This window comes from Vitiosangium sp. GDMCC 1.1324 (assembly GCF_003044305.1).
Classification (GTDB): Bacteria; Myxococcota; Myxococcia; order Myxococcales; family Myxococcaceae; genus Archangium.
Window position 1 is genome coordinate 1 of record NZ_PZOX01000028.1, and the last position, 115,343, is coordinate 115,343.

Genomic DNA, 115,343 nt, shown 5'->3' on the forward strand with positions numbered 1-115,343 from the left:
GAGCCTGATACTTCGCGAATGGCACCGCGAAACGCCAACTGGGCCGCGCGAGTCTTCTGCCGCACCTCTCGTTCCGCGCTGTCCGGGCCCGCCGCCGTCACCTCCTCACGGGAGGCCCGGCGCCGGTACAGCCGCTCCGGTGCCTCGGGCTCAGGCGTTGAGGCGACGGTGCGCGGAAACTCGAAGCCCGGCCCCTCGGCCGGCGCGGACGCAGCAGCCTCGCCCGGCGTGTATCGCAGGTTCATTCCCCGGCCGGGCGGTGGCGTCAGCGGCACGCAGCCGGTGGCCAGCAGGGCCAGGGCGAGCAGCAGGCCCGTCCGCCGGGCCCGGGGCGAGTTGGCTGGGTGCGGCGGCTCCACTGCCTTGAACGGCGGGTTGCGCAGTGTGGACGTCATCAGCGCCTCCAATGGGTGATTCCCATTTTGGCGGGCACTTCTGACAAAACCTGAAAGCCTGCTCCATCCGGAAGAGGAAGAGCTGTCAGGCGGTCGTGACAGCCGCGGCGACGGGGGCCGGGGGCTGGCGCATCGGCTGGGCCTTGCCGTACGTCAGCGAGCGCCACACCCACTCGGCGGGGCCGAAGCGGAAGCGCGCCAGCCACCAGTGGCTGAAGACCACCTGCACGCAGAAGATGGCCAGGGTGAGTCCGATGCTCGCCGCGGGGCCGACCTTCCCGATGAGCCCCAGGCCGAAGCCGTAATAGACGAAGAGGCTGATGACGGTCTGGCTCAGGTAGTTCGTCAGCGCCATGCGGCCCACGGGGGCGAGCACCAGCAGCCGCCGCTGCCACGCCTCGCGCTGGAAGAGGAGCACGAGGCCCGAGACGTAGACGGCCGCGACGCCCACCTCGTTGAGCTGCCGCACCGGGAGCGTGAGGAAGAGCCACGGCGCCTGCGGGTCGATCATCTTGTTGCGCATCATGTACTGCAGCACGAGCCCGGCGCCGGCGGCGAGGCCACCGATGGCGAGGCTCCACCCGAGCAGCTTGCGGAAGAACGCCAGGTGCTGGGGCGCGTCGTGGAAGAGGCGACGCCGTCCGGCCAAGAATCCGAGCAGGAACCGGCCGAGCAGGGCGAACAACAGGGGCACCATGTTCTGGACGAACTGGCCGAAGTAGTAGCGGGCGTTGGCGCGAACCACCTCGAAGTACGTGCCGTGCGTGAAGGCCTCGAGCACCTCGGTGCGGGCCTGGTTGGAGCGCTCCATGGCGGCCTTGGCTGCCTCGGCGACTCCCTCCGCGCCGCCACTCTGGATCATCTGCACGAGCTTCGGGACGCCTGCCATGACCAGCGGCAGGACGACGATGAGGACGGCGGCCCAGATGAGCAGCGTCTTGTCGGCGCGCTTGCGGAACAGCAGCAGCGCGAAGCCCAGCGTCGCGTACGTGGTGAGGATGTCGCCGAGCCAGAGCCCCAGCAGGTGGGTGATTCCGATGAGGAACATCACGCACAGCCGCCGCATATAGAGCGGGGCGATGGCGGCGCCGCGCGCCTCGGCGCGGATCATCTGCACGGAGAAGCCCAGGCCGAAGAGGAACGAGAAGATGGTGATGAACTTGCCGAACACGAGCGCCCCGGCGCCATACGAGACGGCGGTGTCCAGCCACGAGGCGGAGGCCATGGCGGCCTCCATCTGGGGGCGAGTCAGGTAGGCCCGGCCGGAGAACCACATGAAGACGTTGGAGACGAAGACGCCGCACAGCGCGAAGCCACGGAGGACGTCGAGCAGGGCGAGTCGTTCGCTGGCGTCCACCGGACGGGCTTCGGACAGCGGGACGGGAAGGGGAGGAGGCGGTTGGCTCATGACCGGAAAAGACATGCCGAACTTGTGCCCGCCTACCCCTATTCCCTGCGAGCAGGCGGCCGCTGGGTGGGGTGTCCTCACGTGGAGGGAGTGCCTCACACGGGGTGTCCACCGCCGGACAGCCGGGGCTCACCGCCGGGCGGCTCCGTCCCGGGTGTAGCAATACGCCAGGAGCTGTCGGCTTCCGATTGCACCTTGTGTGTGGGAATCGTTAAAGGTGCGGCGCCATGGCCATCAGCCTCATCGACACCCTCCGCGTCCTTTCCTCGTTCGACCCGCCGCGCGGCTCGCTGCGCGCGGCCCCCTGGGAGGAGTACGTGGACTGGGCCATCGCGCAGGGTCTGGCGCCCCTGGCCTCCTACAACCTCGAGTACCGCCTGGCCGGAGCCGACGCGCCGGAGTGGGCCCGGGACAGGCTGCTGAGCATCTACTCGGGCTCCGTCAACGACAACGTGATGAAGCTCGTCAACTTCAAGCGCACCGTGGACGACCTCGAGGGCCGCAAGCTGCTCCTCCTGGGGGGAGCGGCCTTCGCCGACACGCTCTATCCCCACGTGGGCTTCCGCCCCGTGTTGGAGATTCCGGTGCTGCTGCGGCGCATGGACGTGGACGGCTTCGCGGGCTACCTCGCCCAGCACCAGTTCCAGCCGGAGTCCGAGGGGTCGGCCCATGGCGCGGCGAAGGTGGTGTCCGATGGCCGCACGCCCATCTACCTCTACGCGGACGTGCTCGGCTCCGCGCGGCGCGAGGAGGTGCAGGGCATCTTCGAGCGCGCCCTGCCCATGAAGATGTATGGCCCCTCGATGTTCCGTCCTGTCCTGGAGGACATGGTGCTGCTCGTGAGCCTGGAGCAGGCCCGCGAGGGCTACCAGGTGCCGTGGCTGTCCTTCGTGGACCTGCGCGAGCTGGTGACGGGGGCGACGTCGATGGGAGGCGTCTATTCGCGTCCCCTGGACGTGGCGGTCCTGCTGGAGCGGGCGAAGGCATGGCGGCTGGAGCGCGCCCTGTACACCTCGCTGTCCATCGTGGCGCGGCTCTTCCCCGAGTCGGCCGGGGCCGTGAAGCCGGCCCTCCCGCCGCTGCGCCGTGCCACGCGCGAGCTGCTCGACCGGCTGGTCGTCCTTCCGGCGAGTGAGCCCGGGAAGATGAGCCACGTGAGGGGCTCGGAGCGGCTGCGGCGGCTGCTGACCGGGCAGTGAGACGAGGGGCGGGCCGCTACTCGGCCCTTCCCCCCGGAGCCTTTCCCGGCGTATGAGCTTTTCCCGGCCTCTGGCCACTCTGGGACGCTCATGCATATCGCCATCATTGGAACGGGCTACGTGGGGCTTGTCGCGGGCACCTGCTTCGCGGACTCTGGAAACGACGTCATCTGCGTGGACATCGACGCGCGGAAGATCGCGCAGCTCCAGCAGGGAGAAGTTCCCATCTACGAGCCGGGGCTCGAGGAGCTCATCCGCAAGAACACGCGGGACCGGCGCCTGTCGTTCACCACGGACCTGGCCGCGTCGGTGGCGCGCTCGCAGGTGGTGTTCATCGCCGTGGGCACGCCCGAGGGCGAGAGCGGTGAGGCGGACCTCCAGTACGTGCTGGCGGCGGCGGAGCAGATTGGCCGGGCCATGCGCCAGTACACGGTGGTGGTGGACAAGAGCACCGTGCCGGTGGGCACCGCGGACAAGGTGCGCGAGGTCATCTCCCGCGTGACGGAGGTGGAGTTCGACGTCGTCTCCAACCCCGAGTTCCTCAAGGAAGGCGCCGCGCTGGACGACTTCCTCAAGCCGGACCGGGTGGTGATTGGCGCGGAGTCGGAGCGGGCGCGCAAGGTGATGGGCCAGCTCTATGCGCCGTTCGTGCGCACGGAGAACCCCATCCTGTACATGGACACGCGCTCGGCCGAGCTGACGAAGTACGCGGCCAACGCGATGCTGGCCACGCGCATCTCCTTCATGAACGACATCGCCGTGCTCTGCGAGAAGGTGGGCGCGGACGTGGACTTCGTGCGCAAGGGCATGGGCGCGGACAAGCGCATCGGCTATCCGTTCCTGTTCCCCGGCGTGGGCTACGGCGGCTCGTGCTTCCCCAAGGACGTGAAGGCGCTGGTGGCCAAGGGGCGCGAGCAGGGGATGGAGCTGGACCTGTTGCGCGCGGTGGAGCGCACCAACGAGCGGCAGAAGAAGGTGCTGGTGCAGAAGGCGCTCAAGCACTTCGGCTCGCTGGACGGGCGCAGCTTCGCGGTGTGGGGTCTGGCCTTCAAGCCGAAGACGGACGACATGCGAGAGGCGCCGTCCATCGAGGTGATTGAAGGCCTGCTGGCCAAGGGCGCGAAGGTGTCGGCGCATGATCCGGTGGCCGAGCGCACCGCGCGCCGCGTCTTCGGCGACCGCGTCCGCTACACGAACGTGCCCTACGAGGCGCTGGAGGGCGCGGACGCGCTCTTCGTCGTCACCGAGTGGAACGAGTTCCGCCACCCGGACTTCGAGCGCATGAAGTCGCTGATGAAGACCCCGGTCATCTTCGACGGCCGCAACATCTACGATCCGTCGCGGATGAAGGAGCTGGGCTTCACCTACATGGGCCTCGGCCGGCGGTAGGGAGCCTGGCCGGGCGTGACGCGTCGCCTCCTCGCTCTTCCAGAAGGAACCGAAAATGAGGACTGACCCGAAAAAATGGGTCTAGCCCTCCTCTATCGCGTTCCTTCACGAGGAGTGTTGGCATGTTCGTGTCCCCCCCTGTAGCTGCGCCCTGGACGGGGCGTATCTCTCTCATGGCTGCCTCGGCCCGGGCCCTGGTGGCCGTCATGGCCCTGGTGCTGAGCCTGGCGCCGGCGCTGGCATCCGCCGCGGATCGCGGAGCCTGGGCGGCCTACGTCAACTATGTCGTTGGCGACAGCGTGACGTACGGGGGCAAGGCGTATGACTGCCGCCAGCCGCACCAGTCGCTGCCCGGATGGGAGCCGCCCAATGTCCCGGCCCTGTGGCTGGAGAAGGCAGGCTCCTCGGACACCCAGGCGCCCTCGGCGCCCACGGGCCTGAATGCCACCAGCAAGACGGACACCACGGTATCGCTGGCGTGGACGGCCTCCACGGACAACGTGGGGGTGACCGGGTACGAGGTGTTCAGGGGCAGCGAGACGACGGCGGTGGCGAGCACCACGGGCGCCACGAGCGTGACGGTGACGGGGCTGGCGGCCAACACGACGTACACCTTCACGGTGAAGGCGCGGGATGCCGCGGGCAACCGCTCCACGGCCAGCTCCGCCTTCAGCGTGACGACGAACCCGCAGGTGGTGGACACGCAGGCGCCCACGGCTCCGGCGAGCCTGCGCTCCACGGCGGTGACGAACAGCAGCGTGTCGCTGGCGTGGAACGCGTCGACGGACAACGTGGCGGTGACGGGATACGAGGTGTTCATCGGGAGCGGGACGACGGCGGCGGCGAGCACCACGGGCGCCACGAGCGTGACGGTGACGGGACTGGCGGCGAGCACGACCTACGCCTTCACGGTGAAGGCGCGGGACGCCGCAGGCAACCGCTCCTCCGCCAGCAACAGCATCTCGGCGACGACGTCCGCCAATCCGCCGGCCGGCAGCAAGATCATCGTCGGCTACTGGCACAACTTCGATAACGGCTCGACGAACATCCGCCTGCGCGACGTGTCTTCGAAGTTCAATGTCATCCAGGTTGCCTTCGCCGAGCCCTCGGGCGGCTCCACCACGGGCAACATGGCGTTCGCGCCCTACAACGCGACGGTGGCTGAGTTCCAGTCGGACGTCGCCTACCTGAAGAGCCAGGGCAAGAAGGTGCTGATCTCCATCGGCGGTGCGAACGGGACGGTGGACCTGGCCACGGCCTCCGCCAAGCAGAACTTCATCAACACGATGCAGTCGTTGATCGACACGTATGGCTTCGATGGCCTGGACCTGGACCTGGAGGGCAGCTCCCTGTCGCTCAACGGCGGGGACACGGACTTCCGCAATCCCACCACGCCGAAGATCGTCAACCTGATCGACGCCACCCGGCAGATCGCCAACCACTACGGCTCCGGCTTCATCCTCACCATGGCTCCCGAGACGGCCTACGTCCAGGGCGGCTACGCGGCCTACGGCGGCCCGTGGGGGGCGTACCTGCCGGTCATCCACGCGCTCCGCGACAAGCTGACGTACCTGCACGTGCAGCACTACAACACGGGGACCGTGACGGCCCTGGATGGCCGTTCGTATGCGCAGGGGACCGCGGACTTCCACGTGGCCATGGCCGAGATGCTCCTGAAGGGCTTCCCCATCGGTGGCAACGCGAGCAACGTCTTCCCGGCGCTCCGGCCTGATCAGGTCCTGATCGGTCTGCCCGCCTCTCCCCAGGCCGCCGGTGGTGGCTATACGACTCCCGCCAATGTCCAGAAGGCGCTCGACTACCTCATCAAGGGTCAGTCGTTCGGTGGCAGCTACGTGCTCCAGAACCCGTCTGGCTACCCCGGCTTCAAGGGGCTGATGACCTGGTCCATCAACTGGGACAAGTATTACAACTCCGAGTTCTCCAACAGCCATCGCGCGTACCTGGATACCTATCAGTAGCAGACAGCCGTAACGGACAGCGCGAGCCCGGACCTGCTGCCACCACGCCGGTCCGGGCTTTCGTCTGTCTGCGATTTCTCCAGCGGGAGCGTGCTCGGGACTGACCCGAAATCGCAGCGCAGACCCTCTATTCAGAGTGTCTACGGAGTCTCATCCCTTTCACTGGAGGAATCATGATGCGTAGCTCGCGGAAGTTCTTGCTCACTGGCGCCTGGGGCCTGCTGGCCGCATGTGGCAGCCAGGAGCCGTCCGTACCGGAAGACCTCCGGAGCGTGGAACTACCGGCCACCGCGGCGGGACTGACCGCCACGTTCTCCACCGGCTCCGTGTGGAGCGGTGGTTTCGGCGGAGTGGTCACCATCAAGAACACCACGAGCAGCGCGATCTCGGACTGGTCGCTGACCTTCAAGTTCAACGGCGACGCGGCCCTCCGTGGGACTCCCTGGGGCGCCGGCGGCTCCGCGACCCAGGCGAGCGATGGTTCGTGGACCGTGCTGCCGAACACCTGGGGCGGCAACAACGTGCCCGCCAACGGGAGCGTGACCGTCTCCTTCGAGGGAAGTGGCACCTTCAGCGGAGTGGGCTCCTGTTCCATCAACGGGTATTCCTGTTCGGGAAGCACCCCTCCTCCTGTCGACACCACCCCTCCGACCGTCAGCCTTTCGGCCAGTCCGGCCAGCCTCACGAGCGCGGGCAGTGTGAGCCTCTCCGCTCCCGCGAGCGATAACGTGGGCGTCGCCCGGGTCGAGTTCTACCGCAATGGCATCCTGCTGAGCACCGACTCCTCCAGCCCCTACAGCGCGTCGGATGCCTTCAGCTCCAGCTCCCAGAATGGCACCTACAGCTATACGGCCAAGGCCTACGATGCCGCGGGGAACTCCACCACCTCCAGCGCGGCGAGCGTGGTCGTCAGCCTCACCGGTGGGCCGACGGACCCGCCGCCGGCCGGGCGGATGTACATCGGTTATGCCAGCAGTTGGAACACGAGCATCAACGACCTGACGACCGCGAACATCCCCAGCTACTACACGCACCTCAACATCGCCTTCGCGCGGCCCAACACGGCGTACCAGAAGGGCTCTTACGAGTTCGATCAAGCCGTCGCGGGCCTCGAGTTCTTCGAGGGGGCCACGACCAACACCGGCCAGAAGAAGTTCACCCCGGCGCAGGCTCAAACCCTCATCAACAACATCCAGTCGCTGCGCACGCGCGGCACCCAGGTGTGGCTCTCCGTGGGCGGATGGAGCTACAGCCAGGGCGATCAGTGGGCCAACTTCAACGCGGCGCGCGTCGTCGACCTGGCGCAGGACCTCGGCGCCAGCGGCGTCGACATCGACTGGGAGTCGAGCGGGAGCAGCTGCAACAAGCAGACCGCGGACACGTTCAGCTGCTCCAAGGATGGGGAGATCGCCAACATCATCACGAGCCTGGACAGCACCATCCGCGCTCGGGGCCTGAACATGGGCATCTCCATCGCGGGCTGGTCGACGGGGGCCTACTACGTGAAGGGCACTCCCTTCGAGGAGGGCAAGGTGCAGTGGGGCTCGCCCTTCGGAGGAACCATGTACTCCGTGGTGAAGAACCACGGGAGCAAGCTCCACCACATCAACCTCATGTCCTACGACGGAGGCGAGTACTACGATCCTCGTGAGGGCTACGAGTCCTACCGGGCCATCTACAACGGCCCCATCGCCATGGGACTGGAGATCGCTCCGGAGGGCGCGGGCGGTGCCACGTTGAAGCTCAACGCCGAGCCGGGCACCGTGTACGACGCCGAGATGCTCACCGGTCAGAACAACATGGCGACGAAGTATTACAACGTCGAGACGCTCGCCACGTACATGAAGAACAAGGGCAGGCCGACGGATGGAATGATGGTGTGGCAAGTCTGGAAGGAGCGCGTCCATGCCACGCCGCCCGCGGGTGCGGCGGGGGTGAACTCCGCTGGTCAGCTGGTCTGCCAGCTCCTCGGCATCGTCAGCAACTGCAACCAGAGCATCCCCAACCTGCCGAAGTACTGAGCCCTCGTCTGGAGGGCCCAGGTCACTCCAGGGAGGCCGGGACAGTGGATGCGGTCAGTACCACTGCTCCTGGCCTCCCACCCACGTGGCGAGCACCGTGAGGTCCGGTCGGAGCAGCGCGAGATCCGAGCGGTAGCCCGGCGCCAGCCGGCCCAGGTGCTTCTCCAGCCCGAGGTAGCTCGCGGGGTAGAGCGAGGCCATGCGCAGCCCCTCCTCGAGCGGCAGCCCGAGGAGCCGGACGCAATTGCGCACCGCCGTCACCATGTCGATGTCGGCTCCCGCCAGCGTTCCGTTCTCCGTCACCAGCCGGCCCTCGCGGCGCAGGATGGTGCGGCCGTAGAGCGAGAACGTGAGCGCGTCCGTTCCAACGGGCGGCATGGCATCCGTGACCAGGAACACCTTGCCGGGCCGCTTCACCTTCAAGAGCAGGCGCAGCAGCGCGGGGTGGACGTGGATGCCATCGGCGATGATGCCGCACCAGGCGTCCTCGGCCTCGAAGGCGGCCACCACCGGGCCCGGCTGGCGGTTGTTCACCGGCGGCATGGCGTTGAAGAGATGCGTGAAGCCGCGCACGCCCGCCGTCACCGCCGCGTGCGTCCGCTCGAGAGAGGCCGCCGTGTGGCCGGCCGCGAGCACCACTCCCGCCGAGGCGAGCCGGCGGATGATGGCATCGTCGACACTCTCGGGTGCCAATGTCACCAGCAGGCGGCCGCCCTTGCTGGCCAGCCGCTCCGACAGGCCCGTCAGGTACGTGAGCTCCTGGGCCTCGGGCGTGCGGATGTAGCGCGGGTCATGCACTCCGGGCCGCTCTCCGCTGATGAAGGGCCCTTCCAGGTGGATGCCGAGCACTCCCGGAGCGGGCCGGGAGAGCACCTGGGCGATGGCCTCACAGGCCCGGCGCATCCCCGTCTGCTCATCGGTGATGAAGGTGGGCAGCAACCCGGTCGTGCCCGAGCGCCTGCAGGCCGCCGCGATGGCGAGCGCCGCCTCGGCCGTGGGCGTCTCATTGAACAGCACGCCGCCGGCGCCGTTGACCTGGGTGTCGATGAAGCCCGGAACGAGCAGCGCGCCCTCGGGCAACCGCACCACCTGGGCATCGGCAGGTGCTTCCGCGGCCGGCACCACCGCGGTGATGTGTTCGCCCTCGACCACCACCGCGTGGCCGTCGAGCATCCGCTCGCCAGTGAAGCACCGTGCGCCCTTCAGGACTCGCTTCATCACACCGTCTCCGTCACCTTGCGCAAGTGCGCGGGTGCATCCGGGTCCAGCTTGCGCGCCACCGCCAACCGGTGCACCGCCATGTAGAAACTCTGGACCTGGCACAGCGGAGCAATGGCATTCGGCACGCCAGGGACCGACGGCAGCCGCTCGGCCCCCGGAACCGCGAGCACCGAGCGGACATCCGCCCCCAACTCCACCATCCTCCGGACCACGCTCCGGGTGCCTTCCGCCGAGCCGTCCTCCTGCCCGAGCGCCAGCACGGGGAAGCCCGGGCCCACCAGGGCCAGCGGTCCGTGGCTCACCTCGGCGGTGCTGAAGGCCTCGGCGTGCATCCGGCAGGTCTCCTTGAACTTCAACGCCAGCTCGAGCGCCGCACCCAGGCCGCTCCCGCGCCCGAGCACGAACAGGCTGCGCGCGTCCGTGAGCCGCGAGAGCGCCGGCCACCAGTCCAGGGCACGTGCCTCCTCCAGGGCCGAGGGCAGCCGAGACACCGCGTCGTGCAGGGCCCCGTCCTCCGACCAGTGCGCCACCAGTTGCAGGAACGCGAGGCCGGAGAGGATGTATGACTTCGTGGCGGCGACGCTCTTCTCGGGGCCGGCGCACAGCGGAAACGCGATGTCGCACAGGCCGGAGAGGGGAGAGGTCTCGTTGTTGATGAAGCCGACGACCAGGGCGCCACCCGCGCGGGCCGTCTCCGTGAGCCGCAGGAGATCCGGACTGCGGCCCGACTGAGAGACCGTGATGAAGAGGCAGTCCTTCAGGTCGAGGTGCGGGGTGTTGTAGACCGACGCCACGCTCGGCCCCACCGACGCCACGGCGCGTCCCAGCGTGGTCTCGATGAGGTACTTGCCATAGCTGGCCGCATGGTCGGAGCTGCCGCGCGCGCACGTCACGACGAAACGCGGGGGCCGCTGACGCAGCCGGGCGCCCAGCTCGGCGAAGGTGCCCGCGCACTGCTCGAGCTGCCGGCGTGCGGCATCCGCTGACTGGGCGGCCTCCTGCGCCATCGCGGGGACGGGAAGACCTCCGGTGCTCACGGACACGTGACCAATGCTCATCGGCTTACCTCTGGGGACCGGCCTGGCCGGCCAGGTTCAATTCAACGATGAAGTCGTAGGCATCGCCCCGGTAGTGGGACCGGACGAACTCCAGGGGCGTGCCGTCCTCGAGCAGGGTGCGGCGCTCGATGTAGAGGGCCGCCGCGCCTTCCGGTACCCCGAGCTGCTCGGCATGCTCGGCCGACAGCTTGACCGCCGCCAGGCGTTGCAGGGCGCGGTAGGGCGTGTAGCCCCGGTTGCGCAGCGTCTCGTAGAGCGAGCCCTGCACCTCGGTCGGGTCGGGCAGGAAACGGGTGGGGAGCACCGCCAATTCCAGCGCCATGGGCGTGTCGTTGGCCGTGCGCAGCCGTTGCAGGCGGCTGACCGTGGTGCCCGGGCTGATGCCCAGTGCCAGCGTCTCCTCGGGCGTCGCCACCGACACCATGCGGTGCAGCCACAGCGAGCCCGCGGAGAGCCCGCGCGAGCCCATGTCCTCGGAGAAGCTGGTGAGCGTGGACAGGCGCTGCTCCACATAGGGGCCGCGGTTCACGAAGGTTCCCGCACCCTGGCGCTGCTCCAACAGTCCCTCGTCCAGCAGCTCCTTCAAGGCCTTGCGCACCGTGACCCGGGAGACGCTGAGCCGCTCCGCCAGCTCGCGCTCGCTCGGCAGCGCGTCGCGAGGGCCGAACTTGCCGCTGGCGATCAGCCCCCGCAGGTACCGGGCCAGTTGAAGGTAGAGCGGCAGTGGCAGGTCGCTCGACAGTGCCTGCTTGTCGAGCGCATCCACTCCGCTCGCGGGGATGGACATGGCTCCTCCGGTCCCACAGGACCAATGTGATACCAATCTAGTACCATGATACCAATCTAAAACCACGGCGCAAGCGAATTCCGGGATTAAAATCTCAGAAGTGTTGAGTAACCCCCTGGAAATACTGGAATTGCGCGATGTGTCAAAGCCGTATTCCCGGTCTTGCCAGATTGCACGCAAAAAATTCGTTGAAACCGGGACTCGAACTGGTATCTTGCACCAGTCCAATCTAATACCAGTGGGTCCCGAGGGGAGGGCGCATGGCAAAGGACACGGAGGGGGCTGCCCGTCGGTTCCAGGGGTTGGATACCTGGGGTACCGGGGAGGTCCTGGAGTCGCTGTGGAGCAGTCAGTCGCGCGCCGCGGCGGCGTGCCTGCCGGCGTTGCCGGTGCTCGGGCGGGCCGTGGACGCGGCGAGCGCGCGGCTGTCCTCCGGACAGGGTCGGCTGGTCTATGCGGGGGCGGGGTCGTCGGGGATGATCGCGGCGCTGGATGCGCTGGAGCTCGGGCCGACCTTTGGCTGGCCCACGGAGCGGCTCTCCGTCCTGCTGGCCGGGGGTCTGGACCTGGCGCGGGGCATCGACGGTGGGGCCGAGGATGATGAGGGGGTGGGGCGCGCCCGCGCTCGAGACGCCCGGCTGGGTCCAACGGATGTGGTGCTGGGGGTGTCCGCCAGCGGTGGTAGCGCTTTCACGGTGGGGATCGTGGACGAGGCCCGGCGGCACGGGGCCCTGACGGTGGCCGTGGCCAACCTGGCGGACTCGCCGCTGGTGCGCGCCGCCGAGCACGCGGTGGTGGTGAACACGGGCGCGGAGGTCATCGCCGGCTCCACCCGGCTGGGCGCGGGCACGGCGCAGAAGGTGATTCTCAATCTGTTCTCGACGGCCACCATGGTGGGCCTCGGGCTCGTCTACGACAACCTGATGTGCAACGTGCGGCCGGAGAACGCGAAGCTGCGTCAGCGCTGCACCTCCATCATCTCCCGCATCGCCGGGGTCGGGGAGGACGTCGCCGCGGACGCCCTCGCCCGCCATGGAGACATCCCACACGCGGTGCTGGGACTGGCCGGCCTCTCCACGGCGGAGGCCGATGCCGCCCTGGACCGCGCCCGCGGAAACCTGCGCGTCGCACTCTCGTCGATTGCATCCAAACGGAGGAACGGCTGATGGCCACGCTGAAGCTCGTCTCGCCTGTCGCTGGTTGGGCGACGCGCCTGGAGGAAGTGCCGGATCCCGCCTTCGCTCAACGGATGGTGGGGGATGGCATCGCGGTGGATCCAACGTCGACCGAGCTGCGGGCGCCCTGTGATGGCGTCATCGTCTCGGTGCATGCCTCCCGCCATGCCTGCACGCTCCGCTCGGATACCGGCGCGGAGATCCTCCTGCACATCGGCGTCGACACCGTGGACCTGCGGGGCGAGGGCTTCACCGTCCACGTTCGCGAGGGCCAGAGCATGCGGACGGGGGATGTGCTCATCTCCTTCGACCTGGATTTGCTGGCCCGCCGGGCGCGCAGCCTCGTGACCAGCATGGTGGTGGTCAATGGCGAGGGCTACACGGTCACCGACCGGGTGCAGGACCGTGAGGTCGAGGTGGGCGATCCGCTCCTGTCGATCTCCGGCCAGGCCCCGGAGGCCATCCAGGCCCTGGTGAGCACCGAGCGGGCGGAGCAGAAGGTTCGCCTGCTCATCCCCCATGGCCTCCATGCCCGTCCCGCCGCCGCCTTCTCCCGTCACGCCCGGCTCCACGCGGGCACCGTGACCCTGGGTGGCAAGGACCGCACGGTCAACGGCAAGAGCGTGGTGGCGCTCATGGGGCTCGGCGCCCGCCACGGCGACACGCTGACGATCACCGTCCACGGCGAGCAGGCCGAGCGCGTGGCGCGGGAGCTGGCGGAGCTGGTGGCCAGCGGACTGGGAGATCCGGTCCACCCTGTCGCCGAGCAGCCGGCCGCTGCCGCCGAGGAGGCTCGGGCGTCCGAGAGCGCCGCCACCGGGCCCTTCGTCCCCGGCACGGAGGTGCTGCTCAAGGGAACCATCGCGGCTCCTGGCCTCGCGGTCGGACATGCCGTCAGGGTTCTCGACGAGCAGCTCGAGCTCTCCGAGGCCGGCCGGGGCGTGGCGGAGGAGCAGCGGCGCCTGGGTGAGGCCCTCGCGAGCGCGCGGCGGGAGCTCGAGTCCCTCCTCGAGAAGGAGGGGGCGGGTGGCGCGGCGCGGACGGAGATCTTCCGGGCGCACCTCTCGCTGCTGGATGACCCGGAGCTCACCGAGGCCGCGGGCCAGGAGATCGCCGCGGGCCGCAGTGCGGCGTGGGCGTGGCGGGCGGCGGTCGAGCAGCATGTGAAGGTGCTGCATGACCTGGACGATCCCCTCCTGGCGGAGCGGGTAGGGGACCTGCGAGACATTGGCCGCCGCGTCATCGCGCAGCTGACGGGGAAGCGCGGCTCGCGCGTGCCGGCCGAGCTGCCGCGGGACTCCATCCTGATTGCCGATGAGCTGCTGCCGTCCGACCTGGCCGCAGTTCCCCCGGATCGCCTGGCGGCGCTATGTACCGGGCGCGGGGGTCCGACCTCGCACGTGGCCATCCTGGCGGCGGGTATGGGCATTCCGGCGGTGGTGGCGGTGGGCGATGCGGCCCTCCGCGTACCGGATGGCGCGCCGATGATTGTCGATGGGGACCGGGGCGAGGCGCGTGCCTTCCCTCCCAACGAGACGCTCGAGGCCACCGTGCAAGCGATTGCCGCCCGCACGGCGCGCCGCGAGGCCAACCTGGCGCATGCGCACGAGGGCTGTCGCACGTCGGACGGCGTACGCATCGAGGTCTTCGCCAACGTCGGCCGGCCGGGCGATGCGGTGGCGGCCAGCGCCAAGGGCGCCGAGGGTTGTGGCTTGCTGCGCACCGAGTTCCTGTTCCTGGAGCGCGTCACCGCGCCGAGCGAGGCCGAGCAGACCGCCCAGTACCAGGAGATCGCCGATGCCCTGAAGGGCCACCCCGTGGTCATCCGCACGCTCGACGTCGGGGGCGACAAGCCACTGGCCTACCTGCCCCTGCCGAAGGAGGAGAACCCGGTGCTCGGCCTGCGGGGCGTGCGCGTGTCGCTGCGCCACCCCGAGCTGCTGCGCGCTCAGCTGCGCGCCATCCTGCGGGTGAAGCCGGTGGGGGTCTGTCGCATCCTCGTCCCGATGATCACCTCCGCGTCGGAGATGCGCGCCGTGCGTGAGGTCATCGAGGAGGAGCGCAAGGCGCTGGGCATCACCGAGCCGGTGTCCGTGGGAGCCATGATTGAAGTGCCGGTCGCCGCGGTGCTGGCGGATCGGCTGGCGGCCGAGGCCGACTTCCTCTCCATCGGAACGAACGATCTCACGCAGTACGCGCTGGCCATGGACCGTGGCAACCCGCACGTGGCGGCGCAGCTCGACGGCCTGCACCCGGGCGTGTTGCGTCTGGTGGCGCAGGCGGTGGAGGGGGCGCGCAAGCATGGGCGCCCGGTGGCGGTGTGCGGTGGAATCGCCTCGGATCCCCGGGCGGCGCCGCTGCTCATTGGTCTGGGCGTCACGGAGTTGTCGGCGACGCCGGCGGTAGTCCCCGATCTCAAGGCCTTCATTCGCACGCTCACCTTCCCGCATTGCGTGGAGGTGGCTCAGAAGGCCTTGCAGTTCGAAAGCGGTGATGAAGTGCGTGCTCTTGTGACGAGCACCTGGCCGGGCCTGTGAGGGGCCGTTCTCAAAACAACGGAGGCACAGTCGTGGTGAGCAACAAGTTTGCTGGGGTGCAGCAACTCGGGCGCGCGCTGATGCTGCCCATCGCCGTTCTACCGATCGCGGGTCTGCTCCTCCGTCTGGGACAGCCGGATCTCTTGAATATTCCCTTCATCGCCGCCGCTGGCGACGCCATCTTCTCCAACCTCGGACTTCTGTTCGCGGTGGGTGTGGCGATCGGCTTCGCACGTGAGAACCACGGCGCCGCCGGACTTGCCGGCGCCGTGGGGTTCTTCATAACCATCAAGGGTGTCGATGCGCTCGTGAATGTACCGCCGGAGGTGATCAAGGACCTCGCCGGTGCGGCGAAGGACCTGGCCATCTCGGGCTACAAGGCGCGCCTGGCGTCCAAGATCAGCGTCCCAGTGGGCATCCTGTCCGGAGTGATCGCCGGCACGATGTACAACCGCTTCAAGGACATCAAACTGCCGGAGTATCTGGCGTTCTTTGGTGGCCGTCGCTTTGTGCCCATCATCACTGGCGTGGCGTGTCTTCTGCTCGCGCTGGTGTTTGGATTTGGCTTCCCCGTCATCGAGGGAGGCCTGGATGGCATCAGCCGCTCGGTGTTCGCCGCGGGCAAGCTCGGTCTGTTCCTGTACGGCGTCTTCAACCGCCTGCTCATCGTCACGGGCCTCCACCACATCATCAACAACATGGCGTGGTTCCTGCTGGGCGACTACAACGGCGTGACGGGTGACCTGAAGCGCTTCTTCGCCGGGGACCCGACGGCCGGCGCGATGATGGCGGGCTTCTTCCCGGTCATGATGTTCGGTCTGCCGGCGGCCTGCCTCGCGATGTACCACGCGGCCCCCAAGCACAACCGCGCGAAGGTGGGCGGCGTGCTGATGTCCATGGCGCTGACGTCCTTCCTGACGGGTGTGACGGAGCCCGTCGAGTTCGCCTTCATGTTCCTGGCGCCGCCGCTCTACCTCGTGCACGCGGTGCTGACCGGTCTGTCGCACGTCATCATGGACATGCTGAACGTGAAGCTCGGCTTCGGGTTCTCGGCGGGTCTGTTCGACTACGTGCTGAACTACGGCAAGGCGACCAACCCCATCCTGCTGCTGCCCGTGGGCGCGGTCTACGGCGGCGCCTACTACGGCCTGTTCCGCTTCTGCATCGCCAAGTTCAACCTGAAGACGCTGGGCCGCGAGGACGAGACCCCGGCCTCCGCCGATGCGGCCGCCAACATCGATGGGCTCTCTACCCCGGCTCCCGCGCTGGCTCGTGGAGCGGCCTATCTGAAAGCGCTTGGCGGCAGCGCCAACGTCCAGCTGGTCGACGCCTGCACCACGCGGCTGCGGCTGACGGTCGCCGACAACGCCCGCGTGGACGAGGCGGCGCTCAAGGCGCTCGGCGCGCGCGGCGTCATTCGCCCGGCGGCGGGCAGCGTGCAGGTCATCATCGGCCCCCTCGCCGACCAGGTGGCGGGCGAGGTCCGGGACGCGCTGCAGGGCGCCTCGGCGGCCCCGGCCGGCAAGGACGACAAGCATCTGGCGCGCGCCATGCTCGCGGCGCTCGGTGGCTCCGCCAACGTGCGTGAGATTGGCACCTGCACCACCCGCCTGCGGCTGATCGTCGTCGACGACAAGCTCGTGGACGAGGCGGCGCTGAAGGGGCTCGGTACCCGCGGTGTGGTGAAGCCGGCCGCCGGAGCCGTCCAGGTCATCATCGGGCCCACCGCCGAGCGCGTGGCCGATGAGATCCGCTCGCTGATGGCCTGACCCCATCCAAGACATTCCAGTTGTGAGCCAGCCTGGGGGATGGGGAAACCCATCCCGAGCAGGACAGGGCTGGTGTTGTCTTCAAACCCCCAGAAACCCCCAAACAGCTGTCAATCCTTTCAGCAGACAGAGGTTCGAACATGAAGTCTTTCGCATCCCTCTTCCGTCCGTCCTGTTCGGTTCGTTCGCTGGTGACTGCCGCGACGCTGCTGTCCGCCGTTCCCGCGAGCGCGCAGTCCCTGGCGGATCGTCTGGACTTCTCGATGTACGGCCGCGTCGGTGTGGCCTGGGCGCCCTCGTCGGGTGATTTCATCCAGGGCAAGTCGATGAACCTCACGGGCAACTCCCTGGGAGGCCGTCTCGAGGAAGGCGACTATCTGGAGCCGTCGCTGAAGATCCACCTCCTCAAGCCCTCCGCGGAGGAGCTGGCGGAGAACAAGGAGGCCCCCTATGCCCATGCGGTGCTCACGCCGGCGATGTGGGCCAACAACGGCCTGTTCATTGCCCTCACCAGCAACCGGGGCGCCCAGACGCTGACCCTCGAGCTGGGTGAGGCCTATGTAGAGGCGGGGAACCTCCTGATTCCTGGCTTGAAGTTCTGGGGCGGAGCCCGCTTCTACCGTGGCACCAACGTGTACCTGGCGGACTACTGGTACTTCAACAACCTCTCCGCGCAGGGCGCCGGCTTCAAGTACCGCGGGCTGGATGTGGCGGTGCTGCTCCAGACGTCCATCAATGGCTCGCAGTACAACTTCGACTCCAACGGGGACGGCATCCTGGACGTCCGGCGCCAGCGCACCATCCTGGTGGGCCAGTACAAGCAGGAGTTCACGGGAGGCCACTACGCCCAGCTGCTGGGCGAGCTCCACGGGCTGCCGGAGACCAAGGCCCCGAGCGTGGCTGACAGGAGCGTCCTGCCCGCCGACATCGGCTGGGTGGCGGGCCTCAAGACCCACCTGAACCTCGGCAACGACAGCTTCAATGAGCTCTCGGTGCGCTACGGCCGCCGCATCGCCAACGGTGGTCAGGCGGGTTCCCCGACGTGGGTGACCTTCGGCTCTCCGGCCGCCAACGGAAAGTACGGCAACGCGAACAGCCTCGAGGTCGTGGAGCAGGTGCTCTACAACGTCAACCCGACCCTCAGCCTCAACGCGTACGGCACCCTCCACTACGGGCAGGGCGCGACCGATGCGACGACGGACAAGTTCATGGACTTCTCCGTGGGCGCCCAGAGCACGGTGTACCTGCACAAGAACTTCCACCTGATGAACGAGGCCAGCTTCCAGGGCGTGCGTGATGGCAGCAATCCGTTCGGGACCGCGGTGAAGCTGTCGCTCGTGCCGACCCTCGTGCCCACCGGGCAGCTCAGCCCCTTCGCCCGGCCGCACCTGCGCCTCTTCTACACCCTCGCGTTCTACAACAAGCAGGCGGTGGACACGCTCCACTCGCCCTATCTCCAGACCGTCGGCGGCAAGTCCATCGGTCACTTCCTGGGCGCTCGCGTGGAGTGGTGGATCTGAGCCGCTCCCGGCAACCGTCTCGGATTAACCCCAGTGACGATTCGGAGAACGACCATGAAGCGACTCCTCATCTCTCTTCCCGTCATGGCGCTCCTGGCCTCGGGCTGCCAGGACCCCGACAAGAAGCCCCCCGATAGTCCTCCCGACAACCCTTCTGAGAACCCCCAGCCGCTCCCTTCCGAGCTCTCGGTCCAGTGGCAGCCCATCGACAACTCGGTGGGCAGCTGGAAGTTCTTCCGCTCCGAGTTCACCCTCGAGAACAAGGGTCCCCAGGCGCTCGGGAGCAGCGGCTGGAAGCTCTACTTCAGCTTCGTCCGGCGCCTGCTGGACGAGGGGGAGGGCGACGAGACCGGCATCCAGAAACTCGAGGCGCAAGGCGTCAAGATTTCAAAGGGAGACGCGGCCAAGAGTGGCGACTATTACGTGATCGAGCCGCTGGCCAGCTTCAAGCCGCTTGCCCCGGGTGAGAAGCGGACGATCAGCGTGCTGTTCCAGGACTGGGCGATCCTGAAGACGGACGCGCCGTCTGGCTTCCACATCACCTTCTCGGGAGACACGTTCGACCCCGCCGTCGCGTTCGCCGTGCCGTCGACGGTGAAGATCGACGCGTCCGACCCGAAGCAGACCATGCGCTTCGAGGGCGATGTGATGCCGGTCCAGACTCCGGCGCTGCGCTACAACGAGAACCCGTCCCGTCAGACCCTGGAGCTCGCGGGACGTCTCCTGCCGTCTCCGCGCCGCATCGAGGCCGGAGCGGGCCAGGTGACGCTCAGCAGCGGCATCGTCATCGGCTACACCCCGGCCCTGAGGAACGAGGCCACCTACCTGACGTCCGCGCTGGTTGACGTGCTCTCCGGTGCGATCTCGTCGCGGCTGGCGACCGGTGGCGAGCAGATCAGCCTGAGCATCGACTCCAGCCTCGACATCGACGGGAATGGGTCGCCTGATGCCGAGGGCTATGTCCTCGACGTGAAGGACGGCAAGGTCTCCATCAAGGGCGCGGACGCGGCGGGCGTGTTCTATGGCATCCAGACGCTCCGCCAGCTCGTGCCGGTGGAGGCGTACGCCGCCGCGGTGAACCCCGCCAACCGCCGCACGGAGCTCTCCCTGCCGGCGGTGCAGATCGCCGACGCGCCCGGCTTCACCTACCGCGGAATGCACCTGGATGTGGGGCGCCACTTCCAGTCCAAGGAGACGGTCAAGAAGCTGCTCGACGTGCTGGCGCACTACAAGATCAACAAGTTCCACTTCCACCTCACCGATGACGAGGGGTGGCGCTTGGAGATCCCCGGTATCCCGGAGCTGACGAGCTACGGCGCGCGCCGTGGGTTCGACCCGTCCGAGTCCGAGATGCTCCACGCGGGACTGGGGTCCGGTAACGACCTCGCGGCCGAGGACCACATCAGCCGCAAGCCGGCCTCGCAGCTGCTGGCCAACCTCAATACCAAGCCGGCCTATCAGGGCTTCGAGACGGCGACGCTCAACTTCGTGGGCAAGGGCAGCGGCTATTACACGACCCGGGACTTCGAGGAGATTCTCGCCTACGCCACGGAGCGGCACATCGACGTGATTCCGGAGATCGACGTTCCGGGCCACGCGCGTGCGGCCGTCCGGGCCATGGAGTACCGCTACCGCAAGTTCAAGGACTCGGACCCCACGAAGGCCGCCCAGTACCGCCTGGTCGACCCGGCGGACACGTCCAAGCACACGAGCGTCCAGGGCTACACGGACAACTTCATCAACCCCTGCCTGGAGACCAGCTACGCCTTCCTGAGCAAGGTCACCCAGGAGGTCAAGGCCCGCTATGCCGCGGTGCCGGGCGCCAGGCTCACGGCCATCCACGGTGGCGGTGATGAGCTCCCCTCGCTGAGCGCGAACGTGTGGTGGCAGGGCTCTCCGCTGTGCAAGCAGAACCCCGAGACCAAGGACCTGGACGACACCCAGCTCGCCAACCACTTCTTCACGCGCTGGAACAAGATCATCGCCACGACCGCCAGCGTGCCCATGACGGGCTGGGATGACATCATCCACCACGGCCTGGACCTGGAGAACTTCATCCCCATGCCGTGGAGCAACGTCTGGGGTTGGGGCCGCGAGGACGACGCCTACAAGTTCGCCAACCAGGGCTACAAGGTCATCCTGTCCCACGCGACGAATCTCTACATGGACCTGGCCCACAACAAGGACCCGGACGAGCCGGGTTACTACTGGGCCAACTTCGTCGACGTGAAGAAGACGTTCGAGTACCGGCCGTTCGACATCTACGCCAACGCCACCCAGGATCGCATGGGCAACGCCCTGGATCCGTCCCTCTGGAAGGACAAGGAGCGGCTCTCGGACGCGGGCAGGAGGAACATCCTCGGCATGCACGGCCTGCTCTGGAGCGAGAACGTGAAGACTCCCGAGGTGCTTGAGTACATGGCCTTCCCGAAGATGCTCGGCGTCGCGGAGCGTGCCTGGAACCCGGAGCTGCCGCCCGTGAGCGAGATGCCCGCGCTCTGGGCCCGCTTCACCAACTCCCTGGGCCAGTACGTGCTGCCGCGCCTGGATGCCTACCGCCCCGTGGACCTGCACGGCGAGCTCCCCGCGGGCGTAGGGGTGAACTACCGCATCCCCCTGCCCGGCGCGCAGCGCATCGACGGCAAGCTGCAGGCGAACGTGCTCTTCCCCGGTCTCGGCATCGAGTACTCGACCGACGGTGGCGCCACCTGGAAGGCGTACTCCGAGCCCACGTCTGTCTCCGGCAAGGTCCTGCTCAGGGCCCGCGCCACTGACGGACGGACCAGCCGCACCACCGAGATCAACTGATTCTCTGGCCTGAAGGCGCGCGTGCGAGCCGCTGCGCTCGCACGCGCAATTCCCCATCAAAATCGGAAAAACCGTATTGACCCTGTTTCGCGGTACTACCCCTCTTATGAGGAAAATCCGCGAGATTTCGATGCGAAATTTGATGTGAAGAAGGGCGTGGGCCGACGGCCCGAAGGATGAGCCCGAGAGGGACTCCTCGAGCAGTGGCTCCGCGGATCGCGCCCAGAGTCATTTCCTTACTACCTGGAGGTCGAGAATGCGCCGTAACAAGTGGGCAGTGGGACTGATTGTCTCCGCTCTGTCCGTTGGGTGTGGGCAGGAAGTCGTTTCCCCGGAGGCGGGTGGCCCTGGAAGTGTGATGCAGGCGCCCCTCGAGGCCGCGTGGGCACCCAATACGGCGTACGCCGTGGGAGCCCGGGTCTCCTACAACGGCCGCATCTATCAGTGCCTCCAGGCGCACACCTCGCTGGTGGGCTGGGAGCCGTCCGCGGTGCCCGCGCTGTGGCAGGACCTCGGGCCCGCCACCGGAGGTGACACCGTCGCCCCCACGGTGAACGTAAGCGCCAACGCCACGTCGTTCACCGCGGCCGGCACGCTGAGCCTGACGGCTACCGCCACGGACAACGTAGGCGTCACGAAGGTGGAGATCCTCGAGAACGGCACCCTGGTGTCCTCGAGCACCTCCTACAGCCGCAGCTTCACCGGGTCCAGCCAGAACGGGACGTATACCTATACGGTGAAGGCGTATGACGCCGCGGGCAACGTGGGCACCAAAACGCTCAGCGTCTCCGTGAACATCCCCGGCTCGGGCGATGTCGTCGCCCCCACGGTGACCGCGAGCGCCAATGCCACGCAGTTCACCGCGGCCGGCACGCTGAACCTGACGGCCACCGCCACGGACAACGTGGGCGTGACGAAGGTGGAGATCCTCGAGAACGGCACCCTGGTGTCCTCGACCACCTCCTACAGCAAGAGCTTCAGCAGCTCGGCCCAGAACGGGACGTATACCTATACGGTGAAGGCCTATGACGCCGCGGGCAACGTCGGCAGCCAGACGGTGACCGTCACCGTGCAGATTGGCGGAACGCCTCCTCCCGCCAGCAAGCGCATCGTCGCCTACTTCACCGCCTGGGGCATCTACGGCCGCAACTACCAGGTCTCCAACGTCCCGGCCGGCAAGTTGACGCACATCAACTACGCCTTCTCCAACGTCACCTCGGATGGCAAGTGCGTCCTCGGTGATTCCTACGCGGACATCGACAAGGCGGGTGGCTGGGCCGGTGAGTGGGATGCGGGGCAGCTGCGCGGCAACTTCCGCGCCTTCAAGGAGCTGAAGAAGTCGTACCCCAACCTCAAGCTCCTCATCTCCGTGGGTGGCTGGACCTGGTCCAAGTACTTCTCGACGGCGGCGGCCACCGCGGCCTCCCGCTCGGCCTTCGTGAAGTCCTGCGTGGACCTGTACATCAAGGGCCAGTTCCCCGGCGTGGACGCGGCCAACGGCGCCGGCGTCTTCGACGGCATCGACATCGACTGGGAGTACCCCACCGGCGGCGGCCTGGACGGCAACACCAGCAGCCCCGCGGACAAGCAGAACTACACGCTGCTGATGCAGGAGTTCCGCAACCAGCTCAACGCCGTCACCGCGAGCACGGGCAAGTCGTACCTGCTCACCATCGCGTCGGGCGCCTCGCCTGACCTGCTGGCCAACAAGCAGGAGACGAAGAACCTGTCGGGCATCCTCGATTGGATCAACGTGATGTCCTACGACTACCACGGCGCCTTCGAGAGCTCGACGAACTTCCAGTCCGCGCTCTACCGCGTCACCGGCGATCCGGTGGCGAGCTCCGGCTTCTACAGCGACGGCTCCGTCGCCAAGATGCTCGAGCTGGGCGTGCCGGCCAACAAGATCGTCCTGGGCGTGCCCTTCTACGGCCGCGGCTGGGGCAGCGTGCCCAACGTGAACAACGGCCTGTTCCAGAGCGGCGTCCCCACCAAGGGCACCTGGGATGATGGCGCGTCCGGGCTGACGGGCGTGTTCGACTACAAGGACCTCAAGAAGAACTACGAGGGCGTCAACGGGTACACCAAGTACTTCCACGCCGAGGCCAAGGAGGCCTACGTCTACAACCCGAACACGAAGATCTGGATCGCCTACGACGACTCGCAGTCCATGACCGCCAAGGCGGACTACATCCTGACCAATGGTCTGGGTGGCGCGATGGCCTGGGAGCTGAGCTCGGATGACGGCTCGCTGCTCGACACGCTGTACCAGAAGCTGAAGTAGTGAAGTCTCTCCGGCCACGCGACCCCCCTCGCGTGGCCGGAGGGTGACACGGCTGCAATCCCTTCCCCCCGCATGTCAAAGGATGAGAGCCATGATGCCCACGCAGGAGTCGCGCATCCGCGCCGCAGTCGATGGACAGCGCGATGCGGCTGAATCCCTCATGGTGGAGTTGCTGCCGAGGGTCCGCAACCTGGTCCGTTACTCGGTCCACGTTGACTCCGAGGTGGATGACATCACCCAGGAGGCACTGGTGGCCATCCTTCGGGGGCTTCCCACCTATCGCGGACAGGGAGCGTTCGCCTCGTGGGCTGACCGGGTCGTGGTGCGAGTGACCTTCGCCGCTTCGCGAAGGGCTCGCGCCGAGCGCTATCAGCTCAACCGGGACGACGAGGCCGTCGAACTGAATACCCTGTCCCTCGACACCGAACAGCCAGAGGACTGCCTTCTGCGGCGCCGGTTGGAGAGGCTCCTCGAGCGGCTCTCCGACGAGCAGCGGCGCGCCCTGCTCCTCCATCACGTCATGGGGATGAGCGTGCCGGAGATGGCGGAAGAACTGGAGGTTCCCCTGGAGACGATCCGGAGCCGGCTCCGCCTGGGACGGGCCCACCTCCGGGAATTGCTCTCCCGGGACGCTGGTCAGGAAACACTGATGTAGTGAGAGGGTTTTCTCCCCTCCACCCGCTCACTACGCGGGCCACCGGGTGCGCGGACATCCCTGTCCTCGCATCCGGTGGCCCGTATTTATTTTCTGATGCTTTGACACCCGGGGCTCGGAGAGCACACGGGCTGGAGCCTGAAGTGCTACGAGTCGGCCCGCGTCTCTAGGTGAGCGGGAGCTCGAGCGTGGCCGTGGCGCCCTGGCCCGGCCCGGCGCTCTCCAGGGTGACGCGGCCGCCCAGCATCTTCGCCGCGAGTGCGCTGGAGTGCAGGCCCAGCCCGTGCCCGCCCTCTCGCGTGGTGAATCCCTGGGTGAAGAGGCGCTCGCGGATGTCCGGCGCGAAGCCCCTGCCGTTGTCCACCACCTGGATGTGTGCCGTGTTGCCCTCCGTGGCGAGCCGGACGTGCATGCAGCGCTGGCCCTCGGGCTGCGTCTGCATGGCATTCTTGGCGTTGCTGATGAGGTTGACGAGGATTTGCAGCACCTTGTGCTTGTCCAGCTTCACCCGGGACAGGTGGTGGAGCTCCCGGGTGACGGTGATGCCGTGGCGCTGGAGGGTGTGCCGCTGGATGCTCAGCGCATCCTCCACGAGGTGGAGGAGATCGCACTCCTCGGCCAGGAGCGTGTTGTGGGCGTAGTTCTGCTGGACCTGGACGATGGCGCGGATGTGCTCGATGTGCTTGCTCATCGCGCCCATGCCCTCCTTGAGCGCGTCCTGCTCGCGGAACAGTTCCTGGCTGAGGGCGGAGATGTAGGTCGGCAGTGCGGTGCCGCGCCGATCCCGGGTCAGGAAGTCCGCCAGGTGGTCGCGGTGCTCCTCGAGCAGGGCGGAGACCTGTTTGAGCCGCCCCAAGCGCGAGACGCTCAGCGTTTCGCGCAGGGTCTGCAGGTTGATGACGGCACTGGTGAGGACGTTGCCGACGTTGTGGAGGACGTTGGTGGCCACCTCCGCCATGCCGGCCGCGCGAGCGGTGTCCACCAGCCGGGCCTGGGCCTGCTTCAGCTCTCGGGTGCGCTCCTCCACGCGCTTCTCCAGCTCGTCATTGGCGTGGCGCAGCGCGGTCTCGGCGCGTTGGACCTCGTCATAGAGGCGGGCGTTCTCGATGGAGATGGCGGCCTGGGAGGCGAGGTGTCCGAGCAGGGCGATGCGGGCCGGAGTGAAGGCGTTGGTGGTGAGGCAGTTCTCCAGGTAGAGCACGCCGCGGAACTCCTCGTGGCGTAGCAGCGGAAGGCAGAGCACGGAGCGGGCGCCGCCGCGCTCGAACCAGGCATCCGAGGAGAAGGGGTGGGGCTGGGAGGCGTCGCCGATGAGGACGTGCTCGCGGGTGCGCTTGACGTAGGTGATGAGGGTCGCGGGAACGCAGTCCTCTCCCGCCACGAGGGCGGTGTCCTCCGGCGAGGTGCTCGAGCACGCCACCACCTGGAGCTTGTCGCCTTGTGGCAGCAACAGGGCCCCGCGCTGGGCGCCCGCGTTCTCGATGGCGGCGCGCAGCAGCGTGGTCGCCAGCCGCTCGAGGACGATCTCCCCGGAGATGGCCTGCTGGGCCTTGACCACGGTGAGCGCGTCGAGCTGCGTGGAGGTCGTGTCGGTGGACGTGCCGTCGGCGGACGTGGAGGAGGCCAGGTGTGGCCACTGCGCGTCCAGGTGCCTGACCTTGCCCTCGGCGCCCCAGCGTTTCCAGGCGTCGCGCGCCCTGCGGGCGTAGGTTTCGGCGAGCGTGGGCACCTGTCGCTCGAGCCAGAAGCGGGCCGCGAGCTCATTGGCGAGGGCGGTGAACTGGATGAAGCCGTGCTCCCGGGCGGACTGCTGTGCGGCCTCGTAGGCGCGGAGGGCCTCCGCTTCCTGGTCCATGAGGCGGGCGAGCTCGGCGGAGACCATCCGCTCCGGCGCGCGGAACGTCGAGGGGCAATGGCTGGCCCACTCGGCGAGCTGCCGCTGGTGCTCCCGGATTGTCTCCAGGGCTCGTGGTTGCTCCTCGGGGGGAAGCTGCCTGAAGCCGCCGGCCAGGGTCAGTGCGCGGAAGAGGTGGAAGTCCAGCAGTTGGATGAGACCGAGCGAGGACCAGGTCAGCTCGGCGGCCTTGTCCGCCGCTTCGCGCGCCTCCGCGTAGGCGCCGCACAGGAAGCGCGCCTGCATCTTGAGCAGCCAGTACCAGCACCGCATGGTGCTCATGCGGTTGGGCGTCATCGTCACGGTCTCGAAGGTCGCTTCGTCGAAGTCCTCCCCGTTCAGCGAGCCAAACGTGGGCGAGAGTCCTCGCAACTGCTGCACGTAGCGCTGGATGTGGTGGATGACGTGTTGCACGTCCTGGAAGCCGGCCTTGCGGACGAAGGCGAGGCGCGCGACGGACTCCTGGTAGACCGCCTCCAGGTTGTGCCCCAGCTCGAGCCTCATCGTGACGATGTGGTTGCTGCAGAAGGCGGCGATCTGGAAGTCACTGGCCTGGACCGCGTGCTGGAAGCCCCTGCGGACGAGATCCAACGAGACGGTGAGGGGGTGGGTCCAGTTGTTGATGACCTCCATGATGTAGAGGACCTTGCCCCGGAGGGGAGCGAGGTCGTAGCGCTCGACGAGGTCGCAGGCGAGCCGGCCGAAGGCGTAGCCCTCGCGGTATCGCTTGAAGGCGGAGCCCAGCACCACGCCGTACCAGGCATACCCATGCGCGGCCGAGGGGACGTTGCCGTGGCGGATGCTGAGGGCGATTGTCCGGCACAGCTGGAGGATGAGCAGGCGGGTGTTGGTGAAGTACGCCGGTGCGAACAGGGAGCCGAGCACGCTCATCACCGCCTCCATGTCCGGGTCCGCCATGAGCGGCAGCTCGAGGAGGCTCTCGATGGAGCGCTCCCCCATCAGGGCCCACACCTCCGCGTTGGCGGTCTCCACCTCCTCCCAGGTGGGATCGACGGACATGGGGATGCCCATCTGGGTCAGACACTCCACCAGGCAGGCGCAGGAGGCGTGAATCTGGCTGGAGGCGGTGAGGATGACGCTCTTCAGGCGGTAGGCGGCCGCCATCTCCGGGCGGGTGCGGGCTCGCGGCAGGAGCTCCTCCACGAGGTCGCGGGCCACGGGGGCGTTGCCGGTCATGAACTCGCAGGTGGCCCGGTCGAGCCGGAGCTTGAAGGCCAGCTCGCGGTCGGTCTCCCAGGGGTCTCCCGGGAGGAACTGGAAGGCCGTCTCGAGGTAGCCGGCGGCCGAGCGGAACGCGGTGGAGGCCTTGGCCTTGCGTCCCGCCTCCGCGTTCAGGCGCGCGACGCGCAGGCGCTCTTCGGGCTCGTCGAGCAGCTCCATGCCCGCGTTGAGGTGGCTCACCACATCGAAGAGCTTCTCCTGCACCTCCTCCGGCGAGAGGCTGGCCAGCAGCAGCCGGCCGATGTGCAGGTGGACGGCGTTGCGCTCCTTCTCGGGGATGAAGGCGTAGGCGGCCTGTTGGATGCGGTCATGCAGGAACCGGTACTGCTCGGGGCCGGCGCGCACCAGCAGGCCTTCCTGGAGCGCGGGCTCCAGGCCCTTCTCCACCTGGGAGGGCTGCGTCAGGTTGGAGATGACGCCGAGTATCTGGAGCGAGAAGAAGCTGCCCACGCACGCGGCCAGGCGCAGCAGGTGCTGCGTCTCCAGGGGGAGCTGGCGCAGCTTGCCGGCCATGAAGTCGACGACGTTGTCGGAGTAGCCCTTGGCCTGGACGCCTTGTTCATCCCAGCGCCAGGCGCCCTGGGGCGTGCGCACCAGGAGCCCGTCCTGGTTGAGCGTCTGCATGAACTGCAGCAGGAAGAAGGGGTTGCCCCCGGTCTTCTCCCGCACCAGGACGGAGAGCGGTTCGACGATCTCCTCGTCCGCCCCGGGGAGCGTGTCGGTGACGAGCTGCCGCACCTCCTCCAGGCTCAGCGGCTCGAGCTGGAGCGCGGTCACCTTCGCGCCGCTCTTGAACAGCCCCTCCATCATCTGCATGAGCGGGTGCGAGGGGCTCACCTCGTTGTCGCGGTAGGCCCCGAGCAGCAGGATGGGGGGCGCCTCGGGGTGGGTGAGCAGGTGTTGGAGGAGCTGGAGGCTGGCGAGGTCCACCCACTGCAGGTCATCCAGGAAGAGGACGAGGGGGTGCTCGGCGGTGGCGAAGACGCCGAGGAACTGGCGGAACACCCGGTTGAAGCGGTGCTGGGACTCGGAAGGGGGCACCTCCTGCACCGGAGGCTGCTTGCCGGCGACGAGCTCGAGCTGGGGCACCACGTCCACGAGCACCTGGCCCTGGCCCTCCCACGCCTCGGACAGGCGCTTGCGCCAGTGGGTCAGCTCCTCGTCGCTGCCGGCCAACAGTTGCTGCGTCAGCCCTCGGAGGGCCTGCGCCACGGTGGCGTAGGGGATGTCCCGCTGGAACTGGTCGAACTTGCCGGTGAGGAAGAAGCCGCGCTGACGCACCACGGGCTTGTGCAGCTCGTGCACCACCGAGGACTTGCCGATGCCGGAGTACCCGCCGACCAGGATGAGCTCCGGCCGCCCGCTCTTTCCGACCCGCTCGAAGCCCTGGAGCAGGGCCGCGGCCTGGGAGTCGCGTCCATAGAGCCGCTGCGGGAGCTGGAAGTGGGTGGGGTAGTCATGCACGCCGAGAAGGAACTCCTCGTGCGTGCCCCGGCGCAGCCCGTCCCGGCACTGCTCGAGGTCGGCCCTGAGACCGTCCGCGCTCTGGTAGCGCTCCTCGGCGACCTTGGCCAACAGCCTCAGGACGATGGCGGACAGGACGGGAGGCAGGCCCGGCACGAGCTTCAGCGGTGGCTGGGGGGCCACCGCCATATGCGCATGGAACCACTCGAGCGCGTCGCGGCCCTGGAAGGGCCGGCTCCCGGTCAGGAGCTCGTAGAGGGTGACGCCCAGCGAGTAGAGGTCGGTGCGGTAGTCCACCGAGCGGTTCATGCGCCCGGTCTGCTCGGGGGACATGTACGCCAGGGTGCCTTCAATCAAGGGCACCGGAGAAGCATCCACGTGCTCGACGAGCTGGAGCGTGGCGGTGCCGAAGTCGATGAGGCGTGTCTCGCCCGTGGGCGTGACGATGATGTTGGAGGGCTTGATGTCCTTGTGGATGACCCCGCGGCGGTGGATCTCCGCCAGGGTGGACGCCAGGGAGATGCCCAGGTCCAGGACGCGGGCCACGTCGAGAGGACGGCCGGTGAGCTCGGACAGCGGCTCTCCCTCCACCTCCTCCATGAGGAGCATGGGGCGCTCCAGGAGCCGCTCACAGGTATGGACGCGGGTGACGCCGGGCACGTCCTGGAGGCGCTGGAGGATGGCGAATTCGCGGCGATAGCGCTCGATCTCCCGGGGGACCGGAGCGGAGGCCATGGGCGTCTTGACGACGAGGCGCAGGCCGTCCGAGTCACGCACCGCATGGAAGAGCAGGTTGGTGCCGGTGGTCTTGATGGCCCCGTGAAGCGTGTAGCCGGGAATGTTCAGCATGTCGTTCCGCGACGGAGTACCAGACATGCGCGCCTCCCGGTACGACGATGGGAAGCGGGGGTCTCCGGGGACGACACGGCGCAGAGGAGATCAGTCAGCCGACGGGCTCCCGGCTGTCTCGCCGGTGGGGCTCAGCGTGCCAGGCCGCAGTCTTCCTTGCCCTTCTCCGTCTGGAGGATGTCGCAGGTGCTCCGGTCGTTCGCGCTGAGGTTGCACGTCTGCAGCTTCTGCTCGCAGAGCTGCAGATCCTCCGCGGTCGGCTCGATGTTCCGCTCGCGCTCGGCCGCCAGTTGGATGCAGGAGTCGCGCTGGAACGACTCGACACATTCGCAGAGCCGATCGGACAACTCCCGGCACGGACTCTTGCAGCCAGCGAGAGAGAGCAGGGCGGAGACGAGCAGGAGGGGGGCAGCGGAGCGGCGCATGGGGTGGGGGAAGATGCCAGATGGAGCCCCGGATGCAAGCAATGGCCGACAGAAGGTCGGATGCTGGCCGTATCGAGTGCTCACTTTGCTCGCCTTCCAGGCGAGCGGGCCCGGCCGTCCCTTTCCGGGCGCGTTTCCAGGCCCGTGACATACTCGCGGTCCCCCATGTCCCCCGCGTCCTCCTCCCGCTCGCGTACATCCCGGTATGCCCTCGGTGCCGAGGCGCTCCTGGCGGTGCTGCTGGTGCTGCTGCCCCTGGCGCTCGGGGGCGCGCCCCTGTGGGTGCATGGGCCGCTCGTGGTGCTCGGCGGGCTCGCCTTCGTGCTGGCGTGCGTGGGGGCATGGAGGCAACGCCGGTCGTTGCACCTGCCGTTGCTCGCGCTTCCGCTCGGGGCGGGGGCCCTGCTGTGTCTCCTGCAACTCATTCCGCTGCCGCCAGGGCTCCTCGACGTCCTCAGTCCCGAGGCCGCCGGGCTGCGTGACTTCGCGCTGGTGCCCCTGGGCCTGGACGGCGCGCGGCCCCTGTCGCTGGACCCGCCGGCCACCTGGCGCGAGCTGGCCCGATATCTGGCGTACCTGCTCATCTTCGTCGCCGCGGTGCAGGTGTGCCGCTCCGGACGCGCACGCCACCGGCTGCTGAGCACGCTCGCCTTCTCGGGCGCGGCGGTGGCGGTGGTGGGGCTGCTGCACGCGTTGCTCGGTCTCGACCGGCTCTTCGGCGTCATCTCCTTCGTCCACGCGCGTCCACCGCTCCTCACGCCCTTCGGCAACCCCAACCACCTCGCGGCCTTCCTCGGCCTGTCGGCCACCGTGTCGCTGGGGCTCGCGCTCTCCAGTGGCTCCCGGACGCGGGCGGTGCCCTTCGTGGTGGCCACCGTGCTGGGCGGCGCTGGCGTGCTGCTGTCCCTCTCGCGCGGAGGCATCGCCTTCTTCATCTTCGGGCAGCTCGCCTTCGCGCTCCTGTTGTTCGGGCGCCGGGCGGGGACGGAGCGGGCCCGTGCCTGGAACCGGGGTGGTGCCGTGCTGCTGTGCCTCCTCGCGGTGCTCACGGTGGGCGCGCAGCTCGCCTCCGAGCGCCTCGTGGCCGAGCTGGAGACGGCGGACAGCGTGGAGAAGCTGAGCCACAGCAAGGTGGAGCTGTGGCCGGTGCTGGCCTCGGTCGCGAGGGCCTACCCGCTCGGCATGGGCCGCGGTGCCTTCGAGTCCGCCTTCCCCCGTTACCAGGAGCGGCCCGTCATCAACACCCTCACGCACCCGGAGAACGCGGTGCTGCAGCTCGCCACCGAGTGGGGCGTGCCCGGGCTGCTGCTGCTCGCCGTGGGGTTGTGGGGCTTCGTCCGGCTGTGGCGCCGGGAGGGGCTGGAAACGGTGGAGCTGGCGGTGCTCGCGGGGGTGGCGGCGCTCGGGCTGCACGACCTCTTCGACTTCAGCCTGGAGCTGCCCGCGAGCGCGGTGGCGGCCTGGGTGGCGCTGGCCAGCGTGGCCCGGCCCGATGACCGGGAGCGCTCCGAGGCTCCGCGCGGCCATGCCCCCTTGCGAGTCCTCGCGGTGGGAGGCGTGCTCACCGGGGTGGCCCTCGCCGCGCTCCTTCCCGGCTGGAGCACGTTGCGTCAGGCCGAGGAGGAGCTCGGGGCCCTCGTCGCCGCGCGGGCCCCGCTCGACGAGGTGCGTGCCCGGGGGCTTGCCCTCATGGACCAGCATCCGGCCGATCATGCCCTCCAGGATTTGATGGGCATCGCCCTGGCGGAGGAGGGGCGGCCGGAAGCGGTCGAGGCGCTCGCCTTCGCCAACCGCGCGCTCTTCCTGAACCCGGTGGATGCGAGGGCCCACCGCGTGGCCGCGCGTGCCCTGCTCACCCTGGGCCGCCGTACCCAGGCCTTCCTCGAGTACCGCCTGGCCTTCGAGGCCGGGGACCGGGAGGTGTTGTGGCACGAGGCGCTCGAGCGGGCGCGCACCCTGGCGGAGTTGCAGTCCCTCACGCCGGACTCGGCACGGGACGCGGTGCAGCTCGCCACCGAGCTGATGCGCACCCGGCGCCACGAGGCAGCCATTCCCTGGCTTGCCTGGGCCCGCGAGCGTTTCGATGCGGCTCCCGAGCTGGTCCAGTTGTGGGAACGTGAGGCGCGGCTGCGGCTCGAACGGGGGGAACTGGAAGGGGCCGAGGCCGCGAGCGAGGAGGTGACTCGCAGGGCTCCGGACGCACTCTCCTCGTACCTGCTGCGCGCGGATGTCCTTCATGCACAGGGCCGCAATGGTGAGGCGCTCGAAGCGCTCGAGGCGTTGCGCCCCCGATTTCCCGGCAACGTGGAGCTGTCCTTCACACTCGCTCGGCTGCAGGTGGACGCGGGGCTGACGCGGCGAGCACGGGAGACGCTCCAGCAGGTGAGCCCCTTCGTGTCGAACCTGGGGCAGCGCGCCCAGCTCTTCATGCTCGAGGGCTCCAGCTTCGAGAAGGAAGGGCACCGGGCGCGAGCGCTCGAGTCGTGGAAGTCCGCGGTGCGCATCCAGCCCGGAGCGGGCATGTGGTTCAAGGTGGCGCGCCTGCACGAGTCGCTGTACCAGTTCGACGCTGCGGCACGGGCCGTGCGAGAGGGAATGGCACTACAGCCCGTGGAGCAGCGCGCGGAAGGAGAGGCGTGGGTGGCGCGACTGGAGGCGGCGGAGCGCCAGCGCGTGGAAGCGCGGCGGCGCGAGCGGGATGGCGGCCCGGACGAGCGTGACCGGACGTTGCGGGCGATGGGCTCGGATGAGGACGTGGACGCCGCGGAGGACGAGGCGCCCTGAGCCGCCGGGGTCATGAGTGCATGTCGCTCGGGTGCATCCTGCTCCGTCCCTCGCGCTCGAGGGTGATGGCCGCGATGCTCGGTGACTCGAGGTCGATGAAGTCCTCGGCGCGCACCTCCAGTGCCTCCTCGTGCGAGCCGGCGCGCAGCAGCAGGTCCTCGGCCGAGCCGAGGCTCTCGTCCATCAGCACCGGCAGCCCGTAGAGGTGTCCGAAGGGAGGCTCCGCGCCCAGCTCGCACTCGGGAAAGAGCGTCGCGAACTCCTCCTCGGTGGCCAACCGGGCGTCCCGGGTGCCGAGCGCCTCGCGGACCTTCTCCAGGTCCAGGCTCTCCGACGCGGGGATGAGGCAGATCCACGGCTTCTGGTCGGCCTGGACGATGACCGACTTGGCCACCCGGTAGCCCGTGACGTGGAGCGCCTGCGCCAGCTCCTGCGCTGTCACCGCTCGTGGGTGCCAGTGGCGGAGGAAGGGCACGTGCTGCTGCTGGAGGTAGTGCTGGATGGGCTCGGGGATCATGTCGGCGGCGCCTCCTGTCTCGAAGGTGGGCCGCACCTGCCCCACAGTCCATGGCAAGCCGGGCGCGTGCCTCCCGGATGAACGAGCCGCTCGCGGACCCCTCGTTCGCCAGCCACCTTTCGGGTGAGCTGTTGCCGCGTGTTGTTGCTCAGGGTTTCACTTCGCCGGCAGCGCCCCCATTTTTTCGCGGATGGACCACATCCGCCAAGGGCACTCGAATGGGTGAGAGGATTCTGGAAGTCCAGCAAGGCGCGCAGGCGGTCGAACCCGTCCGCGAGGACTTGTCGGCGGGATTGTATCCCTCGCTGGAGTGGGGAGCCGGCCAGTGCGAGGTCTCTCTCAACGCCGTCTTCCAGAACGCGCAGCTCCAGGCCCTCCATGCCATCCAGTGGTACCAGGTGAACCGCAAACCGCAGAAGCGGTGGGCCCGGACGCTTCGCTGCGGCGCGCTGGTGCTCGCCGGCATCGCGGGGATTCTGCCCATCGTGTCGCAGATACTCCTTCCCGACGGCGGCCTCTCGCCCGCCTGGGCCTCCGTGGCATTGGCGCTGGCGGCGGCGCTGATAGGCTTTGACCGCTTCTTCGGCTGCTCCAGCTCGTGGCTGCGCTACTCGGTGACCGACACCCGCCTGCAGGCGCTGCTGCGGGCCTTCCAACTCGACTGGCAGATCGCCAACGAGGCCCGGCAGGCCGCCAGCACCCACCCCCATAAGGATCTGGTGGTTCGGATGCTCAAGCGCGCCCGGGCCTTCGAGATGGACGTTCAGACCCTCATCCAGCAGGAGACGGAGTCGTGGCGGCAGGAGTTCCAGAGCGTCCTGACGCAGAGCGACACGACGACACGCACGGCCAGGCCGTCCCTGCTGGAGGGGGAGCCGTCGCCGAGGTCGGACGTGGTGGTGACGGCTAAGGAGAGGGGGCGCCACGCAGTGCAGCACCCGTTGCCGCCATCCGGGCCTCGGACGCCCGCGCCGCCTGGTGCGCCCGAGACCCAACAGCCCTCCGCGCCGGTCTCCCGGGCTCCGGACATCCGCTCCGACACCGGCGACATCGGCACGCCACCTCTTTCCCACTGAGGCCCTCCAACGGCTCGTGACCGTCGCGCCTCCCCCGTGCTCCGGGAAGCACGGCGCTCACGGCAGCCGGCTGGCTGCTTACTGCTGGAAGTCGTAGACGCTGCCCAGCTTCAGGATGCGCGTCAGCTCGTCGAGCGCCGTCATCGTCTCGCGTGCGAGCTTCGGGTCCGCCAGGTCCCTGGCGCGCAGGTCCTCGCGGTAGTTGCGCTTCACCCAGTCGGCGAGCGCCTCGTGCAGCTCCGGGGTGTAGAAGACGTTGGCCTTCACCGCGGCGCGCTCGGCGTCGGTGAGCCACACGCGCTGGCGCAGGCACGCCGGGCCGCCGCCGTTGTTCATCGACTGGCGCACGTCCAGGTAGTGCACGCGCTTCACCGGGTTGTTCTCGGCCACCACGCGCTCCAGGAAGCGGCGCGCGGGCTCCGTGTCCCGGCTCTCCTCGGGCGCGATGATGGCCATGGTGCCGTCCGGCAGCGTCAGCACCTGCGAGTTGAACGGGTATGCCTTCACCGCGTCCCGGACGGGCAGCTCCTCGTTGCTGGCCAGCACGTACGTGAAGCCCTCGCCCAGCTTCTCGCGCAGCGTCTTCAGCAGCCCCTGGGAGTCCACGAAGGCCAGCTCGTGCAGCATGAGGAAGCCCTGGTTTCCCACCGCCAGCACGTCCGTGTGGAAGGCGCCCGCATCAATCCCCTCGGGGGCCTGCTGCGGCAGCAGCACCTGGGCGGGGTCCAGCTTGTGCAGCCGCGCCAGGGCCTGGCTGGCCTCATACGTCTGCCGGGCGGGGAAGCGGGTGGGGTGGCGCACATCGTCCCGCCAGGCGCTCCGGCCCCAGGCCAGCAGGTGTACCGCCTTGTGTCCCGGAGTGGCGAGCCGGGTGTGGTTGGCCGCGCCCTCGTCCGCGAAGTGTCCGCCGCCGGGCAGCGGCGCGTGGACGGCGAAGTGCTGCTCGTCCGCGAAGATGGCGCGCAGCACCGAGTGCGTCGTCTCCGCCTCCAGCGCCCGGTGGAACATCTGCTGGAGGTTGGCGGGCGTCAGGTGCATCCGTCCGTCCGCCGTGTCTTCCGAGGGCGCTCCCGTGGCCGCGTTCGCCGTCCACATGGCGGCCGAGCTGGAGGTGAGCCGCAGCAGGTGCTCGGCCTCGCGCCCGGCCCGGGTGATGACCTCCTCGTCCGTGCCGGTGAAGCCCAGCGCGCGCAGCGCCTTGAGCGAGGGCCTCGGCTGGGGCGGCAGCACGGCCTGGCCCACGCCAAGGCCCGCCACGAAGCGCATCTTCTCCAGGCCCTGGAGGGCCGCTTCGCGAGGGTGGCTCACCTCGCCGCCATGGCGGGCGGAGGCCAGGTTGCCGGGCGACAGGCCACCATAGTTGTGGGTGGGACCAACGATGCCGTCGAAGTTGTATTCGCGCATGGGGTATGGAACCGCGTGTGGAGCGCCCTCCCTTAGCAAAGCGCCTGAAGCGTTTCCTCCGCTACCTGCTCGTCCGTGCGGCACTGGCCATCGTGAGCAGCCTGCCGCTGGGCCTGGCCCGGTGGTTGGGAGCGGGTTTCGGCCGGTTCGCCTTCGCCGTGGCGGGAGGGGAGCGCCGCAAGGCCTTGAAGTCCCTGGCCCGCGCCTTCCCGGAGAAGTCCGACGCACAGCGGCATGACCTCGCCCGTGCCTCCTTCCGTCACCTGGGCATGGCCGCCTTCGAGGTGGGAGCCACCGCCTCCATGGACCGGCAGCTCGAGCGCCTGGTCCGCTGGTCGGACGAGGACCGGGGTGTCCTGGAGGAGGCGCTCGCAAGGGGCAAGGGAGTCGTCTTCGTCTCCGGGCACGTGGGCAACTGGGAGCTGCTGGCCCGGCGGGTGGCGCGGGCGGGCTACCCGAGCCAGAGCATCGCCAAGGAGACCACGGACCCGAGGCTCACCGCGCTCGTCGAGCGCTTCCGGGCGCTGGGTGGGGTGCGCAGCATCTGGCGGGGCCAGGAGGGGGCGGCGCGGGCGATGCTGCGCGCCCTCAAGGCGGGAGAAATCCTCGGGCTGCTCATCGACCAGGACACGAAGGTGCAGTCCGTCTTCGTGCCCTTCTTCGGCGAGCTGGCGGCCACGCCCCGGGCGGCGGCGGACCTGGCGCTGCGCACGGGTGCGGCGGTGGTGGTGGGCTTCTGCCAGCGCGAGGGCGACGGCTACCGGCTGTGGATGGAGGAAGTGCCCTGGCAGGCGAGCGAGGACCGGGAATCGGATGCGGTGGCGCTCACGGCCGCTCTCTCGCAGAGGATAGAAGCGGCCATCCGCCGGGCCCCCGAGCAATGGGTGTGGATGCATCAGCGTTGGAAGACCCGTCCCGCCACGCCAGCCCGATGATAGGAAGGGCCCCCGTGACACGTACCGTCCTCCTCCCGAGCCTCCTCGCCCTCCTGGCGGCCTGCGCCCCGAAGCAGACGCCCGGAGAGGGCTCCGCGCCGCCCGCCGTGGTGATGCACGGGGTGCGGCTGCGCTCGTACGAGGGCAGTACCCTGTCCATGACGGGTCAGGCCGAGCAGGCCACCTACCAGCGCAATGGCGACATCACCGCCTCCCAGGCGACGCTCCACATCCTGGGCAAGGGCCCGCCGGCGCCACAGGCCCCTCCGCGCGGCACGAAGCCCCCCGCGCGGAACAAAGGCGAGCAGGTGGATGTACCTCCGGTCGGCACGATGGTCCGCGCGAAGCTCATGGAAGGCAACCTCGGTACGCGACAGATGGTGGCCTCCGGAGACGTGGAGGTGCGCAGCGCCTCCGGGATGGTGGCGCGCACGCCCAGGGCCACCTATGACGGGGCGCGGCAAGCGGCGCAGGGCTCGGAGGGCGTGGTGGTGACGGGACCGGACTATCGCATCCAGGCGGATGCCTTCTCCCTGTCCTTCCCCGACGAGCGCTTCACCTTCGAGGGCTCGGTGCGCACCGTCCTGGGAGCCGCGCCGTGATCGAGTACCTCGTGACGGCCTTCTTCGTGGCCCAGCCGGTGACGGCGACCGCGCTCGAGACCAGCAGCACCCGCGCACCGGGCAAGACAGAGGCCCCGCGGCTGCGCAGCCCCGTGGAGATCTCCTCCAAGCGGGTGTCCGGCTCGCGCAACCAGGCCGTCTTCAAGGGCGACGTGGTGGTGAAGCACCAGACGTTGGACCTGCGGTGCGACGAGATGATCGCCTCCTACAACGGCCCGCGCGAGGTGACGCGCGTGGAGTGCGTGGGCAACGTGCGAGCGGTGGACGGCGACCGCACCGCCAAGGGCGAGCGAGCCGACTTCGACGTGCCCACGGGCGTGCTGGTGGTGACGGGCAACCCCGAGGCGGAGGACCCCACCACGCACCTGCGGGGCTCCGAGGTGCGCCTGACGACGGGCAGCAAGAGCTCCGAGTACCAGGTGGAGAACGCCGTCGTCACCCTCCAGTCGGCACCGCTGAAGCAGCCGCCGCGCAAGGGGGGTGGCAAGGACTCGGCTCCACAGCGCAACCCGGCGGAGATCTCCTCCAAGCGCGTGGTCGGCTCGCGCACCCAGGCCGTCTTCACGGGCGATGTGGTGGTGAAGCAGCGGACGTTGGATCTGCGGTGCGACAAGATGATCGCCCACTACAACGGCCCTCGGGAGGTGACACGCGCCGAGTGCGTGGGCAATGTCCGCGCGGTGGATGGAGACCGTACCGCCCGGGGCGCACGGGCCGACTTCGACGTGCCCACGGGCGTGCTGGTGGTGACGGGCAACCCCGAGGCGCGAGATCCCACCACGCACCTGCGGGGCTCCGAGGTGCGCATGACGGTGGGCAACTCGAATTTCGAGGTGAAGGACGCCGTCATCACCGTCGAGACGGCACCGCTCAAGGAGCAGCAGCAGCGGCGCAAGGACGGCGGCAAGGGCAACCCGGGCGCCAGGCCCGGCAGCACGGACGCGGGGGGCACGAAGCAGCCATGAAGGGGTGTTTGTTCGCCGAGGGTCTCGAGAAGGCCTTCCGCAAGCGCAGGGTGGTGCAGGGGGTGTCCTTCCACGTCTCCCAGGGAGAGGTGGTGGGGCTGCTCGGCCCCAATGGCGCCGGCAAGACGACGAGCTTCAACATGGTGGTGGGCCTGGTGCGGCCCGACGCCGGCCGGGTGCGTGTGGACGCCGAGGACCTCACCCACCTGCCCATGCACCGGCGCTCCCTGCGCGGGGTGGGCTACCTCCCCCAGGAGTCCTCCATCTTCCGCAAGCTCACCGTGAGCCAGAACTTCCTCTCCGTGCTGGAGCTGCAGAAGGACCTGTCCCGGGCCGCCCGGGAGAAGCGCGCCCGGGAGCTGCTGGAGGAGTTCGGCCTGGGCCACGTGGCCGAGTCGCTCGGAGAGACGCTCTCCGGAGGCGAGCGCCGCCGCGCCGAGATTGCCCGCTCCCTCATCCCCAACCCCCGCTTCATCCTCTTCGACGAGCCCTTCGCCGGCGTGGACCCCATCAACGTGGGGGACCTCCAGCAGCAGATTGCCCACCTGAAGTCCCGGGGCCTGGGCGTCCTCATCACCGACCACAACGTCCAGGAGACCCTGGGCATCTGCGACCGGGCCTACATCATCGCACAGGGGCAAATCCTGGAGGAGGGCACGCCGGCGCAGATTGCCTCCTCGTCCCGGGCCCGAGCGGTGTACCTGGGCGATCGATTCCGCTTGCAGTCGGTTTGAGGGCCGAAAAACCGGCGTGGGGGCCCTCTCGAGGCCCCGCCGGACCCCCTCCCGAAGGTCCTCCCGCTCGTCCATTGTTGAACGTCTTGCGAGCGGGCGAGACAGTGCAAGTACCTGGAATAAAAGAAGAATTTGACATGGTGCAAAGTGCGGGCCGGACTCTCGGACACTGGACGAAGTCAGGGGGCCTTGCTACTTTGGCACGGTCCTTGATGGCGGATCGCCGTCGAGTCGAGTGTTGAAACGGGCGGGAGACAGAGAATGGCGATGGAACTCAAGCAGAGCCTGAAGCTTTCGCAGCAGCTGGTGATGACGCCCCAGCTGCAGCAGGCCATCAAGCTGCTGCAACTCTCTCGGATGGAGCTGCTGGAGCAGGTCCGCGAGGAGATGGACCAGAACCCACTCCTGGAACAGCCCGACGAGACGCCCTACGGGGACGTGGCGGAGAAGGAGCCGGGGGAGGCGTCCCTGGAAGCCGCGAACACGGAAATCCCCGCGGGCGTGGAATCCCGGACTCCGGACGCGGCGCCCGAGTTCAAGGCGGATGGGGACGGCCCGCCGGAGATCGACTGGGAGGCCTACCTCAACAGCTACCAGTTCAACGAGCCGACGACTGCCTCCAACCGGGGCAACGTGGCGACCGAGGACCTGCCCTCCTTCGAGGCCAACCTGGTGGAGAAGGAGGACCTGGTCGATCACCTCCAGGAGCAGCTCGGGACGCTGCGGCTCAATGACGCCGAGCGGCGCATCGGCATGCTCATCCTCGGCAACCTGGACCATGACGGGTACCTGACGCTGGAGGAGGTGGAGGGAGATCCGCTCATCCGCCTGGCCAACGAGGCGGACGTGCCCATGTCGGTGGCGGAGCGGACGCTGCGGCGCATCCAGAATCTGGAGCCCAAGGGCTGCGCCGCGAGGGACTTGCAGGAGTGCCTGCTCATCCAGGTGGCGGCGTTGAAGGACAAGCACGCGCCGCTGCTGGGCCTCATCATCAAGCGGCACATGAAGTACCTGGAGAGCAAGAACCTTCCGGCCATCGCGAAGGACCTGAAGGTGACGCTCGAGGAGGTGGTGGAGGCCTCCAAGCTGCTGCCGAAGTTGGATCCGAAGCCGGGCCGCAACTTCAGCGGGGACGACGCGCAGTACATCACCCCGGACGTGTTCGTCTACAAGCTGGGCGACGACGAGTACACGGTGGTGCTCAACGACGACGGCCTGTCGAAGCTGAGGATTTCGGGCACGTACCGCAACGCGCTGAAGAATGGCGGGGTGGGGCCGGGGCAGACGAAGGAGTTCATCCAGGAGAAGCTGCGCAGCGCGCAGTGGCTCATCCGCTCCATCCACCAGCGCCAGCGCACCATCTACAAGGTCACCGAGAGCATCGTGAAGTTCCAGCGGGACTTCCTGGACAAGGGCATTGCGCACCTCAGGCCGCTCATCCTCCGGGACGTGGCCGAGGACATCGGCATGCACGAGTCCACGGTGTCGCGCGTGACGACGAACAAGTACGTGCACACGCCGCAGGGCATCTTCGAGCTGAAGTACTTCTTCAACTCGTCGATTGCTCGCGTGTCCGGTGAGGACACGGCCAGCGAGGCGGTGAAGCACCACATCAAGCAGCTCGTGTCGCAGGAAGATACGCGCAATCCGTACTCGGACCAGAAGATCGTCGAGTTGCTCAAGGCGCAAGGGACGGAGATCGCCCGGCGCACGGTGGCCAAGTACCGCGAGGTGCTGGGCATCCTCCCGAGCAGCAAGCGCAAGCGCTACTTCTGAGTGCCTGGCCTCCAGCCCTTTCTCGAGAGGCCATGAGCACCGAGACCGAGCCCATCCTCTACCGTGAGCTCACGCCGCTCGTCGTCCCTCCCGTGACCCTGGAGGGACAGGCGGTGCGCCTGGAGCCGCTGGCGATGAGCCATGCACCCGCGCTGGCGGCCGTGGCCGAGCCGGACATCTTCGAGTTCTTCAATGTGGTGCTGCGCACGCCGAAGGACGTGGAGACGTACATCTCCGATGCGCTGGAAGCGGCGGGACGCGGCGTGGAGTGCCCCTTCGTCATCATCGACAAGGAGACGGGCACGCCGGTGGGCAGCACGCGCTACCTGGACATCCAACGCAAGCACCGCACGCTGGAGATCGGCAGCACGTGGCTGGCGAAGCGGGTGTGGCGCTCGCGGGTGAACACCGAGTGCAAGTACCTGCTGCTGCGGCATGCCTTCGAGGAGCTGAAGGTGATGCGGGTGCAGCTCAAGACGGACCGGCGCAACACGCGCTCGCGGGCGGCCATCGAGCGCATTGGCGCGCGCTTCGAGGGCATCCTCCGTCACCACATGCTGGTGCGCGGAGGCGTGGTTCGCGACTCGGCCTACTACGGCCTTATCGACAGTGACTGGCCCGAGGCGAAGGCCCGGCTGGAGGCGATGCTGGCCGGGCGCTGAGCACGCTTCAGTCCCGCATCGCGCGCTCGAGAGCATCCTCCAACCGGCTCACCCCGATGGAAGGCAGATAGAGGCCTTCCGCTCTCTGCCGGCCCGCGCGTCCCAGGGCCTGCCTCGCACCGGAGTCGGTCACCCAGCGCGCGAGCACCTCGGCGACCGCGTCCGCCCGTGGTTGCACCCGCGCCCCACACGTCTCGTCGACGATCTCCCGCGCCCCGCCCATGTCCGTCGTCAGCACGGGCAGGCCCGCGTACATCGCCTCGACGAAGACGATGCCGAAGCCCTCGGGCACGACGTTGGGGTGGCAGAACACGTCCGCTCCCGTGAACAGCCGGGGGAGGTCGGGGCGCTGGCCGAGGAAGCGCACGCGCTCCGTCAGTCCGTATTCCGCCACCTGCGCCCGCAAGCGCTCCAGATAAGACTGCTCCTCCGGGCGCTGGACGCCACCCGCCAGCCAGCACTCCCAGGCCGCGTCACGTCCGAGCCTCGCGAGCGCCTCCACCAGGAGCGCGTGCCCCTTACCCGGCTCCATCCGGCTCACCTGGAGGATGACCGTTGTCCCCTCGGAGACACCCAGCTCCTGGCGGACGGCCTGACGCACTCCGGGTTCCTTCGGAATGCGGTCCTCGACCGGGCAGCCGGCGACGAGCGGCGTGAGCCGGGGCACCAGCGCGGACGCGGAGGCGGCCGTGAACGCGGAGTTGGCCAGCAGGGCCCGAGGTGGGAACCGGGCCATCAGCCTGTCCAGCGGGTTGCGCGGGTCCATCTGCCCGTGCACGAAGAGCGCCTGCCGTTGGCCGAGCAGCGCCGGGGCCGCGACGAGCTTCAGCCACGTGGAGTGGGTGAGCACCAGGTCCGGGCGCCACGTGGTCAGCAGCCGGTTCAGCCGGAGCTGGGGGCCGATGAGCGTCCACGGCCGCCCCAGCCGTGCCGGGCCGAGCACCTCCACGTCGGCTCCCGCCTCCCGCAGCTCCGAGGCCAGACGGCCCTCGAAGAACAGCGCGAAGCGGTGCTTCAGCCGCCGGGGCGCGCGCGCCAGCGTGACGAGGAATGTCTCCACGCCTCCGTACAGGTTTCCCGCTGCCAGATGGAGCACACGCCCGGCCACATCGCCTCCTCGCTGTCTCGTCCTCGCGCATCCCCGAGGGCACCGGGGCGACGCGGCTCATCCGCTTCCCGATGTTCGCCTCGTGCGCAAGACGCATCAAGGTCCGAAGGGCGCGCTCTCTCGAGGGAGCGGGCGCGGCATGGGATGGACGCGCTCGCCCGGCTGCCAGGCGGGAGGCAGGGGAGTGCATCGCGAAACAGGCCCTTCCCGAGCGTGGTGGTAGGGTGCGCCCGATGGCTTCCGCTTCGTCTCTCCGATTCGTCATGGGCGCGCTCGCCGCGCTGGGGCTCCTCGCTGGTTGTGGCCGCACCGTGGCCCAGCCCGTCACCCTCGCGGACCTGAAGGGCCGCACCCTCCAATTCACCCTCACGGACGTGGACTCCCTGGAACGGGACTCGTCCGTCGGCGCGTACCGCTTCACCCTCAAGTTCTCCGCCGACGCCTGTGCCCGGCTGGCCGACGGCGTCACCGCCACCTTCAATGGCCAGCCCATGAAGCTGGATCCCGGCGGCGTCCCGGACACGGGTGTTGGCGGGCGCGAGGTGTGCGAGCCCCCGAGCGCCACCTTCGACTTCGATCCCTCGCAGTGGAACAACGAGCCCACCGAGGACATCCGCATCATCCTCCAGGATGACACCCACTCGGTGCTGCTCGTCCTCCAGGATGCCAAGGCCAAGCGGCGCTTCCTGCGCAGCGGCGGCACCCCGGGCTCGCTGCGGCGCGGACAGACCCAGACGTACGTGTGGCTGCCCGAGACCGACACCCTCTCGGCGCCCGCGCAGGTGACCCTCATCCACAAGAACAGCGGCGCCGTAGCTGGCCTCTCCGTGGAGCAGGAGGGCAACGCTGCGAACTTCCTCGTCCCGAGCGGCACAGTCGAGGGTCAGTACATCCTTCGCTTGAGTGGCACCGCCGCCGCGCAGGTGCTCACCTGCGACGGCGTGGCTGGCTGCCAGGGAGGCCTCTTCCACTCCGAGGACGTCGAGGTCTCCGTCACGCCCTGAGGTCGCCCGCCGTCCTGGCTCACGCCGCGGTGACGGGGTGGCTCGACGCCGGGCGTCGCTGACCACCTCCGTCACCGCTTCGGTGCGTGTGCCGTCCAGCTCCGTGCTACGGCGCCGAGAGCCCGCCGATGATGGTCGTCAGGGAGCTCCGCAGCTCGGTCCCGTTGTTCGCACGATAGAACCCACCCTGGCCCGCCTTCGCTATGCTCTGGAGCATGGGGCTGTGAGTTCCGTAGCCAACGACGAACGTCCGCACGGACTCGCTGCCCTCGATGTCGCCGCGCAGGTCCATGTGTGACAGGAAGAAGGCCACGTCATCCATGAAGTTCTTGTTGCCCACGCCCAGACCGTGCGGCCAGTTGTAGTCGGTGTAGTCGCAGTCCGCCTGGGTGTACGTCCCGCTGGCCGGGGGATACTTCACGGCCTCGTTGCAATAGTTGATGCCGCCCACGTCTGGGTTGTGCTCGGGGTCGGTCGGGTTGAACCGGACCAGCGAGCCATCCGGGTGCCTGGCGCCCTGGGCCTTGAGCAGCTCCATCATCCGGGTGATGGGCACCGAGTTGTCCTCGTAACGGGGCGTTCCTCCAGTCACCACGACGACGGCGGTGCTCTGGTTGTCGAAGCAGATGGACTTGTCATCGCTCTCGGAGGGCTCCCAGGGCTGGCCCGGCAGGTAGATTCCGCGCTCCTCATCGACATAGGGAGCCTTGAGCCACTCGTCGGGAGCGGCGGCCCAGGTCGCACCGGGTTGGCCCGTGTAGGGATTGTCATACGTGCCACCGTCGCAGCACCCCGGCCAGCCCCAGCTCGGATTGATGGGCTGCGCGAACCAGCTCCCCCACCGGTTGTCCTGTGTCTGCGAGGAGAAGTAGCCGCCCAGGCCGAACAATGCCTCACCGATATGGCGATCCTGGTTGCGGAACTGGATCTGGTTGACGGCCTGCTTCAGGCCGGCACGGTCGAGCGCCGACTCATTGATGGCAGGGGTGGAGTCGGTGCAGCTCGGGCTCATCCCCTTGAGGAGCTCCGGCGGATCAAACCATCCCTGGTCCCTTCCGAGCGTGGCCACCCCCATGCGCACGTTGGACGCCTGCGCGATGGCGTCCTTGGTGGCCTTGCGTGCCACCACGAACTTGGGAGGACGCACGTTGAGAACGCGGCCGCTGATGACCCACTTGCGGAACGCCTCGGGCGGAAGCGGCGGATCGCCGGGATTCTGTGTCGGGCCGTTGAGACCGGGCTCGGTCAGCGCGGAGACCACCGGACCGCGCCACCAGCCCTTGGTCTGCAGACACGCCATGCACTCATTCATCATGGGCGAGTCGAAGTACGCGCCCTTCCAGTTGGTGACGGTATAGCAAGCCGTCAGCACGTCGCCGTGGGAGTTCAACGCATTGAAGAAGCTGGAGAGTGAGTACGGGTATTCCTCCGTCTGCCAGGCCAGACGCCGTCCCCTCGAATGATAGAATTTATCCGGCTCGAAGAATTTCGAACCCAGAGTGGGATCGTCATCGACGCTGATGGAGCCATTCTTCGCCGGATCCGAGCTGTCCTTGTCGAACCAGCTCATCGCGGCGACCAGCGCCGGATCCGAGCAGCCCGTGTTGATGTTGTATCCGGCAGGCCCGTCCCCTCCGAGATCTCCGGGCGCGGCATCCTCGGGGGTGGGGTAGTAGCCGGGCGTGAAGGCCTCGGGGAGATACTCGGAGTACTCCTGCATGGAGGCGTTGTTGTCCACCAGGAACATGACGTTGGCGGGAGGCCCCCCTTCCGCCCGGCCGGCGGCGGGGAGCAGCCCCGAGATGCCAGCAGCCATGATTCCCACCGTCAATCCCAGCCGTTGTCTGGGCAATCGCCTCGAAGAACCTCTACCTGTACCGGAATCACTGTGCATGGCGTGGCCTCCTGCATGTCAAACCGCAACGACATGAGCTCGAACGGCTTTTGATGCCTTTTCATTGATACATCAATGAACGTTCAAATCCAATGCTCTCGTTGGGGATGGATGTTCTTTCCATGGATGACGCGGTGCGCGTGGAAAGGCATTACCAGTGGGTGAGAATTTGAAATCCCGAGGACATGCTGGGACGTGTGTCCATGGGCAGATATGTCGCATTTCCGCGCGGTGTCTCGCTGTGAGTCAAAGACATCCAATAAAAGGAACGACGAGGCGAGTACGCAAAACCCGGTAGGCGACGGCAACCTCCATCTGCTTGCTCGCACGACACGCTGGCGTCAGCGCACCTGCTAACCGTCGCGACGACATTGGGGGGGCAGATGAGGCTCGCCAGTTCGCCAACCCTGAACCACACGAAGTGCGCGAGAACCACAAAACCGAGGCAGGCTCATCCCGGAGCAGTGCGATGGGGATGGACATGTCCACCGTGGGCATTTCGACTGCGGGCGCCTCTGCTCAGGGTCCTCGTCAGAAGGTCATGCGGCCATACCGCGATTTCTCATGCTCGACGGCATGTGCCAGGAAGCGCGTACGCGTCGCGGCGCCGGGCAGCAGGCCGCCCAGCGCTCCGCCCTCATCTTCTGCTTTCCGGAACCCGGCTCCCGTAAGTCTTACCGACCCGCGGGCCCGGGTCTCTCCTCGCGGCTCGGTAAGCTCTTGAAATCACACGTGTTTGCCTGTGCGTCGCCGCTGGCACGCGGGATGCTCTATCGCCTTCGCGTGAAGGCAGCGGGGCAGGACGGGTGAGGCGGTCGGGAGTGGCGGGTCGGGGTGGGGCGGGCTGGGGAAGTACGTCGGGTCGGTCGGGGTCGGATGGGGCTGGGGCAGGACGAAGGGTCGGGTGTTTTTCGGGGCGGGTCGGTCGGGGGTGGGGCAGGACGAAGGGTTGGGGTGGGTGGCGGGTCGGTCGGGTTGCGCAGTGACGAAAGGGTGGGGGTTGTTGGGGTGGCAGTGGGGAAGCGGGTTGGGGAGGAGTCGCATGGGGGCGGCTCCTCCCCGTTGTTTTTTTCCGGGTCACCACGCCGCGCGCTCGAGCCGGCTTCCCCGTGCTTCATCTCGCGGCGGCGAAGGCGATGATGAGCGCCACGAGCACCGGCAGGAGCAAGAGCGCCAGCAGGAGCCATGCGGAGCGGTGGGCGAAGTTGAGGGTCCAGCCGACTCCGCTGAGCTTCGGGACGAGGAGCCGAGGGTCCTCGGGGTTGCGGTAGAGCAACGGGCCGTATCCCTTGGGCAGGGACTCCCCCTTCGCGGTCATCTCGCGCACCGCGGAGGCAAGTCCGAGCCCTCCCGCCACCAGCGCCAGCACGATGGAACCGAGAATCATTCCCAGGATGAGCCGCGGCGAGGGCGGTGTGGACGAGGGCAGAAGCACCGTGACGGCGGCGATGGATGCCACCACCGCGATGGACACCCATCGCACGAAGTTTCCATAGGCGCGCGCCAGCCGGGGCATCCGCCGGGCCCGTGTGATGCGCTCGGTGAGCTCGGCGATGAGCTCGAGGAAGACGGCGAGGGCCGCCGCGAACAGGAGTGGTCCGAAGACCCCACCGAAGGTCTTCGATGCATAGCCGTTCGGTACGCCCCCGGGCCCCCAGTGAATCACCCACCGCTCGGGCAGCGAGTCCCACCGGCTGGCGAGCCACGCGGCGGCACCCGCGAGAATGGCAAATGGGATGAAGCGCATGAGGGTCTCATTCCTATCGGGAACGTCTCAGGATGGAGTCCAGCCCGCCCACGCGGCGTCAGGCCAGCCCGCTCTCGAGCTGCGCCACGAGCATCTGCAGGGCGGAGCGCTCCGCGTCGGCCAGGCGCCCCTTTCCGTCGCACCGCCGCAGGAGCCCCTCCGCCGTCTGGCGGGCCGCGGCGGCCAGGGGTGACAGAGGCTCGAGCGACTGGGTGAGCGCGATGACGGAGCGCAACGTCGACGCGTCATCGCGCACGCCCGAGAGGAAACGGACGCTCGGCTCTGGCCGCGCACACGCCTCGCGGACGAGCCGCTCCAGCCACCGCGCCGTGGCCTGGATCTTCGGGTAGTCGAGCTTGTCCGGCGTGTCCTCGGGCGTGTGGTAGTGGCGCCAGCGCCCGTTGGTGAGGAAGAGGAATGGCACCTCGCGGCGCCAGAAGCCCCAGTAGTCCGAGAGCGGAGGGATGGTCTCGGCATCGAACCGGCGGATGATGAGTCCCGGTTCGCTTCGGGCCAGCCGGTCCACCAGCACGCCCGTTCCCTCGCTCCGCTCCGCCCCGAGTGCGAACACGGATCGGCGCACGTCGTCCGGTGCCTCGTCGGGTCCCACCGCGTGGCCGACCAGGTCCATGCACACCATCAGATCGATCGTGTCGAGCGGAACGGTGGGGTGGCGGGCGAAGTATTCCGAACCCATGGCTTCCGTCTGGAAGTGAGGCATCTCCTCGCTATCGAACGCGGCGAAGAGGACGCCACGCCCCTTGGGCGGACGGCTCCGCAGCGCCTGGGCCACGTCCAGGAGGATGGCCACGGCCGCCGCGTTGTCGTCCGCGCCGTGGAAGATGTGTTTGCCCGATTGGCCCACGTGGTCGTAGTGGGCCGCGACGAGCACCCACCGGTCCTGGTCGCCCCGGAGCGGCGCGAGCACGTTGGCTCCGGAGCAGCCGGGGACGGGTTGCTCCACGGGCTCGAGTCCGGCTTCGCGGAACGCCTCCAAGACGAGGGCGCGGGCCGCCCGTCCCCCCGCGCTTCCGGGCTCGCGGCCGGCACACTGTTCTGAACAGAGACTCTCGATGAATGCCCTGAGTGTCTTCATGCGGGCGGATCCTATGCCATCCGAAGCAGCGCCAGGGTGAGCCCGCCAAAGCATCGTGGGGAAAGAGGCACCTCCGGACGCATTTTCCCGCGACTGGTCCGATGGTCGGACCAGTCCGCGCGGTGTGTGGCCGGAGGCTGGCGAACTCCGGAAATGATCCGCGTCGGCGGGTGTTGGGGGCCCCGCTGTTTCCGTCCTCCGTGTCCGGGCTTCTCCGGGCCGAAAGCGAGTCCCTCGTGCTTCGTTCTCCTCGTGCCTCTCTCCTTGCCGCGCTCGCCCTCTTGTCCGCGCCCGCCGCCCGCGCCGATGTACCCACCTTGGATGGAAGGAGCTGGTGGAAGCACGTGGAGTTCCTCGCCAGCGATGAGCTGCAGGGCCGCGAGACGGGCAGTGAGGGCTACCGCAAGGCCGCGGCCTATGTCGCCGAGCAGCTCGCGGCCGCGGGTGTGAAGCCGGGTGCTGGCGAGGGCTACCTTCAAGAGATGGCCCTGGTGTCGCGCCGGCTGGTGGAGGAACGCTCGCGTCTGGCGCTGGTTCGAGGCGGCAAGCAGACGCCGCTCGTCCTGGGTGAGGACGCCATCATCTCCAGCCGCATGGGCGAGCCGGGTGCTGTCGACGCGCCGATGGTGTTCGTGGGCTACGGCCTCTCCATCCCCGACGCGGGATACGACGACCTCGCGGGGGTGGACCTGAAGGGGAAGGTCGCCGTCATCCTCCAGGGCGGCCCCGAGAAGATCTCCGGCGCCCTGCGCGCCCACCATGGCTCCTCGAGCGAACGGGCGAAGGCCCTGCGAAAGGCGGGGGCGGTGGGCGTCATCCTGGTGCAGTCGCCCAAGCTCGTGGAGGTGCCCTGGGAGCGCTCGGCGAAGGCGCGCAAGATGCCCTCGATGATGTTCGCCGACCCGTCCCTCAATGATGACCAGGGATTGAAGGTGAGCGCTGTCATCAACATGGCGCGCGCCCAGAAGCTGTTCGCGGGCGCTCCACACACCTACGAGGAGGTGGTCGCCCTGTCGAACGCGGACAAGCCCCTGCCCAGGTTCGAGCTGCCCTCGCGCCTGAAGGCCGAGCTCGCCTTCGAGACCTCGCCGGTGAAGGCATCCAACGTGGTGGGCGTGCTGCCCGGGAGCGATCCCAAGCTCGCGGGCGAGTACGTGGTTCTCTCCGCGCACCTGGACCACGTGGGCGTGGGCGAGCCCATCAATGGAGACGGCATCTACAACGGCGCCATGGACAATGCCTCGGGCGTGGCGGCGTTGCTCGAGGTGGCGAAGGTCCTCCAGGCCTCGGAGACGAAGCCCCGGCGCTCGGTGCTCTTCGCCCTGGTGGCGGGCGAGGAGAAGGGACTGCTGGGGTCGAAGTATTTCGCGGCCCGCCCCACGGTGCCGGCGGAGGGCCTGGTGGCGGATCTCAACCTGGACATGTTCCTGCCGCTCATGCCCTTCACCCACGTGATGTCCCAGGGGCTCGACGAGTCCACCCTCGGTGCTTCACTGAGGCAGGTGGCCGCCGGCCACGGGGTGATGGTGCAGGCGGACCCCCAGCCCAACCGCATGGGCTTCGTGCGCAGCGACCAGTACTCCTTCATCCGCGAGGGCGTGCCGGCACTGGCCTTCAAGTTCGGCTTCGAGCCGGGCTCGAAGGAGGAGCTGCTCCAGAAGCAGTGGTATCGCGAGCGCTACCACGCCCCGGCGGATGATCTGTCGCAGCCGGTGGACAAGGAGGGCGCGGCGAAGTTCGTGCGGATGCTCGCGGAGCTCGCCCGCACCGTGGCGGACGCGCCCGAGCGCCCGCGCTGGAACGAGAGCAGCTTCTTCCGCCGGTTCGCCAAGACGGCGGAGAAGGGAGGCGAGCCGGGTGTCCGGCCGTAACAGGTGGCGATCTTCCCGTAGAAGTTCGTGGTCAGGTTCTTGTACGTGTCCAGCGCGGTCCACGGCTTCAAGAATCCATTCGAGGAGGGAAGCATGGAGCTACACGTAGGCAGGTTGTTCGATCACGTCCACCTGCGCGTCCAGGATGTGGAGGCGAGCAAGCGCTTCTACCGGAGCGTCCTGGCGGTCTTCGGGATTCCCCTGGGCGGCGAGGGCGCCGATTGGTTCTGGGCCGACGAGCTCTACATCAGCCACGGTGACGCTCCCACCCAGCGGGTGCACCTCGCCTTCCAGGCGCCCGATCGCGAGACGGTGCACCGCTTCCACGCCGCGGCGCTGGCGGCGGGAGGCCGCGACAACGGTGGTCCTGGCGAGCGGCACTACCATCCCGGCTACTACGCGGCGTTCGTCCTGGACCCGGATGGAAACAACATCGAGGCCGTACACCATGGCCCCGCGAAGCGCTCGGCCGCGTCGGTCGTCATCACCACCCCATAGCGGCGCGTGTGATGGGCGGCACCCCGGACGATGTGCCGGGGGCCCGGCTGGCCGCCATGACTCGCGGGATTCCCACGGTCAGCGGTTGCATGCATGCACCCCCGTCGCGGGGTGCACACCTTCATGGCATGAATGCGACCCAGGCACTGCACGAGGTCGGCCAGAGCATCTGGCTGGATGCCATCGCCCGCGAGATGCTCGATTCAGGTCGGCTGAAGCACTACGTCACCGACCTGTTCGTCACCGGGCTCACGTCCAACCCCACCATCTTCGACCATGCCACCCGTCACGGGCACGACTATGACGCCTCCATCGCCCGGGCGGCCGAGAGAGGCCTGAGTGCCGAGCAGATCTTCTTCCGCCTGGCGCTGGAGGACCTCACGCTAGCGGCGGCGCTCTTCCAGCCCGCCCACCAGCGCACCGGGGGCCAGGACGGCTGGGTGTCCCTGGAGGTCTCCCCGCTGCTGGCCTTCAAGGAGGCGGCGCTGTCGGTCGAGCAGGCCATCACCCTGCACGCCCAGGCCGCTCTGCCCAACCTCTTCATCAAGATTCCCGGCACGCCCACGGGCCTGCGCGCCATCGAGGAGTCCATCTTCGCCGGGGTGCCCATCAACGTGACGCTGCTCTTCTCCATGGAGCAGTACCTGGCGTCGGCGGATGCGTACATGAAAGGCATCGAGCGGCGGCTGGAGGCGGGCCGTTCGCCGGAGGTGCAGTCGGTGGCCTCGATCTTCATCAGCCGGTGGGACAAGGCGGTGGAGGGGCAGGTCCCCGATTCGTTGCGCAACCGGCTGGGCATCGCGGTGGGCGAGCGCAGCTACCGGGCCTACTGCGAGCTGCGCGAGAGCGCGCGCGTCCGCCGGTTGGTATCCGAGGGAGCGCCCGTGCAGAAGCTGCTGTTCGCGAGCACCGGTACCAAGGACCCCAACGCGTCGGACACCCTGTACGTGGAGGCGCTCATCGCGCCGGACACCATCGACACCATGCCGGAGAAGACCCTGCTGGCGTTCGCGGAGCACGGGAAGGTGGGGCCGTTGCTCACGCCCGAGGAGTGGGAGTGCGACGAGGTGCTGGAGGAGTTCGAGACCGCGGGCGTGGACGTGGACGGACTGGCCACGCAGCTCCAGCGCGAGGGCGCGGACGCCTTCGTGAAGTCCTGGGTCTCGCTGCTGGCCCACATCGCCGAGAAGAGTGATGAGTTGAGGGTGGGACATCCAGACCTGAGATGAGTAGGGTCGGCTGCCATGTCCGCACCCGACGAGAGTGACGTCGTCCGCTTCAAGCGGCTGGCCGCCGAGCGCGCGGTGGAATCCATCCAGCCGGGCATGGTGGTGGGGCTTGGCACGGGCAGCACCGCGGCCTTCGTGGTGCGCCGGCTGGCCGTCCTGCGCCGCGAGGGGACGCTGACGGACGTGGTGGGCGTGCCCACGTCCGTGGAGACGGAGGCGCTGGCGCGCTCGTTGGATGTGCCTCTCACCACCTTGGAGGAGCACCCGGTGTTGGACCTCACCATCGACGGAGCGGACGAGGTGGACCCGCGGCTGCGCCTCATCAAGGGCGGGGGAGGGGCGATGCTGCGCGAGAAGATCGTCGCCCAGGCGAGCCGGCGGGTGCTCATCGTGGTGGACGCGGGGAAGCTGTCGCCCCAGCTTGGGACTCGCGCGCCGGTGCCGGTGGAGGTGCTGCCCTTCGGCTGGCGCTCGCAGGCCCTCTTCCTGGAAGGACTGGGCGCGCGCATTACCCGGCGGGAGGGCCCCGATGGAGCGCCCTACCGGACCAACCAGGGCAACTTCGTCCTCGACTGCGCCTTCGGTCCCATCGAGCGTCCGGAGGAGCTGGCCGCGCGGCTGGAGGCGAGGGCCGGCATCCTGGAGCATGGCCTGTTCATCGGTCTGACCTCCGAGCTGGTGGTGGCCGGCCCGGGAGGTGTGGAGCACCGCCGTCCCGGGTGAGCGAGCAGCCAGCACGGCGCTCTCCTGTCCGGCTGACCCCTCGGCCCCACCCGCCCGGATGCTTACTTGATGAGGAGTCCAACCCGAGGGTTCCTCACATGACCATTGAAACACTTCTCATCTGGCTCTTCGTCGGCCTCATCGCGGGCTGGCTTGCTTCAGCGGTGGTGGGCGGCGGTTATGGACTTGTCGGAGATATCGTCATCGGTATCGTCGGCGCGTTCCTGGGCGGCTGGCTCTTCCGGGCGCTCGGAGCCACCTCGCCCGGAGGTGGCATCGTCGGCACCATCATCGTGGCCTTCATCGGAGCGTGCGTCCTGCTACTCATCCTGAGAGCCATCCACCGGACGAGATACCGCTCCGTATAGGCCGACGGCTGGGGCGACACCGATTTTCAATTTCGTGACAATCGGGGTAGACGTCCCGGCATGAACGTCGTCACAGCGCCAGCACCCTCCCGAACGTGGCCCATGGCGCTCCGGGTGACGCTGGCGCTGGGCTTTCGGGCCACGTGCTACGCGGTGATGCTCTGGATGGCGCTGCTCGCCGAGGCGCGTCCGGCCCCGCGGCTGCCGGACCTGGTGCTGGCGCACGTGCCGTATGTGCCGTGGGTGGATCGCTGGAACTACGCGCTGTGGACGCTCGCGTACCTGCCGGTGGCCCTGCTGCTTCTCAAGGAGGATGCCTCGCGCTTCTGCCGCTACACGGTGGCGAGCGGAGTGCTGGCGCTGCTGCGAGGGCTCTGCATCCTCGCCACGGGCTTGGGGCCGGTGAATGGTGCGGACGTCAACGCGGGGATGGACGCGGCCTCACGGATGCGGGCCTTCTTCCAGCTCGTGTCCCCGGTGGACGTGCTGGGCGCCAACACGCCGCACACGTACCTCACCAAGGACCTCTTCTTCTCCGGACACACGGCCACCACCTTCCTGCTCCTGCTCTACGTCTGGCGCTTCCAGGGTCTGCGGGCGGTGATGCTCATGGGGCACGTGCTGGTGGTGGCGAGCGTCTTCCTGTCGCACCTGCACTACACCATCGACGTCATCGGCGCGTACGCCATCACCTTCACCGTCTTCTCCCTCTTCGAGGGCAACCCGCGGGCGCTCCTCGCGGGCGAGCCCGTGCCCGACGGAGGGGTCAGCCGGGCTCGGGCATCGTGAGGCCCTTCACGCGGTGGAGGTTCGCCCCGTGGAAGGTCGCGCCGGTGAGGGTGGCGGCCGAGAAGGTCGCGCGCTCGAGGTTGGCGTTGTCGAAGCAGGCATTCGTCAGGTTGGCCCGCTCGAACTGAACCCGCTCGAGGTTGGCGTCCCGGAAGTTGGCGCCCTCGAGGAGGGCGTCGCGCAGGTCCGCCTTCTCGACGTTGGCGGAGCGGAGGTCCGCTCGCGTCAGGTTCGCGCCATCGAGGTCGACGCCCTCCAGGTTGGAGCGCCGGAGGTTCACACGGGACAGGTTGGCCTCGCTCAGGCGGGCATCCTCCAGGTTGCAGCCCTCCAGGTTGGCGCCCTCCAGGTTCGCGCGGGCCAGGTCCGAGCCCTCGAAGTTCGCGCCCTGCGCGCTGATGCCCACGAGGTTGGCGCCGACGAGCCGCGCGTCCTCCAGGTTGCAGCCCTCGAGGTTCGCACCCGCCAGGACGACCTCGCGCATGTCGGTGTGCTCCAGGTTGGCGCCGCGCAGGTTGGCGTCGTGGAGGTTGGCCCCGTCCAGGTTGACGTTCTCCAGGTTGGCGCCGCGCAGGTTGGCGTTGCGCAGGCTCACCTGCCGCAGGTTCAGGTCCTCCAGGTCCGCTCCGGAGAGGTCCGCCCCGTCGAGCACGGCCCGGGTGAGATCGACCTGGGCCTCGCCGGCCGCCTCGAGGGCCTCGCGCAGGTCCCCGTCGAAACTGAAGAGCTCCGCCCCTTCCTTGTTCTTGATCTGCGTCCTCATCGCTCGTTCTCCCGTGAAGTGACGCGCGCCAATGTACGGAGCGGCCCCGGGCGCCGGTATCACCCGGAACGCCGGAAAGCATGACCAAGCGTGCCATAATCCATGTCCCGTGGCGCGCACGCGCAAAGAGACTCCGTTCCAGTCCGGGCTCGTCCCGGCGCTCGTCCGCTTCGTGCGCTCGCACGGGGGCGACGCGGAGCTGCTCGTCCACCGCTTCGGCTTTTCGGCGGGGGTGGAGGAGCATACGGACGCGCCCCTCACCGCGGTGGACTTCGGGCAACTGCTGGAGGCCGCTTCGGGTGAGCTGGACGACCCATTCCTCTCCCTGCGGCTGCCGGCGGAGCTGGCACCGCGCACCTACGGGCTGGCCGAGCTGGCGATGCGCGCGAGCCCCACGGTGCGCGAGGCGTTGCAGCGGATGGTGCGCTACGGCCCGCTGGAGAACGACCGGCTCGTCCTCGCGCTGGAGGAGCGCGGAGAGCACGTGGCGTTCACCTGCCGCATCTCCGGACATCCCCGGGGGCTGACCCGGCACGCGCACGAGTACGTGCTCGCCTCGGTGCTCACGCACGCACGCACGTTGACGGGGCTTCCGGTGGCGCCACGGGCGGTGTGGTTCATCCATGCGCGTCCGAGGCTCGTGGAGCCCCTGCACCGCTTCTTCGGCACGAAGGAGGTCGACTTCGGCCGCGCGGAGTGCGGCCTGTTGTTCGACGCGGCGTGGATGGGGGCCCGGTTGACCACCGCGGATCCGCGCCTGCTCGCGACGGCCGAGCAGTTCGCGGACACGGCCTTGCGTGCACGCGCTCCGGTGGAGGACTTCACCGCCACCGTGGCCGTGCGCATGGAGGAGGCGCTCGAGTCCGGGGTGGACGCGGAGGTCATCGCCGCGCGGCTGCACATGAGCAAGCGCACGCTCCAGCGCCGGCTCGAGGAAGCTGGCATCTCCTTCCAGGAGCTGGTGGACCGGGTGCGCGCGGAGAAGGCACGGACGCTCCTGCGCGACGAGCAGCTCGAGCTGGCCGACGTGGCCTTCCGGCTGGGCTTCTCGGATGTGAGTAGCTTCAGCCGCTCGTTCCGGCGCTGGACGGGCGTGTCTCCCGGCCGCTACCGGCTGTTGAAGCAGCCCCAACCGCCCGAGCCCTGACGCTCAGGCGCTCCCGCGCAGCAGCGAGGCGGCCACGCGCAGCAGCTCCGCCGGCTCGAGCGGTTTGGCCACGTGCGCATCGAAGCCCGCCCGTAGCGCCGTGGCCTTGTCCTCCTCTCGGGCGTACGCGGTGAGCGCCACGGATGGCACCCGCCCGCCCCGCTCGCGAGGTCTACAGCGCACCGCTTGCATGAGCGCATAGCCGTCCATGTCCGGCATGCCGATGTCGGAGATGAGCAGCTCCGGGGGCTCCCGGTTCAGGAGCTCGAGCGCCTCGGCCGCGCTGGCCGCGGTGGAGACCCGGGCCCTTCCTTCCTGAAGCAGCGTGGTGAGCAGCTCGCGCGAATCCGTCTCATCGTCGACCACCAGGATGCGGCGTCCGCTGAGCTCCGGGGGGTAGTCGATGGGGAGGCGGACGGCGGGCGGGGGGAGCGGCGGCACCGGCTCGGCCGTCCCCGGGCGGGGCGCCACCAGCGGCAACCGGACGATGAAGGTGGCTCCCTGGCCCTTGCCGGCGCTGTGGGCCTCGACGGTGCCGCCATGCAACTCCACGACATGGCGCACGATGGACAGCCCCAGCCCCAGCCCCCCATGGCGGCGCGTGGAGGAGGCATCCGCCTGGCTGAACCGCTCGAAGAGGCGCGGCAGGAAGTCCGGGGCGATTCCATCGCCGGTGTCCCGCACCTGGAGCTCCACGCACGACGGCTCCCGTGAGAGGGCCACCGTCACACATCCCCCTTGGGGGGTGAACTTCACCGCGTTGGACAGCAGGTTCCACACCACCTGTTGCAGCCGATCCGGGTCTCCCTGGATGGAGCCCGCCTGGACGTCCAGCAGCGTCTGGAGGTGGATGCCCTTGGCCTCGGCGGCCGGACGCACCACCTCCAGCGCGTTCTCGATGACCTTCACCGGGTGGGTGGGGCGCACGACCAGGCGCAACTTCCCGCTCACGATGCGGTTGACGTCCAGCAGGTCCTCGATGAGCTGGGTCTGCGCGCGTGCGTTGCGCTCGATGGTCTCCAGGGCGTGCACGCGCTTCTCCGGCGTCAGCTCCCGCGTGCGGAGGATCTGCGCCCAGCCGAGGATGGCGGTGAGCGGCGTGCGCAGCTCGTGGGAGAGCACGCCCAGGAAGTCGTCCTTCAAGCGGCTGGCCTGTTCCGCGCGCTGACGCTCCGCTTCGGCCACCTCGTACAGGCGTGCGCGTTCCAGCACCAGCCCACACTGCTGGGCGAGCATCTTCATGAACTGCATCTCCTCGGGGCCGCAGGAGCGCGGTTCAGGGAAGGACAGGACGAGCGCGCCGATGCGCTGTCCATGCACCTCCATGGGAAGCACGGCGAACGAGTGGTCGTACCGGACCGTGACCAGGGCCTCGACCTCCGGGTAGAGCCCGGCCGACTCCTCGCTGCTGCGGAACCACAGCGTCTTGCCCGTGCGCATCGCGTCGGTGACAGGGGTGTGTGCGTCGAGGGAGCGCAGACGCAGGTGGCGGATGAACTCCTCCGGGTAGCCCACGTCATAGAGGCTCTCGATCATTCCATCCGCGCGCCTGCGGTAGACGCTCCCCGCGGTGGCCCCCATGCCCGCCAGGGCCTCCGTGAGGACGATCCGGGCCACGTCGCCGGGTGTCAGGGCCTGCGACAGGGCGGTGGTGACCGACTGCAAGCGTGCGGCGCGCTCCTCGGCCCGGCGCACCTGGGTGATGTTGTCGAAGATGGCCATGGCGGCGATCGTCCGGCCGCGCTCGTCCTTGATGGGGGCGCTGCTCCCCCGGATGAAGCGGTCCTCCCGGCTGTCCGTCTTGCGCAGCCATAGGATTTCACCTCGTACCACCTCGTCGTGCATCAGGCTGCGCGCCAGCGGCAGCTCCTCGGGCCGGTACTGGGTGCCATCCAGATGGAAGTGCTGGTAGGCGGCATAGCCCTGGACGTTCTCTGTCTGGATGAGGGAATGGCCCCAGATCTGCTCCGCCTGGGCGTTGGCGTACTGCAGCTCTCCGCCGGGTCCCGCCAGGATGAAGCCCGAGGGCATCTGGGCGAGGATGGCCGACAGCAGCCGCTCCTTGGATTCGAGCTCCGCCAGCAGCAGGTCGCGCTCCTCCTCGGCGGCCTTGCTCGCGGAGATGTCCGTGGTGGTGCCCACCCACTCGCGCACGGTGCCGTCTGGATCGAACACGGGCACCGCGCGGGACTGGACCCAGCGCCAGCTTCCACTCACGTGCCGCAGACGGCACTCGATCTCATAGGGGGTCTTCGTGGCGAAGGCCCGCCCCCAGATCTCCTTGACGCGCTCGTGATCGTCGGGATGGAGGTACTCCAGCCAGGCGGAGCCATCCAACCATGACTCGAGGGGGCAGCCGGTGAAGGCCCGCCAGGAGGGGGAATCCTCGTTGGGGAAGCCTTCGGCGTTGATGGTCCAGACCGCCGCCGTCGAGGTCTGCACCAGCGACCGGAACCGCTCCTCGCTCTGGAGCAGCGCCTTCTCGGCCTGCGCCTGTCTGTCGCTGGCCTGACCGGTGACGTCCTCGGCGAGGAAGAGCCACTCCAGGAGCCGACCCGCATCGTCCTTCACCGGAAGCGCATGCACGCGCACGGAGCGCCAGGCCCCATCCGCCCGGCGCACGCGGCAGGTGGGCTCCTCTCCATTGGCGGGGGCGGGGGAGCGGCCGCTCAGCTCCAGGCTTCCCCGGTCCTCGGGATGGATCGGCTCCAGCCAGTGCCGGCCCAGCATCTGCTCGAAGGACTGGCCGGTGAAGGCCGCCCAGGAGGCAGAGGGCTCCTGCATCCTTCCCGCCTCATCCACCACCCAGACGAGCCGCTGGGTATCGGCCAGGAGTGCACGCAGGCGCAGGGTGTCACGTGCCAGGGTCGCCGGAGCACGCATGAAGGGATCTCCTGAAGACATCTTTGATGCTCACATCCGCATCCCGGAAGGGGTGTTCCCTCTGTTGAACCGCTCGTCCAAGGGGAGGGCATCCTCCTGGGATGGTCCGGAGTCACGCGCGCGGTGGAGTCAGGCAGCGCCATCCGCGAGGGGCGAGCAGCGCGCGAGCCCGGTCCGGCTGACGGGTTGCCAGGAAGCTGGGGGCCTCCCACGCACCGGTCTCGGGCGGGGTCTCGGGTGGAACGAGGGCGGGTCCCCGGAGTGTCTTCTCGAGGCGGAAGAGCGTGTAGCCCGCGTCCCGCAACAACTGCATGGGCGGGGTGGGCCAGGCGCCATGGTCCTCGAAGACGATGTCGCGCACACAGGTGGAGAGCAGGCGCGTGGCACCCCGGAACGCGGCGGCCTCGCCTCCCTCCACGTCGATCTTCATGACGAGCGGGGTCAGCGAGGCGGGCAGCTCCGAGTCGAGGGTGCGCACGTCCACGGCCACCAGGCCCGGTGTGCCCGGAGTCACGCTCGCGGAGCCCGCTTCGACGAGTGAGGCGGTGCCCGCGTTCTCCTGGAACGACGTCGGGATGCTCAGGTGGCCCGGGCGGTTCGCGTCGCCCACGGCCACCGCGCGCGCCTCGAGGCGCAGGCCCGGCAGCTTCGCCCGCCACAGCTCCAGGTTGCGTTGCAGCCGCGCATGCAGGAGCGGATGGGGCTCGAAGGCGATGACCTGGCCGGAGGGCCCGGTGCGCATCGCCATCACGCTCGCCATGTGGCCGATGTTCGCTCCCACGTCGAGCACCTGCTCTCCGGGGGAGACGAGCCTCCAGAGCGTCTCGCTCACCAGCAGATCGTAGAGGCCCAGGTGCCACACGGCGCGCCCGATGGTGTCCTGAGGGTCCACGATGATCGGCAGGCCCCAGGGCAGTGAGAAGGTTCGCTCCCGCTCGGAGCTCGAGGCGTTGAGTGCGCGCAGCCGCTGCAGCAACTGCTGGGGTCGGAAGAGGTACTCGGGCTTGTTGAGTCGCTGCGAGAGGGTGGGCATCACGCCCTCCAGGCGCCGTGGGAGAGGTGGAGCGGGCCAACCCCATTATCACCGCATTCTCCGCTCACCGTGTCCGCCCACACGGCAGGTTTGTCCTGAAGCTGCGCTCTGGGTGTCAGAGGGGCGGACTTTGCTGGGGAGGGGGCGCGTGTGTGCGCCGCCCGGGGGTCGATTCCCCCGTCACGAGGACTCCGTCCGGAGGCGAGAGCCCGGGGAGTCCGTGGGATGTGCGGTTCTGCATCTGGGAGCCTGGAAGATGCGCATCGATTTCAACGCCAAGAGACATACGAGAGAGCGGTGGTCCAACCGCCGCGTGGGACTGGCGGCGGGGTTGGTGGTGGCGGGAGCGGTGGGGCTGCTGGCGCTGCCGGGGCGCTCGGGCAGCGTGCCGGTGCCGGAGAAGGCCGCGTGCTGCACGGGAGCGGCCTCTCTGGGTGACACGATGATCCACGCCTCGGGAGGAGGCGATAAGGACTTCTTCGAGGTGCCGTCGGTTCCGCCCGGCGCCATCTTCCTGCTGGGCAACAACGAGTCCATGCAGGACTACGCCGAGTATCTGCCCGAGGTGGGGGACACCTCGAAGTGGGGATGCTCCGAGCCAGCGCTGGTGGACGCGATGAAGTGGTTCGATCGCACCAGCGCGGATCCGAAGCTCAACGGCGCCATTGCGTTCGACGCGGACGCGGACTTCTCCGCCACGGAGACGCACTTCTTCGATCCGGACAAGTACTACCAGTCGCGAGGCCGGCGCCTGTCGTGGCAGGTGGAGGATGCGCCGTTCTCGCTCGCGGTGGACATGCGGAGCACGCAGGGCACCACGGACACGATGCAGGCGTGTGGGAACGCCGTGGCGTGGAGCGAGCCGTGGGGCTCGCCCGTCTACGCGGAGTGCCAGAAGTGCCTGGCGCAGAAGGGCTGGTGGAGGGGCCCGCTGGCGAGCACGCCGTCGGATCCGGTGACCGGGCCGTTGCCGGTGGAGGCGCGGCGCAAGTGGATTCTCAGCGGCCGGGTGCTCAACGTGCGTCCGCCCAAGTTCGTGGTGGCGCGCAAGGTGCTCAAGGACATCGTCTCCACGGTGGATGGAGTGCGCCTGGGCGTGGCCACGTTCGGCCCGGACCATGGCTGGTTCGATCCGCCGGTGCTGCTGCGGCCGCTCAAGCCTGCGTGCAACAAGTCCCATCCGCTCATGGACGAGACGGCGCTCGCGCGGCCGGAGCTGCGCAAGGCCATCAACTCCATCTCCTTCCGCAACGACGAGCGCTCCATTGGCGAGGCCCTCTTCGGGCTCGGGGGCTACTTCTCCTCGCAGAAGGTGGATGGCCGCTGGTCGAACTGGTTCACCAACCCCATCAACCCGGGCTGGGGCTGGCCGGGGTGCTGCAACGGCGGCACGGTCGATGACGTGCTCACGGGCAAGGACGGCAAGCCCTGGGGCGCGCAGTCTCCCGACGAGTGGCTCAAGGACACGCAGCCCTGGGAGGGTGGCGGCGAGGACCGCTCCGTGTGCTTCGCCTGTCAGGCCAGCTCCATCATCGTGCTGACGGACGGCTCGCCGCGGTACGACAACTCGGTGCCCATCACGAAGATGATGGAGGTGCTCACGGCGCGGGGCGCGAAGCACCCGGATGGCACGCCGCTCACGTTTGACTCGAGCAACCCGGAGACGAACCCGGCTCCGGGTGGCGTGAACTACTGCGACAGGTTCGGCGCGACGAAGGAGGACTGCGACTACGCCAACTGGCCCACGGGTCTGGCGAAGACGAACAAGAACTTCATGGACGACGTGGCCTTCTTCCTGGCCAACGCGGACCTGCGCGATGACCTTCCGGGGGACCAGTCGGTGCGCACGTTCACCATCGGCTATGGCGACAACAGCCCGATGCTCCAGAGCATCGCGATGGCCGGCAAGGGCAGCTTCTTCCGCGCGAACAACTCGGCGGAGCTGCGCGACGCCATCATGGCGGCGCTCGGCGAGGTGAAGGAGGTCTCCACCGCGTTCTCCTCGGCGAGCGTCGCGCCGGTGCAGACGGGAGGGATGCAGTCCTCCACGTTCGTGCCGCGCTTCAGCCCGCACCGAGGCCGCCCATACGAGGGGCATCTCTTCCGCTTCTTCCTCTTCAGCGAGTTCTCCCAGGGCTGCCAGCCGGCGCTGGCGAAGGGCCCGGGGGGAGATCCGCGCGACCTCAACGGAGACAAGGACTGCGATGACACGTTCTTCCTGGACGCGCCCGCGGGCTTCTCTGGCGGCGTGCCGGACATCTCCAGCTTCACCCGCGACAACATCGTCCAGGAGAACGTGGAGGGTGCCTGGGTGAAGGTGGGGACGGCCACCGTCAACAGCGAGGGCCGGCTGGTGGGTGGCGTGCGGGCCCAGCCCTTCTGGGACCTGGGGGAGACGCTCGGCAAGCGCGGCGCGAGCGCCCCGTGCGACCCCGCCAACCCGCTGAGCCCCACGGGAGGCCGCTGCGTCTTCACGCTCGTGGATCGCGACAAGGACGGCCGCTTCACCGAGGCGGACAACCCGCCGGTGCCCTTCGACGTGGCGCACCGTGCCGAGCTCTCGGAGTACCTGCTGGCGGCGGGCGACGGCTTCTGCCCCGGCGCCTTCGCGAAGCTGAAGAAGGCCTGGACGGGCACGCCAGCGGAGCGGGACGAGTGCGTCGACATGCTCATCCGCTTCGTGCGGGGCGAGGACGTCTTCGACTACGACGGAGACCTGCTCACCAGCGAGGAGCGCCCGTGCGCGGACGACACCTCGCGCTCCTGCAAGCTCGCGGACATCTTCCACTCCACGCCGGTGACGGTGGATCCGCCCGTCGAGCCCCTGCTGTGCACGCTGGGGCTGAGCGGCCAGTGCCTGTCCACCCTCTACGGGGACTTCACCGCGTCGGTATCGTCGGAGACGTCGTGCTCCACGCCGGGGGCGGGCAAGCCCTGCTACGCGCCCACGCCGATGGACCCGCCGCGCGGCGCGGGTGGCAAGTACGGGGCCTATGACGTGTTCCGCGAGGCGTACGCCAAGAGGGAGCGCATCGTGCTGGTGGGCTCCAACGGCGGCATGCTGCACGCCGTGCACGCGGGCACGGCGCTCGCGCGGGACAAGACGGGCGCTCTCGATGACGTGCATGACCTGGGTACCGGCCAGGAGTTGTGGGCCTTCATCCCTCCGGACCTGCTGCCCAAGCTGGGGCTGATGATGAACGGCCACGAGTACTACGTGGACGGCACGGCCATGGTGCGCGACCTCTGGTCGGACAGTGCCACCGGGGGAGCGGGCAACGACGTGAAGGAGGCGGGCGAGTTCCACACGGTGGCCATCCTCACCGAGCGCTCCGGTGGCCAGCGCTACGTCGCGCTGGACGTGACGGATCCGCGCGAGATGTTGAAGTCGGACGGCAAGCCCTTCCGGTGGATGTTCCCCAATGCGTGCGACGCGGAGTCGGGCGCCGTGGGTCAGTCCTGGAGCAACTTCGCGCCCAAGCCGCCGCCCATCGGCCCGGTGCGGCTCGCGAAGGGCAACGCGCGTGGATGGGAGGAGCGCTGGGTGGCCGTGCTCAACGGTGGCTACAGCGCGGACCTCTCGCGTGGCCGCGGCGTGTACATGCTGGATGCGTGGACGGGCCAGAAGCTGTGGTCCGCGGAGGCCCACTCCGGTGCCGCCTCGGGGGATGCGTACACGGACGAGGTGTTGCACCGGATGATGCCCATCGCGGCCGCACCGGCCCTGGTGGACATCGGCAAGGCGGAGAACCTGCAGCGTGACCTGGACGGCTTCTTCGACACGCTCATCGTCGGAGACCTGGGCGGTCAGGTGTGGACGTTCCGTTTCCAGGAGCCGGGCGTGCTCGGGAGCGATGGGCGGGTGAACAATTGGTTCGGTGCGCGCTCGCTGGAGATGGCGCGCGAGGACGTGAGCGGAGCGGACCCCAAGCGCAACGCCTACAAGAAGCTGCCCATCTTCCACCTCGCCTCCAACGTGCTCCAGCCGGAGACGGGCTGGCTGCGCAGCTTCGTGGGCACCGGCGACCGGCAGCACCTGCGCTCCAGGGAGGGCACCCACTGTGGTCCGGACGATCTGCTGGCCTGCGTGCGGATGAAGTGTGACGTGGACGCGGAGCTCGTCGCCGACATCAACGGCCAGCTGCGCAAGTCCACCATCCAGTACGACAACGGCGTGCTGGTGAAGAACACCGAGTCCCTCTCGGGCACGGAGGGGACCGTGTGCACGTCCTCGCGGCTGGAGCTGACCCGCTTGCGCATCCGGTGCGACAAGGCGACCGCGTTGGGCAGTGGCTCCTATGACTTCCCCGCGGTGGGCGTGCCGGATCCGGCCAGCACCGATGCCGAGTGCTCCAGGTCGGGCGGAGAGTGGTCGTGCTCGCTGGCGAGTCTCCCCACGGACTCACACGGGGACCTGAACCTGGGCGCGGACGAGGACAAGGTGCCGCACAACCGCTACTTCGGCTTCCATTCGTATGGAGGTTGGCAGCGCCGCTTCGCCAGCTCCGCCGAGGCTGTCGCGTTCGATCACAAGCGCGTGACGGATGGCGCCTTCGACTGCGGCGCGGGAGTGGACTGCTCGCTGGTGGATGTCACCATTCCGGACAGCGCGTACGCGACGTATGTGCACCCGACGCAGGGCCCCGTCCGCTACGTGCCCACGAGCATGCTCGCGTCGCTCCCGCGGGGCACCACCGAGGGAGCGGGGTGGTTCCTCCAGTATGGAGGGTTGCAGGAGAAGACGGCGGCAGGCTCGGTCGTGCTCGGAGGCATCGTGTTCTGGCCGAGCTTCTCTCCGCCCGCGAGCGCCGCCGTGTCGGCCTGCAAGCTGGCGGGAGCGGGTGACCTCAGCCGCTCGTGGCAGGCGGACATCATCACCGGTCTCCCGGACCAGTCGGAGGGTTTCCGGGTGATGGACAAGGACGGCAACCTGCTCGGGTACTCGCCCGCCAAGACGCAAGATGCCTGGGCACCGCCTCCGGAGCCGGCGGCGGTCGTCTCGGTGTCGGCCTCGGGTGGCATCCGCTACCAGGTGGTGATTCCGGGCGTGGGCACGGCGCCTGTCACCGAGACATTGCGCGAGCGCCAGAACACCACGCCGGACATCTACTGGCTGGAGGTGCCGCGCAACCTGCATGCGTGCCGGCACGCGGACTCCCGGCTCTGCCCGTGAGCCGAGGCTCCGGCGTCCTCCGCGGCTCACGGGTTGCGTGGAACGCGCACCGTGAAGGTCGTGCCCTCCTCCCGGGTGGAGTGCACCTGGACGGTGCCGCCATGGGCGCGGACGAGGTGCTCCACGATGAACAGCCCCAGGCCGATGCTGCGCTGGGCGCTGTCCGTCGTGGCGGCTCCCCTCCGCATGGGCTCGAAGAGGGATTCCAGGTCCTCGGGAGGAATGGGGGCTCCCAGGTTGTGCACGCTCAATTGCAGCGTGCTGGCCCGCCCCGTGCTGCGCAGGGTCACGGGAATGTCTGGCGTGCCGTAGTGCAGGGCGTTGTTCAGCAGGTTCGTCAGCACCTGCGCGATGCGGTCGGCGTCCAGCGCTCCCGTGCCCTCTCCCTCGCACTCCAGGCGGATCATCCGTCCGGGATGGGCGAACTGCACCTCCTCCACCACCTGCCGCGCCAGCTCGTGCAGGTCGATGGGTTGGGGGTGGAGCGGAATGCCGCCTCCCATGCTGGCCTGGGTGAAGTCCAGCAGGTCCCTGACCATGCGGGTCATCCGCTCGGCGCTGGAGCGGATGCGCGTGAGCATCCGCTGTTGGGTGACGTCCTCGCCCGCCCTCCGCGCGCAGGCCTCCGCGGCCAGGGTGATGGCGGACAGCGGGCTGCGCAGGTCGTGCGAGACGATGCCCACCAGTTGCTGGGCGAGCTCGGCCCGGCGCAGGGCGTCGGCGCGCAGGCGCCGCACCTCGGTCACGTCCCGGCTCACGCCGATGAAGCCGATGGGCTCTCCCTCGTTCGAGCGCATGAGGAGGGTCCGGACGGTGACCCACACCTCGCTTCCGTCCTTGCGCCTGCCCAGCCACTCTCCCGAGAACTCGCCGGTGACGAAGATGCGCGAGAGGCCCGTGGCCAGCTCCTCGGGGGATTGGCTCGGATAGAGCAGTGCCACCGTCTGGCCCATCATCTCCGCGGAGGTGTAGCCGAAGATCTGGGTCGCGCCCCTGTTCCAGTAGGTGATGTGGCCGGACAGGTCGGAGACGATGATGCTGTCCTGCACGTTCTCCAGGATGCCCACCTGGATGAGGAGCTGGGCATTGGTGGTCTCCAGGGCGGCGCGGGCCGCGCGCTCGGACTCGAGCTGGCGGGCGCCTTCCCGGGCCCCCTGACGCGAGCGCAGCGCGGCGCGCAGGGTGGCCACCAGCTCTGCGGACTCCACGGGAGCTATCAAGTAGCCGTCCGCTCCCCCGGTGAGTGCCCGCGTCTTGTCTTGTGTGGAGGTGAAGCTGGCGGACATCTGGATGATGGGAATGGAGGCCGTGGCCGGGTCCCCCTTCAGTCTGCGGCTCACCTCGAAGCCCTGGATATCCGGAAGGCGCACGTCCATCAGGATGATGTCGGGCGACGCCTGGGCCAGCGTGAGCGCTTCGTGCCCGGAGATGGCTTCCTGGGTCTTGAAGCCCGCCAGCCTCAGCGTCCGTGCGAGCATGTACCGCCTGGCGTCGTCGTCATCGACGATGAGCACGAGGGGCGACGATGTCTGGGGCGATGGGGTCTCTTCCATTCGGCGGTCCAGGCATGGGCGTGTGAATTCCTGGCTTATACCAATGGGGTCCTATTCCCGCCGTCCGTTGTCGCACGGCATGGTTCGCAGGAGAGCAATCAGGCTCAGGTGAATCGTCAGGGGGTGGGTCGGACTGGGCTGTACTTGATGAATATGCCGTCCGTTGCCCTCCACTCATCGCTCGCCGTCCTTGACGCGAGGGGCCGCGCCAGCGACCGTGGCGGGGTGAGCGCGCCCTCGGGTCCGAGCGCGCCCGGTTCCGGCCAGGCGCCTTGTGCTGATTCCAACGAGCCCCCGCCCCTGGCTGACGAGCGGCTGCGGTTGTTGCTCGCGCACATGTCCGAGGCCTTCCTGTCATTGGATGCGCGGGGGCGTGTGCTCGACTGCAACGCGAGGGCGGTGGCGCTGCTGGGGGTGGAGCCCGAGCGGCTGCGCGGCCAGGAGCCGTGGACGGCGGTGCCGGCGCTGGCGGGCAGGACGTTTCACGATCGGCTGGTGTCCGCCCTCGAGACGCGCAAGCCCCTGCGCTTCCTGGCCTCGGTACCGCCGCGCGTGTGGCTGGAGATATCGGTCTTCCCCATGCACGAGGAGCTGTGGGTGCTCGCCACCGACATCACCCAGCGCGAGGAAGCCCAGGCCCTGGTGGAGCAGGTGGAGAAGCGCTTCCGGCTGCTGGGTGAGCGCTTCCAGGTGGCGCTCGACTCCGCGGAGATGGCCGTCTGGGAGACGAACCTGGCCACCGGCATGGTGTTCCGCTCCGAGGGGCATGACCGGCTCTATGGCTACCCCGAGCCGCTGGCGGAGTGGTCCCACGAGAAGTTCATGGCCGCGCTCCACCCGGAGGATCGCCCGGAGGTGGAGGCGCAGGTCTCGGGCATCTTCGCCTCCGACGTGAAGGTCTATACGTCCACCTTCCGTACCCGGTGGCCGGATGGTTCCTGGCACTGGCTCACCAGCCGGGCGCGGGTGATGCGAGATGCGGAGGGTCGGCCCATGGTGGTGCGCGGCGCCATCCTCGACATCACCGCGTTGAAGGAGACGGAGCTGGCGTTGCAGGAGGCGGTGCGCGTGCGCGACGACTTCCTGTCGCTCGCCAGTCACGAGCTCAAGACACCGCTCACCGGCCTGTCGCTGCAGATGCAGATGTTGCGGCGGCTGGAGGCCCAGGATGACTCCCTGCCGCTCGCGTCCCCCAAGGCGCGGACGCGGCTGGATGCCATCGAGCGGACGCTGCGGCGGTTGGGGCTGCTGGTGGACAATCTGTTGGATGTCGGCCGCATCCGTCACGGCAAGCTGGACTTCCTCTTCGCCACCGGGGACCTGTCGGCGTTGGTGTCCGAGCTGGTGGCGCGCACCCGGGACGAGGCTCGGCTGGCGGGGGTGTCCGTCACCTCACACATCGAATCGTCGCTGGTGGGGCGCTTTGACAGGCTGCGGCTCGAGCAGGTGGTGACGAACCTGCTGACCAATGCGATGCGCCACGGTGGGGGCAACCCGGTGGAGGTGCGGCTGGAGCGGACTCCCGGAGGCGCGCGGTTGGTGGTGCGGGACGAGGGGCCCGGCATCCCCGAGGCTGATCGCGAGCGCATCTTCGCGCGCTTCGAGCAGGTCCAGGGCAAGGCTCGCGCCGGGGGCCTGGGGCTCGGGCTCTTCATCGTGCGGCAGATCGTCGAGGGCCACCACGGCAGCGTGCACGTGGAATCGGGGCCCGGGGGCAGGGGCGCGGCCTTCGTCATCGAACTACCGCTGTAACCGCGTTCCACCCCTCCGGCGCCCGAGCTCGGCAAGAGTCTACACCTCTGCCCGCGTCCACATTCCCGGACGCTCAGCGGCCCCGTACTGGGCGTGTCAGGAGTCCAGTCGAACTGGAAAGTCAAGACGACATTGCCTGTTGAGTGGAGTGCGAACAGCCGTCCTTTCGAGTGGGCGGGTTGCTTTCGTCCCTTCAGAGCGTTTCTGATCTGTAACGGAGTCCTCGTCGTCTCACTCCAGCCCCATACGGAGGCAGCAACGCATGCAGCTCAACATCACCTTCCGCCAGTTCGGCTCTTCCGATGCCCTCAAGGAGTACGCGAAGGAGAAGGTCGAGCGGGTGAACAAGTACCTGGACCGAGCCGGTGAGGCCCACGTGGTGCTGTCGCTCGAGCGGCACCTGCACCACGCGGAGATCACCATCCACTCCGGCTCGTGGGTGCTGCGCGGAAGGGAGAAGAGCGAGGACATGTACGCGTCCATCGATCTCGCGATGGACAAGATCGAAGCACAGCTGCGCAAGTACAAGGAGAAGATCAAGAACCACCACGGACGCGAGCGGGTGCATCACCGGCAGGGCCTGGTGAACAACCTCAAGGTGCGCCACAAGGTCTTCGAGCTGCCCGAGGAGCTCCTGGACGAGGCCGCCGAGGCCCCTGCCGCCCAGCCCTTGAGCGCTCCGGCGGCCGCCCAGCCCGGGACGCGCATCGTGCGCACCTCGGAGATCACCGTGAAGCCCATGTCGGTGGACGAGGCGGTGATGCAGATGAACCTGATGAACCAGGACTTCTACGTCTTCCAGCACGAGTCCACGCACGAGGTCTGCGTGGTGTACCGGCGCAAGGATGATGGGCAGTACGGCCTCATCGGCGTGCACGCTCCGCCCACCGCGGGCTGAGCCTCAGCGCGCGCTCCGCTCCTCGCGGCGGGGCGCGTCCAGTCCGTGACCGAAGGCCAGCCGGCTCAGCCCCACGGGGAGCCGGCCCGGTGTGCCGATCTCCCCGAAGAGGGCGGCCGCGGCGGCCTCGGTGGCGGCGGGCTGGTAGGAGTAGACGGCCAGCACGGCCCGGGCCTCGTCGGCTTGTTCGGCGAGGTAGGGCAGGCCCATGGACACCACCAGCACTGGGCGTCCGGTGGCGGCGGCCATGGTGACGAGCTCGAGCTGGCGCGAGCTGATGAGTCCCACCACCACCACGTCCGAGTTGAGCGCCAGCCGGCGCGCCTGCTGCCGGAGGACGGCGCGGCGGGCGTTGGCGGGGTAGGCGGGGACGTTCATCACCTGGGCGTGGGGCACGCGGGCGTGGATGGCCTCGCCCAGCGAGCTCTCGGCGGTGATGACGCCCAGGCGCGTCTCCGGGGAGAGGGGGAAGTGCTTGCCGTCCGTGCGCAGCAGGGTGACGGCGGCGCGGGCGATGCGGTGGGCCACCTCCTCGTGCTCCGGGGAGGGCGGGGTGGCCAGGCGCTCCTCGAGCAGGGGGGGCGGCTCGAAGAGGCCGCGGCGCACCTTGGCGGTGAGGATGTGGCGCACCGCCTCGTCCAGCCGCGCCGGGGAGATGTCTCCCGCCAGGGCCGCGGCCATCAGCGCCTCGTACACCTCCGTCTTCTTCTCCGGGCGCCAGGGGACGAGCACCATGTCCGCTCCGGCGCTCACCGCCATCACCGCCGCCCGGCCCACGCCGTAGCGCTGGGCGATGGCGTCCATCTCCAGCTCGTCGGTGAGCACCAGCCCGTCGAAGCCGAGCCGCTGGCGCAGCAGTCCGCCGAGCACCTGGGGGTGGAGGGTGGCCGGCATGTCGTCGCCGGTGAGCCCGGGCACCGCCACGTGGGCCGTCATCAGCCCGTCCAGCCCGTCCTGGATGACGGCGTGGAAGGGCTCCATCTGGGCGAGCACCTCCTCTCGGGACTCGCGCATGACGGGCAGGGACTTGTGGCTGTCGGCGTCCGTGGCGCCATGGCCGGGGAAGTGCTTGGCCACGGTGACGAGCCCCGCGTCCTGCTGGCCGCGCACGAAGGCGCGCCCCAGCTCGGACACCAGCGGCACCGAGTCTCCATAGGAGCGGATGCCGATGACGGGGTTGCGTGGGTTGAGGTTGACGTCCAGCACCGGGGCCAGGTTCATGTTGAAGCCCAGGCGCTTCAGGTCCTCCCCCTGGGCGAGACCCGCCGCGTAGGCCAGCTCCGCCGAGCGGGTGGCCCCCAGCGCCATGTTGCCCGGCAGCACCACCACCTCGTCCTTCACCCGCACCACGTTGCCCCCCTCCTGGTCCAGCGCGAGGAAGGGAGGCACGCCATTGGCCAGGAGCTGGCGCAGGCCTTCATTGAGCCGGGCCACCTGCTCGCCGTCCGCGATGTTGCGCTTGAAGAGGCACACCCCGCCCACCCGGCGGCCCCGCACCAGCTCCTCCACGGACGCGTCCACCTCCGTGCCGGCGAAGCCCACCATCATCAACTGGCCCACCTTGTCCTCGAGGGACAGGCGGGTCAGGAGGGTGTCCACCCGGGCCTGGAGTGCCGGGTCCACCGATGGGGCCAGGGGAGCGGCCGGGCCGGGGTCGGCGTCGACCTGGGCCGGGGTGGGAGTGAGCGGGGGAGCGTGCGCCTGGAGCGGCTCGGACGGACCGGGGGTGGTGACACAGGCCCCGAAGCAGAGGACGAGCGGGACGGTGAGCGCGCGGAGGAGCCGGGGGAACACGTTGCCAGGCAGCCTAAGCGAGCCCTTCCGACCCCTCCATCTTCCGGCCGGGGAAGTTGAAGACGCCTGGAGGCGGACAAGGAGGGCAGGCGACTCTTGCGCGAAACGAGGGCCAGGAGTAATTGCCCGCGCAGGGAGCGCCACTGCGTTGGGAGCGCCAGCTTGCGAATCTCCGAGTTCCTCAGCCCAGAAGCCGTGATCGCCGACCTCCACGCTCGTGACAAGCAGGAGGTATTGCGCGAGCTGAGTGCCGCGCTGGCGCGGGCTCATCCCAACTTGAAGGAAGAGCGGCTGGTGGAGGTGCTGCGCGAGCGCGAGAAGCTGGGCTCTACCGGCATCGGCGAGGGCGTGGCCATTCCCCACGGGAAGCTGGGCGGGCTGACGCAGCTGGTGGCCGCCTTCGGCGTGTCCCGTCAGGGGATGGACTTCGAGGCCATCGACGGCAAGCCCACGCACCTCTTCTTCGCCCTGGTGGCTCCGGAGAACAGCGCGGGCGTCCACCTCAAGGCGCTGGCGCGCATCTCGCGCCTCTTCAAGAATCCGCGCTTCCGGGCCGCCATCCTCGAGGCGCCCACGACCGCGGACATCCACGCCCTCATCGCCCAGGAAGACGCCCGCCCCTGAGGGGGCACATGGTACGCTCGGGCGGATGGAACTGGTCCTCCGGCCGGTCAACGACCGCTTCTTCCATGAGCAGGTGCTGCCCTTCCTGACGCTGGCGATGAGCGACTCGGCCAGGGCGCTGCAGTCGCTGCGGAGCCAGCTCGCGGACGAGGAGGCGCGCCTGCTGTGCGAGCGGCTGCTCTCCTCGCACGTGGGGGGAGGCCTGGGAGGGGTGGAGCAGGAGCCGTGGGCGGAGCTGGTGGACCGGGTGGCCTTCCGGCAGTGGGGCTCCGGTCCGGTTGGCTGGGAGGTGGTGGGCCAGCGGGTGGGCTACGCGGGCGATTGGGACGATGCCCTGCACCTGGCGCTCATGGTGGAGGACCCCACCTATCCCTATGCGGACGCGCGGGCCGCTCACGGGCGGCGGGACGGCTTCCGGCAGCACCCGGGGGCGGGCCTGGAGCTGGCCTCGCTGATCGGCGGCCAGTGGGAGCCCTTTCCCTCCTTCCCGCCAGACCGTGTCTTCTCCACGCAGGGGCGGGGTGGGTACGTCCCACGAGAGCAGTATGCCTTCGCGGACTGGTCCTGGCGGCCGGCGCGCACGGTGTCGCACTGGCACGTCAACCTGGAGCGCAAGCTGCGGCGGCTGCTGGAGCGGGAGAAGCAGCGGCTCGCGCCGGTGGAGTTGCCGGAGCTGGGCGAGGTGCTGGCGTACTGGCTGGGCACGGTGCCTCAGCCCCCGGCGCTCTCGGTGGCCTTCTCCGGGCTGGGCCAGCGCGCGTCCTCGTGGATCCACGAGCTGGGGGTGCTGACGTCGCACGTGCGCGAGGCGGCCCACGAGAAGACGGGCCTGGTGTCGCTGGTGCTCAGCGGGCGGCGGTAGGGGCGGCGGCCCCCGGGCTCTCCAGGAGGAGGGTGACGGGGCCATCGTTGACGAGCGCCACCTTCATGTCCGCGGCGAAGACGCCGGTGCCCACGGTGAGGCCCCGGGCGCGCAGGGTGTCGCAGACGCGCTCGTAGAGGGCCTTGGCGCCCGCGGGCTCCATGGCGTCGGTGAAGCTGGGACGCCGGCCCCTGCGCGCATCGCCATAGAGGGTGAACTGGCTCACGACGATGAGCTGCCGGGAGGTGTCCTCCAGCGAGAGGTTCATCTTCCCCGCGGCGTCCTCGAAGATTCGCAGCGTGGCGAGCTTCTCCGCCATCCACGTCACGTCGGCCTCGGTGTCCCCCTTGCCGACGCCCAGCAGCACGAGCAGCCCCGGTCCCATCTGGCTGACGCGCTCGCCCTGGACGGTGACGGAGGCCTCGAGCACCCGCTGCACCACTGCCTTCATTGCGCTCACTCCCAGGTGAAGTCGTACTCGCTGTCGAGCGGGGCCGTCTGCCAGCCCTGGACCTTCACGTCCTTCAGTTCATACCGCGCGAGGAGCTCCTCGAGCACGCCTTCGTGATACGCCACGGGCATGAAGTTGCGCCGCACGCAGAGGTGACCCCGCCTCGGCCCGTGCCACTCCACCAGGCGCTCTCCATGGCCGGCCGCCATCCGGTAGACGCTCTGCACGCTGTTCATGAACAGCTTGACGTCCTTGCCGGCCATCATGCGCACCGCGTTGCCCACCGCGGACCGCATGAAGTCCGCGGTGGCCTTGCGTCCCAGGGCTCGCGCCGCGTTCTCCGGGCCGCCGTACCAGCCGCTCAACTCCCTCATCGCCACCTGGGTCAGTCGCAGCAGCTGGGCCACGGGGTAGTTGAAGAAGGCCACGAAGGTCTGTCCTCCGAGCGCATCCTGGCAGCGTGCCACCGAGGTCGCATCCCCGAGCGCCCGGACCGACTCGAGCACGCTGTTGAAGAAGAGCCCTCGCGCGGTGTCCTGGGGCGTGGCGAGCTCGCTCCGATGTTGCAGGTCACGCTCCCAGTCGCGGGTCGCTCCTGCCTGCTGGCTGGGGTCGCGGCGCGTGCTCATGGACGGGGTAGGGCCAGGCGATGGGCGGGTCGTAGACGTGACCGCTGGAACCTCCGGAACGTACCCGTGGGAGTCCCCTCCACGCAAATCAGCGCCCACGCGCCCTGGCGTCCCCGCGGATGGCTGTTCCCATCTCCCATCATTACCCTTCCAGGTCGGAGGTGATGGGCACATGGCGAAGGTGACGGGAACGGCGCTGGTGACGGGGGGCAACCGGGGGATAGGGCTCGAGGTCTGCCGGCAGCTCGGCCGGCTCGGGATGCGGGTGTTGCTCACGGCCCGGGACATCGCCGCCGGCGCCGAGGCCACCGCCGCCCTGCGCTCCGAGGGCCTCGATGTGACGTTCGAGCCCCTCGACGTCGCCTCCCAGGAGAGCATCGACCAGCTGACGGATCGGCTCGAGCGCCAGGGCATCCGGCTGGCGGCGCTCGTCAACAACGCGGGCATCACCCTGAATGGCTTCGACGCGGACGTCGCCGAGCGAACACTCGCCGTGAACTTCTTCGGGGCGATGCATGTCACACAGCGGCTGCTGCCGCTGATGGAGGAGCACGGCCGCATCGTCATGGTGTCGAGCGGCGCGGGCGAGCTGGAGGGCCTGTCTCCCACCATCCGCCAGCGCATCGACCCGCCTGCTTCCCAGGAGGAGCTGGTCGCGCTCCTGCGCTCATTCATCGACGACGTGCGCGGCGGCCGGTACGCGGCGAAGGGCTGGCCGGGCTCGGCCTACCGCGTCTCCAAGTTGGGGCTCAACGCGTTGACTCGCCTGCTCGCCGGGGAGCTGAAGCCGCGTCACCTGCTCGTCAACGCCGTCTGCCCGGGCTGGGTGCGGACGCGCATGGGTGGGGCGCAGGCCCCTCGGAGCGTGGAGGAGGGCGCGGACACCATCGTCTGGGCCGCGACACTTCCCCCGCGGGGCCCCTCGGGAGGGTTCTTCCGCAACCGCCGGGCCATTCCCTGGTAGTCAGGCCCTGTCCGGCCGCCGCGTCCTGGCCTGTCGGAGTCCTTCACACCACGCCGGAGAGTTCCGTCCCCATGTCGGCGTGGGTGGGTAGCATCCCCCCTCGGAGTCACGCATGGCTGCCTGGTCGCTTTCTCTCGGAAAGCGAGCACTGGTCTACACATGGGGTAACGCTTTGCCGCCTGGTGGAAGACCGGGCGCCCATGTGGCCCGTGCCAGTCGAGTGTCTCCCTTGCCGCCCCTGAATCCCCCTCCCATAATGGCCGACATCTTTCCCGGAGAGCACGTGCAGGTCCACCGAGCCAGAACCCTCTTGGCCGTGACGGTTGCCCTTTTCGTCATGCTTCCGCGCGCGGGTGTTGCCGCCGCGGACGACAAGAAGCGCGCCGAGCGCGAGGCGCTCAAGGCTTCATTGATGCAGGTGCTGCAACGCGAGCCGCTCAACGCCAGCCGCGTGGGCGTCCACATGATGAGCCTCGACGACGGCACCGTGGTGTTCAGCCACAACGCCGACGAGCTGCTCAACCCCGCCTCCAACGTGAAGCTCGTCACGTCCTCGGCGGCGCTCGTCACCCTCGGGCCCGAGTACCGCTTCGAGACCGAGTTCCTCGTGGAGGCCGAGTCCGACGGCATCAAGGCCAAGACGCTCTATGTGCGCGGCAAGGGTGACCCGACCATCAACACCGAGCGCCTCTACGGAATCGTCTCGGACCTCTTCCACACTGGCCTGCGCGAGGTGCAGGACATCATCGTGGACGACTCGTGGTTCGACGCTGAGCGCACTCCGCCCGGTTTCGATCAGGAGGACTCGGATCGGGCCTACATGGCTCCCACCGGAGCGCTGAGCCTCAACTGGAACGCGGTGGGCGTGTTCCTGCGGCCGGGAGAGACCCTGGGCGCCAAGGGCGTGGTGGAACTCGAGCCGCAGAGCGACTTCTTCGTGGTGGAGAACACGCTGACCACGGGCAATGCCCGGGCCCGCCGCTTCTCGGTGGCCTCGGACTCCGCGGGCGCCCAGCAGAAGATCGTGGTGCGGGGCCAGGTGCCGCAGGGCGGCGCCTACATGAGCGTGTACAAGAAGATCGACAACCCGCCCATGTACTTCGGCCAGACGCTCAAGCAGATGCTGGGCGCGCGGGGCGTGAAGGTGAAGGGCAAGGTGAAGCCGGGCCTCACGCCCCAGAAGGCGAAGCTGGTGTACGTGTCCCACTCGGACACCTTCGACATCGTCCTCAAGCGCCTCAACAAGATGTCGAGCAACTTCATCGCCGAGACGCTCCTCAAGACGATGGGCGCCGAGTCGCGCGGAGTGCCGGGCACCTTCGCCAAGGGCATCGACGTGGTGGAGGACTTCCTCTCGCGCGAGGTGGGCATCCCCCGCGGCACGTACGTGATGAAGAACGGCAGTGGTCTCAACGACACCAACCGCTTCTCCGCCGCGCAGATGGACCGCATCCTCCGCTACATGTACGAGCGCTTCCCGCTGGCGCCCGAGTACCTGTCCTCGCTGGGCATCGCCGGCAAGGACGGCACGCTCAAGTACCGCTTCGATGGCACCGAGGCCGTGGGCCGGCTGCGCGCCAAGACGGGCACGCTGGAGAACGTGTCGGCCCTCAGCGGCTACGTGCAGGCGGCGGGCGGGGAGAAGTTCATCTTCTCCATGATGGTGAATGACTACCCGGGCCGCTCGGGGCCGGTGGTGCGCGGGCTGGACTCGCTGGGCGCGGCGGTGGCCTCGGTGGGCTCCACGATGGGCCCGGGGCGCACCGTGGCCGAGCTGGCCAGCGAGGAGAAGTCGAGCACCCCCATGGCCGAGGTGACGAGCCGGGTGAAGACGTACCTGGCGCTGGGCAGCCAGCGCGATGCGCGCAACATCGGCTTCCTGCGCACGGCGTGGCGCAGCGAGAGGGATCCGGCGGTGCGGGCGGTGGTGGCCGAGAGCCTCTACCAGTCCAACCCGCAGGACTACCTCGGGGTGCGCACGCTGCTGGACAGCTACTCGGCGGGCACGGACGTGTATGGCCGGCTGCGCTCGGTGGCGCGGGAGCTGTCGGTGGAGGTGCCGGGCCTGGGCAGCATGGTGGAGCTGGCCGCCAGCGGCAACGCGGAGGCGCTCTCGCGCGTCATCGAGCTGGCCGGAGCCGCCTCGGGTGACAGCGCCTCCGAGTCCGAGATGTCCGAGGGCCTGGGCGCGGTGGCCCGGACCGCGCCGGAGGAGCTGGTGCAGGCGCTGCGAGGCGCCTCGGCCAAGGACCGCGAGGTGGCCACCACGCTGCTGGCGCGGGGGCTCGTCCAGGCGGGCGATGCGGACCACCCCTTCTGGAAGTCGCTGCGCAAGAGCCTGGGCTCCCCCGACACCAAGCTGGCGGAGTTCTCCCGCTCCCTGGAAGGCACGCTGTCGCGCAAGGTGGCCGAGGAGAAGGCGCCCAAGCCGCAGGGCGTGCCCGCGCAGGTGGTGGCCCCGGCCTCCGCCGTCCAGGTGGGACCCGGCCCCGTCGATCGCACCGCGGAGACCCGTCCGGGCGGGTGAGTCCAAGCCGCCTGCCCGCTCGCTTCCTCCTCCTCCAGACAGCCAACAGATGACCGGGTGAATCCCTGTTCAGGTGGGGACTCGCCCGGTATGCTATAGGGCGAGTCCGGTGGTGGGCCGAGTGCCCGCACCAGACGCATGTGACCGGCCCGTGGTGGACCGGTCCTCGAGAAAGGAAGCGTCATGGCTGGAGGAGTCAACAAGGTCATCCTCATCGGCAACCTTGGGGCGGACCCGGAGGTGCGTTTCACCCCGGGCGGCCAGGCAGTCGCCAACTTCCGCATCGCGACCAGCGATACCTGGACCGACAAGAACGGCCAGAAGCAGGAGCGCACGGAGTGGCACCGGATCGTCGTGTGGGGGAAGCTCGCGGAACTGTGCGGCGAGTACCTGAAGAAGGGCCGTCAGTGCTACGTCGAGGGCCGCCTTCAGACGCGCGAGTGGACGGACAAGGAAGGGCGGAAGAACTACACCACCGAGGTGGTGGCCAACGCGGTGACGTTCCTCGGCGGCCGTGACGGTGCCGGTGCGGGCTCGGGCGGTGGGGGAGGCGGAGGCCGCGGCGGCTACTCGCAGCAGCGCGGCGGAGGCCAGCAGCAGGGCGGTGGTGGCGGTGGCGGTTACGACGACTACGGCGCGCCCCCGATGGGCATGGACGAGGGCGGCGGTGGTGGCATGGGTGGCGGCAACGGCGGCGGGGACGACGACATCCCGTTCTAGGCCGCGCTCCTCACGCCCGAGCGCGTGGCTCGAAAGTGAAACGGCCGCTCCCGGGAGACCGGGGCGGCCGTTGTCGTTGCGGGCGTCCGGGAGGCCGGTGCTTCAGTGCATCTGGCCGCGGGTCTGGACGATCGCATCGCGGGCCCGGATGACTTCGTCCGTCCCACCCGCCTGGAACATCGCGTAGACGACGCCCCAGCCCATGGCCAGCAGCACCAGGAAGATGACGATGGACCAGGGCTCGAAGCGGCGCATGGAGCGCTCGGTGGACAGCAGGCCCCAGCCCATGGCGAAGCCCTGCAGGCCGTTGGCGAGGTGGTACGCCGTGCCCAGCACGCCCAGCGTGTAGACGATGAGCGTGGGCAGGTGCCAGTGCATCTCGTAGGCGATGGCGGCGAAGGGCTCGGCCCCGCCGTGGATCAGCCGCGGCTGCAGGAAGGCCAGCCAGATGTGGGCGCCCAGGAAGGCGAGCACGCCCAGGCCGGCCACGCGCTGAACGATGTACTTGAGGTTGCCGTAGTACGGGTAGGCGAGGTTGTTCGGCTTGAAGCTGAACATGCGCACCAGGCCCCAGCCGGTGTGGAAGAGCAGGGGCAGCATCACGATGAGGAACGTGGCGGCCTGCGCGTACGGGTGCTTGTACTGCGTCACCGCCGACTGCCAGGCCTGGGCGCCCTGCCAGGCGGCGAGGTTGTCCCACAGGTGGTTCACCACCCAGATGCTCAGGGGCACCACGGCGAGGAACGAGCCCAGACGGGACTGGAGGAGCGGCGTCTTCTGGGGGAGGGCGGTAGGAGCGGTAGCGGCGTGGGTGCTCATCGGTACTCCGGACTTCGCGCGGATGGGGGCCGCGTCGAGTGGCACAGTCGGACGGTCGGGGCGTTATAGCCCGGTCCCACGCGCGGGTAGGACTTTCCGCCATCAGAAGACGGAGCCGGGGCTTACGGAGGTATCAGCCCGGGTGATGCATTCCAGGAGGCTCCGCTGGCCGCAGCCCATGCAGGAAAGCCAGGCGCTTCACTGCCGTCTCATTGTCATTGGCGAGCGGCTCGCCGATGGGCACGCTACTCCCAAACCTTATGGCTGATGAACTCGTCAGTGGATTGTTGAAGGAAACCGACCTGCGCGTGGTGCTCGTCACCGCCAGCGAGCTCGCCCGGAAGGCGCGCGAGCTGCACCGCTCCGCGACGGCCTCGGCCTCGTTGATGGCGCAGGGCCTCACCGCGGGTGCCCTGCTCTCCTCGCTGCAGAAGAGCGACTCGCGGGTGAACCTCCAGCTCGAGTGCGACGGGCCGCTCCGGGGCCTCTTCGTGGATGGGGACACGTCGGGTGTGCTGCGCGGCTATGCGAAGAACCCCCTGGTGTCCCACGTGGGCTCCGAGGGCGAGTACCACTGGCGTCCGGCGCTGGGGAACAAGGGCTACCTCTCCGTGCTGCGCGACCTGGGCAGCGGCGAGTACTACCGCTCCGCGGTGGAGCTCGAGAGCTTCGACCTGGCGAAGGACCTGGAGCGCTATTTCGCCACCTCCGACCAGCTGCCCACGCGCGTGTTCCTCTCCGTGCAGCCGGTGAATGCCAACGGCACCACCGAGCCGCTGGGTCTCGTCGCGGGCATGCTCCTGCAGCCGCTGCCCAATGGGGACCGGGACGCCTTCCGGGCGCTCGGTGACAGGCTCGCGAAGGACTTCGAGCCCACCGTGCGGGCACACGCCGGCCAGGGCGCGGGCGCGCTCCTCAAGGCCCTGGTGCCCCAGCCGGACCTGGAGGTCATGTCCCGCTACCCCGTCTCCTTCACCTGCAGTTGCAGCAAGGACCGGGTGAAGCGGGCCCTGGTGTCCATGGGCCGCGAGGAGCTCGAGGACATCCTCGCCAAGGAAGGCCAGGCCGAGGCCGATTGCCACTTCTGCACCACGCATTACGTGGTTTCCGGAGACGAGATTCGCGAAATCCTGGCGGAAATGGCCCAGGCGACGAGCTGAGGCGGGCGGGCGGGCGAGCCGCTCCGGCCGGGAGTGGCGATACCGGGCTGCTCGGGGTATGACGCGGCACCGCTACCCCAGACTGGAGTCCTCGCCGTGGCCACCAAGCGGGCAACGACCAAGGCAGCGCCCTCCAAGGCAACGCCGCTCAAGGGCACGAAGGGCAAGCCCATCCCGAAGCACGTGGAGACACTCGTCTCCATCCCGTCGAACCTGGTGCTCGCGCCTCAAGTGGAGGTGCCGCGTCAGCTCACCGGGCGAGACCAATCGCGCTCGAAGACGAGCATCCAGGAGCTGTCCTGGGCGGAGTTCGACCGGGCGGTGCAGTCGCTCGCGCGCACCATCAGCCAGCGCTACAAGCCCCAGGCCGTAGTGGGCGTGGCGCACGGCGGCGTGTTCGTGGGCGGGGCGCTGTCCAGCGCGCTCGGCTGCGAGTTCTTCCCGGTGCGCATCAGCCGCCGCAGCCGGGACAAGGGCGCGGCCAAGCCGAAGCTGAACGGGGAGATGCCGCGCGAGCTCAAGGGCAAGCGGGTGCTCATCGTGGACGACGTCGTCGCCAGCGGCGACACGCTGGAGCTGGCCACCGCCCTGGCGCAGAAGGTGGGTGCCCGGGAAGTGAACACCGCCGCCCTGGTGACCCGCCCCGGAGGTTTCGCCCCGAGCTTCTGCGCCTTGTCCACGGACGCCCTCGTCGTCTTCCCGTGGGACTACGAGGCCGTCACCGAGGATGGGCGCTTCGACGTGGACCCGGACAAGGCAGGGGCCTAGCCTGGCCGACCGAGGGGAGAGCCGGGCGAGATGATCATCGGCACCGCGGGGCACATCGATCACGGCAAGACGTCACTGGTCAAGGCGCTCACCGGTATCGACACCGACCGGCTGAAGGAGGAGAAGCGCCGGGGGATTACGCTGGAGCTGGGCTTCGCGCACCTGAAGCTCGACGACGGCACGGTGGCGGGTGTGGTGGACGTGCCCGGGCACGAGCGTTTCGTCAAGGCGATGGCCGCGGGCGCCGGCGGGGTGGACCTGGCGGTGCTCGTGGTGGCCGCGGATGAGGGTGTGATGCCCCAGACGCGAGAGCACCTGGACATCTGCCGGCTGCTCGGCGTGAAGGCCGGAGTCATCGCGCTCACGAAGTCGGACCTGCTGGCGGAGCTGGGCGCCGAGTGGCGCGCGCTGGTGGAAGCGGACCTGGCCACGCTGGTGGCGGGCACCTTCCTGGAGGGCGCGCCGGTGGTGCCCGTCTCCTCGAAGACGGGGGAGGGGCTGCCCCAACTGCGCGCCGCGCTCACCCGCTGCGCCCAGGGCCTGCCCTCGCGTCCCTCCGAGGGCCCCGCCTTCCTGCCGGTGGACCGGGCCTTCACCGTCAAGGGCTTCGGCACGGTGGTGACGGGCACGCTGCTGTCCGGCGCCTTCGCGCTGGAGGACGCGGTGTCCCTGCTGCCGGGCCTGCCGGGTCCCCTGCGCGTGCGCGGACTGCAGATGCACGGGGACGCGGTGGCGAAGGTGGCGGCGGGCCAGCGCACCGCCGTGAACCTGACGGGCGTGGAGCCCGAGGCCATCTCGCGCGGCATGGTGCTGGTGAAGGCCGGCGAGGTGCCCGACACGCGCATGCTGGACGTGGAGCTGAGCCTGTTGCCCGCGGCCGAGGAGGCACTTCCCCGGCGCCGCAAGCTGCTCCTGCACCTGGGCACCGCGCAGGTGGAGGCCACGGTGGCGCTGTTGGACTTGGAGAAGCTGGAGCCGGGCGAGACGGCGCTCGCGCAGCTGCGTCTGTCCGAGCCGATGGCGGCGTTGCCGGGCCAGCGCTTCATCCTCCGGGGCTCGCGCGCGCTGCCGGGCCGTGGCGCCACGTTGGCTGGTGGGCGGGTGCTGTCCATCACCCCGCCGCGTCGGCGCAAGGGCGGCTCCGAGGTGGTGGCTCCGCTGCTGGAAGCGGACCCGGGCGGACAGGTGGCGTGGTTGCTGCGCCAGTCGGGCTACCGCGGCCTCACCCAACAGGAGCTCTTCGCCCGTTCGGCGCTGGCGCCCAAGGTGCTCTCGCGGGCGCTGGAGCTGCTCGGCTCGCGCGGCACGGCGCTGCTGGTGGACCGGGAGCGGCGGCTCTACCTCTCGGGCGAGGTCTTCGAGGGCCTGCAGGCGCGGGCCCTGGCGCTGCTGGGCGCCTTCCACGAGCGCGAGCCACTGCGTGAGGGCCTGTCGCGGGAGGAGCTGCGCCAGCGCCTCTCGGGCGAGCTGGACGCGCGCATCTTCGGCCGGGTGTTGCAGGCGCTGACGGACGTGGGGAAGGTGGAGGTGGAGAAGGAGGTGGTGCGCCTCAAGGGGCGCGGCCGTACGCTGTCGCTGGACGAGGACGCGGCGCGCACACGGCTGGTGGCGGACCTCACCGCCGCGGGGCTCGCGCCGCCCACCCTCAACGAATTGGCCGAGCGGCTGCGGCTTCCGTCCGCGCGGGTGCAGGAGCTGCTCAAGGTGGCGGTGGCGGAGGGCCGGGTGGCGCGGGTGAGCGAGGAGCTCTTCTTCGACGCGGGAGCCCTGGCCGGGCTGAAGGAGCGGCTGGTTGCCCACCTTCGCGAGAAGAAGGAGATTTCCACCCAGGCTTTCAAGGAAATGGTCGGCCAGAGCCGGAAGTTCGTCATTCCCCTCTCGGAGTACTTCGACCGCGAGAAGGTGACGCTCCGGGTCGGAGAGAAGCGGGTGCTGCGGCGCGCATGAGGACGAAGCGTTACAGCGAGACGGCCCTGCGGGCCCTGATCGAGTCGCTCGACAACCCCATCTTCGTGGCCCACGAGGGCCGGGTGCGGGCGGCGAACGAGGCATACCTGGAACTGCTGGGGCTGGGCCGGGAGCAGGTGGAGGGCCGGCACTTCCTGGACTTCGTCTACCCGGGGGACCGGGCGCGTTTCGAGGAGCGCTACCGGCTGCGGCAGCAGGGCCTGCTGAAGGAGTCGGATCCCCGGCGCTACGTGCTGCCGCCGCGTCCGGGCAGGGGGCCGTGCGAGGTGGCGAGCCACGTGCAAGAGGTGGAGCTGGAGGACGTGGGCCGGGCGATGCTCGTCAACAGCGTGGTGCTGGGAGCGCGTCCGGCGGAGCTGGAGGTGGCCGAGCGCCTGGTGGAGACGTCGGCGGAGCTCGTCGCGGCGCGCTCGGAGGACGCGGTGCGGCGGGTAGCGCTGGCGGGTCTCTCCGCCGCGGGCCTCTCCGCGCGCTTCCTGGCCCGAGACGGGGAGCACTTCATCGACAGGGACGGAGTGCCGCCCCCAGGGCATGGGGAGTTGGGGCTGCGGGCGCTGTCCGAGGGATGGCCCGTCTTCGGTCCCGCCCTGGGGACGTCCACGCCCGTCTACCTCCCGCTGGGCACCACGCTGTCGGAGGTGCTGTGGGTGTCCGGGCCGGGACTGTCGCCCTCGTTCGGCTCGGTGCTGGCGCTCTTCGCCAAGGTGGTGGGGGCCGCGCTCACCGACGCGCGATTGCTGGCGGATGTGGAGCGGGGCCGGTGGGAGATGGTGGCCGTGGCCGAGGCGGCGCGCTTCGTCGCCCAGCCGGAGCCTCCCTCGCCCGAGGACTTCCTCTCGCGCCTGGCCTCGCTGCTGAGCGCGGAGGCCGTGCTGCTGTATGCCCCCGAGTCGTCCGAGGGTGAGCTGGCGCTCGCGGCGCAGGTGGGCCTGGACGGAGCGCACAAGGCCGTGCTCGCCGCGCCGCTGGGAGGCCTGTCGCCGTCCGCGGTCACGGCCCGGGGCGTGGTGCTCTCCAGCGAGGCAGAGGAGCGTGCGCTGGTGGCGGCCACCGGTGGGCGCCTGGGTTGCGGCGCCGCGGTGCGTCTGACGCACGGGGGCCACCCGCGAGGGCTCCTCCAGGTGCTGCGTCCGCCGGGGCGTCCCTTCGTGGGAGCAGACCTGCGGCTGCTGGGCACGCTGTCCGAGCTGCTGATGACGTTGATGGATCAGCGCCGCCTGCGCACCGAGTCCGCCCGGCAGCTCGCCGACACGCGCCTGCTGTTGGACCTGGCCCGCACCACCACCGCCACCCTGGAGGTGGCCAGCATCCTGGACGTGGCCTCGGACTTCCTCGTCAAGCTGCTGGACGTCTCCAACTGCTTCATCCTCCTGCACGACGAGCAGGCCGGTGTCCTGAGAGGCTCCGCCGCCTCCGCGACCCACCGCGACTTCTTCCGCGGCGTGGTGATTCCGGTGGACGAGCCCGTCAGCATCGCCGCGCGAGTCGCCCGGGAGCGCCGGCCCATCGCCATTTCGGACCTGTCGAAGGTCGCGGAGATGGAGGATCGCGAACTCGTCCGCCGCTTCGAGGAGAAGGCGCTGCTGGGCCTGCCGCTCACCTCGCGCGAGGAGCTCATCGGCGTGGTGCTGCTGGACGACACCCGCCGGCCGCGCGTCTTCACCTCGGCCTTCATCGAGCTGGCCGAGGCCACGTGCGGCCAGATTGCCCTGGCCATCGCCAACGCCCGCCTCTACGAGTCCCTCTGGGCGTCCTACGCGGAGCTGGCCGCCGCCCGCGCGGAGATGGTCAAACGCGAGCGCCTGGCCGCGCTCGGCGAGCTGTCCGCCATCGTGGCCCACGAGGTGCGCAATCCCCTGGGCGTCATCTTCAACGCGGTGGCCTCGCTGCGCCGCATGCTCAAGCCGGACGGTGACGCGGGCATGCTGCTGGACATCCTCGCGGAGGAGAGTGACCGGCTCAACCGCATGGTGGGGGACTTGCTGGACTACACCCGTCCGCGCGAGCCCATGCTGCAGCACGAGGACGTGCCCCGGGTGCTGCAGGACGCGGTGGACGCGGCGCGGGCCCAGCAGGGGGGCGCCAACAACCGCATCACCCTGTCCGCCGAGGTGGCGCCGGAGCTGCCCCGCGTGCCGTTGGACCGGCGCCTCATCCGCCAGGCACTCGTCAACGTGCTGGTCAACGCCATCCAGGCCATGCCGCAGGGTGGGGTGGTGCAGGTGCGTGCCCGTGTCGAGGCACACGGGAGCAAGGACGTGCTGCGCATCGACGTGGCGGACCAGGGCTGCGGCATCCCCACCGAGCTCGTGCACCGGGTCTTCGAGCCCTTCTTCACCACCAAGGCCCAGGGCACGGGCTTGGGGCTCGCCGTGGTCAAGCGCATCATCGAGGAGCACCACGGGGAGATGGCCCTGGAGAGCGCTCCGGGCCGTGGCACCACCTTCACCTTCCGCCTACCCCTCACCCAGCCGACGAGCCTGCCGTGAACGACGCACCGACTTCCCTCCCGCGCGGTCGCATCCTGGTCGTGGACGACCAACGCAACATGCGGGCCACCACCGCGCTCCTCCTGCGCGCCGAGGGCTACACCGTCCTCGAGGCCGCCAACGGTGAGGAGGCGCTCACGACCCTGGCGGCCGGCGTGGACCTGATGCTGACGGACCTGAAGATGGAGCCCATGGACGGGCTCACGCTCCTCAAGAAGGCGCTGGAGGTAGCCCCGCGCCTGCAGGTCATCATGATGACGGCCTTCGGCTCCATCGAGAGCGCGGTGGAGGCCATGCGCCAGGGGGCGTTCGACTACGTCACCAAGCCCTTCAAGGAGGGCGAGCTGCGCTACCGGGTGGAGCGGGCGCTGGAGCGGGCGCGGCTGCAGGCGACGGTGGACATGCTCGCCGGCGAGTTCAACGAGCGCCACGGCCTGAGCGCACTGGTGGGCAGCAGTCCGGCGATGCGCGAGCTGACGTCGCGCCTGGTGCGAGTGGCTCAGAGCGACGCCACGGTGCTGGTGCAGGGCGAGAGCGGCACGGGCAAGGAGCTGGTCGCCCGAGCGGTGCACGCGCACAGCCGGCGCAAGGATAAGGCCTTCGTCCCCGTCAACTGCGCCGCCATCTCCGAGACGCTGCTGGAGAGCGAGCTGTTCGGCCATGCGAAGGGCGCCTTCACCGGCGCGGTGCGGGCCCGCCGGGGCCTGGTGGAGGAAGCGGATGGCGGCACCCTCTTCATCGACGAGGTGACGGAGACGACGCCCGCCTTCCAGTCCAAGCTGCTGCGCACGCTGCAGGACGGCGAGGTGCGGCGCGTGGGCGAGTCCACCTCCGTGCGAGTGGATGTGCGGATTGTGGCGGCCACCAACCGGGACATCGAGCTGGAGGTGCAGGAGAAGCGCTTCCGGCAGGACCTGTACTACCGGCTCAACGTGGTGACGCTGCGCGTGCCGCCCCTGCGCGAGCGCTTGGAGGACGTGCCCGCGCTGGCCAAGCACTTCCTCGAGCGCGCCAACGCGCGCAGCCCCAACCCCAAGCGCCTGTCCGCGTTGGCGGTGGAGCACCTGATGGGCTACGGCTTCCCCGGCAACGTGCGCGAGCTAGAGAACCTGGTGGAACAGGCGGCGGCGCTGGCCGAGGGCGAGGAGCTGCTGCCCGAGGACTTCCCGTTGCGCCCCAGCGCTCGAGTAGCAGTCAGTGGCCCGGTGGGAGCACCGCCCGCGCCCGCGCCCACGGACACCAGCACCCGGATGCCCACGCTGGCCGAGTCAGTCGAGGACGCCGAGCGGCGGGCGATTGCCCAGGCCCTGGAGCGGCACGGGATGGACCTGGGGCGCGTCGCCGAGGAGCTGGCCGTCTCCTCGACCACGCTGTGGCGGAAGATGAAGCGCCTCAACCTGCGTCCGCTGGGAGGCGAACAGCGGGATTGAGGCTGTACGAAACGTGTCGATTGCCGCACAACCCGCCAGGAGTGCAATGCGGGTTCAACCTTGGAAAACAGAAGCCCTTGATATCTTTGCGGATTTTCACATCTGCAAAGGGATTTCAGGGCTGCAATGCACGGATGGATGCCCTCGGGGGCACCCGAAATGCTAAGTGCCTGAATTTACTGTGTTCTGAGATTTCAGCAGCCCTGGCATGGGGAGTGCTAAAGCCGAGACCCGGAGCGCATCGAAGTGGCGATGAAGGTGGTTCCCCCCCACCCCTTCAGCGTCTCCGGTGAGCTTAATTTAGAAGAACCCGCGGCCCGGTCCCCTTCCTGAGGGTGCCGGGCCGCCTTCTTTTTGGGCTCAGGGCTTCTTCGGGCCCAGGGCTCCGGGTGGGGTTGAAACCGCTGGCACGAGCGACTTTCAGATCTGAAAAGGGCATTTCAGGGCTGCAATGCAGGGCTGAAAGCAGAGGAATGGGGGAGGGGAGCCCGAGAAGCCAAGTGACTGGAATCACAGGGTGGAAGGGGCTCGAGAGGGCTGGCACGACGAGTGCTATAGAGAACACCCGGAGCACGTCGAAGCGAGGCCGAAGGTGGTTCCCCCCCACCCCCTTCAGCACTTCCGGTGAGCTTCTAAGAAGAACCTGCGGCCCGGTCCCCTTCCTGAGGGTGCCGGGCCGCCTTCTTTTTGGGTTTTCGTGACTCGCGCTTGAGCACATGGCTCGCGGGCGGTGCTGGAAGTGACCTTCCTCGAGCTCGGGCGTGTGGGGCGTTGCGCGTGGTGACGGTGGGAGACACGGCACTCGAGTCCCTGCTGCGCGCGGCGGGAGCACTGGTGGTGCTGCGAACGCTGGCGATGCGAGGGCCACTGCCTCCGTAGCCGGGGCGGGGAGTCGCACGAAATGAAAACGCCCGGGCGGAAGCCGCCCGGGCGCTGGTGAAGCCGGAGGTGTAGGTGCTCAGCGGCTGAACAGCGTGCCGGCCTGGGCGATCCACTCGGCCACGGGGCCGGGGACGATGCCCAGCAGCACCACGGCGACGGTGGACACCAGCAGGGCGAGCTCGGTCATCCAGTTGCGCTCCAGCGGGTGGGCGCCCTCGGGCACAGGCCGCATGTACATGTAGACGACCACGCGCAGGTAGTAATAGGCGCCGGCGGCGCTGGAGAGCACCGCCACGATGGTGAGGCCGACGAGGCCCGCGTCCACGGCGGCGCGGAAGAGGATGAGCTTGCCGAGGAAGCCGACGGTGGGCGGGATGCCGGCCAGCGACAGCATGAAGGCCGCCATGGCGAAGGCCCAGCCCGGCCGGCGCTGCGCCAGGCCGCTGAAGCGCTCCAGGTCCCAGGCGGTGCCCTTCTCCTCCTCCTCGCGGCGCTCCAGCATGGAGATGATGCCGAAGGCGCCCACCGCGGTGACGGTGTAGGCGAGCAGGTAGAAGAGGATGCCGCGCAGGGCCTCGACGCGGGCCACGGCCTCGGGGCTGGCGCCGACCAGCGCGGTGGCGCCGAGCAGCTTGAACTCCTGGCCCGGCTGCACCGCGAAGAGGGCCGCCACGCCCAGCAGCAGGTAGCCGGCGTGGGCGATGGAGGAGTAGGCCAGCATGCGCTTCACGTTGCGCTGCGGGAGGGCCAGCAGGTTGCCGCCCACCATGGTGAGGAAGGCCAGGGTGGAGAAGATGACGAAGGGCAGCTTCGCGTCGATGCCGCTGCCCACGGTGACGAACACGCGCACCAGGGCGACGAAGGCCGCGGCCTTCACACCGGCGCTCATGAGCGCGGTGACGGGGGTGGGAGCACCCTCGTACACGTCCGGCGTCCACATGTGGAAGGGCACCGCGGCCACCTTGAAGGCGAAGCCGGCGGCCACCAGCACCGCGCCCACGTACACGAGCGCCCCGTTGTGGTTGGCGATCGCGCTGCGCAGCGGCTGCACCATGTCCGACAGCAGGGTGGTGCCGGTGGCGCCGTACAGCAGGGCCGACCCGTAGAGCAGCACCGCCGAGGAGAAGGCGCCGAGGATGAAGTACTTGAAGCCCGCCTCGCTCGGCCGAGTGCCGCGCCGCAGGTAGGACGTCAGCGCGTACGTGGCGATGGAGAGGACCTCGATGTTGACGAAGAGCGTGATGAGCTCGTTGGAGATGCCCAGCAGGCTCATGCCCGCGCCGGCGAAGAGCATCAGCGCGTAGAACTCACCGCGCTCGGCCCCGCGCTTGCGCAGGAAGCCGGCCGAGGTGAGCGAGGCCAGCGCCAGCGCCACGCAGACGATGAAGGACAGGAAGCTCGAGAACGGGTCCAACGCGCCGAAGCCGAGGAACACCTCGCGGGCGGGCTGGAACAGCATCGCCAGCGAGGCGATGCCGGCGATGACGGACGTGGCGGTGGACAGCACCGCCTGGTAGCCGCGCGACGAGCTGGCGGAGAGGTACACCTCCGACACCAGCAGGATGCACGCTCCCAGGACGAGGATGATGGCCGGCAGCAGCGGGAGGAAGTCTGCCGAGGTGAGGTTGGGCAGGTTCATGATGGACACTCTCGACTAGCGCCGGTCGGCGAGCGGGCCCGCCGGCTGGTCGTTGGGGGCGGCGGCCACGCCGGAAGGAGGGGGCAGGCCCATCACCGAGATCTGCACGTCGCTCGGCTGCACCCGGTTGCCGGGGGTGCCCAGGCTGGCGCGGGTGACGAAGCGCTCGGTGGACGGGTTGATGCGATCCAGGAAGGGCTGCGGCCTCAGGCCCATCACCACCACCAGGATGAGGAAGGGCAGCACCGTGGCGAACTCGCGCAGGTTCAGGTCCGACAGGTGCTGATTCTCGCGGTGGGTGAGGGGGCCGAAGAATACCTTCTGCACCATCCACAGCATGTACGCCGCGCCGAGGATGACGCCCAGGGTGGCCAGCGCGCCGAAGGCCAGGCCCAGGCTGCTCTTGAAGGTGCCCAGCAGCACCAGGAACTCGCCCACGAAGCCGTTGGTGCCCGGCACCGCCACGGACGAGAAGGTGATGATGAGGAAGGCCGTGGTGAACACGGGCAGCACCTTGGCGATGCCGCCGTAGTCGGACATCAGGCGGGTGTGGCGCCGCTCGTAGAGGAAGCCGAACAGGAGGAACAGCGCGCCGGTGGACACGCCGTGGTTGAGCATCTGGTAGGCGCTACCGGTGGCGCCCTCGCCGGTGAGGGCCAGCATGCCTAGCATGCAGTAGCCCAGGTGGCTCACCGAGGAGTAGGCGATGAGCTTCTTGATGTCGCGCTGCGCCAGGCACATGAGCGCGCCGTAGACGATGCCAATCACCGCCAGCGTGGCGAGGATGGGCCGGGCCTGGTGCGCGGCCGTCGGGAAGAAGGGAATCGCGAAGCGCCAGAAGCCGTAGGTGCCCATCTTCAGCATGACACCGGCCAGAATCATCGAGCCCGCCACGGGCGCCTGGACGTGGGCGTCCGGCAACCACGTGTGCACCGGCCACATCGGCACCTTGATGGCGAAGGCCAGGGCGAAGGCTGCGAACATCCAGGGTCCCCATCGGTGGAGGATGCTGGCCATGTCCGATAGCCGCGAGCAGTCACCACTCGCCATGCAGGCGGAGAGCTCCCGGTTGGCGCCCACCAGGCTGTTGTAGATGGTGGCGTAGTCGAAGGAGCGGTTACCCGGCGTGCTGCTGATGAAGTAGAGGGCGACGATCGCCACCAGCATCAGCAGCGAGCCCACCAGGGTGTAGAGGAAGAACTTCACCGCCGCCATCTGGCGATCCTCGCTGCCCCACACGCCCACCAGCAGGTACATGGGGATGAGCATGGCCTCCCAGAAGACGTAGAAGAGCAGCACGTCCAGGGACACCAGCGCACCCAGCATCACCGTCTGCAGGGCGAGCAGCGCGAGGTGGAACTCCTTCACGCGCTCGGTGATGTACGTCTGCGAGGCCATCACCACCAGGGGCCCCAGGAACACGGTCAGCAGCAGCAGGCTGACGGCCAGGCCGTCCACACCGATGTGGTAGCTGACGCCGAGCTGCTCCAGCCACCGCGTGCGGTACTCGAGCTGGAACTCGGGGCCACCGGGCTCGAAGCGCAGGTAGGCCCACACACCGAACACCAGGTCCACCAGCATGCCGATGAACGTGACGGTGCGGATCTGCCCGCGCTCTCCGGAGGGCAGCAGGCAGACGAGCGCCGCGAAGAGCAGCGGCAGGTAGACGACGAGGTTGAGCAGATGGGTATCGAAGAAGCTCATGTCAGCACCTGGATGAGCGCGTACACCGCGCCGCCGAGCAGGGCCAGGGCCATCACCGCGGCATAGGCCTGTGCGTCTCCCGTCTGCACGTAGCGCAGGGCGCTGCCCACGCGGGCCGTGACCCACGCCGTGCCGCGCACCGCCACCGTGTCGATGAGGAGGGTGTCCACCAGCTTGAAGAGGATGGCGCTCACGTTGCGCACTGGCCGGATGACCAGGAACTCGTAAGCCTCATCCACGTAGAACTTGTTCTGCGCCAGGCGGCGCGCCGAGCGGGCCCAGGCCGGAGCCGGCTGGCCCACGCGCGACGGGAAGAACTTCATGTACAGGAAGGCCGCCGCGGCACCACCGCTCAGCGCCACCAGCCACGCGATGAAGTAGTCGACGAGGTGCGGCAGGCTGTGGTCCAGCTTCACCGCTTCGCCGCGCGCCGCGATGCGCTCGGCGCTGGCGAACACCGGGCCCAGGAAGTTCTCCATCACCGGCTGCGGCCCGTTGCGGCCCGGCATCAGCGGCAGCGCGTACACCAGCGCCACCACGCTGAGCACCGCCAGCACCACCAGCGGCAGCGTCATGTGCCAAGCGCTCTCGTGCGCGTGGGCGATCTTCGCCTGCGGCGAGCGCTTGCCCTCGAAGGTGAGCAGGTACAGGCGTGACATGTAGAAGGCCGTGCTCGCCGCGATGACGAGGCCCACGTAGTAGAGCGCGCCCGAGGCCCACTCGTAGCCGTGCAAGTGGTTGTGGTGCACGCCGTGGTAGACGCCATCCTTCGAGAAGAAGCCGGAGAGCGGGAAGATACCGGTGATGGCCAGGGTGGCCACCAGGAAGGTGGCCCATGTCCAGCGCATCTCGGTGCGCAGGCCGCCCAGCTTCTTGATGTCCGTCTCGTCCGCGTTGCCGTGCATCACGCTGCCGGCGCCGAGGAAGAGGCAGGCCTTGAAGAAGGCGTGGGTGACCAGGTGCAGCACCGCCGCCCAGAAGATGCCCATGCCCACGCCCATGAACATGATGCCCAGCTGGGACACCGTGGAGTAGGCGAGCACCTTCTTGATGTCGTCCTGCGCGAAGGCGATGAGCGCCGCCAGCAGCGAGGTGAAGGCTCCGATGATGGCCACCGTCACCATGGCCGTGGGGCTCATCACCAGCAGGAAGCTCATGCGGCTGAAGAGGTAGACGCCCGCGGTCACCATCGTCGCCGCGTGGATGAGGGCGGAGACGGGAGTCGGGCCGGCCATGGCGTCCGGCAGCCACACGTACAGGGGGAACTGGGCGCTCTTGCCCGCCGCGCCCAGGAGGAACAGCAGCAGCGCCGCCGTCAGCACGCCCCCGAAGGTGCGGCCCGCCAGCGGACCCTGCGCGATGGGCGTCTCCAGCGTGACCGAGGCCTGCGTCTTCTCCGCCGTCTGGGGCAGCGCGTTGGCCATCACCTCCAGGCCCGAGAAGGCCACGGGGCCCTTCATCTGCAGGCCCTCGCGGAAGCGCACCTGGGCCGTCTCCGCGCCACCGCCCACCAGGGCGAAGTTGGCCGTGTTCGCCTGGGTGTTGAAGGCGTCCACCGTCAGCACGAGCAGGAAGGTGGCGATGAGGAAGGCGAAGTCACCGATGCGGTTGGTGACGAAGGCCTTGCGTCCGGCCCACGCCTTGGCCGTGTCCGAGTACCAGAAGCCGATGAGCAGGTAGCTGGCCATACCGACGCCCTCCCATCCCACGAAGAGCAGGACGAGGTTGTCGGCCATCACCAGCGTGAGCATCGCGGCCACGAAGAGGTTGAGGTACGCGAAGTACCGCCAGTAGCTCTCGTCGTGCTCCATGTAGCTGGTGGAGTACAGGTGGATGAGGAAGCCCACGCCGGTGATGACCAGCAGCAGCGTCCCGGACAGGTGGTCCACCAGCAGGGCCAGGTTCACCCGGAACGTGCCCGCGGAGAACCACGTCCCGTAGTCGAAGCCGATGGCGTAGCGGATGGCGCCGGCGGAGAAGGGGTTCTCCATCGACACGGGCGCGCTGCCCGGCGGTGCGTGGTTGACGCACCAGAAGGCCACCACCGAGAGCACGAAGGAACCAGCCACCGTCGCGCACGCGATGAGGTTGACGTTGGCGCGTCCCAGCATCTTGCCGAACACGCCGCACACGAACGCGCCCAGCAGCGGCAGCGCGATGATGAGCCATAGCGACTGCGCGAAGATGGCGGGTTCCACCGGCGCAGTCATGAAGTATTGCTTGAGGGCTTCCATGGGCAGAGGGGCTCTCTTGGCGGAAGGGGGGACCGGACCGTCAGTATTTCATCGTCCGGATTTCATCGACATTGACGGTGCCCCGGCTGCGGAACACGGCGATGACGATGGCCAGGCCGATGGAGGCCTCGGCCGCCGCCACGGCGATCACGAAGAAGGCGGACACGTGGCCCACCAGGTTTCCGTGCTGCTTGGCGAAGGCCAGGAACGTCAGGTTCGCCGCGTTGAGCATCAGCTCCACGCACATGAAGACCACCAGCGCGTTGCGGCGGATCAACACACCGAACATGCCGAGGCAGAACAGGGCCGCGGCGAGGATCAGATAGTAGGAGATGGGAACCATGTTCAGATCCTCGACTTGGCCACCACGACCGCGCCCACCATGCCCACCAGCAGCAGCAAGCTCACCGCCTCGAAGGGCAGCAGCCACTTGGTGAAGATTTCCACACCGATGACCTGCAGCGTGCCGAAGCCCTTGGACACGGCCTCCGGTCCGGAAATCCCGGGGGCGGCCGACGGCATCTTCAGCAGGGCCACCACCAGCACCGCGAACAGTCCCGCCGCCGCTCCTCCGCCCAGGATGCGCGAGAGCGTCAGCCTCGGCCCGGACGAGGTCGACTCGCCCAGGTTGAGCAGCATGATGACGAAGAGGAAGAGCACCATGATGGCGCCCGCGTAGACCAGCACCTGCAGCACCGCCACGGTGTGGGCCCACAGCAGCACGTAGGTGCCGGCCAGGAAGAAGAACGTGGCCACCAGTGCCATGGCGGAGCTGATCGCGCTCTTGGAGAAGATGACCAGCCCGGCCGACAGCAGCGTCAGGAGCGCGAAGGCTCCGAAGAGAACCAGCTCGATGTTCACGACCAGTCTCCGAACGCGCCCCAGGGCTTGTCGCCGAACGGGCAGCGGTGCTCGCGGATGTGCGCCTCGAACTCGTCGCGGAAGCGCATGAGGAAGGAATGGGTCGGCAGCGCCGCGGCATCGCCCAGCGCGCAGATGGTGTTGCCCAGGCCGATGGGCGGGTAGGGCGCGATGGAGGCCGCCACGTTGCTGAGGATCTCCACGTCACCCGGCTCGCCGCGGCCCTCTTCGAGCTTGCGCAGCACGCGCGTCTGCCACGGGGTGCCCTCGCGGCACGGGGTGCACTGGCCGCACGACTCCTCGGCGTAGAAGCGCGCCACGCGCCACAGGCTGCGCACCATGCACGTGGTGTCGTCCATGACGATGACGCCGCCGGAGCCCGCCATGGTCTGCTTCACCTTGACGGCCTCGAACTCCATGGCCACGTCCAGCTCGTCCGGGCTCAGGATGGGCGCCGACGAGCCGCCGGGAATCACCGCCTTCACCTTGCGGCCCTTGGGCATGCCCTGGCCGTACTTGTCGTCGAAGATGAGCTGGGTGAAGGTCGCCTCGAGCGGAACCTCATAGACGCCCGGCCGGTTCACCGTGCCCGACAGGCACACCAGGCGGGTGCCGCCCGACTTGTCGGTGCCCAGCCCGGCGTACCAGGCGGCGCCGCGGGTGAACACGTGGGGCACGCTGGCGAGCGTCTCCACGTTGTTGACCACCGTGGGGCAGCCGAACAGGCCCACCACCGCGGGGAACGGCGGCTTGAGCCGGGGCCAGCCCTTCTTGCCCTCGAGGCTCTCCAGCAGCGCCGTCTCCTCGCCGCAGATGTAGGCGCCCGCGCCGCGCACCACGTAGCAGTCCAGCTGGTAGTCCTTGCCCAGGATCTTCTTGCCGAAGATGCCCGCGGCATACGCCTCGCGGATGGCCGCGTTGGTGCGCTCCGCCTGGAGCTTGAACTCGCCGCGCAGGTACACGTAGCAGGTGTGCACGCCCAGCGCGTAGGACGCGATGGCGATGCCCTCCAGCATCATGTGCGGATCATTCTCGAGGATGTAGCGGTCCTTGAAGGTGCCCGGCTCGGACTCATCGCCGTTGACCGCCAGGTACTTCGCCTTGGGGCTGTCCTTGGGGACGAAGCTCCACTTGAGGCCCGTGGGGAAGCCCGCTCCACCGCGCCCGCGGAGGTTGGACTTCTTCACCTCGTCGATGATCTGCGCCGGCGCCATCTCCAGGGCCTTCTCCAGCCCCTTGTAGCCCCCGCGCTTCTTGTACTCCTCCAGCTTCCAGGAGTTGGGCTTGCCCCAGGCGCTCGAGATGAGCGGTTCAAATGCCGTTGTCGCCATGGAATCAGGTTCCTTGATGCGGAAGTTCAGGGAAGCTTGTCGAAGAGCGCGTCGACCTGGGCCTTCGTCAGGTTCTCGTGATGCTCCTCGTTGATTTGCAGGCACGGCGCGGTGCCGCAAGAGGCCAGGCACTCGGTCTCGCGCAGGAAGAAGCGCTCGTTCATCTCACCGGCCTTCAACCCGAGCTTCTGCTCCAGGTAGGCGAGCATCTTCTCCGCGCCCCGCAGGGAGCAGGAGAGGTTGGTGCAGACGTCGACGGTGTACTTCCCCGGCTTCTTGAGGTGGTACATCACGTAGAAGCTCGCCACCTCGTAGGCGCGCTCGGGAGTGACGCCCAGCCGGCTGGCGACCAGCTTGAGTCCCTCGGGGGGCAGCCAGCCTTTCAGCTCCTGCAGCAGACGAAGCGCGGGCAGCATTCCTGCGCTCTTCCGATCCGCGGGGTAGTGCGAGAGGATCTCCGCGATCTCCGCGTCGAACTTCTTCTGCTCTTCGGGGGTGAACAGGGGCTCCGCCATGGCGGGCGCTTCGTACGGCTCGAAAGGCCGCGTTGTCAACATAAACCCTCGGCGCTACACTGCGCCCCATCAGCGAAATGCCGAGCGATTTCAACCCCTTGTTATGAATCGGGGATCAGACGACAAGCGAGATGGTTCCCGAGTGCCGCTCGTGCTGCGAGTGCAGTTCCCGGATCAGGCCCGGATGACGGAGGTCACCGAGAATCTCTCCAAGGGAGGGATTTTCGTGCAGACCGACCGGGCGTTCACGGCTGGCCAGGAGGTGGGGCTGGCACTTTCTTTCCCGGGGCTGCTGAATCCGGTACAAGTCGTGGGGACGGTGGCCTGGGTACGGCCAGTGTCGGCGGAGGCTCCGGGTGGAGTCGGCATCCGGGTGGTGCGCGATCAGGACCGGCAGCGATTGGGTGAAATCTTGAGTTCGGCAGGACAGACCCGCGCGTCGGACCAGACGGCCCCCCCCGCCGAGGGCTACCGTGTCCTCATTGTCGAGGACAACCCGCACATCGTGGAGATGTACAGCTACGTGCTCAAGAAGCTGGCGAGTGGCGAGCTGGCGGGCAAGGTGCCGCTCGAGGTGCACTTCTCTCCGGACGGGCACCACGCCCTGCAGCAGCTGCAGGAGAAGCGGGGCCGCTTCAGTCTGGTGATGACGGACCTGTACATGCCGGTGATGGACGGCTTCGCGCTGATCGAGCGCATCCGCGCCGAGGAGTCGCTCAAGTCCATCCCCGTGGTGGCCATCTCCGCGGGAGGCCCGGAGGCGCGTGAGCGTGCCATGCAGCTGGGCGTGGACATCTACCTGCGCAAGCCGGTGCGCTTCCAGGAAGTGCTGGAGACGGTGAAGCAGCTGCTTCACATTCCCTGACAGAGAGGCGGGCGGCTGATTTGAGGCGGGGCGCTGGGCCGCGTAGAGTCCGGCGCGCATGTCCAAGCCCGCCATCCACCGCGATACCGTCTGCGGCGAGGCGCTGTTCATCCTCCAGAGTCTGAAGGAGAACGGCCGTCTGGGTCGCTCGAGCAAGCTGGCCGATGTGAAGGCCACGCTCGAGCCGTCCGTCTCGCTGGAGTTCGACAGCTACTATCTCTTCCTCCGCAAGTACCTCTACATCGCGCTGGACCACCGCGAAGCGCAGCTGCGCCTCACCGAGCTGGGTGAGCGCGTGGTGGGGGGCGAGCTGCAGGACAAGTTCGCCCTGGAGGTGGGCGAGTTCTTCGCCGATCAGCTCGCCGGGGATGTGCCCGTCGTCCAGGGTGCTGACGAGGGAGACGAGCCCATCATGCCGCCACCTCCGCCGGACATCTTCCTCGAGGAGTCGGAGATGTTGCGGCCCGCCGAGCCTCCGTCCCTGCCGCGCACCCGCGCGTCCGGTTCGTTCGGAGTGGAGCTGCCACTCCCCGCGCCCGTGCCTCCTCCCCCGGTGGCCAGCATGCGCAACGAGGCCATCCCCCTGCCGCCCGCTCCCCCCGTCGCTCCCATGGCGCCTCCCGCTCCCGTCTCCGCGTCCGTGCAGCCGCTGGCCACCCCCTCCGCCCCGAAGGCTTCGGAGCTGTTGGATCAGCGCTATCAGAAGCTCGAGGCCGTTGGCTCCGGGCCGCTCGGCACCGTGTACAAGGGCCGCTTCAACGCGCTCGGGCAGGACATCTGCGTCAAGGAGCTGAAGGACATCTTCGGCTACTTCTCCTTCCTCCAGCGCGGCGAGGTGCTCAAGCGGCTGAAGAAGGAGCTGTGCGCGCAGGCCCAGGTGCGCCACCCGGGCATCGTCCAGGTGCTGGATCAGAACACCGAGACGGCCAAGCCCTACTACGTGCTCGAGCAGCTGCACGGCAGCCTCAAGGGCAGGCTGGAGGACGGTGGGGGCAAGGGCATTCCGGTGTCCCTGGCCATGCGCTGCTTCCTGCAGGTGGCCTATGCGCTGCGCGCCGCGCACGCCGTGGGCCTCACCCACCACAACCTCAAGCCGGAGAACATCCTCTTCGACGTCTACGGCAACGCGAAGCTGGGTGACTTCGGCCTCGGCCGCGTGGTGGAGCAGGATGCCTCCAAGGGTCTGCCCCAGGTCTTCGTGGGCGCCAGCGGCATGGTGTACCTGGCCCCCGAGCTCCTCCAGCCCCAGCGTGCGAAGGACTCCGGTCCCGCCTCCGACGTCTACGGGTTGGGCATCCTCCTCTACGAGATGCTCACCGGGCAGATTCCGGGCCGCCGCTCGCCGCTGCCCTCCGAGGTCAACCCCGAGGCCCCCGCCGGCCTGGACGCCATCTTCGACAAGATGACCCAGGACCGGGTGGAGCAGCGCTACCCGGACGTCGACGCGATGCTGGAGGACTTCTACAAGTCCTTCACCGAAGCGCAGTTCCTCGCCAAGGGGGACCTCATCCTCTCCTCGGAGCCGCAGTAGCGCTCCCGGGGGCCTGGTGCTGCGCCGGGCCCCCAGCGTCACGAGTGCTCGCGGCCGGAGCGCCGGGCTGTAGACTCACCGCATCATGAGCAACAGCCCGAATCCGCAGGAGCCTGTCCTCGTCACCGTTACCGGGAGGGACCAGCCCGGCATCACCGCCCGTCTGACCGGCATTCTCGCCAAGGTGGGCGCGGCGCTGCTCGATATCGAGCAGGTGGTGGTGCATGGGCAGCTCACCCTGTCCCTGTTGGTGCGCCTGCCCGAGACGAGCAGCGTCCTCATGGAGCTGCTCTTCGCGGCTCGGGAGCTGGGGGTGTCGCTGGACTTCCAGCCGGTGACGGAGTCGCGCTCCCCGGCGGCGCCCAGCCCCAGCCGGCATGTCGTGACCATGGTGGGCCGCTCCCTGGGCGCTCGCGAGCTGCACGCCGTGGCCGAGCGGCTGGCCCAGCACAATGCCAACATCGAGCGCGTCAACCAACTGTCCGAGGGCGACCCGAGCTCCATCGAAATCCACATCGCCCTGACGCAGGACAGGGATCCGGAGGAGCTCAAGCGCTCGCTCCTGGCGCTGGCCATGTCCACCAGCGCCTTCGACGTGGCACTGCAGCGGGAGACCCTCTACCGGCGCAGCAAGCGGCTGGTGGTGATGGACATGGACTCCACGCTCATCCGCATCGAGGTCATCGATGAGCTGGCGCGGGCCTACGGCGTGGGAGAGCAGGTGTCGCGCATCACCGAGCGCGCCATGCAGGGGGAGATGGACTACGACGAGTCCCTGCGCCAGCGCGTGGCGCTGTTGAAGGGGCTGGACGTGAAGGTGCTGCGGGACATCGCCGCCAACCTCCCGCTCACCGAGGGCGCGGAGACGCTCATCCGCGTGCTCAAGCGGCTGGGCTATCGCACCGCCATCATCAGCGGTGGCTTCTCCGTGGCGGCCGAGGCGCTCAAGGCCCGGCTGGGCATCGTCTACGCCCACTCCAACGTGCTGGAGGAGGTGGACGGCAAGCTCACCGGCCGCACTCTGGGGCCCATCGTCAACGCACGCCGCAAGGCGGAGCTGCTGGAGAGCATCGCCCAGGCGGAGGGAATCCTGCTCGACCAGGTCATCGCCGTGGGCGATGGCGCGAACGACCTGTTGATGCTGGAGCGCGCGGGCCTGGGTATCGCCTTCCGCGCCAAGCCCAAGCTGCGCCAGGCGGCCGACACCTCCATCTCCGCCGGCGGTCTGGACACCATCCTCTACCTCCTGGGGCTCACCCGCCGCGAGCTCCAGGAGGTGATGGCGTAGGGCGGCTCAGGAGGGGCGCATGCGCGCCGCCAGCTCCCGCTGCTGAATCGTGCGCTTCTCCAGCAGCAGCTCGAGCAGGGCGCGCAGAATCTTGGAGCTCTTCTCCTGGTTGACCTGCACTGCCTGCAGCCGCTGCATCTCCTCAGGGGAGAACACCTCGGCCGGGGAGGGCGCGGAGCTGAGGATTTCATCGAGCAGATCCGCCGCGCTCGCTCCCCCACCGCCGCGCGAGGGCACGGGCGCGGGAGTGGTCGCGGGACCGGCCTGCCGGGCGGCGTTCTCCTTCGCCATGTTCGGGGCGATGTCGGACAGGGCCTTCATCACCGTCTTGCCGCTGATGTCGACGATCTTGAACTCGTCCTCGTCACCCCCGGCGCTCTCTCTGCGCGAGGCAGGGTGGGCGCTGTGGCTGACGGCCGGGTCCTGGTTGCGGTAGTGGCGCAGGATGGCGTTCTGGATCTCCCGGTCGCCGGCCACCATGGGGATGACGCGCGTGCGGCTGCGCGCGGCCACCTGGTCGATGGTCTGCAGGTCGGTGGGGTCCGCCATCGCGAGCACGAGTGTCTTGCCGTTGTCGCGCAGGGACACGGGGAAGATGCTCTTCTGCTCGGCGAAGCCGACGTCCACCTTCGCGAGCGCGCCGGGGTCCTTGGCGGTGCCCAGTTGGACGCGCTGCACGCCCAGGCCCTGGGAGATGGCCTGGGTGATGGTGTCCTCAGCGACGAGGCCCATGTCGGTGATGATGCGAGACAGGCGTCCGCCCCACTGGTCGTGTTGAGCGAGCGCGCTGCGAAGCTGCATCTCGTCGATGACGCGGGCCTTGACGAGAATCTCTCCGATACGGTTGCGAGGTGCGGCCATGGTCGCCAGTCTACGGAGGAAGTAGCCCGGAGTCGCGTTCGATGCCGCGCGGATTCGATACCTGCTTGGCGGAGGGGGTGGCGCTCTTCAACGCCGGCTCCTTCTACGAGGCCCACGAGGTCTGGGAAGAGGCCTGGCTGCGCGAGCGCGGCCCTCGCCGGCTGTTGCTGCAGGGTCTCATCCTCGTGGCGGCGGGCTGGCTGAAGCGGGACGCGGGCAATGCCCGGGGTGCATGGACGCTCTTCTCCCGCGCGCTCGAACGGCTCGAGTCCCTTCCCCCCGCGTGTGAAGGCGTGGACGTGGCGGGCCTGCGCCCCCGGGTGGCTCGTTGGCGCGAGGGCGACGACAGCATCCGGCCCCAGCTCGCCTGTCTGGCCGCCCACCAGGAAGGAGACCGTTGATGCAACCCTTCGCCGATGAGCAGGTGCTCCTGTGCCCCTACTGCGGTGAGCCTGTGGAGGTGACGGTGGACCCGGGTGGGCCTGGCTCGGAGACGTACGTGGAAGACTGCCCGGTGTGCTGCCGGCCGTGGGTGGTGCACGTCTCCCGGGAGGGAGAGGATGTCTTCGTCTCCCTGGGGCGCGAGGACGACTGAGCCGGCCGGAATGGGCCCGCGGCGCGTCGCCTTGACACGTTCCGAAGCATGGTTCTCTTGAGTCTGTGAGAGGCGCTGGCCCCCCAGAGAGAGGGAACGGCGCAGGCAGACAACCGACTCAGTTTCAATTCAACCAGCGCGCCGCTGCTCCGCGAGGAGTGCGACGCGAGAAGGAGACGACCATGCAGAAGCGTTGGAACCCGTTCGAGATGAGCAATGGTGCCGTGGCGCTGGGGCCTCTGATGGCGAAGGAGTTCGACCAGCTCTTCCGTGACCTGTCCGCGCGCCAGGGCAGCTCGCGCGAGCTCGTCCCGCCGGCGGACATCTACGAGACGGCCGAGGGCATCACCCTGCAGGTGGACCTGCCGGGGCACGACCCGAAGGCCATCGAGGTGAAGGTGGAGCACGACACCCTCACCCTCAAGTCGGAGCGCAAGGTGGAGCGCTCCGACAAGGACGGCGCGCGGCGCCTGGAGCGCAGCTTCGGCGTGTACACCCGCTCCTTCGTCCTGCCGCGCACCGTGGATGCCTCCCGGGTGGAGGCGCGCTACGAGAATGGCGTGCTCACCCTGACGCTGCCGCGGCGTGAAGAGGCCCGGCCCCGCGTGGTCGAGGTGAAGGTCAACAGCTAATGGGAAACGCGGAGTGCCCGGAGGGGATGGGCCCCAGGGAAGGGGGCTCGTCCCTTTCGTTTCGGGCTTCTTGGGACACACGGGCGGCGATACGCCCTCACAGGGGCCCCGGAACATGGCCCCCTGGAGACGCTCCGCCGCTCGTGTCGTCCGCGCTGCCTAGCGCTTGACGGCGGTGTTGGCCCCGAGCGCCAGCGGCACGCGGAAGAGATCCAACACCTGCTGCACATCCAGCGGCTTGGGCAGGCACGCCACGGCGCCAGCCTGCTTCGAGCTCTCCACGACCTCGGGCGAGTGGGCGGACGTCATGGTGATGAGCCGCACGCCCTCCATCTGCTTGCGGGCGCGGATGCGGCGGCACACCTCGATACCGTCGATGTCCGGCATGTTCAGGTCGATGAGCATGCCGTGCGGCTTCTGCTCGCTCACGAGCAGGAGCGCCTCGACGCCACTGGTGGTCGTCTGCAGCTCGACCTGGTTGGCGTAGGGCTTGAAGGCGCGCTTGATGGCATCGAGCACCTGACGCTCGTCATCCACCACCAGCAGGCGCACGGTGCTGCTGCCCAGCTCCTCGGGCACTGGCATCTGGTGGGTGATGAGGAACGTGCGAAGATCCGCCGAGCGTACCCGCCGGTGGCCACCCGGCGTCCGGAACGCCATGAGGATGCCGCGGTCGATCCACTTGCTCACCGTGGACGGGTCCACCTGGAGCAACCGGCTGATGTCGTGGGTCGTGTAGAGCTGATCCGTCATCGAACTCCCCTCACTCTGCACTGCTGCGTTCCGGCCTTCATAGGATAAGACACCTAAGCAGGAAGCGAAAATTCTTCGATTTCACAACTTGACAGCTTGTAGGGCATCAGGGTCTCTCATGTGTTGAACGGTGGCCTCCCACCGTCCCGATGCCTTCAAGCACAGTTCGACCAGCTCGCGTGCGGCGCCGTGTCCTCCCCGGCTCCGCGCCACGTAATGCACTTCCTGACGCACTTCGGGAGCAGCGTCCGCCGGGCAGGCCGACAGGCCCGCCAGACCCAGGGGACCCAGGTCATTGACGTCGTCTCCCATGTACGCGCACTCCCCGGCAGGGACCTCCAGCTGGGCCAACAGTTCACGAAATCCCGCCAGTTTGTTCTTGCGCCCCTGGAGGACGGAGGTGACGCCCAGCTCGAGCCCACGCACTTCCACGATGGACGACGTACGTGCGGTGAGGATGGCGGTCCGCAACCCCGCCAACCTCGCCATCACCAGCCCGTGGCCGTCCTTGACGTCGAAGCGCTTCATCAGCTCGCCGTCACCACCGTAGTACAGACCGCCATCCGTGAGCACGCCGTCCACGTCGAAGATGAGCAGACGCACGCGCGAGGCACGCTCCGTCAGCTCGTCCCTGCTGGGTTTGGGCGGCAGCTCCGTCATGTCGCGTCCCTTGGACTCCCTCCCCACACGGCTAGGTTCACTGCGTACTGCGCTCGCTACGCCGGCTCGTGCCCCAATGCACGCCGGATGGCCAGCACCTGACGTAGCACGTCCTCGAACATCTGGGGATTGAGCGAGCACGGACCGTCACACAGGGCACGATCCGGGTCTTCGTGAACTTCCGTGAATAGTGCGTCTATTCCGGCGGCAGCGGCGGACCGGGCCAGCAGGGAGACGAACTTGCGCTCGCCGGCCGTCTCTCCATTGCCGGCCGAGGGCAGCTGCACGGAGTGGGTGGCGTCGAAGCACACGACGAGCCCGGCCTCACGCATCTGCAGGAAGCCGCGCATGTCCACCACCAGGTTGTTGTAGCCGAAGGTGGCGCCGCGCTCGGTGACGAGCACGTTGGGGTTGCCCACCTCCACGGCCTTGCGCGCCGAGTGGACGATGTCCTTGGGCGCGACGAACTGGCCCTTCTTGAGGTTGACGCCCTTGCCAGTGCGCGCCACCGCCTCCACCAGGTCCGTCTGGCGGCAGAGGAAGGCGGGAATCTGGATGATGTCCACCACCTCGGCGGCGGGGCCCACGTGGCTCGTCTCGTGGACGTCCGTGAGGATGGGCACCCCCACCTCGCGCTTGATTCGGCCGAGGATGCGCAGGCCCTCCTTCAGACCGGGGCCCCGGAAGGACTTGCCGCTGGTCCGGTTGGCCTTGTCGTACGAGCACTTGAAGGCATAGGGGACGCCCAGCCGGCTCGTCATCTCCTTGAGGAGCTTCGCGTGCCGCAGCGCCATCTCCTCGGACTCGATGCTGTCCGGGCCGGCGATGACGAAGAGCTTCTGGCCCGGGCCCACCTTGTGACCGCACAGCTCGATGCTCTGGTTCATGCCTGCGTCCTCCCCGCGTCACGGTGCGAGAGGGCCGCGCCGATGAAGCCGGAGAAGAGCGGGTGGGGCGCGAAGGGCTTGCTCTTGAACTCCGGGTGGAATTGACAACCCACGAAGTACGGATGGTCCGGCAGCTCGATCATCTCCACGAGGTTGAGATCGGGGTTGTGGCCGGACACGACCAGACCCGCCTCCTGCAGGCGGCCGCGGTAGGCGTTGTTCACCTCGTAGCGGTGGCGGTGTCGCTCGTGGATGACGTCCTCCCCATACAGCTTGCGCGCCAGTGAGCCCGGTTTGAGCGCGCAGGCGTAGCTTCCCAAACGCATCGTACCACCCTTGTCCTGGACCTTCACCTGGCTCTCCATGAGCGTCACCACCGGGTGCGGGGTGTGCTCGTTGAACTCCAGGGAGTTGGCGCCGGCCAGGCCCAGCACGTTGCGGCTGAACTCCACCACCGCCATCTGCAGGCCCAGGCAGATACCGAAGAAGGGCACCCGCTTCTCCCGGGCGTACCGCACCGCCATAATCTTTCCCTCGGTGCCGCGTACCCCGAAGCCGCCGGGCACCAGGATGGCGTCCACCCCACCCAGCATCGCCTCGGGACCCTTGTCCTCCACCTCCTGCGAGTCCACGAACTGCAGGTCCACCTTCACGTCGTTGGCGATGCCGCCGTGGAGCAGCGCCTCGTTGAGGCTCTTGTAGCTCTCCTTGAGGTCCACGTACTTGCCGACGATGCCCACCTTCACCTCGCCGCGGCCCGGCGAGTACACCTTGCGGATGATGTCCTCCCAGCGGTCCAGCCGGGCGGCGCGCGTCCAGATGTTGAGCGTCTCCGCCAGCCGCTCGTCGATGCCCTGGCGGTGCAGCTCCAGCGGCAACTCGTAGATGCTCTTCACGTCCGGCGAGGTGAACACGTTGCCATTGTCCACGTTGCAGAACATGGCGATCTTGTCCTTGAGCTCGCGGCTGATCTCCCGGTCCGTGCGGCAGATGAGGAAGTCCGGCTGGATGCCGATCTCCCGCAGCTTCATCACCGAGTGTTGCGTGGGCTTGGTCTTCACCTCGCCGGCCGCGCCGATATAGGGCAGCAGCGTGAGGTGCATGTACACGGCGTTGCCCGCGCCCACGTCGTAGCGCATCTGGCGGATGGCCTCGAGGAAGGGCAGCGACTCGATGTCGCCCACGGTCCCGCCCACCTCGACGATGACCGCGTCCACGCCCTGCGCCGCCTGGCGGATGCAGGCCTTGATCTCATCCGTGATGTGCGGAATCACCTGGACTGTTTTTCCCAGGTACTCGCCCCGCCGCTCCTTCTGGATGACGGAGTGGTAGATGCGGCCGGAGGTGAAGTTGTTGAGCCGGGACATCCTCGCGTTGGTGAAACGCTCGTAGTGGCCCAGGTCCATGTCGGTCTCGCCACCGTCGTCGGTGACGAAGACCTCTCCATGCTGGAATGGGCTCATCGTACCCGGATCGATGTTGATGTACGGGTCGAGCTTCAGGAGGGTGATGTCGAGCCCGCGATTCTCGAGCAGGGCGCCAATGGAAGCAGAGGCGAGCCCCTTGCCCAGCGAGCTGACGACCCCGCCGGTCACGAAGATGAACTTGGTCTTCTTGGAGCGCATGACCCTTCCTGCCAAGAGACCCCGAGGGCGTCAATGATTCTGTCAGGCGCCTTGCACGGCCGCCTGGCCCCGGAAGTCCAGCAAGGAACGGAAGTCAGTCGTGGCCCTGGGTCCGCGGGCGGGATTCGGCGTAGTCCCGGGCCCTCGGCTCGCAGTCGCGCTGGTCGCGCAGCGGGCAGTGGCGGCAGCTCCACCCGTCCCAGCCCCGCTTCACCGCGAGGTGGAGGCAGGCGTCATAGCTGAAGCAGAACAGGTTGCGCTGGCCTTCCACCGCCGACTCGTCACGCAAGGCGGAGGGTAGAGGGCTCGGGCAGGGTGTGATGGACAAGGTCAGGGCCTCCAGCGGATGAAACGGGCCTTCCCCCCGGCGCCTGCAACAGGGGGTCCGCATCCGCATTCCCGAGGGGCTGGCAAAAAAAGAGCCCGCCTGCCCCGCGGCCCCAGACGTGGAGGGGTGCGCGGAACGGACGGGCTCACACCGGCGTCAACTTCCGCTGGACGGAACTCTCAGAGCGCCGCGCCAGCGGAGGTGGACGCCTGACTCATGCTCTCAGTCAAGGCATCACCTCCTTTCTGCGGCGGCTTACGTAATGACGAGGGTCGCTCCGCGCCAGTCGATGAGTGCTGGGAAGTGGCCGGGGGCAGGCAGGCGGGAGGGCGGCCGCTCGTCAGGCTGCCACGAACTGGCGCTCCACCAGCCTGCGGTAGAGGCCCTCCTGGCCCATGAGCGCGGCGTGGTTGCCGCTCTGCACCACCTTGCCGCCCTCCATCACCACCACGCGGTCCGCGCCAATCACCGTGGACAGGCGGTGGGCGATGATGAGCGTGGTGCGGCCCTTCATCAGCCGCTCCAGCGCCTCCTGCACCAGGTGCTCGCTCTCCGCGTCGAGCGCGCTGGTGGCCTCATCCAGCACGAGCAGGCGCGGATTCTTGAGCACCGCCCGCGCGATGGCGATGCGCTGCTTCTGGCCACCGGAGAGCTGCACGCCCCGCTCACCCACCAGCGTGCGGTAGCCCTCGGGGAAGCGGGAGATGAACTCGTGCGCGTTGGCGGCGCGCGCGGCGGCCTCCACCTCGGCGTCCGAGGCGTCCGTGCGGCCGTAGCGGATGTTGTCCGCGATGGAGGAGGCGAACAGCATCGGCTCCTGCGCCACCGTGCCCACCTGCTGCCGCAGCCACTCGGGATCCAACGAGCGCAACTCCCTGCCGTCCAGCAACACGCGCCCACCCTGCGGGTCATACATGCGCGCCAGCAGCGCGGCGATGGTGGACTTGCCCGCGCCCGAGGGGCCGACGATGGCCACCACCTCGCCCGGGGCGAGCGCCAGGTCGATGCCCTGCAGCACCGGCACATCCTGGCGCGAGGGGTAGGCGAAGCGCACCGCCTGGAAGTCGACCTGGCCCTGGAGGGCCGGCAGTCGCTCGCCGCCCGAGGCGGGGATGGCGGGCGTGCGGTCGATGAGCTCGAAGACGCGCTCGGCGGCGCCAGAGGCCCGCATGAAGTCCGCCCACAGGTCCGTCAGCGCCCCCAGGGAGAAGGCCACCATGATGGAGTAGATGAGGAAGGAGGTGAGGCTGCCCACCGTGAGCCTGCCGTCCAGCACCAGCCGGCCGCCGTACCAGAGCACCACCGCCGAGGCGAGGTAGCCCGCCGAAGAGGCTCCGGCCATGAAGTAGGAGGACTGGCGGGCGCGTTGACGCGCCACGTCGTAGGCGATCTCCGTGGCGGAGCGGTAGCGCTCCACTTCGTGCCGCTCGGCGGCGAAGGAGCGCACGGTGCGGATGCCGGAGAGGCTCTCCTCGGCCACTTCGTTGGCGCGGGCGAGCGCGTCCTGCGTCTGTTTGGCCAGCCCGCGCACCCTGCGGCCGTACGTCACGGCTCCCACCGCCACCACCGGCACGATGGCCAGCATCAGCCCCGTGAGCATCGGAGAGGTGTAGAAGAGCAGCGCGATGCTGCCGAGCGCGGAGGCCGCGTTGCGCAGGCCCATGGAGATGTTCACGCTCACGGTGTTCTGCAGCACCGTGGTGTCCGAGGCCAGCCGGTTGGTGAGCTCGCCCGTCTTGCGCTCGTCGAAGAAACCCACCTCCTGGGACATGAGGCTGGCGAAGAGGTCCTGCCTCAGCTTCGTCACCACGCGCTCTCCAGCGGTGGTGAAGAAGTAGAAGCGCAGCGCCATCGCCGCGCCCTGCACCAGGAAGACGGCCACCATGCTCAAGGCGATGGCGTCGATGCGAGAGCGGTCCCCGGCCTTGAGCGCCTGGTCGATGATGTCGCCGATGACCTTCGGGTACACCAGCCCCAGGGCGCTGGCGATGAGCAGGAAGACGGTGCCGGCGATGAGCCTGCGCGTCTGGGGACGGGCAAGGCTCATCAGACGGCGGAACGTCACCCGGGAGAACTTGGGCTTCTTGGAGGCGTCGGGCTTCTGGGAGGCGTCGGACACGCGCGCAGACTAACCCGGGATGTGCCCCGCCGCATGTCTACCTGAAGGGCCAGGGGGCGGGCTCACCCGCCACGCATCGCCGCTTCCACCCGGGCCACGTCCTCGGGCACGTCCACCGCCACCGTACGTCCCGTCACCTTCCCGCAGCGGATCCGGATGCCGTGCTCCAGCGCTCGGAGTTGCTCCAACTTTTCCGCCTGCTCCATCGGCGTGGGGCTCAACTCCGCCAGCCGCAGCAGCGTCTCGCGCCGGTAGCCATACAGCCCCAGGTGCGCCCACCGCTTCACCGCTCCCTCCTCGCCCGGCTCGCGGATGAAGGGCACCGTGCTGCGGCTGAAGTAGAGCGCGTCCCCGTTCAGCGCCAGCACCGTCTTCACCACATGCGGGCTGTCCACCTCGGCTGCCTCCAGCGGGCGCACCAGCGTGCCCATCTCCACCGCCGGGTCCGTGAAGAGGCCCGCCAGTACCCGAAGTGAAGCCGGGTCCACCATCGGCTCGTCGCCCTGCACGTTCACCCACACGTCCACGTCCGGACGCGCCCGCGCCACCTCGGCCACCCGGTCCGTCCCCGTGGCGCACTCGGGCGACGTCATCACCGCCGTGCCTCCAAAGCGCGTCACCGTCTCCTGGATGCGCGCATCGTCGGTGGCCACCACCACCCCGTCGAAGACGCGCGCCTCCTGGCAGCGCCGCCAGACGTGCTCGATCATCGGACGGCCGGCAATGAGGGCCAGCGGCTTGCCGGGAAAGCGCGTGCTGGCATGGCGGGCGGGGATGACGGCGAAGGTGCGCGGTGCGGACATGGTGCCGCGCTGTCTATCAGATTCACGACGTTGCAATGCACCGGAGGGCCGAGGGCACTAGGCACCCGAGCGGCCATGCCTAGCTTCCCGCCACCATGAAGAAGGTTCTCCATATCGTCGGCGCGCGTCCCAACTTCATGAAGGTGGCTCCCATCCACCGGGCCATCTCCGAGCGAGGCTCGCTCTCGCAGAAGTTGGTGCACACCGGTCAGCACTACGACGTGAAGATGAGCGATGTCTTCTTCTCCGACCTGGGCATGCCCGCTCCGGATGCCCACCTCGGCGTCGGCTCGGGCAGCCACGCGGAGCAGACGGCCCGGGTGATGCTCGAGCTGGAGAAAGTGTTCGTCAGCGAGAAGCCGGATCTCGTCTCCGTGGTCGGCGACGTCAACAGCACCCTGTCCGCCGCGCTCGTGGCGGCGAAGATGGGCATCCCCCTCTCCCACGTGGAGGCGGGTCTGCGCAGCTTCGAGCGCACCATGCCCGAGGAGATCAACCGCATCCTCACCGACCGCGTCGCGGACCTGCTGCTCACGCCCTCGGCCGACGCGGACGCCAACCTCCTGCGTGAGGGGCTCGAGCCCGCGCGCATCCGGTTGGTGGGCAATGTGATGATCGACTCGCTCTTGTCCGCCCGGGACAGGGCCCTGCGTCTCCCGACGCTCCCGGACCTGGGCCTCACCCCTCGTGGCTACGCCGTGTGCACCCTGCACCGCGCCTCCAACGTGGATGACCCGACGGTGCTCGGTGGGTTGTTGTCCGCGCTCGGCCACGTGGCCAGCCGACTGCCCGTGGTGTTCCCCGTGCACCCGCGCACCCGCAAGCGCTTCGCGGAGATGGGCTTCGGTCCCACGCTCGAGCGCACCCCGGGCCTGCGCCTGGTGGACCCCATGGGTTACCTCGAGTTCCTCGCGCTCACCTCCCAGGCCCGGCTCGTCTTCACCGACTCCGGCGGCCTCCAGGAGGAGACCACCGTGCTCGGCATTCCCTGCCTCACCGTGCGCGACACCACCGAGCGCCCCATCACCGTGGATGTCGGCACCAACCTCGTGGTGGGCACCGACCCGGTCCGCATCCAGAACGCCGCGGATCGCATCCTCGATGGTTACGAGAAGAAGGGCCGCATTCCCGACCGGTGGGACGGACACACCGGCGAGCGGATCGCTCAGGTGTACGAGCAGTTCCTCGGAGTGGGGGAGGCGTCCCGGCTCGCGGCCGTGTAGGCGCTCCTACTGCCAGGAGATCTCATACTCGTTGGTGTTCGGCCCCACCGGCCACGAGCGCCCCTTCACGCCCTTCACCCTGGCGGCCTCGAACGTCGCCAGGATTCCCGCTTCCACGAACGGGCGGGGACTGAAGTCGCGCTTGACGGTGACGATGCCGCTCCACGGTCCCGTTCTCGTCACGGAGACCTCGACTCCACTCACCCCCACCTGGATGGCCCACGGCAGGCTGTTGATCAGCCGGTGCGGATTGTTCTGCACCAGCACCAGCAGCGTCCTCCCCGCCGTCGAGCCCAGGAAGTTCTCCGCCGCCTGCTGTCCCAAGCGCCGCATGGCCACCTCGAAGTCCTCGAGGTCACGGCTCTGCAGCCGGGCCGCCGTGTAGAGCAGGTCGAGGTACTTGCAGGCGGGATAGCTGAAGAAGTCCAGGAACTTCTTCTCCCCACTCGCCTCCAGGCAGCGCTGGACCGCGGAATCTCCTCCCTGGGTGCGTGCCACCTCCAGCACGGCGTTGAAGAGCACTCCGCGCATCGCAGCCGTCTCCGAGAGCATCGACTTCCGCCACCTCAGCTCCTCCTCGGAGCCGAGCCGCGGTTCGCTCGGAGCGGTGGTCTGGCCCACCTCGTGCTTGGCTTCCTCGGTCACGGCGGATGGATTCCATGTGGACCCCTCGGACGGCAAGGGGGGCATGTACGAATTCCCCTTTTCCAGCCCAGTCGTTCAACTCCTCGTCCCTTTGTCCGTGGAAGACGGCAGGACCCGGGGAGGAAGCGTTCCGCTCTCTGTGTTAAGCGGGGACGGCTTCATGAGCGCGAGAGAGCAGAGCGAGGAGACACCCACCCCCTTCGGCGAAGTGCCCGAGGGGTACGTCGACATCCCGTTCGTCGTCGAGCCGAACTATGCCGGCTGGCGGCTCGATCGCTACCTCGCCGAGAAGCTTCGCCGTCTGACGCGCGAGCGCCTTCACGGCATCATCCAGCGCGGCGTGCTGTGCGAGGAGCGCCGCCTCAAGTCCTCCACGCCCGTCTACCCGGGCCTCTGCTTCCGCATCCGCCGCCCCGTCAGCGCCGAGCCAGAGACTCCCACCGAGCTGCCCGTCCTCTTCCAGGATGACTGGCTGCTCGTGCTCGACAAGCCCGCCGGGCTGCCCATCCATCCCACCGCCCGCTACCACAAGGGCACACTCGTCTCCCTGCTGCGCGAGCGTTTCGGCGAGGCCTTCGCCGAGCCCGCCCACCGGCTGGACCGCGAGACGAGCGGCCTCGTCGTCTGCGGGCGCACCACCGAGTCCTGCCGCGTCCTCGGCCGCCTCTTCGTCTCCCGCGACGTGGACAAGGAGTACCTCGCTGTCTGCGAGGGTCATCCCCCCGGGGACACCTTCTTCGTGGACGCCCCCATCGCCGAGGGTACCGAGCTCATCCGCATCGCCGTGCGCATCGACCCCGTGGAGGGCAAGGAGAGCCGCACCCGCTTCCAGGTGCTCCAGCGCTTCTCCCGCGACGGCGAGCCCTTCTCCCTCCTGCGCTGCTACCCGGAGACGGGACGCCAACATCAGATTCGCATCCACCTGCGCGAGGCCGGCTTCCCCCTGGTGGGTGACAAGATGTACGGCCCCGACCCTGGCTACTTCGACCGCTTCAGCAAGCACTGTCTGGAGCCCGAGGCCTGGGTCCGCCTGCGTCTGCCGCGCCACGCCCTCCACGCCGCCCGCATCTCCTTCCCCCACCCGGGCACAGGGGAGAGCGTCGCCTTCGACTCGCCCCTGCCCGCGGACCTCCAGGACTTCATCGACGGACGGCCCCTCATCACGGGTCCCGCCTCCGAAGCGGACGCCGGGTGAGGGATACCGTGAGCCAGCAGCTCGAGCTCCCCCTCAGGGGACCGAGCCACTGAGGACGTCGGCCTTGCGCACGAAGCCCGCCAACCCCCGGGCCTGGGCCTCCGTTCGCAGTGCCTGCAGCCGCTGCGAGGCCAGGGGGCGCCGGCCCTGGGCCAGTTCCGCCTCCGCGAGCGCCAGCCTCGCCTCGTACTCCAGCAGGACGAGCCCCTTGCGGCGCGTCTCGGCCAGCACCGCCTCCAGCCGCTTCGCTGCCTCGCTCGGCCTGCCCTTCGCGGTGAGCACCCGCGCCGCCACCAGTGATGAGCCGAGCCGCGTCCGGGCATTCTGACTCCGGGCCGCGAGCACTTCCGCCCGGGCACTCGCCGCGTGGGCCTGCAGGGGCTGTTGCCGCGCCAGCTCCACCAGCGCCAGCGCGGTGTGGGCCTGGGCCTCTCCGTCCGGCAGCTTCAACCCGTGCAGCGTCTCCACCGCCGCGCGCAGCGGCTCGAGCCCTCTCTCCGGTCTGCCCTCCTCCACCGCGAGCAGCCCGAGGGCCACCTGCGTCTCGGCCACCTCGCTGCGGCCCTCCAGCTTCTGGCGCAGGCGCAGTGCCTCCTCGTACTGGGTGCGCGCCTGCTCGAGGTCTCCCTCCAGCAGCGCCACCGTCCCCGAGCCATGGAGGTGGTAGGCGGCATAGCGGTGGTCCTGCGTCTGCCCCGACAGCGCGAGCCCCTCCGCGTAGTGCTGCCGCGCCTGGGCCGGGTTTCCCTCCTCCAGCGCGACGTTGCCCAGCGTCCACAGCCCCATGATGAGGGCGTACCGGTAGCCCGTCTCCCGGCTCAGGCGCACTCCCTCCTCGCCTGGCGGACGCGCCCGGGTCAGCTCCCCACGCATCAGCCGCAGTTGGGCGAGGTTGGTCCTCGTCAGCCCCTCGTTGCGCCGGTCGTTGATCTCCTGCTCGAGCGCCAGCGCCTCCTCGAAGAGCGGCTCCGCCTGCGCCAGCTCGCCCTGCATGAGGAGGGTGTCGGCGATGTTCTGCATCACCACCGCCACGCCTCCCCGATGGTTGATCTCCTTCAAGATGCGCAGCGCCTCGTGGAAGACGCGCTTGGCCTCCTCGTAGTCGCCCTCCTCGTAGGCGACGTTGGCCAGGCGGTTGAGCGTCTGCCCCTCCGAGCCGGGGTCTCCGGCCTCGATGAAGATGCGGCGCGCCTCCTGGCAGGCGGCACTTGCCTCCTTGTGGTTTCCCAGGCGCAGGAGCGCGTTGCACTGGGCCAGACGGGCCCTCCCCACCAGCAGGCGAGAGCCGCGCGCCGTGCCCTTCTCCACCGCTCGGGCCGCCAGCGGCAGCACGCTCTTGTAGTCGGAGAGGCTGTGCCGCACCTGGGCCTCGGTGAGATCGATCCGCTCGTCCTCCGAGGCCGGCGGGGCCATGCGGCGCAGCGCCGCGAGCGTGGAGAGCGCATCGCGTCCCTGGCCCCCGGCGGATTGGGCACTCGCGAGCCGCAGGCCATAGTCGAGGTTGTCGGGAAAGAGGCTGGAGAGGGTGCGGTAGCCCTCCACCGTCTTCGCCCAGTCCTTCTCCATCTCGTGGACGCGGCCCTCCACCAGCAGCCGTTCCTCGCGGCTCAACCCCTCCGCGAGCGCGAGCGCCCTGCGGGCCTCCTCGAGGGCACGTGTGTCGTAGCCGAGCACCGCCCACGTCTCCGCCAGCGCGGAGTGGGCCAGGGCGAAGCGGGGATCCGCGTCGATGGCCTGCGTGAAGAAGTCGCGGGCCGCGAGCGGCTCATAGGCGCGCAGCCGGGCGAGGCCCTCGGCGTAGAGCCGGAGTGCTTTCGCGTTGGCGGGCAGCGCCGCCGTGGTGCGCCCGGCGTCCGCTTCCGCCATGCCATGCGTGACGAGCCTGCCTCGGAGCCGATCGCCCATGCGCGCGACGAGCTCGAGGATGCCAGCCTGCGTGCCGGTCTCCTTGAGGATGGCCACCTCCTCACCCGTGGTGGCGTCCTGCAGCCGCAACTGGAGGCTGAGCTGGCCTCCCGTCTCCTCGGGCAGCGCCAGGTACGAGCCGAGCACCACGAAGTCCGCGCCCAGGTGCGTGCGGATGCGCGAGAGCGTGTCCGGCGCCAGACTGTCGCTGTCGGCCAGGGACAGCTCGCGCTTCATCCGGACGACGGTCTCGCCCGCCACCATGCGTAGGTCCTCTCCCGCGGCGAGCTCGGCGGTGAGCATCTCGGAGAAGGCCGTGGACAGCCACGCCGCTTCCTGCCGTCCGGACAGGTTCTTGAATCCGAGCACCGCCACCGAGCGGCGCGGCTTCACCTGCCGGGACTCCGGAGTCGAAGACGTTGGGAGCTCCCACCGTGCCCAGTAGCCGGCCCCTGCCGCGAGCACCAGCGCGCACAGCGCGAGCAGCACCGCTCGCAGCCGCTGGCCCCGTTTGGGTCCGGGCACCGCGGGGATGGAGGGCATCGACTGGCTGGAGAGGGTGACGCGCCGGGCCTTGGCCGTGTCCATGGGCGGCACCAGCGGCGATTTGCCCGGCAGGCCCACCTCGCACACCTCCACGGGCTCCTCCACCCCGGCCAGCAGGTAGAAACCATGGGCACGCCAGGCCAGCTCGGGCCCCTCCCCGAGCGTGCCCACGAAGGCGCGGCGGGCCATGTCGAAGGCGGCGCGCGTCATCAGCGTCTGCCCGGCCAGCGCGAGCGGCATGATGCGGGCGGCGATCAGCTTGGTGAGCCCCTCCACGTCCACGGGTTTGGCGCCCCGGGCCACCAGGTGGGGAGGGTTCTCGCGCAGCACCACCTCACCCAGGTGGATGCCTGCCCGGGCCTCGAGCCGCACCCCCTCCCGCGACAGCAGGGCGAGCCGCTCGTGATAGGCGAGCGCGTAGCGGGTGGCATCCACCGGTCGCTCGAAGAGCAACAGGAAGCCGTCGGTCTTGTCGATCTCCTGCCCGCCGTGGTGGTGCAGCAGCTCGCGGGCGAGCTGGTCGTGACGGGCGAAGAGGTCGGCGGCGCGGGCATCCCCCAGGGTCTCGACGAGCCGGGTGCTCTCGACGAGGTCCACCAGCAGCACGGTGCGGATGGCGACGCTCGGCTCGTCGAGTGGAAGGAGCACGCGGCTGGGCTGCACGAGCGTGCGGACCACCTCGCGGGCGCTGGTGAAGCGCTTGCGCGGAAGCGGATCCAGACAACGGCGGATCACCACCTCCCAGCGGTGGGGCAGTCCCAGGCCCGCCGCGGGAGTGAGCGTGCCGCGGCGCAGCAGCTCGAACAGGGCCACCGCCTCGGAGTCCGGAGAGGACAGGGCACCCGCGAGCAGCTCGAGCAGGACGAGCCCCAGGGAGTAGAGGTCCGACGCGGTCGTGGGAGCGGAGCCCTGGCGCCGCTCGGGCGCCAGATGCGGGGCCGTGACCGGTGGGTTCCCGGCATCCCACGCCCACATGGGGTCGACGAGCACGGCGCGCGGTCCCTCCGGCCCTGGGACGAGCATCACCCGGGCGCTCCGGAAGTCGCCGTGAACGAGACCCGCGTCGTGCAGCGCGGCCAGTCCCTCGCAGATCTGCCGCGCCAGCGGGAGGGCCTCCTGGGGCGTCAGCGGGCCTTGCTGGCACAGCCGTTGTTCCAGGTTCTCGCCCTCGAGCAGCTCCGTGGCCAGGAAGGGCAGCTCCACTCCGGAGGCGTCCTCGGCATGGCGGCCCACGTCCAGGATGCGCTGCACGTGAGGATTCACCACGTCTCGAGCCCGGTGCAGCTCGCGCTCGATGCGCTCCATCGCCTCCGGGTACATGGCGCTCGTGCGGACGATCTTCAATGCGACGCGCTGCTCGCGCTGCACATCGAGCGCCTCGAACGTCTCGTCTCGCCCTGCCAGAGCGATGGACCGCAGGAGCTTGT

The 115,343-nt window shown here is 68.8% G+C and carries 86 protein-coding genes and 1 pseudogene (1 of these 87 running past the window's edge); 49 read left to right on the top strand and 38 right to left on the bottom strand.

The window, feature by feature from the left end; translation table 11 throughout:
* Both DAT35_RS49315 and DAT35_RS49320 read right to left on the bottom strand, forming a co-directional pair.
* A pseudogene (locus DAT35_RS49315) lies at nt 1-395 on the bottom strand (hypothetical protein); the annotation flags it as partial.
* A gap of 85 nt (nt 396-480) precedes the next feature.
* On the bottom strand, nt 481-1,818 hold the full coding sequence (locus DAT35_RS49320; RefSeq protein WP_233262170.1) for a DUF418 domain-containing protein: 1,338 nt from the start codon (nt 1,816-1,818) through the stop codon (nt 481-483).
* A 212-nt stretch (nt 1,819-2,030) separates the two neighbouring features.
* On the opposite strand from DAT35_RS49320, the gene DAT35_RS49325 reads away from it, so the two are divergent.
* From DAT35_RS49325 to DAT35_RS49340, 4 genes are all read left to right on the top strand, one after another.
* Nucleotides 2,031-3,002 (top strand): nucleotidyltransferase family protein, encoded by a 972-nt coding sequence (locus DAT35_RS49325; RefSeq protein WP_108076341.1) that lies wholly within the window; start codon nt 2,031-2,033, stop codon nt 3,000-3,002.
* Between the two features lie 90 nt (nt 3,003-3,092).
* Entirely contained in the window at nt 3,093-4,391 is a 1,299-nt protein-coding gene (locus DAT35_RS49330; RefSeq protein ID WP_108076342.1) for a UDP-glucose/GDP-mannose dehydrogenase family protein, read from the top strand.
* Between the two features lie 173 nt (nt 4,392-4,564).
* A complete protein-coding gene (locus tag DAT35_RS49335) occupies nt 4,565-6,370 on the top strand; it encodes a glycosyl hydrolase family 18 protein (RefSeq protein WP_108076343.1) in 1,806 nt (601 codons plus the stop codon).
* Nucleotides 6,371-6,543: 173 nt separating this feature from the next.
* Entirely contained in the window at nt 6,544-8,391 is a 1,848-nt protein-coding gene (locus DAT35_RS49340; protein ID WP_233262171.1) for a glycosyl hydrolase family 18 protein, read from the top strand.
* Nucleotides 8,392-8,445: 54 nt separating this feature from the next.
* Here the strand turns inward: DAT35_RS49340 and nagA are convergent, their stop codons facing one another.
* From nagA to DAT35_RS49355, 3 genes are read right to left on the bottom strand one after another with little or no spacing between them, the layout of a single operon-like run.
* Nucleotides 8,446-9,609 (bottom strand): N-acetylglucosamine-6-phosphate deacetylase, encoded by a 1,164-nt coding sequence (gene nagA / locus DAT35_RS49345; RefSeq protein WP_108076344.1) that lies wholly within the window; start codon nt 9,607-9,609, stop codon nt 8,446-8,448.
* Nucleotides 9,609-10,670, bottom strand: a complete 1,062-nt coding sequence (locus tag DAT35_RS49350) for an SIS domain-containing protein (protein ID WP_108076345.1) — start codon at nt 10,668-10,670, stop codon at nt 9,609-9,611. The genes nagA and DAT35_RS49350 overlap by 1 nt, the downstream gene beginning before the upstream one ends.
* A gap of 4 nt (nt 10,671-10,674) precedes the next feature.
* On the bottom strand, nt 10,675-11,457 hold the full coding sequence (locus tag DAT35_RS49355; protein ID WP_108076346.1) for a GntR family transcriptional regulator: 783 nt from the start codon (nt 11,455-11,457) through the stop codon (nt 10,675-10,677).
* Nucleotides 11,458-11,717: 260 nt separating this feature from the next.
* Between DAT35_RS49355 and DAT35_RS49360 the strand changes: the two genes are divergently transcribed.
* The 7 genes from DAT35_RS49360 to DAT35_RS49390 all read left to right on the top strand — a co-directional run bounded on the left by DAT35_RS49360 (nt 11,718) and on the right by DAT35_RS49390 (nt 24,205).
* A complete protein-coding gene (locus DAT35_RS49360) occupies nt 11,718-12,623 on the top strand; it encodes an N-acetylmuramic acid 6-phosphate etherase (protein ID WP_108076347.1) in 906 nt (301 codons plus the stop codon).
* Nucleotides 12,623-15,169 (top strand): phosphoenolpyruvate--protein phosphotransferase, encoded by a 2,547-nt coding sequence (gene ptsP / locus DAT35_RS49365; protein ID WP_108076348.1) that lies wholly within the window; start codon nt 12,623-12,625, stop codon nt 15,167-15,169. The genes DAT35_RS49360 and ptsP overlap by 1 nt, the downstream gene beginning before the upstream one ends.
* Nucleotides 15,170-15,204: 35 nt before the next feature.
* Nucleotides 15,205-16,938, top strand: a complete 1,734-nt coding sequence (nagE, locus tag DAT35_RS49370) for an N-acetylglucosamine-specific PTS transporter subunit IIBC (RefSeq protein ID WP_233262172.1) — start codon at nt 15,205-15,207, stop codon at nt 16,936-16,938.
* A 140-nt stretch (nt 16,939-17,078) separates the two neighbouring features.
* Nucleotides 17,079-18,458 (top strand): carbohydrate porin, encoded by a 1,380-nt coding sequence (locus DAT35_RS49375; protein ID WP_108076350.1) that lies wholly within the window; start codon nt 17,079-17,081, stop codon nt 18,456-18,458.
* 54 nt (nt 18,459-18,512) lie between these two features.
* Nucleotides 18,513-21,266, top strand: a complete 2,754-nt coding sequence (locus DAT35_RS49380; protein ID WP_108076351.1) for a family 20 glycosylhydrolase — start codon at nt 18,513-18,515, stop codon at nt 21,264-21,266.
* 256 nt (nt 21,267-21,522) lie between these two features.
* Complete coding sequence (locus DAT35_RS49385) at nt 21,523-23,550, top strand: glycosyl hydrolase family 18 protein (protein WP_108076352.1); 2,028 nt, start codon at nt 21,523-21,525, stop codon at nt 23,548-23,550.
* A 91-nt stretch (nt 23,551-23,641) separates the two neighbouring features.
* Entirely contained in the window at nt 23,642-24,205 is a 564-nt protein-coding gene (locus tag DAT35_RS49390) for an RNA polymerase sigma factor (RefSeq protein WP_108076353.1), read from the top strand.
* 166 nt (nt 24,206-24,371) lie between these two features.
* On the opposite strand, the gene DAT35_RS49395 is transcribed toward DAT35_RS49390, so the two are convergent.
* Together DAT35_RS49395 and DAT35_RS49400 are read right to left on the bottom strand one after the other, a co-directional pair.
* The gene (locus DAT35_RS49395; protein WP_108076354.1) at nt 24,372-29,654 is read right to left on the bottom strand and encodes a trifunctional serine/threonine-protein kinase/ATP-binding protein/sensor histidine kinase; all 5,283 of its coding nucleotides are present in this window, start codon (nt 29,652-29,654) and stop codon (nt 24,372-24,374) included.
* A gap of 131 nt (nt 29,655-29,785) precedes the next feature.
* Nucleotides 29,786-30,001 (bottom strand): hypothetical protein, encoded by a 216-nt coding sequence (locus DAT35_RS49400; RefSeq protein ID WP_233262173.1) that lies wholly within the window; start codon nt 29,999-30,001, stop codon nt 29,786-29,788.
* A gap of 243 nt (nt 30,002-30,244) precedes the next feature.
* Between DAT35_RS49400 and DAT35_RS49405 the strand changes: the two genes are divergently transcribed.
* The gene (locus DAT35_RS49405; protein WP_108076356.1) at nt 30,245-32,863 is read left to right on the top strand and encodes an O-antigen ligase family protein; all 2,619 of its coding nucleotides are present in this window, start codon (nt 30,245-30,247) and stop codon (nt 32,861-32,863) included.
* A 10-nt stretch (nt 32,864-32,873) separates the two neighbouring features.
* Here the strand turns inward: DAT35_RS49405 and DAT35_RS49410 are convergent, their stop codons facing one another.
* A complete protein-coding gene (locus DAT35_RS49410; protein ID WP_233262174.1) occupies nt 32,874-33,437 on the bottom strand; it encodes an aminoacyl-tRNA deacylase in 564 nt (187 codons plus the stop codon).
* 161 nt (nt 33,438-33,598) lie between these two features.
* On the opposite strand from DAT35_RS49410, the gene DAT35_RS49415 reads away from it, so the two are divergent.
* Nucleotides 33,599-34,456, top strand: a complete 858-nt coding sequence (locus DAT35_RS49415) for an SLATT domain-containing protein (RefSeq protein WP_108076357.1) — start codon at nt 33,599-33,601, stop codon at nt 34,454-34,456.
* A gap of 78 nt (nt 34,457-34,534) precedes the next feature.
* On the opposite strand, the gene astB is transcribed toward DAT35_RS49415, so the two are convergent.
* Nucleotides 34,535-35,860: an N-succinylarginine dihydrolase gene (gene astB, locus DAT35_RS49420; RefSeq protein WP_108076358.1), complete on the bottom strand. Its 1,326-nt coding sequence runs from the start codon at nt 35,858-35,860 to the stop codon at nt 34,535-34,537.
* A 17-nt stretch (nt 35,861-35,877) separates the two neighbouring features.
* Here astB and DAT35_RS49425 point away from each other — a divergent pair, with 17 nt between their 5' ends.
* The 6 genes from DAT35_RS49425 to DAT35_RS49450 all read left to right on the top strand — a co-directional run bounded on the left by DAT35_RS49425 (nt 35,878) and on the right by DAT35_RS49450 (nt 41,555).
* Nucleotides 35,878-36,795 (top strand): lysophospholipid acyltransferase family protein, encoded by a 918-nt coding sequence (locus DAT35_RS49425; protein ID WP_108076518.1) that lies wholly within the window; start codon nt 35,878-35,880, stop codon nt 36,793-36,795.
* 14 nt (nt 36,796-36,809) lie between these two features.
* A complete protein-coding gene (gene lptC, locus DAT35_RS49430; protein WP_233262175.1) occupies nt 36,810-37,397 on the top strand; it encodes an LPS export ABC transporter periplasmic protein LptC in 588 nt (195 codons plus the stop codon).
* On the top strand, nt 37,394-38,383 hold the full coding sequence (locus tag DAT35_RS59530; protein WP_158502200.1) for an LptA/OstA family protein: 990 nt from the start codon (nt 37,394-37,396) through the stop codon (nt 38,381-38,383). Before lptC ends, DAT35_RS59530 begins: the two co-directional genes overlap by 4 nt.
* Nucleotides 38,380-39,117 carry an LPS export ABC transporter ATP-binding protein gene (gene lptB, locus DAT35_RS49440; protein WP_108076360.1) on the top strand — a complete coding sequence of 246 codons (738 nt, stop codon included), beginning with the start codon at nt 38,380-38,382 and terminating at the stop codon, nt 39,115-39,117. The genes DAT35_RS59530 and lptB overlap by 4 nt, the downstream gene beginning before the upstream one ends.
* Before the next feature lie 261 nt (nt 39,118-39,378).
* The gene (rpoN, locus tag DAT35_RS49445) at nt 39,379-40,893 is read left to right on the top strand and encodes an RNA polymerase factor sigma-54 (RefSeq protein ID WP_108076361.1); all 1,515 of its coding nucleotides are present in this window, start codon (nt 39,379-39,381) and stop codon (nt 40,891-40,893) included.
* Nucleotides 40,894-40,925: 32 nt separating this feature from the next.
* On the top strand, nt 40,926-41,555 hold the full coding sequence (locus DAT35_RS49450) for a GNAT family N-acetyltransferase (RefSeq protein WP_108076362.1): 630 nt from the start codon (nt 40,926-40,928) through the stop codon (nt 41,553-41,555).
* A gap of 7 nt (nt 41,556-41,562) precedes the next feature.
* On the opposite strand, the gene DAT35_RS49455 is transcribed toward DAT35_RS49450, so the two are convergent.
* Nucleotides 41,563-42,663 (bottom strand): glycosyltransferase, encoded by a 1,101-nt coding sequence (locus tag DAT35_RS49455; RefSeq protein ID WP_108076363.1) that lies wholly within the window; start codon nt 42,661-42,663, stop codon nt 41,563-41,565.
* A 233-nt stretch (nt 42,664-42,896) separates the two neighbouring features.
* On the opposite strand from DAT35_RS49455, the gene DAT35_RS49460 reads away from it, so the two are divergent.
* Nucleotides 42,897-43,667 (top strand): hypothetical protein, encoded by a 771-nt coding sequence (locus DAT35_RS49460; RefSeq protein WP_158502201.1) that lies wholly within the window; start codon nt 42,897-42,899, stop codon nt 43,665-43,667.
* A 106-nt stretch (nt 43,668-43,773) separates the two neighbouring features.
* Here DAT35_RS49460 and DAT35_RS49465 read toward each other — a convergent pair whose 3' ends face one another.
* The 3 genes from DAT35_RS49465 to DAT35_RS49475 all read right to left on the bottom strand — a co-directional run bounded on the left by DAT35_RS49465 (nt 43,774) and on the right by DAT35_RS49475 (nt 48,404).
* Nucleotides 43,774-45,483 carry a hypothetical protein gene (locus DAT35_RS49465; RefSeq protein ID WP_146210204.1) on the bottom strand — a complete coding sequence of 570 codons (1,710 nt, stop codon included), beginning with the start codon at nt 45,481-45,483 and terminating at the stop codon, nt 43,774-43,776.
* A 1,192-nt stretch (nt 45,484-46,675) separates the two neighbouring features.
* Complete coding sequence (locus DAT35_RS49470; protein WP_108076366.1) at nt 46,676-47,308, bottom strand: DUF5808 domain-containing protein; 633 nt, start codon at nt 47,306-47,308, stop codon at nt 46,676-46,678.
* Between the two features lie 58 nt (nt 47,309-47,366).
* On the bottom strand, nt 47,367-48,404 hold the full coding sequence (locus tag DAT35_RS49475; protein ID WP_158502202.1) for a M28 family metallopeptidase: 1,038 nt from the start codon (nt 48,402-48,404) through the stop codon (nt 47,367-47,369).
* 236 nt (nt 48,405-48,640) lie between these two features.
* Here DAT35_RS49475 and DAT35_RS49480 point away from each other — a divergent pair, with 236 nt between their 5' ends.
* The 6 genes from DAT35_RS49480 (at nt 48,641) to DAT35_RS49505 (ending at nt 53,882) form a co-directional block, all read left to right on the top strand.
* Nucleotides 48,641-50,275, top strand: a complete 1,635-nt coding sequence (locus tag DAT35_RS49480) for a M28 family metallopeptidase (RefSeq protein WP_233262176.1) — start codon at nt 48,641-48,643, stop codon at nt 50,273-50,275.
* A 93-nt stretch (nt 50,276-50,368) separates the two neighbouring features.
* Complete coding sequence (locus DAT35_RS49485; protein ID WP_108076520.1) at nt 50,369-50,773, top strand: VOC family protein; 405 nt, start codon at nt 50,369-50,371, stop codon at nt 50,771-50,773.
* 128 nt (nt 50,774-50,901) lie between these two features.
* A complete protein-coding gene (gene tal / locus DAT35_RS49490) occupies nt 50,902-52,002 on the top strand; it encodes a transaldolase (protein WP_108076369.1) in 1,101 nt (366 codons plus the stop codon).
* Nucleotides 52,003-52,017: 15 nt separating this feature from the next.
* Nucleotides 52,018-52,725, top strand: a complete 708-nt coding sequence (gene rpiA, locus DAT35_RS49495) for a ribose-5-phosphate isomerase RpiA (RefSeq protein ID WP_108076370.1) — start codon at nt 52,018-52,020, stop codon at nt 52,723-52,725.
* Nucleotides 52,726-52,823: 98 nt separating this feature from the next.
* On the top strand, nt 52,824-53,093 hold the full coding sequence (locus tag DAT35_RS49500; RefSeq protein ID WP_108076371.1) for a GlsB/YeaQ/YmgE family stress response membrane protein: 270 nt from the start codon (nt 52,824-52,826) through the stop codon (nt 53,091-53,093).
* Nucleotides 53,094-53,153: 60 nt separating this feature from the next.
* Nucleotides 53,154-53,882 carry a phosphatase PAP2-related protein gene (locus tag DAT35_RS49505; RefSeq protein ID WP_108076372.1) on the top strand — a complete coding sequence of 243 codons (729 nt, stop codon included), beginning with the start codon at nt 53,154-53,156 and terminating at the stop codon, nt 53,880-53,882.
* Here the strand turns inward: DAT35_RS49505 and DAT35_RS49510 are convergent.
* Nucleotides 53,860-54,645: a pentapeptide repeat-containing protein gene (locus DAT35_RS49510; RefSeq protein ID WP_108076373.1), complete on the bottom strand. Its 786-nt coding sequence runs from the start codon at nt 54,643-54,645 to the stop codon at nt 53,860-53,862. The genes DAT35_RS49505 and DAT35_RS49510 overlap by 23 nt on opposite strands.
* 109 nt (nt 54,646-54,754) lie before the next feature.
* Between DAT35_RS49510 and DAT35_RS49515 the strand changes: the two genes are divergently transcribed.
* The gene (locus tag DAT35_RS49515; protein ID WP_158502203.1) at nt 54,755-55,792 is read left to right on the top strand and encodes an AraC family transcriptional regulator; all 1,038 of its coding nucleotides are present in this window, start codon (nt 54,755-54,757) and stop codon (nt 55,790-55,792) included.
* A 3-nt stretch (nt 55,793-55,795) separates the two neighbouring features.
* Here DAT35_RS49515 and DAT35_RS49520 read toward each other — a convergent pair whose 3' ends face one another.
* Both DAT35_RS49520 and DAT35_RS49525 read right to left on the bottom strand, forming a co-directional pair.
* Nucleotides 55,796-58,675, bottom strand: a complete 2,880-nt coding sequence (locus tag DAT35_RS49520; RefSeq protein ID WP_158502204.1) for a PAS domain S-box protein — start codon at nt 58,673-58,675, stop codon at nt 55,796-55,798.
* 112 nt (nt 58,676-58,787) lie between these two features.
* Nucleotides 58,788-59,708 (bottom strand): FkbM family methyltransferase, encoded by a 921-nt coding sequence (locus tag DAT35_RS49525; protein ID WP_108076376.1) that lies wholly within the window; start codon nt 59,706-59,708, stop codon nt 58,788-58,790.
* 256 nt (nt 59,709-59,964) lie between these two features.
* Here DAT35_RS49525 and DAT35_RS49530 point away from each other — a divergent pair, with 256 nt between their 5' ends.
* Nucleotides 59,965-64,881 carry a PilC/PilY family type IV pilus protein gene (locus tag DAT35_RS49530; protein ID WP_108076377.1) on the top strand — a complete coding sequence of 1,639 codons (4,917 nt, stop codon included), beginning with the start codon at nt 59,965-59,967 and terminating at the stop codon, nt 64,879-64,881.
* 26 nt (nt 64,882-64,907) lie between these two features.
* On the opposite strand, the gene DAT35_RS49535 is transcribed toward DAT35_RS49530, so the two are convergent.
* Complete coding sequence (locus DAT35_RS49535; protein WP_108076378.1) at nt 64,908-66,434, bottom strand: PAS domain S-box protein; 1,527 nt, start codon at nt 66,432-66,434, stop codon at nt 64,908-64,910.
* A 321-nt stretch (nt 66,435-66,755) separates the two neighbouring features.
* Between DAT35_RS49535 and DAT35_RS49540 the strand changes: the two genes are divergently transcribed.
* On the top strand, nt 66,756-68,186 hold the full coding sequence (locus tag DAT35_RS49540) for an ATP-binding protein (protein ID WP_233262177.1): 1,431 nt from the start codon (nt 66,756-66,758) through the stop codon (nt 68,184-68,186).
* A 262-nt stretch (nt 68,187-68,448) separates the two neighbouring features.
* Nucleotides 68,449-69,084: a ribosome hibernation-promoting factor, HPF/YfiA family gene (gene hpf / locus DAT35_RS49545; RefSeq protein WP_108076379.1), complete on the top strand. Its 636-nt coding sequence runs from the start codon at nt 68,449-68,451 to the stop codon at nt 69,082-69,084.
* A gap of 3 nt (nt 69,085-69,087) precedes the next feature.
* Here hpf and nagZ read toward each other — a convergent pair whose 3' ends face one another.
* Nucleotides 69,088-70,878, bottom strand: a complete 1,791-nt coding sequence (gene nagZ, locus DAT35_RS49550) for a beta-N-acetylhexosaminidase (protein WP_233262178.1) — start codon at nt 70,876-70,878, stop codon at nt 69,088-69,090.
* 162 nt (nt 70,879-71,040) lie between these two features.
* Here nagZ and DAT35_RS49555 point away from each other — a divergent pair, with 162 nt between their 5' ends.
* On the top strand, nt 71,041-71,502 hold the full coding sequence (locus tag DAT35_RS49555; protein ID WP_108076522.1) for a PTS sugar transporter subunit IIA: 462 nt from the start codon (nt 71,041-71,043) through the stop codon (nt 71,500-71,502).
* A gap of 25 nt (nt 71,503-71,527) precedes the next feature.
* Nucleotides 71,528-72,364, top strand: a complete 837-nt coding sequence (locus tag DAT35_RS49560) for a hypothetical protein (RefSeq protein WP_108076381.1) — start codon at nt 71,528-71,530, stop codon at nt 72,362-72,364.
* Here DAT35_RS49560 and dtd read toward each other — a convergent pair.
* Nucleotides 72,348-72,815, bottom strand: coding sequence for a D-aminoacyl-tRNA deacylase (gene dtd / locus DAT35_RS49565; RefSeq protein ID WP_108076382.1), 468 nt, complete (start codon nt 72,813-72,815; stop codon nt 72,348-72,350). The two genes, DAT35_RS49560 and dtd, sit on opposite strands and share 17 nt — an antisense overlap.
* A 5-nt stretch (nt 72,816-72,820) precedes the next feature.
* Nucleotides 72,821-73,444 carry a DUF2378 family protein gene (locus tag DAT35_RS49570; protein ID WP_158502205.1) on the bottom strand — a complete coding sequence of 208 codons (624 nt, stop codon included), beginning with the start codon at nt 73,442-73,444 and terminating at the stop codon, nt 72,821-72,823.
* A gap of 172 nt (nt 73,445-73,616) precedes the next feature.
* Here DAT35_RS49570 and DAT35_RS49575 point away from each other — a divergent pair, with 172 nt between their 5' ends.
* The 3 genes from DAT35_RS49575 (at nt 73,617) to DAT35_RS49585 (ending at nt 77,655) form a co-directional block, all read left to right on the top strand.
* Complete coding sequence (locus DAT35_RS49575) at nt 73,617-74,408, top strand: SDR family oxidoreductase (RefSeq protein ID WP_108076384.1); 792 nt, start codon at nt 73,617-73,619, stop codon at nt 74,406-74,408.
* A 283-nt stretch (nt 74,409-74,691) separates the two neighbouring features.
* Nucleotides 74,692-76,935: a D-alanyl-D-alanine carboxypeptidase/D-alanyl-D-alanine-endopeptidase gene (gene dacB / locus DAT35_RS49580; RefSeq protein ID WP_108076524.1), complete on the top strand. Its 2,244-nt coding sequence runs from the start codon at nt 74,692-74,694 to the stop codon at nt 76,933-76,935.
* A 183-nt stretch (nt 76,936-77,118) separates the two neighbouring features.
* Entirely contained in the window at nt 77,119-77,655 is a 537-nt protein-coding gene (locus tag DAT35_RS49585; RefSeq protein WP_108076385.1) for a single-stranded DNA-binding protein, read from the top strand.
* Between the two features lie 102 nt (nt 77,656-77,757).
* Here DAT35_RS49585 and DAT35_RS49590 read toward each other — a convergent pair whose 3' ends face one another.
* Nucleotides 77,758-78,474: a succinate dehydrogenase gene (locus tag DAT35_RS49590; RefSeq protein ID WP_108076386.1), complete on the bottom strand. Its 717-nt coding sequence runs from the start codon at nt 78,472-78,474 to the stop codon at nt 77,758-77,760.
* 260 nt (nt 78,475-78,734) lie between these two features.
* On the opposite strand from DAT35_RS49590, the gene DAT35_RS49595 reads away from it, so the two are divergent.
* The 6 genes from DAT35_RS49595 (at nt 78,735) to DAT35_RS59535 (ending at nt 87,168) form a co-directional block, all read left to right on the top strand.
* Entirely contained in the window at nt 78,735-79,634 is a 900-nt protein-coding gene (locus DAT35_RS49595; RefSeq protein WP_108076387.1) for an Hsp33 family molecular chaperone HslO, read from the top strand.
* A 96-nt stretch (nt 79,635-79,730) separates the two neighbouring features.
* A complete protein-coding gene (locus DAT35_RS49600) occupies nt 79,731-80,402 on the top strand; it encodes a phosphoribosyltransferase (RefSeq protein WP_108076388.1) in 672 nt (223 codons plus the stop codon).
* 30 nt (nt 80,403-80,432) lie between these two features.
* Nucleotides 80,433-82,349: a selenocysteine-specific translation elongation factor gene (gene selB / locus DAT35_RS49605; protein WP_108076389.1), complete on the top strand. Its 1,917-nt coding sequence runs from the start codon at nt 80,433-80,435 to the stop codon at nt 82,347-82,349.
* Entirely contained in the window at nt 82,346-84,859 is a 2,514-nt protein-coding gene (locus DAT35_RS49610) for an ATP-binding protein (RefSeq protein WP_108076390.1), read from the top strand. Before selB ends, DAT35_RS49610 begins: the two co-directional genes overlap by 4 nt.
* A gap of 41 nt (nt 84,860-84,900) precedes the next feature.
* Nucleotides 84,901-86,289 (top strand): sigma-54 dependent transcriptional regulator, encoded by a 1,389-nt coding sequence (locus DAT35_RS49615; protein ID WP_108076526.1) that lies wholly within the window; start codon nt 84,901-84,903, stop codon nt 86,287-86,289.
* Between the two features lie 708 nt (nt 86,290-86,997).
* Nucleotides 86,998-87,168, top strand: a complete 171-nt coding sequence (locus DAT35_RS59535; protein WP_158502206.1) for a hypothetical protein — start codon at nt 86,998-87,000, stop codon at nt 87,166-87,168.
* Between the two features lie 79 nt (nt 87,169-87,247).
* Here the strand turns inward: DAT35_RS59535 and DAT35_RS49620 are convergent, their stop codons facing one another.
* From DAT35_RS49620 to nuoE, 7 genes are read right to left on the bottom strand one after another with little or no spacing between them, the layout of a single operon-like run.
* Nucleotides 87,248-88,810, bottom strand: a complete 1,563-nt coding sequence (locus DAT35_RS49620) for an NADH-quinone oxidoreductase subunit N (protein WP_108076391.1) — start codon at nt 88,808-88,810, stop codon at nt 87,248-87,250.
* A 15-nt stretch (nt 88,811-88,825) separates the two neighbouring features.
* Nucleotides 88,826-90,514, bottom strand: coding sequence for a NuoM family protein (locus tag DAT35_RS49625; protein ID WP_108076392.1), 1,689 nt, complete (start codon nt 90,512-90,514; stop codon nt 88,826-88,828).
* Nucleotides 90,511-92,748 (bottom strand): NADH-quinone oxidoreductase subunit L, encoded by a 2,238-nt coding sequence (nuoL, locus tag DAT35_RS49630; RefSeq protein ID WP_108076393.1) that lies wholly within the window; start codon nt 92,746-92,748, stop codon nt 90,511-90,513. Before nuoL ends, DAT35_RS49625 begins: the two co-directional genes overlap by 4 nt.
* 40 nt (nt 92,749-92,788) lie before the next feature.
* Entirely contained in the window at nt 92,789-93,091 is a 303-nt protein-coding gene (gene nuoK / locus DAT35_RS49635) for an NADH-quinone oxidoreductase subunit NuoK (RefSeq protein ID WP_108076394.1), read from the bottom strand.
* 2 nt (nt 93,092-93,093) lie between these two features.
* Nucleotides 93,094-93,609: an NADH-quinone oxidoreductase subunit J gene (locus DAT35_RS49640; protein WP_108076395.1), complete on the bottom strand. Its 516-nt coding sequence runs from the start codon at nt 93,607-93,609 to the stop codon at nt 93,094-93,096.
* Nucleotides 93,606-94,940, bottom strand: a complete 1,335-nt coding sequence (nuoF, locus tag DAT35_RS49645; protein ID WP_108076396.1) for an NADH-quinone oxidoreductase subunit NuoF — start codon at nt 94,938-94,940, stop codon at nt 93,606-93,608. The genes DAT35_RS49640 and nuoF overlap by 4 nt, the downstream gene beginning before the upstream one ends.
* 26 nt (nt 94,941-94,966) lie before the next feature.
* Entirely contained in the window at nt 94,967-95,455 is a 489-nt protein-coding gene (nuoE, locus tag DAT35_RS49650; protein WP_108076397.1) for an NAD(P)H-dependent oxidoreductase subunit E, read from the bottom strand.
* A gap of 103 nt (nt 95,456-95,558) precedes the next feature.
* Between nuoE and DAT35_RS49655 the strand changes: the two genes are divergently transcribed.
* The 3 genes from DAT35_RS49655 to serB all read left to right on the top strand — a co-directional run bounded on the left by DAT35_RS49655 (nt 95,559) and on the right by serB (nt 99,139).
* On the top strand, nt 95,559-96,320 hold the full coding sequence (locus DAT35_RS49655; RefSeq protein ID WP_108076398.1) for a TIGR02266 family protein: 762 nt from the start codon (nt 95,559-95,561) through the stop codon (nt 96,318-96,320).
* A gap of 58 nt (nt 96,321-96,378) precedes the next feature.
* Nucleotides 96,379-97,851 (top strand): serine/threonine-protein kinase, encoded by a 1,473-nt coding sequence (locus DAT35_RS49660; RefSeq protein ID WP_108076399.1) that lies wholly within the window; start codon nt 96,379-96,381, stop codon nt 97,849-97,851.
* 85 nt (nt 97,852-97,936) lie between these two features.
* Nucleotides 97,937-99,139 (top strand): phosphoserine phosphatase SerB, encoded by a 1,203-nt coding sequence (serB, locus tag DAT35_RS49665; RefSeq protein ID WP_108076400.1) that lies wholly within the window; start codon nt 97,937-97,939, stop codon nt 99,137-99,139.
* Between the two features lie 6 nt (nt 99,140-99,145).
* On the opposite strand, the gene DAT35_RS49670 is transcribed toward serB, so the two are convergent.
* The gene (locus DAT35_RS49670) at nt 99,146-100,000 is read right to left on the bottom strand and encodes a general secretion pathway protein GspE (RefSeq protein WP_108076401.1); all 855 of its coding nucleotides are present in this window, start codon (nt 99,998-100,000) and stop codon (nt 99,146-99,148) included.
* A 41-nt stretch (nt 100,001-100,041) separates the two neighbouring features.
* Between DAT35_RS49670 and DAT35_RS49675 the strand changes: the two genes are divergently transcribed.
* The 3 genes from DAT35_RS49675 to DAT35_RS49685 all read left to right on the top strand — a co-directional run bounded on the left by DAT35_RS49675 (nt 100,042) and on the right by DAT35_RS49685 (nt 101,227).
* Nucleotides 100,042-100,401: a DUF309 domain-containing protein gene (locus tag DAT35_RS49675; RefSeq protein WP_108076402.1), complete on the top strand. Its 360-nt coding sequence runs from the start codon at nt 100,042-100,044 to the stop codon at nt 100,399-100,401.
* A complete protein-coding gene (locus DAT35_RS49680; protein WP_108076403.1) occupies nt 100,401-100,595 on the top strand; it encodes a CPXCG motif-containing cysteine-rich protein in 195 nt (64 codons plus the stop codon). The genes DAT35_RS49675 and DAT35_RS49680 overlap by 1 nt, the downstream gene beginning before the upstream one ends.
* Before the next feature lie 182 nt (nt 100,596-100,777).
* A complete protein-coding gene (locus tag DAT35_RS49685; protein WP_108076404.1) occupies nt 100,778-101,227 on the top strand; it encodes an Hsp20/alpha crystallin family protein in 450 nt (149 codons plus the stop codon).
* Between the two features lie 159 nt (nt 101,228-101,386).
* Here DAT35_RS49685 and DAT35_RS49690 read toward each other — a convergent pair whose 3' ends face one another.
* From DAT35_RS49690 to kdsB, 7 genes are all read right to left on the bottom strand, one after another.
* Complete coding sequence (locus tag DAT35_RS49690; RefSeq protein WP_108076405.1) at nt 101,387-101,980, bottom strand: response regulator; 594 nt, start codon at nt 101,978-101,980, stop codon at nt 101,387-101,389.
* Nucleotides 101,981-102,061: 81 nt separating this feature from the next.
* Nucleotides 102,062-102,640, bottom strand: a complete 579-nt coding sequence (locus tag DAT35_RS49695) for an HAD family hydrolase (RefSeq protein WP_108076406.1) — start codon at nt 102,638-102,640, stop codon at nt 102,062-102,064.
* Between the two features lie 56 nt (nt 102,641-102,696).
* Nucleotides 102,697-103,527: a 3-deoxy-8-phosphooctulonate synthase gene (gene kdsA, locus DAT35_RS49700; protein WP_108076407.1), complete on the bottom strand. Its 831-nt coding sequence runs from the start codon at nt 103,525-103,527 to the stop codon at nt 102,697-102,699.
* Nucleotides 103,524-105,152, bottom strand: coding sequence for a CTP synthase (locus tag DAT35_RS49705; protein ID WP_108076408.1), 1,629 nt, complete (start codon nt 105,150-105,152; stop codon nt 103,524-103,526). The genes kdsA and DAT35_RS49705 overlap by 4 nt, the downstream gene beginning before the upstream one ends.
* A 94-nt stretch (nt 105,153-105,246) precedes the next feature.
* Nucleotides 105,247-105,480 (bottom strand): hypothetical protein, encoded by a 234-nt coding sequence (locus DAT35_RS49710; protein ID WP_108076409.1) that lies wholly within the window; start codon nt 105,478-105,480, stop codon nt 105,247-105,249.
* A gap of 340 nt (nt 105,481-105,820) precedes the next feature.
* Nucleotides 105,821-107,527, bottom strand: a complete 1,707-nt coding sequence (locus tag DAT35_RS49715; protein ID WP_108076528.1) for an ABC transporter ATP-binding protein — start codon at nt 107,525-107,527, stop codon at nt 105,821-105,823.
* Between the two features lie 134 nt (nt 107,528-107,661).
* On the bottom strand, nt 107,662-108,402 hold the full coding sequence (kdsB, locus tag DAT35_RS49720) for a 3-deoxy-manno-octulosonate cytidylyltransferase (RefSeq protein WP_108076410.1): 741 nt from the start codon (nt 108,400-108,402) through the stop codon (nt 107,662-107,664).
* Between the two features lie 95 nt (nt 108,403-108,497).
* On the opposite strand from kdsB, the gene wecB reads away from it, so the two are divergent.
* On the top strand, nt 108,498-109,625 hold the full coding sequence (gene wecB / locus DAT35_RS49725) for a non-hydrolyzing UDP-N-acetylglucosamine 2-epimerase (RefSeq protein ID WP_108076411.1): 1,128 nt from the start codon (nt 108,498-108,500) through the stop codon (nt 109,623-109,625).
* Nucleotides 109,626-109,631: 6 nt separating this feature from the next.
* On the opposite strand, the gene DAT35_RS49730 is transcribed toward wecB, so the two are convergent.
* Complete coding sequence (locus DAT35_RS49730; RefSeq protein WP_158502207.1) at nt 109,632-110,270, bottom strand: DUF2378 family protein; 639 nt, start codon at nt 110,268-110,270, stop codon at nt 109,632-109,634.
* 160 nt (nt 110,271-110,430) lie between these two features.
* Here DAT35_RS49730 and DAT35_RS49735 point away from each other — a divergent pair, with 160 nt between their 5' ends.
* Nucleotides 110,431-111,465, top strand: a complete 1,035-nt coding sequence (locus DAT35_RS49735; RefSeq protein WP_108076413.1) for an RluA family pseudouridine synthase — start codon at nt 110,431-110,433, stop codon at nt 111,463-111,465.
* 33 nt (nt 111,466-111,498) lie between these two features.
* Here DAT35_RS49735 and DAT35_RS49740 read toward each other — a convergent pair whose 3' ends face one another.
* Nucleotides 111,499-115,343, bottom strand: partial view of a tetratricopeptide repeat protein gene (locus DAT35_RS49740; RefSeq protein WP_108076414.1) — the 3' portion only. The gene runs 40 nt beyond the window's last position; 3,845 of the gene's 3,885 nt are visible here — the last part of the coding sequence; its start codon lies off the right edge, out of view; it ends in the stop codon at nt 111,499-111,501.

Bases quoted from the DNA above. Each gene is read 5' to 3' on its own strand.
- DAT35_RS49690 (WP_108076405.1), bottom strand. From the start codon at position 101,980: ATGACGGATCAGCTCTACACGACCCACGACATCAGCCGGTTGCTCCAG.
- tal (WP_108076369.1), top strand. From the start codon at position 50,902: ATGAATGCGACCCAGGCACTGCACGAGGTCGGCCAGAGCATCTGGCTG.
- DAT35_RS49590 (WP_108076386.1), bottom strand. From the start codon at position 78,474: ATGAGCACCCACGCCGCTACCGCTCCTACCGCCCTCCCCCAGAAGACG.
- DAT35_RS49535 (WP_108076378.1), bottom strand. From the start codon at position 66,434: ATGGAAGAGACCCCATCGCCCCAGACATCGTCGCCCCTCGTGCTCATC.
- DAT35_RS49670 (WP_108076401.1), bottom strand. From the start codon at position 100,000: ATGGCCGCACCTCGCAACCGTATCGGAGAGATTCTCGTCAAGGCCCGC.
- nuoL (WP_108076393.1), bottom strand. From the start codon at position 92,748: ATGGAAGCCCTCAAGCAATACTTCATGACTGCGCCGGTGGAACCCGCC.
- nuoK (WP_108076394.1), bottom strand. From the start codon at position 93,091: ATGGTTCCCATCTCCTACTATCTGATCCTCGCCGCGGCCCTGTTCTGC.
- DAT35_RS49470 (WP_108076366.1), bottom strand. From the start codon at position 47,308: ATGCGCTTCATCCCATTTGCCATTCTCGCGGGTGCCGCCGCGTGGCTC.
- DAT35_RS49335 (WP_108076343.1), top strand. From the start codon at position 4,565: ATGGCTGCCTCGGCCCGGGCCCTGGTGGCCGTCATGGCCCTGGTGCTG.
- DAT35_RS49695 (WP_108076406.1), bottom strand. From the start codon at position 102,640: ATGACGGAGCTGCCGCCCAAACCCAGCAGGGACGAGCTGACGGAGCGT.
- DAT35_RS49450 (WP_108076362.1), top strand. From the start codon at position 40,926: ATGAGCACCGAGACCGAGCCCATCCTCTACCGTGAGCTCACGCCGCTC.
- DAT35_RS49330 (WP_108076342.1), top strand. From the start codon at position 3,093: ATGCATATCGCCATCATTGGAACGGGCTACGTGGGGCTTGTCGCGGGC.
- DAT35_RS49655 (WP_108076398.1), top strand. From the start codon at position 95,559: ATGAATCGGGGATCAGACGACAAGCGAGATGGTTCCCGAGTGCCGCTC.
- nuoF (WP_108076396.1), bottom strand. From the start codon at position 94,940: ATGGCGACAACGGCATTTGAACCGCTCATCTCGAGCGCCTGGGGCAAG.
- DAT35_RS49715 (WP_108076528.1), bottom strand. From the start codon at position 107,527: ATGAGCCTTGCCCGTCCCCAGACGCGCAGGCTCATCGCCGGCACCGTC.
- DAT35_RS49575 (WP_108076384.1), top strand. From the start codon at position 73,617: ATGGCGAAGGTGACGGGAACGGCGCTGGTGACGGGGGGCAACCGGGGG.
- DAT35_RS49570 (WP_158502205.1), bottom strand. From the start codon at position 73,444: ATGAGCACGCGCCGCGACCCCAGCCAGCAGGCAGGAGCGACCCGCGAC.
- DAT35_RS49560 (WP_108076381.1), top strand. From the start codon at position 71,528: ATGGAACTGGTCCTCCGGCCGGTCAACGACCGCTTCTTCCATGAGCAG.
- serB (WP_108076400.1), top strand. From the start codon at position 97,937: ATGAGCAACAGCCCGAATCCGCAGGAGCCTGTCCTCGTCACCGTTACC.
- DAT35_RS49385 (WP_108076352.1), top strand. From the start codon at position 21,523: ATGCGCCGTAACAAGTGGGCAGTGGGACTGATTGTCTCCGCTCTGTCC.
- DAT35_RS49675 (WP_108076402.1), top strand. From the start codon at position 100,042: ATGCCGCGCGGATTCGATACCTGCTTGGCGGAGGGGGTGGCGCTCTTC.
- DAT35_RS49680 (WP_108076403.1), top strand. From the start codon at position 100,401: ATGCAACCCTTCGCCGATGAGCAGGTGCTCCTGTGCCCCTACTGCGGT.
- DAT35_RS49510 (WP_108076373.1), bottom strand. From the start codon at position 54,645: ATGAGGACGCAGATCAAGAACAAGGAAGGGGCGGAGCTCTTCAGTTTC.
- kdsB (WP_108076410.1), bottom strand. From the start codon at position 108,402: ATGTCCGCACCGCGCACCTTCGCCGTCATCCCCGCCCGCCATGCCAGC.
- DAT35_RS49325 (WP_108076341.1), top strand. From the start codon at position 2,031: ATGGCCATCAGCCTCATCGACACCCTCCGCGTCCTTTCCTCGTTCGAC.
- DAT35_RS49390 (WP_108076353.1), top strand. From the start codon at position 23,642: ATGATGCCCACGCAGGAGTCGCGCATCCGCGCCGCAGTCGATGGACAG.
- wecB (WP_108076411.1), top strand. From the start codon at position 108,498: ATGAAGAAGGTTCTCCATATCGTCGGCGCGCGTCCCAACTTCATGAAG.
- DAT35_RS49415 (WP_108076357.1), top strand. From the start codon at position 33,599: ATGGGTGAGAGGATTCTGGAAGTCCAGCAAGGCGCGCAGGCGGTCGAA.
- DAT35_RS49620 (WP_108076391.1), bottom strand. From the start codon at position 88,810: ATGAACCTGCCCAACCTCACCTCGGCAGACTTCCTCCCGCTGCTGCCG.
- DAT35_RS49625 (WP_108076392.1), bottom strand. From the start codon at position 90,514: ATGAGCTTCTTCGATACCCATCTGCTCAACCTCGTCGTCTACCTGCCG.
- DAT35_RS49735 (WP_108076413.1), top strand. From the start codon at position 110,431: ATGAGCGCGAGAGAGCAGAGCGAGGAGACACCCACCCCCTTCGGCGAA.
- DAT35_RS49340 (WP_233262171.1), top strand. From the start codon at position 6,544: ATGATGCGTAGCTCGCGGAAGTTCTTGCTCACTGGCGCCTGGGGCCTG.
- DAT35_RS49585 (WP_108076385.1), top strand. From the start codon at position 77,119: ATGGCTGGAGGAGTCAACAAGGTCATCCTCATCGGCAACCTTGGGGCG.
- lptB (WP_108076360.1), top strand. From the start codon at position 38,380: ATGAAGGGGTGTTTGTTCGCCGAGGGTCTCGAGAAGGCCTTCCGCAAG.
- ptsP (WP_108076348.1), top strand. From the start codon at position 12,623: ATGGCCACGCTGAAGCTCGTCTCGCCTGTCGCTGGTTGGGCGACGCGC.
- DAT35_RS49475 (WP_158502202.1), bottom strand. From the start codon at position 48,404: ATGAAGACACTCAGGGCATTCATCGAGAGTCTCTGTTCAGAACAGTGT.
- selB (WP_108076389.1), top strand. From the start codon at position 80,433: ATGATCATCGGCACCGCGGGGCACATCGATCACGGCAAGACGTCACTG.
- DAT35_RS49525 (WP_108076376.1), bottom strand. From the start codon at position 59,708: ATGCCCACCCTCTCGCAGCGACTCAACAAGCCCGAGTACCTCTTCCGA.
- DAT35_RS49405 (WP_108076356.1), top strand. From the start codon at position 30,245: ATGTCCCCCGCGTCCTCCTCCCGCTCGCGTACATCCCGGTATGCCCTC.
- DAT35_RS49660 (WP_108076399.1), top strand. From the start codon at position 96,379: ATGTCCAAGCCCGCCATCCACCGCGATACCGTCTGCGGCGAGGCGCTG.
- kdsA (WP_108076407.1), bottom strand. From the start codon at position 103,527: ATGAACCAGAGCATCGAGCTGTGCGGTCACAAGGTGGGCCCGGGCCAG.
- DAT35_RS49460 (WP_158502201.1), top strand. From the start codon at position 42,897: ATGGCTTCCGCTTCGTCTCTCCGATTCGTCATGGGCGCGCTCGCCGCG.
- DAT35_RS49595 (WP_108076387.1), top strand. From the start codon at position 78,735: ATGGCTGATGAACTCGTCAGTGGATTGTTGAAGGAAACCGACCTGCGC.
- hpf (WP_108076379.1), top strand. From the start codon at position 68,449: ATGCAGCTCAACATCACCTTCCGCCAGTTCGGCTCTTCCGATGCCCTC.
- DAT35_RS49465 (WP_146210204.1), bottom strand. From the start codon at position 45,483: ATGGCTGCTGGCATCTCGGGGCTGCTCCCCGCCGCCGGCCGGGCGGAA.
- rpoN (WP_108076361.1), top strand. From the start codon at position 39,379: ATGGCGATGGAACTCAAGCAGAGCCTGAAGCTTTCGCAGCAGCTGGTG.
- DAT35_RS49485 (WP_108076520.1), top strand. From the start codon at position 50,369: ATGGAGCTACACGTAGGCAGGTTGTTCGATCACGTCCACCTGCGCGTC.
- nuoE (WP_108076397.1), bottom strand. From the start codon at position 95,455: ATGGCGGAGCCCCTGTTCACCCCCGAAGAGCAGAAGAAGTTCGACGCG.
- DAT35_RS49320 (WP_233262170.1), bottom strand. From the start codon at position 1,818: ATGTCTTTTCCGGTCATGAGCCAACCGCCTCCTCCCCTTCCCGTCCCG.
- nagA (WP_108076344.1), bottom strand. From the start codon at position 9,609: ATGAAGCGAGTCCTGAAGGGCGCACGGTGCTTCACTGGCGAGCGGATG.
- DAT35_RS49500 (WP_108076371.1), top strand. From the start codon at position 52,824: ATGACCATTGAAACACTTCTCATCTGGCTCTTCGTCGGCCTCATCGCG.
- DAT35_RS49375 (WP_108076350.1), top strand. From the start codon at position 17,079: ATGAAGTCTTTCGCATCCCTCTTCCGTCCGTCCTGTTCGGTTCGTTCG.
- dtd (WP_108076382.1), bottom strand. From the start codon at position 72,815: ATGAAGGCAGTGGTGCAGCGGGTGCTCGAGGCCTCCGTCACCGTCCAG.
- astB (WP_108076358.1), bottom strand. From the start codon at position 35,860: ATGCGCGAATACAACTTCGACGGCATCGTTGGTCCCACCCACAACTAT.
- DAT35_RS49610 (WP_108076390.1), top strand. From the start codon at position 82,346: ATGAGGACGAAGCGTTACAGCGAGACGGCCCTGCGGGCCCTGATCGAG.
- DAT35_RS49705 (WP_108076408.1), bottom strand. From the start codon at position 105,152: ATGCGCTCCAAGAAGACCAAGTTCATCTTCGTGACCGGCGGGGTCGTC.
- DAT35_RS49395 (WP_108076354.1), bottom strand. From the start codon at position 29,654: ATGCTGAACATTCCCGGCTACACGCTTCACGGGGCCATCAAGACCACC.
- DAT35_RS49355 (WP_108076346.1), bottom strand. From the start codon at position 11,457: ATGTCCATCCCCGCGAGCGGAGTGGATGCGCTCGACAAGCAGGCACTG.
- DAT35_RS49520 (WP_158502204.1), bottom strand. From the start codon at position 58,675: ATGCGTGCTCCGGCGACCCTGGCACGTGACACCCTGCGCCTGCGTGCA.
- DAT35_RS49505 (WP_108076372.1), top strand. From the start codon at position 53,154: ATGAACGTCGTCACAGCGCCAGCACCCTCCCGAACGTGGCCCATGGCG.
- DAT35_RS49530 (WP_108076377.1), top strand. From the start codon at position 59,965: ATGCGCATCGATTTCAACGCCAAGAGACATACGAGAGAGCGGTGGTCC.
- DAT35_RS49350 (WP_108076345.1), bottom strand. From the start codon at position 10,670: ATGAGCATTGGTCACGTGTCCGTGAGCACCGGAGGTCTTCCCGTCCCC.
- rpiA (WP_108076370.1), top strand. From the start codon at position 52,018: ATGTCCGCACCCGACGAGAGTGACGTCGTCCGCTTCAAGCGGCTGGCC.
- DAT35_RS49380 (WP_108076351.1), top strand. From the start codon at position 18,513: ATGAAGCGACTCCTCATCTCTCTTCCCGTCATGGCGCTCCTGGCCTCG.
- DAT35_RS49360 (WP_108076347.1), top strand. From the start codon at position 11,718: ATGGCAAAGGACACGGAGGGGGCTGCCCGTCGGTTCCAGGGGTTGGAT.
- DAT35_RS49685 (WP_108076404.1), top strand. From the start codon at position 100,778: ATGCAGAAGCGTTGGAACCCGTTCGAGATGAGCAATGGTGCCGTGGCG.